Origin of the sequence: Bacillus badius NBRC 15713, from assembly GCF_001591605.1 — a bacterium.
GTDB lineage: Bacteria > Bacillota > Bacilli > Bacillales > Domibacillaceae > Pseudobacillus > Pseudobacillus badius.
The window spans coordinates 1-115343 of record NZ_BCVF01000008.1 but is presented as its reverse complement, the minus strand read 5'-3'; the positions used below and the strand labels follow the sequence as shown (position 1 = coordinate 115343).

Sequence of the window (115343 nt, the reverse complement as noted above, 5' to 3'; positions counted from 1 at the left end):
CGCCGCAAAGGATTGACAAGGGGGAATAAGAGTTTGAATAGGAAGATGATCACTCTCATCCTTTTAGCAGTGACTACGATGCTGCTTGCCGGCTGTACAGAGGTCAATCAAGAGATTACGCCGGAAAGTAAAGGATTTTGGAATGAATTTGTCGTATATCCGCTTTCAGTGGTGATCATGAAGACAGCCGAGGCAGTAGGCAGCTACGGCTGGGCGATTATAATTGTTACTATCATCATTCGGCTGATTATTCTGCCGTTAATGATCAAACAAACGAAAAACACGAAAGCAATGCAGCTTGTACAGCCGGAAATGCAAAAGATTAAGGAAAAGTACAAGTCAAAAGATGCGGTGACGCAGCAAAAAATGCAGCAGGAAACAATGGCGCTTCTTCAAAAGCATGGGGTCAACCCGCTCGCGGGCTGTTTTCCGCTGATTGTGCAAATGCCGATCATTTTTGGGTTTTATCAAGCGATTATGCGAACAGAAGCGATCAAACAAGATACATTCTTATGGTTTGATCTCGGTTCGCCGGACCCGTTTTTCATTCTTCCGCTAGTAGCGGGAGTAACTACTTTCGTACAGCAGAAAATCATGATGGCTGGAGCGATGAGCCAAAACCCGCAAATGGCCATGATGCTTTGGCTCATGCCGATTATGATTATCGTCTTTGCCGTAAACTTGCCGGCTGCTTTATCTTTATATTGGGTAGTAGGGAATGTTTTCATGATTGTGCAAACGTTGATCATTAACCGTCCAGAGACGGGCAAGACCACTTCAGTTAATGACTAGGAGGGGCATGGATGAAAGAGGTTACAGTTGTCGGCCAAACTGTTGAAGAAGCTCTTCAATCCGCTTTAAAGCAGCTTCAGGCAACAGAAGAACAAGTAGAAATTGACATTTTGGATGAAGGAAAAAAAGGAATTCTCGGTCTGTTCGGCCGGCGTCCGGCTTCGCTGAAAGTCCGGATGAAGGCAGATCCGATCAGAGAGGCAAAATCCTATATTTTGTCTATTGCCGCCCATTTAGGTGTACATCCGGATATCCAGGTGAAAAGGCAAGGAAAGAAAGTCTTCTTTTCGCTTTCCGGCGAAAAAATTGCTTTATTAATTGGCAAAAGAGGACAAACATTAAACGCTTTGCAGCAGCTCACCCAGCTTGTCATTAACCGCCATTCAAACGATTTCATTCAGTTTCAACTAGATGCCGGAGATTATCGCAAAAAAAGAGAAGAAACACTGACTGCTTTAGCAAAGCGGATGGCTGAAAAAGTGGAAACAGCAGGAAAAACTATCCGTTTGGAGCCTTTGCCTGCTGCGGAAAGAAAGATCATCCACGCTGCCTTGGCTGGAAATCGCCGCATTGATACATTTTCAGAAGGCACAGAACCGAAACGCTATGTAGTCATCGCCCCTAAAAGCAAATAAAGGCCTTCCCGGAACATTCTTTTCTTTTACTAGAAAAAGAAGAACCGGGAAGCCTTTTTTATTGCCGCGGCTAATGATTAGACTGTGGATAAGTTTTTTGCTTTAGTCAGTCGGACTAAGGATGGGTCTTTTTAGAGGCAAAAAAGCGTGATTTTCTTTTTAATATAACTTTTAAATAAATTAGTTTGTTACTTTATTTCCCAAAAAATGAACAGGTGAAGTTATTGTTATCCACACGTGAATAAGTTAAAATAGATAAGGTTAAAAAGAAGGCTGTGGACAATCCAGCCTTCTTTTTAAATCATCTTGTTTATGTTACCCTAATGGTTTGAGAACGAAGGCGATTCTTTTTTATAGATATCATTTTACAGAGAAGGAAGAGGTGAGAATGATGGACCTCGATACAATTGCAGCGATCTCCACTCCAATGGGGGAAGGGGCCATTGCGATCGTGCGCTTGAGCGGTGAAGAAGCGGTTACGATTGCGGATCGTGTGTTTCAAAGCCCATCGAAAAAGTTATTAATGGAAGCGGCGAGCCATACGATTCATTACGGTCATTTGGTTGATCCTAAAACGGGACAAGTAGTGGAAGAAGTAATGCTTTCACTGATGAAGGGGCCGAAAACCTTTACTCGGGAAGATGTAGTGGAGATTAACTGCCATGGCGGTCTAGTTTCCGTTAATCGTGTATTGCAGCTCGTGCTGAACGAGGGAGCCCGGCTTGCTGAGCCTGGCGAATTTACGAAACGGGCTTTTTTAAACGGGCGAATTGATTTGTCGCAAGCAGAGGCTGTGATGGATTTGATCCGGGCAAAAACAGACAAGGCGATGAATGTCGCGCTCAATCAAATGGAGGGCCGGCTCTCGCGGCTGATCCGCAAGCTGCGCCAGGAGATTCTTGAAACACTTGCCCATATAGAAGTAAATATTGACTATCCTGAATATGACGATGTCGAGGAAATGACCCATCGCGTGCTGTTAGAGAAAGCAGCCGTGGTCCGACAAGAAATTGACAAGCTGCTGCAAACATCCCAGCAGGGCAAAATTTTGCGTGAAGGCTTATCGACAGTAATTATCGGACGCCCGAATGTCGGCAAATCCTCTTTGCTCAATGCCCTTGTACAGGAAAACAAAGCAATCGTCACAGATATTCCAGGCACGACGCGTGATGTCATTGAAGAGTATGTGAACGTGCGGGGCGTGCCGCTCCGTCTTGTTGACACGGCCGGAATCCGCGAAACCGAGGATATTGTTGAACGCATTGGCGTAGAGCGGTCCCGCCAAGTGTTAAAAGAAGCTGATTTGATCTTGCTCGTATTAAATTATTCGGATGAATTAACAAGCGAAGATGAAAAGCTATTCGAAGCAACCGCAGGCATGGATGTGATCGTAATTGTTAATAAAACAGACTTGCCGCCAAAAATTAATATGGAGCGGGTGAAAGAGCTGGCAGAAGGAAAGCAGCTGATAACGACTTCTTTGCTCCAGGAAAAAGGAATTGATGAGCTGGAGGAAGCGATTGCTTCTTTATTTTTCTCAGGGTCGATCGAGGCGGGAGACATGACCTATGTGTCTAATTCACGCCATATTGCTCTGCTGCACCAGGCGCTGACAGCCATTACGGATGCGATTGAAAATACGCAGTCAGGCACGCCGATTGATATCGTTCAAATTGATTTAACAAGGACATGGGAGCTATTGGGCGAGATTATTGGAGAAAGCGTCCATGATAGCTTAATTGATCAGTTATTCTCACAATTTTGTCTTGGAAAATAATCAAATAAGGAGGAGCAAACATGCTACAATATGAAGCTGGCCAATACGATGTAGTCGTTGTAGGTGCCGGACATGCTGGTGTGGAAGCGGGGCTGGCATCTGCCCGGGCAGGTGCAAAAACGCTTATGATTACCATTAATCTTGATATGATCGCTTATATGCCATGCAATCCGTCTATTGGCGGCCCGGCTAAAGGAATTGTTGTCCGGGAAATCGATGCGCTTGGCGGTGAAATCGGCAAGAATATCGATAAAACCCATATTCAAATGCGTATGCTGAATACAGGAAAAGGCCCAGCTGTTCGAGCATTGAGAGCGCAAGCAGATAAAGTGCTCTATCAGCAGGAAATGAAGAAAACGATCGAAAATCAAGAAAACCTCACGCTGATTCAAGGAATGGTTGAAGATTTGATCGTTGAAGACGGTGAATGCCGCGGCGTTGTTACGCAAACAGGAGCGGTATATCGTGCGCAAGCTGTGATTATTACAACAGGAACGTTCTTGCGCGGAGAAATTATTATCGGCGATTTAAAATATTCCAGCGGACCCAATAATCAGCAGCCATCTATCCGCTTATCTGAAAGCCTGGAGAAGCTTGGGTTTGATCTTGTCCGCTTTAAAACAGGGACGCCGCCGCGCGTGAACAGCCGGACGATTGATTACAGCAAAACAGAGATTCAGCCCGGCGACGAAGAGCCGCGCGCTTTCAGTTATGAAACAACAAAGTTTATTACGGATCAGCTTCCTTGCTGGTTAACTTATACGAACGAAGAAACCCACAGCATCATCAATGATAACTTGCACCGCTCTCCGATGTTTTCAGGAGTGATTAAGGGTAAAGGCCCTCGCTATTGTCCGTCTATTGAAGATAAGATCGTCCGCTTTAATGATAAGCCGCGCCATCAAATCTTCTTGGAGCCGGAGGGCCGCAATACCGAAGAAGTATACGTGCAGGGCTTGTCTTCAAGCTTGCCGGAAGACGTTCAGTATCGAATGCTCCGCACGATTCCGGGATTGGAAAAAGCTCAATTAATGCGCGCTGGTTACGCCATTGAATATGATGCCATTGTGCCGACACAGCTCTGGCCGACATTGGAAACGAAAAAAGTGAAAAACTTGTATACAGCGGGCCAAATTAATGGTACATCTGGATATGAGGAAGCTGCTGCCCAGGGAATGATGGCGGGAATTAACGCCGCTTGCCGCGTTCTTGACAAGGATGAAGTGATTTTAAGCCGTTCTGACGCGTATATTGGTGTGCTGATTGACGACCTGGTGACAAAAGGGACGAGCGAGCCATACCGCCTGCTCACTTCACGTGCAGAATACCGCCTGCTTCTGCGTCATGATAATGCGGACCTGCGTTTGACGGAAATCGGTTACCGAATCGGCTTGATTTCAGAAGAACGGTACCAGCGTTTTCTGGAGAAGAAAGCGGCTATTTCCGGGGAAATTGAGCGTTTGCAATCCATTATTATTAAACCAAATGAAGAAACGCAGGCACTCATCCGTGAAGCCGGCGGCAGCGAGTTAAAAGATGGCATTCGAGCAACGGATCTTTTAAGACGCCCGGAAATGAACTACGGACATTTGAAGCAGCTTGTGCCAGCTCCTGAAGCATTGGATGCTGAAGTAGAAGAGCAAGTGGAAATTCAAATTAAATACGAAGGATATATTGAAAAATCTCTTCAACAAGTGGAGAAGCTAAAGAAAATGGAAAATAAAAAGATACCGGAGAACATTGATTACGATGCAATCAATGGCCTTGCAACAGAAGCGCGTCATCATTTGAAAGAAGTAAGGCCGCTTTCTATCGCTCAAGCTTCCCGGATTTCAGGGGTAAACCCGGCCGACATTTCCATTTTGCTTGTTTACATCGAGCAAGGGCGCATTGCCCGTACGGCTAATTGAGTCTAGTTGAAGGGACGGTTGACAAGTGAATAAAGAACAATTTCAGCAGCAGCTGGCAGAAAAGGGGCTGCATCTTTCCCCTGAACAGCTTGAGCAATTTAACCGGTATTACCAATTGCTCGTCGAATGGAATGAAAAAATGAATTTAACAGCGATTACTGATGAAGAGGAAGTGTATTTAAAGCACTTCTACGATTCGCTGTCTGCAGCCTTTTACTTTGATTTTTCCGGCAGCCCGGCCATTTGTGATGTGGGGGCGGGAGCCGGATTTCCAAGCATTCCGCTAAAGATTGCTTTTCCGGACATTCAAGTTACGATCGTGGATTCACTGAACAAACGAATTACCTTTTTAAATCATTTGGCGAATGAGCTGCAATTGAGTAATGTCCATTTCTTCCATGACCGGGCAGAAACCTTTGGGAAATTGCCTGAGCACCGGGAGCAATATGATGTGGTCATGGCGCGTGCCGTTGCCCGCATGTCTGTGTTAAGCGAGCTGTGCCTGCCGCTTGTGAAAGTGGGCGGAGCCTTTTTGGCTATGAAGGCAGCAAGCGCGCAAGATGAATTGCAAAGCAGCCATAAAGCACTCAAGGTACTTGGCGGCCGTTTGCGGGAAGATCATTCGTTTTTGCTTCCAATGGAGGAGAGCGAGCGGACGATTATGGTGATTGATAAGATACAAGCTACACCGAAAAAGTATCCTAGAAAGCCCGGAACGCCGAATAAGTCGCCGATTGAGTAAAGATATCCACATGTGGATATCTTTACTTTTTTAAGATTAAACAAAAAAGCGGCTCCTCGAAGAAGGAACCAGACTGTTAAAGAGAGAATAGGTATTAAAGGGAGTCCGTTAAAGGTGGTGTAGGGATCATGAAGCGTCGTTTCTCTCGTTTTTTTAACATGGGGGAAAAAACAGCAGAAGAACAGCCCAGAGAAATTGCGTTAGTAGAAGAATCAGCAGCGGAGAGAGAGGCAGTTAAACAAATCCCGGTGTCCTTAATTATGCCAAACCGCTTTCAGCCGAGAACCGTTTTTGATGATGCAAAAATAGAAGAATTGGCTAGAACTATTCATATCCACGGCATTATTCAGCCGATCGTTGTCCGGGAAACGGAGGACGGGAAATATGAGCTGATTGCCGGGGAGCGGCGCTGGCGGGCAGTGCAAACATTGAATTGGGAAACTGTCCCGGCGATTATTAATAATTTAAATGATACCGAGACTGCGTCGGTTGCGTTAATAGAAAACCTGCAAAGGGAAGAGCTGTCACCGATTGAAGAAGCGATTGCATATGGCAAGCTGCTTGAGCTGCACGGATTGACCCAGGAAGCGCTGGCTCAGCGTCTCGGAAAGGGCCAGTCGACTGTGGCCAATAAGCTGCGGCTGCTAAAGCTCCCGGCAGAGGTTCAGGAAGCGCTGGCACAAAAGCAGATTACCGAGCGGCATGCACGGGCGCTTATTCCGTTAAAAAATCCGGAAAAGCAAGTGCAGGTGATGAATGAAATTATTGAAAAGCAGTTCAACGTCAAACAAACAGAGGACCGGGTCGTTCAGCTGCTTGATACGCCGCAGCAGAAGCCGAAGTCCCGCCGCAAAGCTTTCAGCAAGGATGTCAGGATAGCTGTGAATACTATTCGTCAATCTCTGTCCATGGTGAGCGACAGCGGAATTGATTTGAAATCGCAGGAAGAAGAGTTTGACGATTTTTACCAGATTACAATTAAAATACCAAAAAAGAAATAAAGTGAGAAACCAGCCGGCGGTTTCTCGCTTTTTTGTTACATATTCGCAGATCTTCTCTATATCAGCACGAAATTTGGAGAAGGATTCTTAAAAAGTATTTTAAGCCGCAGTGATAATTGCGGAGCTATTTTTGTTAAAATAGAAATACAGTAAATTATTAGGATAGAAGAAAGCAGGTGGGCCGGATGGGAAAAGTCATTGCGATAGCTAACCAAAAGGGAGGAGTAGGAAAAACAACTACGTCCGTTAATCTCGGAGCTTGTTTAGCTTCTTTAGATAAAAAAGTATTGTTGATTGACATTGATCCGCAAGGAAATGCAACGAGCGGAACAGGAATTCAAAAAGGCGACGTGGATCAATGCATGTATGATGTGTTAGTGGATGATATTGAGATCACCGATATTATTAAGCCGGCGGCGGTAGACAATTTGTTTGTGGCCCCGGCAACCATTTCTCTCGCAGGCGCGGATATTGAGCTTGTGCCGACTATCTCCAGGGAATTGCGGCTGAAACGGGCGCTGGAAAGAGTGCGCGACGATTTTGATTATATGTTAATCGATTGCCCGCCTTCCCTCGGATTGTTAACGGTCAATGCTCTGACAGCGGCCGATTCTGTGATCATCCCCGTTCAATGCGAGTATTACGCATTGGAAGGACTAAGCCAGCTGCTTAATACCGTTCGCCTTGTTCAAAAGCATTTAAATACGGAGCTGGCGATTGAAGGCGTTTTGCTCACTATGCTCGATGCCCGCACTAATCTGGGCTTGCAAGTGATTGAAGAAGTCAAAAAGTACTTTCAAGATAAGGTCTATCGAACAATCATCCCGAGAAACATCCGCTTGAGTGAAGCACCCAGCCACGGAAAACCAGTGATTTTATATGATCCCCGTTCAAAAGGAGCGGAAATGTATTTGGATTTTGCGAAGGAGGTGGCAGCGAATGGCTAAAGGGTTAGGAAGAGGAATCAATGCCATTTTTAAAGATCTGGAAATAGAAAATGAAGAAACTGTCAGAGAGATCGAGCTGAAGGAGCTGCGGCCCAACCCTTACCAGCCGCGCAAAATTTTCAGCGAGGAAGCGATTGGAGAATTAACAGAGTCTATTAAGGAACATGGAATCCTCCAGCCGATTATTGCCCGCAAAAGCATTAAAGGATACGAGATTGTTGTTGGCGAAAGGCGCTACCGTGCCGCTAAAGCCGCCAAACTCGAAAAGGTTCCTGTCGTTGTCCGCAAACTGTCTGATGAACAAATGATGGAAATGGCGCTGCTGGAAAATCTTCAGCGCGAGGATTTAACGGCTCTGGAGGAAGCAGCAGCCTATCAAACACTGATTGATAAGCTAAATCTTACCCAGGAAGAGCTGGCGGTAAAGATGGGGAAAAGCCGCTCGCATATAGCCAATCATTTACGTTTGCTTTCTTTGCCGAATGAAATTCAGGAAATGATTACCGACGGAAGATTGACAATGGGCCACGGACGGGCGCTTCTCGGCTTAAAGAAAAAAGAAACAATGATCGAAACGGCTGAGAAAACAGTGTCAGAAGGTTTAAACGTCAGACAGCTGGAGAAATGGATTCAGAAGCTGAACGAGAATGTTTCACGTGAAACACCGGCTGCCAAAGAAACAAAGGATGTATTCATTAAAGAGCGGGAGGACGCTCTGAGAGAACAATTTGGAACATCTGTTCACATTAAACAGTCAAAAGACAAGAAAAAGGGAAAAATTGAAATTGAATTTTTATCGGTCGAGGACTTAAACAGAATACTTGATTTATTGAACAAGAATTAATCAGGGAGCTGTCGGTTACCGATAGCTCCCTTTGCTATTCATGGGGAAAGGAAATTGAAAAAATGCAAAGGGGAAAAAGGAAATGGTGCTATACGGCTCAATTATAAACGGCCTGACAATCATCTTTGGAGCGCTTCTCGGCAAGTGGTTAAATAGAATCCCAGAGGGAATAAAAGGAACAGTCATGCAGGCAATCGGGCTGGCGGTTGTGGTGCTTGGGCTGCAAATGGGCTTAAAGAGTGCTGATTTTTTAACAGTAATTATTAGTCTTGTTATTGGAGAGCTGTTAATGTTGGATGAACGGCTAAATCAAGTAGGCTTATGGCTTGAGAGGAAAATTGGCAAAGAAACGGACGAAACGAGCGTTTCACAAGGCTTCGTCACAGCTACCTTAATTTTTGTCATTGGAGCAATGGGCATTATTGGAGCGCTTGACAGCGGCATTCGCGGAAACCATGAAGTCCTTTTGACAAAGGCAATTATTGATGGTGTGACCGCTTTAATTCTAACAACCACCCTAGGGATTGGTGTCATGTTTTCCGCTGTTCCAGTGATTCTGTATGAGGGGATCATTGCTTTATTTGCTACTCAAATCGACCGCTTCGTTCCGAAAGAATGGATGGATGCCTTCATTGTGGAAATGACAGCTGCCGGCGGCATTATGATTTTGGCTATTGGGTTGAACTTACTGGGCTTGACGAAAATACGCGTAGCAAATTTACTGCCAAGCCTTGTATGTGTCGGAGTGATCATTACGATTCAATATCTTTTTTGAATAATTGCTTGGCATACATAGCTGCTTGGTGTTTTAGATCTTGATCGGATTGGGACAGGCTTTGCTGCAAAAGGGCAGAAGCAGAATAGCGAATGGAGGCTTTGGCAATTCCATCGGCTATTACCCGGGCCATGCTCATTACAAGGTGAAGCCGCGTATTTTGCAGTACAAAAAACTCCATAAATCCGCTTACATTTACGATGCCGGTAATGTGTGCCTCACCAACGGCTGGCAGCTGTTTATTCACGCCGGCTCCCGGCTTTACAGGGCCTTTTCCGATTTGAATGTGTCCGACGCTTTTTAATCTTCCGAGACAGGCATCCGCGCCGACAATAAAAGGATGCTCGTGCTCTTTTTCGATCAGCGCCAGCTTTTCCGTTAAATTGACGGCATGAACGGGATTTTCAAGGGTGCCATACATATGAAAAGCAGTTACTTTCTTTTCCTCGAGCAGCGTGCCGACAAGCGGACCAAGAGAGTCTCCTGTAGAGCGGTCTGTGCCGATAAAGGCAAAGACCACCGGACAGCTTCCCGGAGGCGGCAGCAGCGTAAGCAAGTGATCGGCAAATACGGAAGCGGCCTGCTGCTCTTCATAATGAACACTATATGAATCAGGCTTGCGGTCGAACAAATGTTTAAGATTCATAAGTTACCTCCTGCTGGATAATAGTAAAAGTATACGGATTTTCGAGCGATTCTATACATGCTGTCCGGGAAAAAGAAAAACTTTCTCTTTGTGTGTCTAGCTACAAATTCTTTATCATTCTTGCTAAAATGAAAGTTGCCCTTCAAGCAAAGACCAAGGAGGAGGAATTTCATGTCTGCATTTCAGCGTATGCTTGATCAGGTTTGGGATACAGTGTTAGATGAAAAAACATGGATTGCGATCGGGAAAGGGTCATTCAAAATCATCATGACGCTGATTTTGGCGGCTATTCTCGTAAAAGTGGCTAAAGCAGCGATTCGCAACTTTTTCCATTTGCGTTCGAAAGCGCCTTTAAGATATTCAGAGCGGCGGGAGACGACACTATTAAAGCTGTTGGAAAATGTAGTTTCCTATGTTGTCTATTTCGTTGCATTGCTTAATATACTGTCTATTTTAACGTTTAATGTAAAAGGGCTCATTGCTGGAGCCGGAGTGTTGGGGCTTGCCGTTGGTTTTGGCGCCCAGAACCTTGTGCGTGATGTGATCAGCGGCTTTTTCATTATTTTTGAAGATCAATTTTCAGTCGGTGACTTTGTCCGTATTGGCAATTTCGAAGGAACAGTCGAAGAAATCGGCTTAAGAACGACAAAAATTAAACAGTGGACAGGAGAATTGCATATTTTGCCGAATGGTTCCATTAGTGAAGTAACCAACTTCTCTATTCACAACAGCATGGCAGTGGTGGATGTAAGCATTGCTTATGAAGAGAACATTGAAGAGGCAGAAAAAGCAATTGAGGAACTGTTAGCGACACTGCAGGATAAATATGAAGAAATCGTAGCGCCGCCGACCTTGCTCGGTGTGCAAAACTTAGCGGCTTCAGATGTCATTTTAAGGATTGCGGCTGAAACCACACCGATGAACCATTGGTACATCGCGCGGATGATCCGCAAAGAGGTGAAAATGTGCCTCGATGAAAATGGAATTGAAATACCATTCCCGCGCCTCGTCATGTATTCCCGTACAGAACAGGAAGAGGCAGTGGCGCATAAAAAGCATCAGCAAAGCAGGGGGTAAACAATGGAGAAAACTTTTGAATTAAATGATGTCGTTGAAATGAAAAAGCCCCATCCATGCGGCACAAATCGCTGGAAAGTGATCAGGCTGGGCATGGATATTCGCATTAAATGCGAGGGCTGCGGACATAGCGTCATCTTGCCTAGAAGAGAATTTGCCAAAAAAATGAAGAGGGTCATACAGCCAATAGAAAACAGCAGCGAATCCTGACGCTGCTGTTTTCTATTGGCAAGCAGAACCGCGGCTGCCTGTGGCGACAAGTAAACGTTCCTTAAAAGCATTGCAACGTAAAAGCAACCTGGTCAAACTGTTTATTGGCTAATTGTTTCCTTTCCATACAAAAATACAGGATCCCGGAGTCTCCCCACATAACTCCTAAATCTTCTTCATCCGAGTCAATTTGGAGCAGCAGTACAGGTTCACCATCTTTGTCATAGAGATCCTCGAAGACATTGTTTTGGATATTCAAGGGTTCCCCCAGCATGTAATGAGCCGGCTGAATATGTCCTTCTTCATCTTCAGGCTGCATGAGATCCTGCCTGAAGCTCCAAAAGCGTTCCTCCTCTTCCTCTTTCGCGAAAGACAGGTTATCCGGGTGTTCGGAAATAGTCAATAAGCTGTTAAAGGACACTTTGCATGCGTCTAAAGGGAAATAATCTTCAGTGGTTTCAGGGTACGCCCTTCTTTTTAATTGACTGATCTCCCCATCGTAATAGAGAAGCTGAAAGCCTCCTTCTTCTTCTTCAAAGCCCCAAGGCTGTTCATATACATCATAAAACAAATACAAAATCCCATTTTCAGGAAGTAACTGATCCTTGTCATAAGGTTTGGCTTCTTTCAGGTTAAACTGTCCGAGAAACGATAAATGTCCGTTTTCATATCGGGGAAATTCCATGCTATCCGGCATATCCGGCAGGCCGCCGAGCTTGGAAGACCCAATAGGGATGTCTTCTTCGTTCATTTTAACTTTTTCTATCCCGATGGAATGTTTGAGAGCAGATAGGATAGCTGGTTTTTTATGATATAATTCGTGCTTGTGGAGCAAATGATCAAGGATTGTCATCTTGTTCCTCCTTATGATTGGTTGTGAATAGTATAACAAAAAGAAATCGGCCCCAATGAATGAAAATGGGCGGCGGGCAGCAATTGCCTTTTTTCTTGACTAAATTTATAATTGTGGAAGGTTTAGAGCGAAAATAATAGAAGAGCTGATAATAGAGGAGTGACCGAAATGGCTTTAACAGCTGGAATTGTTGGTTTGCCGAATGTAGGGAAATCAACGTTATTTAATGCAATTACAAAAGCAGGCGCGGAGTCTGCCAATTACCCTTTCTGTACCATTGACCCGAATGTCGGCATCGTAGAAGTGCCGGATGCGCGTTTGAATAAATTAACTGAAATGGTAGAGCCGAAGAAAACGGTTCCGACCGCTTTCGAATTTACAGATATCGCAGGCATCGTGAAAGGAGCGAGCAAAGGAGAAGGACTTGGCAATAAGTTCCTTGCTCATATCCGGGAAGTGGACGCTATTTGCCAGGTTGTCCGCTGCTTTGCCGATGACAATATTACACACGTCTCAGGAAAAGTAGATCCGATTGATGATATTGAAGTAATTAACCTGGAGTTAATTCTAGCCGATTTGGAAACAGTAGATAAACGTCTCGTGCGCGTAGCTAAATTAGCAAAGCAAAAAGATAAAGAAGCAGTGATGGAGCACGATGTTTTAGTAAAATTAAAAGAAGCGCTTGAAGCGAACAAGCCGGCTCGCACGGTAGAGCTTTCCGAAGAGCAAGGGCGCATCGCCAAGCAGCTGCACTTGCTGACATCTAAGCCAATGCTCTATGTAGCAAATGTGGGCGAAGAGGACATTGTCGATCCATCCGAAAATGAATATGTGCAAAGAGTCCGTGATTTCGCAGCGCAGGATAATGCAGAAGTAATCGTTGTTTGCGCCAAGATTGAAGAGGAGATTGCCGAGCTTGATGACGAGGAGAAAGCGATGTTCCTGCAGGAGCTTGGCATCGAGGAGTCCGGTTTGGACCAGTTGATCCGGGCGGCTTACTCCTTGCTTGGACTGGCTACTTACTTTACAGCGGGTGTTCAAGAAGTGCGCGCTTGGACTTTCCGTAAAGGCATGAAAGCTCCGCAATGTGCGGGCGTCATCCATTCCGACTTTGAACGGGGGTTTATCCGCGCCGAAACAGTGTCCTATGAAGACCTTGTGGCAGCTGGATCAATGGGTGCTGCCAAAGAGGCCGGCAAAGTCCGCCTTGAAGGCAAAGAGTATATCATGCAAGATGGGGACGTTGTTCACTTTAGATTTAATGTATAATGGATAAGAAAGCAGCCGCTTTTTCTCCGCCCGGAGAAAAGACGGCTGCTTTTTCGATTCCTGGGATGGGCCGTTCTGCTGATTTTATTGCATTAGGAAGAAAATCGTGATATAATTCTATCTTGTGAGTAATGAAACAGTTACTCCTTGCTCTTTTCAAAGAAAAAGAGCCGTATAGACCATGAGGAGGTGAAAGAAAGATGAAAAAGTACGAATTCATGTACATTATCCGCCCAAACGTTGATGAGGATGCGAAAAAAGCGGTTGTTGAGCGCTTTGACGGAATTTTAACTTCTAACGGTGCGGAAATCATCGATTCTAAAGAGTGGGGTAAACGTCGTTTAGCATATGAAATCAACGATTTTCGTGAAGGTTTCTACCAATTAGTACACGCTAACGCCGATGCTGCAGCGGTTCAAGAATTTGACCGTCTAGCAAAAATCAGCGACGACATCATCCGCCACATCGTAGTTCGTGAAGATGATAAATAAATCGTTTAAATAAATAATCTTTCAGAATGCTTTCAATGGAACATTTTGAATGAAAAGGGGGTTGATTCTGATGATGAACCGAGTCGTTTTAGTAGGCCGTTTAACTAAAGATCCGGATCTTCGGTACACGCCGAACGGAGTGGCTGTTTCTACTTTCACTCTTGCTGTGAACCGTACGTTCACAAACCAGCAAGGAGAACGGGAAACGGACTTCATTAATTGCGTAGTTTGGCGCCGGGCAGCAGAAAACGTGGCGAATTTCCTGAAAAAAGGAAGTTTGGCTGGCGTAGATGGCCGTATTCAAACGCGTAATTATGAAGGACAAGATGGAAAGCGTGTATACGTAACCGAGGTCTTAGCTGAAAGCGTACAGTTTTTAGAGCCGCGCAGTGCTTCTGCAGCTGCAGGTGAGCGCAGCCCTGAAAACAATTCGTACGGCGGCGGACAAAGAAACCAAGACTTTCCGTTTGGACAGCAGAATCAACGCAACAATAACAACAATAACCAGTCAGGTTATACAAGAATGGATGAAGACCCATTTGCAAATGACGGTCAGCCGATCGATATTTCAGATGATGACTTGCCATTCTAATCATTAACAGAGGAGGGGAATCGACATGGCAGGACGCAGAGGCGGACGTAAACGCCGGAAAGTATGTTATTTCACAGCTAACGGCATTACGCATATCGACTACAAAGATGTAGAACTTTTGAAAAAGTTTATCTCTGAGCGCGGAAAAATCCTTCCACGCCGCGTAACTGGAACAAGCGCTAAATACCAACGCCGTTTAACTATTGCAATTAAACGTGCGCGTCAAGTAGCTCTTCTTCCATTCGTAGCTGGAGAGTAAGCAAGAAAAACCCGTCTGAATCGACGGGTTTTTTTTATGGAAAAAATTTGTTTGGGGTGATAGATATTTTAAAGAATCATCCGATAAAAGAAGAGAAAGGCTTGAGCTTTACATAGGCATATACATATGCCTTTACTCTTAATTTTATACAGGATGGTGACAACATTGCGATCAATCAAAGCCAAGCTAATGATCCCTCTTGTTGTGCTGCTTGCTTTATCATTTGCCTTCATTATTATTTTCATCGGTTATCAAATCGAAAAGCAGACAGAACAGGAAGTCATTGGGCAGACGAAAGGAATCGTACAGCAAATGAACGATTCCGCTTTCTTATTTTTGGATCAGCACAAGAAAAGCATGGAGCTAACTAGTGAAAACCCGGCTCTTGCGCAATATGCGGCAAAGATTGCGGGCGGCAACAGGGATGAAGCTAGCCAAAAAGCGGTTAAAAGCTTATTCGAGCGCTATTCGCACTCGTATGGGGATGTGCTGAATATTTTCTTCGCTACGCCAAAAGGAACGATGGATATTTATCCTTCTAAATTGCCGGCTGATTATGACCCGCGCAAGAGAGACTGGTTTAAGCTGGCAGTGGAGGCAAACGGAGAGGCTGTCTGGAGTGAGCCATATGTAGATATGGGTACCGGAGAGTATGTAGTAACCGTGTCTAAAGCATTAATGATCAATAATCAGCCCGCCGGTGTCATCGGGGCGGATGTGAGTTTATCAGTTATCACAAACCAAATGAATCATATGCATATCGGCTATGACGGCCAGCCTATGATCATCTCCAAGCAGGGGGTGGGCATTGTGCATCCGACTGGCCAAGGGAAAGACTTGACGAAATATGACTATATTCAATCCGTTTTAGACAGCAGTCAAGAGAATGGCACGGTCAATTATAAGGAAGACCAGAAAGAACGTCTTCTCGTCTATGATACGGTAGAAGCGGTTGACTGGAAGATCGGAGCAGTTTACAATCGCGACTCTCTTTTAGGCTTATCGAAGTCGATTGGCACGTACCTGGCCGTCACCGGAATTGTCTTGCTGCTTGTCATGATCGGAGCAGTGCTTTATATATTGAATCAAGTCATCAAGCCTATTCATGCCTTGGGAGGATCAGCTAAAAAGGTGGCAAAAGGCGATTTAAGCGTACAGGTGCCTGTTACTTCGAAGGATGAAGTTGGTGAGCTGGCGAAAACATTTAATGAGATGGTGGCCAGCATGAGAGAGATTATTTCGGTTGTGAACCACTCGGCTGAGAATGTAACAGAAGCAGCAGAAAATTTAAGTGCGGTTTCCGAGGAGACGAATGCATCAAGCGAGCAGATCGCAGCAGCGATTAGCGAGATTGCTAAAGGAGCATCCAAAGCATCTGAGGAATCCAGTGAAGCAACAGAGCGTTCGCATCATCTTGGCGACCAAATTAATCAAATCGCTGATCAGGCAGAAGCAATGAGAGAAGCAGCCAGCCAGACGGAAACGGTCCAGAAATCGGGGCTGGAACAAGTTCAAATGCTCGGGTCTTCCAACAGCGAAACAAAAGTCTATATCGATCAGATGGAAGAAGTGATCCATGCTTTGGAAACGAAGATTAAGTCCATTGAACTGATCATGCAGACTATTACGGATATTTCCTCCCAGACGAACCTGCTTGCTTTGAATGCTTCTATTGAAGCGGCCCGGGCAGGAGAGCATGGAAAAGGTTTTGCTGTTGTTGCGGAAGAAGTTCGGAAGCTTGCTGAACAGTCTTCACGGGCGACCGATCAAGTAAAAGCAACCATCAGTGATATTCAGCAAGGGTCTGGACAGGCCGTCGAGCAAATGGCGAAAACCCGGACGAACTTTGATCATCAAACAGCAGCAGTAGAAGCAACCGAAACGATCTTTGCCGAGTTGTCTTCGCTTGTAGAGAAGATGGAGTCCTCCGTCGCAGCTATTAATCAAGAAATTATGAAAGCAGCTGGTGAGAAAAATGAAGTGCTGCAAGTCATGGAAGAAATCGCTGCTTCCTCGCAGCAGTCAGCTGCCGCAAGTGAGGAAATCAGCGCTTCAGCTGATGAACAGATGCGAGCCATCCAATCGGTAGCCATCTCATCTGAACGGTTAATGGAATTGAGCATCGAATTGAAAAGTGCAGTGAATCGTTTTAAGCTGCACGGATAAAACCGCCTTTGAACGGAGCCTGTTGATTTCCATTCCAGGCACTTCACTTTCCGCAGGCGTCTTTACGCTTTTCGTTCCAATCAACAGGGGGAGCAAAGTTAGGACAGACGCGCAATCGTTTGAATGAAAATGGATGAACAGCCCCAATGATCAGGCTGCTGAATGAAAAATCAGCAGCCTTTTTTCTTGTTCATGTAACTGGAGCTTGTTGATTTCCATTCCAGGCTGCCTCGTTTTCCGCATCCTAGCTTGTTAACCGCCTTCCTCTCCAAGCAAAATAAAAAAGACGGCGGCTCGACTAAATGTCCATCTGGTGGAAACATCCAGTTTGTTTTAGAAAAAGGATATATATAGGAATTTGTACTTATTGCTTTTAGAAAAGCCAGAAATCATTCGACGGATGTAAGCGGAAAAATCCGAACAGTTGAATGAATGACCAAAGCAGGATAAAATAATAAGGATGTTAATCATTTGCAACGCGGGAAACTGATGTAGTGTCAGGTAATAGATATAATTAATGAGGTGTTTGAGTGGACAATAACAAGCTGATGACTGAAGGAGTAAAAATGGGCGTTCTTTTTGTCGTGCTATTTGCACTGTCGCTGTATATTCCGGCGCTGGGAACAATAGCCAGCCTTTTTTTACTTCTTCCTTTCTTAGTGTACAGTGCTAAGTATTCTGTGCGGGCAGCAACCGGTTTTGCGGCTATCTGTTTATTGGTTTCTTTGCTTCTCGGCGGCGTAACGGCAGTCCCGTTTGCCTTGCTCTTTATCTTGCCGGGAACCGTGATGGGCATGATGGTGCAGAAAAACAGGGACAAATTTTCGATATTTATGGCAGGAAGTTTACTTTTTTTGCTGAATATAGTTGTGTTGTACGCCATGGTCATGGGTATGTCGGGCGATCAGGCAGTGAACATAAGCGAGTCATTCAGACAATCTTATGAGGAGTCTGCCAAGATGATGGAGAGCTTGGGCACCCCTTTGCCGGAGGAAGCGGTTGAGCAGGCGCAGGAAGTGTTTGATTACCTCCTTGCTCTAATGCCAGCTTTGCTTGTGCTTTTTTCTATGGGCTCTATGCTGGTCATGATGGCGATTAGCTTTCCAATTGCCAAGAAATTGGGTGTAGACGTGCCCAAGTTTAAACCGTTCAGGGAATGGCAAGTCCCGAAAAGTATTCTGTGGTACTATATTATTTTGTTGCTGGCCAGCTTGATTGCGCTGCCGGAAAAGGGAACGATGTGGTACTTTTCCTACATAAACATTATGTTCATGCTGCAATTTTGCTTGCTGATCCAAGGATTGTCGTTTCTTTACTTTACAGCTCATTTAAAAAAATGGCCGCAGATCATTCCAATCTTGATAACCGTTTTTTCAATTCTTATCCTCCCTCTCCTTTATATTGTGAGATTATTAGGTATAATTGACTTAGGATTCGACTTGCGGCAACGCCTTCAACGGAAAATATAATTTGTTTAGGCTACTCTTATTTCTAGGAGCTGAAATGATGCTTTCTTACTATAGCAGGCGGAAAATACAATTTCCGTTATACGGATTACTCATAGTTTTTATTGTCGTTTTTGCCGTTCTTGCTGCTTTTAATTGGCCAGTAGCACTCACAGGGTTTCTCGTAAGCGGGGTGTTGTTTTTTCTGCTAATTCGAGCGGAGAACAGCATTCACAGAGAAGTGGAGCGCTATGTGACCACTCTTTCTTACCGGTTAAAGCGCGTAGGAGAAGAGGCGCTTATGGAGATGCCGATTGGAATCCTCCTCTACAATGACGATTACTACATAGAATGGGCGAATACCTTTTTATCTTCTTATTTCAAAGAAGAAATGCTAGTAGGCAAGTCACTGCATGAACTGGCTGATTCCCTTATCACGATTATTAAAAACGAAAAAGGTGATGTCATTGAACTGCATGATCGCAAGTTTGATGTCATTATCAAGCCGGAGGAAAAGCTGCTTTATCTGTTTGATGTAACCGAACAGGAAGAAACAGCAAGAAGGTTTTTAGAGGAACAAACCGTTTTGTCTATCATTTATTTGGACAACTACGACGATTTGACGCAAGGCATGGATGACCAGACGAAAAGCAGCTTAAATAGCATGGTGACATCTATCTTAAATGACTGGGCGTTGGAACACGGCATTTTCTTGAAGAGAATTTCTTCAGAGCGCTTCTTTGCTGTGCTCAATGAAAAGATATTGCGAAAGCTTGAGGAAACCAAGTTTTCAATCCTGGATGAAGTAAGGGAACGCACAGCTAAGCAGGCCGCTTCGCTCACTTTGAGCATCGGGGTCGGGCATGGCGAACTGTCGCTTCCTGAATTGGGCACGCTTGCCCAGTCCAGCTTAGATCTCGCCCTCGGACGAGGCGGAGATCAGGCCGCCTTAAAACAGCTGAACGGAAAAGTAAAGTTTTATGGCGGAAAAACGAACCCGATGGAGAAAAGAACACGTGTCAGAGCCCGGGTGATATCTCATGCTCTTCGTGAGCTTGTGATGGAAAGCGACAAAGTCATCGTCATGGGGCATAAATACCCTGACATGGATGCGCTCGGCGCTTCCATGGGGATTCGCCGCGTAGCGGAAATGAATGACCGGGAAGGCTATATCGTCCTTGATTTTTCAGAGATGGACACGGCTGTTAAACGCCTGATGGCGGAGACCAAAAAGAATCCGGATCTTTATTCGCGGATTATCGCACCGGAGGAAGCAATCGATCTTGCTACGGAAGAGACGCTTCTCGTCGTAGTGGACACGCATAAACCATCCTTGGTCATTGATGAGAGGCTGCTCCACAAGGTGGACAAAGTAGTAGTGATTGACCACCATCGCCGCGGAGAAGAGTTTGTGAAAAATCCGCTGCTCGTTTACATGGAGCCGTATGCTTCTTCTACTGCAGAGCTCATTACGGAACTGCTGGAGTATCAGCCGAAAGTGAGCAAGCTGTCCATGCTGGAAGCCACCGCTCTGCTTGCCGGTATTATCGTTGATACGAAAAGCTTCTCGCTCCGCACCGGATCAAGAACATTTGATGCTGCGTCTTATTTGCGCGCCCGCGGGGCCGATACAGTCCTTGTCCAGAAATTTTTAAAGGAAGACATTGATACGTATATTCAGCGTTCACAGCTGATTCAAACAGTCTATTTCTTTAAAGAAGGGATTGCCATTGCCAAGGGCGACCCGAATGAAGTATATGACTCTGTTTTAATTGCGCAGGCAGCAGATACGCTGCTGGCGATGGACGGCGTCCAGGCTTCATTCGTTATTGCAAAGAGAGAGACGGATACAGTCGGCATCAGTGCCCGTTCACTCGGGGAAGTGAACGTTCAGATCATTATGGAACAACTGCAGGGCGGCGGCCATTTATCAAATGCGGCCACTCAGCTAAAAGATGTCACAGTGACAGAGGCAGAAGTCATGCTTCTGGAAGTGATTAATGAATTATATGAAGGAGGCAGCGAAGAATGAAAGTAATCTTCTTACAGGATGTAAAGGGAAAAGGGAAAAAAGGTGAAGTGAAGAACGTGGCAGATGGATATGCCAATAACTTTTTAATTAAAAACGGCTTAGCTGTAGAAGCAACAGCAGGAAACAAGAAAGCGTTGGACGCTCAAAAGAAAAAAGAAGCGGAGCTGGCACAGCAAGAACTGGAAGAAGCAAAAAAGCTTAAAGAGGTCATGGAAACCTTAACAGTAGAGATCAAAGCAAAATCTGGTGAGGGCGGACGATTATTCGGTTCCGTGACAACAAAGCAAATTGCGGAAGAACTGAAGAAAACACATACGATCAAAATTGATAAGCGCAAAATGGACCTGCCAGACGGCATTCGTGCACTCGGCTACACAAATGTGCCAGTGAAAATTCATAATGAAGTATCTGCCACATTAAAAGTTCATGTTGTAGAAGAAAAATAAGTCGTTTCATGCTAAAATAATAAGGTTGAAAACATGTGATCGGATCTTTCTGGTCACTTTTTTTTGCTAAGCTATGTTCACCCAAGGCTCCTTTCATCCGTTTTGCGGGTTCGATAGAAAAAGTAAGTGAAAGGAGAAGGGGCGCCTGACAAAGCTTTTTGATAAACAGACAGTTAGCGAAGAAAGAAACAACGCTTCCTGCAAGGAGGTTGAGATAATGAGTGATTTGTTGACTGACCGGATCCCGCCGCAGAGCATTGAAGCGGAACAAGCGGTATTGGGCGCTATTTTTCTGGAGCCTGCTGCTTTAACAGTTGCTTCAGAAATTTTAATTCCGGAAGATTACTACCGGACTGCACACCAAAAGATTTACCATACGATGCTGAAGCTGAATGATCAAGGCAAAGCAGTCGACGTCGTGACCGTAACGGAAGAGCTTGCGGCCTCTAAAGATCTGGAGGATGTGGGCGGCGTCATCTATTTAACAGAATTGGCTGAGTCCGTTCCGACAGCAGCCAACATTGAATATTATGCCCGCATTGTTGAGGAAAAGTCGCTTTTGCGCCGGCTGATTCGTACGGCAACAACAATTGCTCAGGAAGGCTACAATCGTGAGGATGAAGTAGACGCTTTATTGAATGAAGCCGAAAAAAGCATCATGGAAGTAGCACAGCGAAAAAACACAAGCGCTTTTCATAATATAAAAGACGTGCTTGTGCGCACATACGACAATATTGAAATGCTCCATAACCGGAAGGGAGATGTCACGGGGATTCCTACCGGGTTTGCAGAGCTCGATCGAATGACGGCCGGTTTCCAGCGCAATGACCTGATTATCGTGGCGGCCCGTCCTTCTGTCGGTAAAACGGCATTTGCCTTGAACATTGCTCAAAACGTGGCTACAAAGACGGATGAGAATGTGGCAATCTTTAGTCTGGAGATGGGAGCAGAGCAGCTGGTTATGCGGATGCTTTGCGCGGAAGGCAACATTAATGCCCAGAACTTGCGGACCGGCTCTCTAACGGACGAAGATTGGCGCAAGCTGACCATGGCAATGGGCAGCTTGTCGAATTCAGGCATTTTCATTGATGACACACCAGGCGTGCGCATTGGGGACATCCGTTCAAAATGCCGCCGCTTAAAGCAGGAGCACGGACTGGGAATGATTTTGATCGATTATTTGCAGCTGATCCAAGGAAGCGGCCGTTCCGGCGAAAACCGCCAACAGGAAGTATCAGAGATTTCCCGTTCCTTGAAAGCTCTTGCCCGTGAACTGGAAGTGCCGGTTATTGCCCTTTCCCAGCTTTCCCGCGGAGTGGAGCAGCGTCAAGATAAGCGGCCGATGATGTCTGATATCCGTGAATCAGGGTCTATCGAGCAGGATGCCGATATCGTTGCTTTCTTATACCGGGATGATTATTATGATAAAGAATCGGAAAACAAAAATATCATTGAAATCATTATAGCGAAGCAGCGGAACGGCCCGGTCGGCACAGTCCAGCTCGCCTTTGTCAAAGAATATAATAAGTTCGTCAACCTTGAGCGCCGATTCGATGAAACGGGCTGAGGAGAAAGAACTGGCAGCTCAGCTGTCAGTTCTTTTTTATTTTTACGAACAAATTCATTTTTCGGACATCAAAATGTTCGTGTTCTGTGATTGACTTCTATCGTTTTAACCTGTTAAAATAAGCAGGTAAAAAATAAACCAATTAATGGACCCTGCGGAGGTGCTTATTATGTCGTCAGTAGTTGTTGTTGGAACACAGTGGGGCGATGAAGGAAAAGGAAAGATCACTGATTTCCTTTCAGAAAATGCAGAGGTAGTAGCCCGCTACCAAGGTGGTAACAATGCGGGACATACAATTAAGTTTAACAACGTAACGTACAAGCTTCATTTAATTCCGTCTGGTATTTTTTATAGCGATAAAATCTGTGTGATCGGCAACGGCATGGTCGTTGATCCGAAGGCGCTGATCCAAGAATTAAAATATTTGCATGAGCATAATGTATCAACAGACAACCTGCGCATCAGCAATCGCGCTCATGTCATTCTTCCGTATCATTTGAAAATTGATGAGGTAGAAGAAGAACGCAAAGGCGCCAATAAGATTGGCACAACGAAGAAAGGGATCGGACCTGCTTACATGGACAAAGCAGCCCGCATCGGTATCCGTATGGCGGATCTTTTGGACCGCAAAGCGTTTGAAGAAAAGCTGACGCGGAATCTGGAAGAGAAAAACCGTCTGCTTGAGCGTTTCTATGAGACAGAAGGCTTTAAAATTGAAGATATTTTAGATGAATATTATGAATACGGACAACAGATCAAGCATTATGTCTGTGATACGTCCGTTGTCTTAAATGATGCTCTTGATGAAGGCCGCCGTGTCTTGTTTGAAGGCGCCCAGGGAGTGATGCTGGATATTGACCAAGGCACATATCCATTTGTTACTTCTTCTAACCCGGTTGCCGGCGGTGTAACGATCGGATCAGGCGTAGGGCCAACAAAGATTAATCATGTGGTCGGTGTCTCCAAAGCGTATACAACGCGTGTGGGTGACGGGCCGTTCCCAACGGAGCTGACGAATGAAATCGGTGACCAAATCCGTGAAGTAGGACGTGAATACGGCACAACAACTGGCCGTCCGCGCCGTGTAGGGTGGTTTGACAGCGTCGTTGTCCGCCATGCCCGCCGCGTAAGTGGATTGACCGACTTGTCACTTAACTCCATTGATGTTTTAACTGGTATTGAAACGTTAAAAATCTGTACAGCTTACCGCTATAAAGGTGAAATTATCGAAGAGTTTCCAGCTAACTTGAATATTTTGGCGGAATGCGAGCCGGTATATGAGGAGCTTCCTGGCTGGACAGAAGACATTACTGGCTGCAAAACATTGAGTGAGCTGCCTGAAAACGCCCGCCATTATTTAGAGCGCGTTTCCCAGCTGACAGGCATTCCATTGTCTATTTTCTCAGTGGGTCCTGACCGCAGCCAAACGAATGTTGTCCGCAGCGTCTGGGCACAAAGATAATCATATAAAAGCTCCCAGCCGGCTTTCTTCGGAGGAAAGACCGGTTGAGACCATCCATCGATAGGGCTGGCCCAAAAGATCATGAAATATGACTTTTGGGCCAGCCTCTTTTTCTTCTGAAAAACAGGCGGATTTCCGTTCCAGTGCACAAGTGCCTCGCAGCTTAGAAGCATTCCTTTTTTCCCACCTGTTTTTATTTTAGAGATGGATGGAGGCGCAAAAAGAGAAGCTGACGCAGGCTGAATGGTTCAGTGAAGCTCCGGTTAACGGCATTTTCCGCTTATTGCAGCTTTTTTCGACAATTTTTTTCAAAAACCTGTTGTCAGCTATTTAACTATGTGATAATATTAACAACGTTGTTAAGAACAAGCATTGTTGCGAGCCATTAGCTCAGTTGGTAGAGCATCTGACTTTTAATCAGAGGGTCGAAGGTTCGAGTCCTTCATGGCTCACCATTTTTACTGATAATGGCCCCTTGGTCAAGCGGTTAAGACACCGCCCTTTCACGGCGGTAACACGGGTTCGAATCCCGTAGGGGTCATTTACGGTCCGGTAGTTCAGTTGGTTAGAATGCCTGCCTGTCACGCAGGAGGTCGCGGGTTCGAGTCCCGTCCGGACCGCCATTTTAATAACCGTTTAATTTAATGAATCCTATTTTCCCAGATGACGGCCATAACTTCCTGAATCTACTTCGATGTTGGCCGCATCATTTTTTATTACAGCTTATTCGACAAAGTTCGAACCAGGCTGTGTAGAATAGGGAAATACGGCTCAGTAGCTCAGTCGGTAGAGCAATGGACTGAAAATCCATGTGTCGGCGGTTCGATTCCGTCCTGAGCCATCAAAGAAGCATTGCGACGATGATAACTCTCGCGGTGCTTTTTTTATTAGCTCTGTGACAAAGTCTGCTTGGTTTTGATAGACCCTGCTGCAGGTGAACGCCTTTCGCAGGAGGCCGCCTTTCAGTTTTTTTGTATCGGCGATGAAGAAATCAATGGGAAATAACAGCAGAGCATTTTATTGGAGGGAAAAGCTTCTAGTTTCCTGAAAATGATGAAAACCAGTGCTTTTCATGATAAAGTTAGTGGGGAGCTATTTTAAATATTGCAGGAAATCGGGTCGTTTGTCTTCGCAACGGCCTGTTTGCAGTAGGAACTGCCATTTTCTGCTTCAAAAGATAGAATGAACAGTTTTCTTACAGAAATATGATAAAATAATAGAATCATCTTTTCTTAAATCGAGTGCTTTTAGACTGAAGAAATGAGGAGAAGAACATGCAAAAGAAAATATTAGTTGTAGATGATGAGAGGCCGATTGCCGATATTCTGCAGTTTAATTTAAAAAAAGAAGGATACGATGTCCACTGTGCCTACGACGGTGATCAAGCGGTGGAAATGGTCGAGGAATTGCAGCCGGATTTAATTCTGCTTGATATTATGCTTCCAGGACGTGACGGCATGGAAGTGTGCCGGGAAGTGAGAAAAAAACACGAAATGCCGATTGTTATGCTGACGGCAAAAGACTCGGAAATTGATAAGGTGCTTGGGCTTGAGCTGGGCGCGGATGATTATGTAACGAAGCCATTCAGCACACGCGAATTAATTGCCCGCGTAAAAGCGAATTTGCGCCGCCATCAGGCTGCTCCTCCGCAATCTGATGAAGAAGAGGAAACAAATGAGATTTCAGTAGGAACATTAACCATCCATCCGGATGCTTACGTTGTCTCTAAACGCGGCGAAACCATTGAGCTGACGCATCGTGAATTTGAGTTGCTCCATTATTTGGCGAAGCATATCGGACAAGTGATGACGCGGGAGCACTTGCTGCAGACAGTTTGGGGCTATGATTATTACGGCGATGTCCGTACAGTCGATGTCACTGTCCGCCGTCTTCGCGAAAAAATCGAAGACAACCCAAGCCACCCTTCATGGATCGTGACGAGACGAGGGGTCGGCTATTACTTGCGCAACCCTGAACAGGAGTAACCTACATGAAAAGAGTGGGCTTTTTTCGATCAATACAACTGAAGTTTGTATTGATTTACGTATTGCTTATTTTATTTGCCATGCAAATTATTGGCGTCTATTTCGTAAGAGAGCTAGAGGAACAGCTCCTGACCAATTTTAAAAATTCCCTGCAAGAACGCGTGAACTTGCTGGAATATAATTTGCGGGAGGAAATGCTGAAAGATCGGACAGAAGAAACACCGACCCTGGAACAGGACATCCGGAGAATACTGGAGGACTTTGCCGGACCGGACGTTGCAGAGGTTCGGGTCATTGACCACCGCAGCCGCATTATTGGCACATCTGACTCGAACAGGCAAGGAATTATCGGACAGAGAATTACTGACATTGGCGTCAAGCGAACGCTGTCTCTCGGTGCCGAAGAAGACAAAATGTATGTAGACCAGCAGTCGAATAAGCGCATTTGGGTCTATACATCACCGATTATTTCCAACCGTGAAGTCATTGGTGCTGTCTATTTAATCGGCAAAGTTGAGACAGTCTTTAACCAAATGGAAGAAATTAATGCCATTCTTTTCTCGGCCACGGCTCTTGCTTTAGGATTAACCGCCATATTAGGGGTTTTGCTGGCACGGACGATTACCCGCCCGATCACTGACATGCGGCGTCAAGCTGTTGCGCTCGGAAAAGGAAACTTCTCCCGCAAAGTAAAAGTGTACGGGCAGGATGAGATCGGCGAGCTGGCCATCACCTTCAATAATCTGACAAAGCGGCTGCAGGAAGCTCAGGCAACCACGGAAGGCGAAAGAAGAAAGCTGTCTTCTGTCCTTTCTTATATGACAGATGGGGTCATTGCCACCGACCGAAAAGGAAGGGTTATTCTGATTAATGAGCCGGCAGCAAAGCTGTTGAGCGTTTCACGTGAAACGGTCATTTCGCAGCCGATCACTCATTTGCTCGGTCTTGAAAAGGACTACACATTTGATGACCTTTTGAATGAACAAGATTCGGTCATTTTAGATTACAGCAACGATGAACAGCCGTATATTTTGCGCGCTAACTTTTCTGTCATTCAAAAGGATACCGGCTTCGTGAACGGCTTAATTACGGTTCTTCACGATATAACGGAGCAGGAAAAAATCGAGATGGATCGCCGTGAGTTCGTTGCCAATGTGTCTCATGAATTAAGAACGCCGTTAACCACGATGCGAAGCTATTTAGAAGCATTAGCTGACGGAGCTTGGCAGGATGCTGACATTGCTCCGCATTTTCTTGACGTAACCCAGACTGAAACAGAACGGATGATTCGGCTCGTTAATGATTTGCTGCAATTGTCCAAATTTGATAGCCGCGACTATCAATTAACGAAAAAAGACGTGGACTTTACGGAATTCTTCAACCGCATCATTGACCGGTTTGAAATGACAAAGTCCCAGGACGTTACCTTTAAGCGCAAGCTGCCTCGCTACCCAATCTATGTAGTCATCGACACGGATAAGCTGACACAGGTGCTGGATAATATCATTTCGAATGCATTGAAATATTCTCCGGAAGGCGGACAGATCACCTTCAGTGTCGAGGAAAAAAGCGATAAAATTGAAGTCAGTGTCCGTGACCAGGGAATGGGGATTCCGCAGAAAAATCTTGAACGGATTTTCGAACGTTTTTACCGCGTAGATCGGGCACGCTCCCGCAAAATGGGCGGCACTGGTCTTGGCTTGGCGATTGCGAAAGAAATCATTACTGCCCATGAAGGCCACATTTGGGCAACGAGTGTTGAAGGCAAGGGAACAACCATTTTCTTTACCCTTCCGTATGAATTGTCTCAAGAGGATGATTGGTCATGAACTATGAAAAAATGAAATCGGTCGGTTTAGCGGTGCTCGTGGCAATTAGCATTATTCTTACCTTAAGCATCTGGAACTACCAGCCAAATTATGAAGCGATCAAAAAGGATAACATTCATGAAGTATCTTCTATTAGTGAGACAAAAGAGGCTTCACACTTGATCAAGCCGTCCAAGGTGCTGTTTCATAAGGAAAATGAGAATTACGGCTCCACGAGAGATTTGGAAACAGATGAAATCATGAAAGAAATACAAACGTGGACATTTACAAATACGGTCAATGTGTCCACCAGGTTCACGACGGCAAAAGGGCTTGATGAACTCCTTCATGGCCACAACCGTTTGGAGCTTGTCTTTCCTGCGTTCGTTCCATTTTATACAATGAACACGATCACAACGTTTGAAGATGATTCTGTGCCGAATGCTGTGTTTGACCGCATGGTGATTACAGATGTAGATACAAAGGAAAAGCGGATGACCGTCTATTTTGTTTCAACGAAAGAGCGGCTCGTCTTTAAAAGTGTGGCTGTCTCTCCAAATCTTTCATCTTTTAAAAAGCAATTCATTAAAGAAGCTGAAAAGTGGGAGCCCTATGCCCTTTATTCTATTGGCCGCAATAAAAAGCTGTTTCTTCCGGAGAAGCAGCCGGTCTTGTCCAGCTACAAATATTTGCCGGACGAAATTGATACTAAAGACTTTAGAGACTTGTTGTTCAGTGATCCGAGTCTCGTCAAAAAAGGCTTAAAAACAAATGGAGAAGAATACACAGACGGCTCCACATTAATGAAGGTAGATTATAAAACAAGAATGATTTCTTATGTGAATCCGGCAAAGGAATCAGAGATTGACAATCCGGGAAGCCTGCACGACTTATTAGATAAAAGCATCAAGTTTATTAATGAGCATAGCGGCTGGACGGATCAATACCGGCTATTTGAGGCAAGTCCGGGATCTTCCAAAGTGAGCTACCGCTTGTTTAAAAATGGCTTGCCGGTGTTTAACGATCAGAGAACGCCGGAAGATCATAGCACAGCCAGCGATTCCAGCATGGCAGAGATTGTTCAAATATGGGGACAGGACAAGGTATATAAATATTCCCGTCCATATTTCACGCTGGATATTTCCTTGCCGTCGGAGGAAGAGGAAGTGACGCTGCCGGACAGCGCGTCTGTATTGAAGCAGGTGAAAAAGCTGGATAACTTTGAGCCCGAGCAGCTGGAGGACATAGTAGTAGGCTATGAGCTGCTTCCGGACCCGCAGTCGTCCAAGGTGCTTGTATTGGAGCCTGCTTGGTTCTATAAGTACGGAGGACGCTGGCAACACCTCTCATTTACTGAGAAGACAGGAGGAAGTGTCCATGGATTGGAGTAAAACGAAGACGATTTTCATTACTGTTTTCCTCATTTTGGACATCTTTCTTCTGGCCGTATTTCTTAACAAGCAAAGCGCCAGTCAGTTTGAGTTTATTAAAGAAGCCTCTATTGAAGATAAATTAAAGTCCTATAATATCGAATACGATAAATTGCCTGAGGACGTAAGCGAAGAAACGATCATTACAGCAAAATCGAAGAAGTTTACGAAAAAAGACATCGGGATGCTGATTAATCAAAATGTGAAGCTGCTGGATGACCAGAAGACCTTAAAAAGCCAGCTGCAAAAGCCGGTAAAGCTTGGGGAAAAGAAGCTGGACGAGCTGAAAGCCTTTGTCCAGGCCAATGTTTTATACGGAGACCAGTATCAGTACTGGGGGCTGAATGAAGCAAAGGATAAGGCTATCTTCTACCAGCATTACGATGATAAAAAACTATTCGAAAACACGAACGGCAAGCTGGAAGTCGAGTTCAACAGCAATGGAGAAATTACGGCCTATAATCAGAAGATGCTTGAAAAACTGGAGGAAAACAGCCAGGAAGAAAGCATTATATCAGCTCATCAAGCCATCCAGACGCTCTATAAAAACGGTTTAATCAAGCCTAACAGCAAAATTTCTGATGTGGAACTTGGCTACTATACGTTTGTGCGCTTGACGGAGCTGCAAGTCTTGTCGCCGACCTGGTACTTCAAAATTAAGCATGGCGACAAAACGGAAAAGATGTATGTAAATGCGTTTGACGGGTCTATTTACAAAAATGAGAAAAACAGCTGATCATAGATGGAGTGAAAAGACATGACTTTGCGTTTTAGTGTTCTGGCAAGCGGCAGTACAGGAAACGCCTTTTACGTGGAAACGCAAGATCAGGCGTTTTTAGTAGATGCCGGGTTAAGCGGCAAGCAAATGGAAGCATTATTTGCACAGATTGACCGTGAGATTAAAAACTTAACAGGCATTCTCGTGACCCATGAACACAGCGATCATATTAAGGGGCTTGGCGTTCTTGCCAGAAAATACAAGCTGCCGATTTATGCGAATGAAAAGACTTGGCAAGCAATGGACAAGCTGACGGGCAACATTGATGTAGAGCAGAAATTTATATTTGATATGGAAACGGTGCAAAGCTTCGGGAACTTGGATATTGAATCATTTGGCGTCTCCCACGATGCGGCCGAGCCGATGTTTTACGTCTTTCATCATGAAGGTAAAAAGCTGGCGTTAATTACGGACACCGGCTACGTCAGCGACCGGATGAAAGGGATAATAAAGGGTGCAGATGCTTACGTGTTTGAAAGCAATCACGACGTGCAAATGCTGCGCGTCGGCCGCTATCCGTGGAACATAAAACGCCGGATCTTAGGCGACTTCGGCCACGTTTCCAATGAAGATGCCGCTCTCGCCATGAGCGACGTGATCGGCGATCGCACAAAGCGCATTTACTTAGCGCATTTAAGCCAGGACAACAACATGAAAGATTTGGCCAAAATGAGCGTAACTCAAACGCTCGAAATGAAGGATATGCCGGTCGGCGAGCAGTTTGAGCTGCTGCATACCGATCCCAAGATGCCGACTATTTTAACGGAGCTGTGATTGTGCCATCCGAACCGCCTGAGGAGTCTCAGGCGGTTTTTTTTGCAACTGAAGACAGGCCCATTGCATTTTTGTTGAATTTTTCGACGGGAGCGTTATAATTTTTGCTACAAGGGGAAAATAATTGAGAGTATGTATTGGAAAGGGTGAGGGTGTTTGGGCTATTATGACGATGACAAAGCTGAAGGCAGAAATCAACGCGGTCCCCGTAAAAGCGGTTACTTCTTGGCCAGTCTGGCAGGATTGGTCATTGGAGCGTTGATTGTCGTATTAGCTTTGCCTAAGCTTGCCGATTATAACTTATTGCCAAACATGCAAGACAATGAAAATGTGCAAATTGAACCAGCTAAGGAACAGAAGAAAGGCCAAAATGTTTCATTGAATGTGACGACGGATGTAACGAAAGCCGTGGACAAGGCGCAGGATGCCGTTGTCGGAATTACTAATATTCAGTCCGGCAACTTCTGGGAAGGAGAGTCCTCCCAGCCGGCTGGCACAGGTTCTGGTGTTATTTATAAAAAAACAGGCGATAAAGCGTATGTGGTGACGAATAACCACGTCGTTGAAGGCGCACAGCAGCTGGAAGTGACGTTGTCAGACGGCACAAAGGTCCCTGCCAAGCTTCGCGGAACAGATATTTGGAGCGACTTAGCCGTCGTTGAAATGGACGGAACAAAGGTGAAAAAAGTAGCCGAATTTGGCGATTCCGATGCTTTGAAAATCGGGGAGCCGGTACTGGCAATCGGAAATCCGCTGGGCTTGGAATTTTCCGGCTCAGTGACCCAAGGAGTGATCTCCGGCCTTGAACGGGCCATACCGGTTGATGTGAATGGCGACAACGTTGTAGATTGGCAGGCGGAAGTTTTGCAGACGGATGCCGCCATTAACCCCGGCAACAGCGGCGGAGCCCTTGTGAACATCGCCGGACAAGTGATCGGCATCAACTCTATGAAGATTGCGGAGCAGTCTGTCGAAGGAATTGGCTTATCCATTCCGATTAATTTTGCCAAGCCGATTATCGACAGCTTAGAAACGAAAGGCAAAATGGTGCGTCCGGCAATGGGTGTCACATTGAGAAACGTGAACGAAATCCCATCCTACCACCAGCAGGAAACGCTGAAGCTTCCGAAAAACATCACGGATGGCGCCATGGTGGAGCAAGTGTATCCAAATACACCGGCTTCAAAAGCAGGATTACAGGAATTTGACGTAATCGTGCAGCTGGATAACCAGAAGGTGCATGATATTTTAGAGCTGCGCAAGTATATGTATACGAAAAAACAAGTCGGCGACCAAATGGAAGTTCATTTTTACCGGAATGGAAAATTGAAAAAAGAAACAATGACGTTGACTTCTGAAGGCACCATGTAAAAAAAGACGCAGAAAAGCTTCCTGCTTTTCTGCGCTTTTTCATGATAAAATGGACAAGCGAAGGAGCGGATAACATGATCTATTGCTGTCAAGAACACACAGAGCTCGCACTCGATGTAATGGTGGATGAATACGAAAAAGCACCGACCATTGAGAAGCTGAAAGGCGAAACACGCCCGTGTGAATATTGTCAAAATGAAGCAGAATATGTAGTGGCAAACTAATATTCTCCCTACAAAATGTGGATAGTTATTGTGAGTATGTGCATAACTTTTCGGAAAAATAGGAAAATAACCTGTGGATAAGTAAAAAAGAGCGACTTATACACAAGTCTGCTCTTTTTTATCGTTATTTTGGACCCAGAGAATTCGATGGATTCTGCTATAAATCGTCAGAGCAGGAAGAAAGGAATAACTGACTGATTTTTCAGACGAAATAAAAAGGAAATATTCACTTTTGTGGATATGTGGATAATTTTGTGGACAACCTGTTTGTAAAGTGAGGAAATGCTGTGAATATTACGATTGTAACGGTTGGAAAGCTAAAGGAGAAGTATTTGAAGCAAGGAATTGCCGAATACGCCAAACGCCTTTCCGCTTATGCCAAAATGGAAATCATTGAAGTTGCCGACGAAAAAGCGCCCGAAGTACTAAGTATAACAGAAATGGAGCAGGTAAAACAAAAAGAAAGTGAGCGCATCCTGGCCAAAATCAGCCCGGACACCCACGTCATTGCCCTGGCCATTGAAGGGAAAATGAAAACATCCGAGGAACTCGCCAAAACCCTCGACCAGCTTGCCACCTACGGCAAAAGCAAAATCGCCTTTATCATCGGCGGCTCCCTCGGCCTCCACAAGGATGTCATGGACCGCGCGAACGACACCCTCTCCTTCTCGAAAATGACCTTCCCGCATCAGCTGATGAGACTCATCCTAGTGGAACAGATCTACCGCAGCTTTCGGATTAACCGGGGGGAACCGTATCATAAGTAAATGAGGTTTTTAGCCAATTGCCTCTCCTTAAGGTTGGGGAGGCTAGAACATAATAATGGTTAAGTACCAAATAAGGTATATACGGAAAATTTTACTTAATTAGTAAATAGCACTGAAAATAGCTTAAAACACGGGGATATTCCGCTTATGTTATCGCTAGTTATTTAATTAGGGGCAGGACCTCTCATTTAAAAGTGTTTAGTTTTATCTTAAAAATTTCTGATAGGGTCAAGTGACTTTAAAAAGGTTCAGCCCATTTATCGAATAAAATATCGACCTAAAAGATTGCCAACTAGATTAATCGGAATCAAGATCAGACTAACTAGGAAACTAGTAAATATCAAAGGCCAGTCCATCTGTCCATATTCAGCTAAAAAATAATATGTAAGGAGGCAGTAAGGGATCAGAAGGAACAGCGACGTTAGGATGCCAGGCGTGTAGCCCCTAAACATGATGGTTTGAACAATATGCATGAATGCCTGCAAAACAAATAAATTAAGAATGGCTGTAAATAGAAGAAAGCTTCCTCCATTAAATGAAAAACGTGCGGTCATCAATGCAATGAATGAGGTAATTAGTAAAATCCATGAAGCCGAAACAGCAAGCTGGGCAGCGGTTGAACCCAGCTTCTCCCTCATTCTTATTGTTAGTTTGACGAAGTTTGTTTTCGGATAATTACCTTTGTGTGCAGTCATCGAAGATTCGATGGTTATGATTTCTTCTAAGTCATGGAAAATAAAAATAATCGGAAGCAACCAAATTAATGTTTTAAGATCTAAAAATTGATGGAGGATTCCTAGCATTTTTTGACTGCCTCCTTTTAGCTCGTTTTCTCGAAGACCTGCCATCTGCTGTAGTTGATCCATTTTATGGGACAGGATATAAAAGTATACCAAAAACCACCAGAAGAGATTTTTGAATAAATAAATTCCTAAGTAACATTCTTTTGTGACCAATCCGTTAGGAGCTGCCCACCAGCTAATTTTTGAAAATGGGCAAGGGAAAGCAATGGAAAAACATATTCATAACAATGATAATTGATATAAAAGGATCCTGCCATTCCTCTGCCTTTTGGGTAGGCCGCTGTCCATTTCTTTTCTTTTTTATCTGTTAAAAAAGCTGCACCATTTTCAATTTCAGGTGTTACGCCAGTTGCGGCTGAGATGAGTGTGTCAAGGGCCCAAGCCGTATGAGTTCGGGTGCTTTCGCCCAATGGCACATAACAATTTTTGATATCACTTTTACAGGATTCTCCCCACCCGCCATCGGGATTTTGAATTTTCCGCAACCAAGCTAGAGCCTTTTGAATAGCTGGATGATTCCTAGAAACCCCAACCGCAATCATTCCCGTTACAGCCGCCCATGTGCCATAAATATACACGCCCCATCGCCCCACCCAGGAACCATCTGCATTTTGATGCCGCAACAGCCAACGAATCCCGCGTTTCACCATGGGATGGTGATCATCCAAATGGGTATAGTTTCCGAAGAACTCTAAAGTCCTTCCCGTTAAATCAACCGTCGACGGATCAATTAATAAATCCTTTCCCCCCTCTAACGGTAACAAGTTCAATACTTTTTTATCTACATTTTTTTCGAATGCCGCCCAACCGCCGTCATTGTTTTGCATGGAAATGAGCCAGTTTACTCCTCGATCCCATGCTTGCCGGCAATCCACTTGTTCTATGGCCAACGAACGTATCGCCCTCAGTGCAGTGGTTGTGTCGTCAATATCTGGGTGAATCGTGTTCATATCTGCAAACCCCCAGCCTCCCGGTAACAGGTTCGGTTCATGAATGACCCAATCTCCGTATTTGAGATGCTGACGGGAGAGGATGTAATGGTTTGCTTTTTGAATCATGTTGGATGAATAGGGAATTCCTGCTTCCTGCAGAGCATAATTGATTAAAGTTGTATTCCAGATTGAGGCAGTCGTGTACTGGCAGTGAAGTTCTCCGTTAATCCGGCAGGTCATCGCTTTTAAACCTTGCACGGCACGAGTAATCACCGGATGTGTATTTGAATACCCTCTGGCCAGTAAGGCATAAATCATGAGAGTAGTTGAACTGAAATAATTAAGAAAGGTGCCGTCCGGTTCAATTCGGTTCAGCATATATTTTTCTGCCCGATATAATGTCAATTCGCGAAGGTTTCCATGATATTTCAGAGCCTTAATCCCCTGTTTAATCAATTTAATTACTGACCTTGCATCTTCTTCTTGCTCCTCAGTAAAAAAATGAACTTTTCTTTTTAAAAATAAATCGGAGAGATCGGGCGATTTGGGCGTTCTCCTACGAAAATTTGTATTGGCGAGAATTAAAAATGGGATAAGGTTGGCTCTTCCATACACGGAGAGGTCAAAAAGATTGATTGGAAAGGAGTCTGGTAAAAGCAGCACTTCTATATTAACAGGGAAGTGTGGCCATGCACATTGTCCTGTTAGGGCCAACAAGATTTTCAAAAACATATGGACCTCCGTAGCCCCGCCGTTCACCATAATAAACCTTCTTGCTGCTTGGATTTCCGGGTCTTTTGGATTTCGATAACCAGAATAAAGAAGAGCATAATACGCTTCCACAGTCGATGTTAGATTCCCTTTATCTTGATCATGGAATAGCTTCCAAGAACCATCTTCCTGCTGTTTTCCGACGATTCGTTCCACCAACTCTTTTATGAGCTCTTCCTCATCATTCATCTCCAATGTCCGTAATAAGATAATCATACTGCAGTCCGATGCAATCCCGGTCTCGAAAGGATAATGCCAGGCACCGTCCTCAGCTTGGTCTTGGACGAATTGATTGGCTATGCTGTTTATTTCCTTATATACCTGATGTTTCATATTACCTATCCTCTCCATAAAATTCCTCATTTTTTAGAATTCATATTCCGTGAGTAGTGTGAATATGCTCCTTTGATGGGGAGGATTGAAACAGTCAAAATGAACTTTGAAAAGGAATGATGCCGTTTTGCTGGACTCTTTATCAGACGTAAAAAAAGAATTGAAAAAAAAGTTGAAAAAAAAGGTGAAAAAGAAATCTGCTTGCCTTCTGCCTTTGTTATCAGAAAATGACAAACAATGTATTCAACTTATAAGAGAACAGACGAGACGACTGAACCAAAACAATGTAACACGGACGCAAGCTTATTTTCAGTTTTACCTGCAGCATCCTGAGATACATTGGGCCCTTCTTGGACATATGGTATCGCGAAACGTCGGTTGGAACATGACAGATTTAAAAGGGGAATTGCTGTCCAAACTTCTACCGGAAAGAGATCAGATCGCTTTTTTTTCCTTTTTGGAACAGGGCAGTTGGTTGATTTTTCAGGATATGTATCCTCAATTTTGGGTTTATGATTTGAGTGTGAGAGGGAACCAAGAAATGTTCCACCTTTTACCCTTCTTTTATACTTCTACCTTTATGGAGACGATGTGGCGTTATTTTTGGCGAAGCGGGGATAGCTATTCATTGGCAATGGCAATGGTGATAAATGAACAAAGCTATTTGGAAAAAAGGTTGATTCAAAATAATTATTTCCAAAAAACTGTAACCGGCACGCTCAGTTTCAAGATGTATGAATTTTTGCAACTAAATAACATTCTTTTTCCCTACTATGAAAGAGGGATAAAGGAGAAAACCTCACTTGTCGGCACCACCTCGCGGCAATTCACTTCGCTCCACGAAAGAATTCAAGTCGGAAAAAATTTGTATTCCTTGCTTTTTCAGCGCGAAGAGGTTCTGGCGGGGGTCTTGAAATGGGCACATGAATGCCCTCACACCGGATCCCGGAAAGATTACTGGCCGGATTTGTTTAATGATGTAAATGAATCTTTTCCTCGCTCCCTTTATAAACCACGGGTCAAGAATTGCATGTTGAGAAAGGGCGCGAGGCGGCTGTACAGTCCGCCTTTAAAATACGCCTGGGCGGATGCCCCCCATGAAGAAACGACGAGCGAAGATTGGTTTGGGGATTTTCATGTTTTGGATTATATTCAGAAAGAAGTCAGTTTCAATGGAGAGATCTTAAACAATTATTGCAAAACCCTTGAAAAAATTGAACTTGCGGTAATGGCGAAGGAAGCCCTTCTGTTACGAGAGGAAGATAATCATTAATGAGATATTCCTAGTATTGTTAAAATGATGGCAGTGCGATGTGGAATCATTCCTATATAAAATGTCTAAAAAAGTGCACCATAAAAATGTAATAATAATGATTTATCCCGTTTTTCGCAGTTGAGGATAATAGGTGGAAACTTGTTATATAGTGCTTTATAGAGATTAAACCTGTTTTGAACCATCCTTTTTCAAAACAGGTTTATTATATTTATATAAATATGAGGATTTGTGAGATATTTTAAATGAAAATAGAATAACTGGAATGAGTTGGCTGAAGATTTACAAAAAGCTCCTAAAATAAGTGATCAAGTTTCTCTGCTATTTTTGCACGGTTATCTGTTGTAATAGCCTGTATCATTTATAGGTCTACCCAGAAAGGACACTAAGCACCCAATCTGATAAATAGACGGAGAAATGCCTCCTATTGACTTGAAAAACGTGAAAATTAGTGATTTTGATTTACATAACCGGTAAACGTCCCCTTATATTCCCCGAAACTGGCTCAGCTTTGCATTTACATGGAAAGTCTCAGCTTATTTTACTTTCACTGGTTATCCAATTAAGAACAAGATAGCTTATTATAGAAGGGAGTGGGTTGTCCCAGAGAACCTCATTTAGATGCGTCAAGGTGAACCATCTCACAAGTAAATGACATTTTTCTAGCATAATAAAAGCAAGTCGATGTTTGATGAAACATCGACTTGCTTTTATTGTGTATGCGTTGAAGTCATTGGTATATCTGATGATTAGGCGCACATAGACGGATTTGGGGTTCATCCATTCATCGTCTGATCCGGCGTTTAGAGACAGTCAAACCCAACGGATTTATTTTCTGAGTGTCATCTTTTCTGTTTCATCATAAAAGGTGCGGCGAGTTATTCGCAGGGGTTTGCTAAACTAAGCGTTTGCCTGCCGCCGAATAATTCAACAGACCTCGGTTATTATAATACTTGATGTGACTGAATAATATTCTTAAGGATAGCGGAGGGAATAAATATGGTAAAAGACTCAAATGCGCACAAAGAAAAAAGAAATGATACCGATAAGCAGCCAAATGAACAAAGAAAAAAGAAAGGGAGATCCAATGCCCGCGGGGGAAGAAATTAATCCATTCTGTTAAAGCTAAGTGCCTATCACCGCTCGTACATTACTTGTCATGAAAACAACTGCCCTTTTGCCAGCTGGAGCGATGGGCAGTTGTTTTCCTGTTTTAAAACTCGCACGACATATATTCAGGTTGGATTGTTTACGTTCCAAGGAAACGGCTGAGGCAGCTGTATTTGGAGGAATTCTAGATAGATGAGATTATTTTATTACAAAAGGTGTTAAAATTTATGCGCGAAAAAACTTTTATAAATTCTTCTTTGGAAAATTTTAAAAAAAGCTTAAGATAAGACGTAGCAAGGTGAACCGCACCCCGAGTAAAAATAGTAAATAAGGATTAATTCACCGGCCAATCTTTACATAGAACATCCTTTTGCATGGGCAAAAGGGTGTTTGTTCATCAGCTTAGTTTTATTTGCGTAACAAGGAGGCAGGGAAATGAAGGAAATCATTCAAAGTAAATTATCAGAAATAGAAGAAACATATGCGGTTAAGATTTTATATGCGGTGGAATCCGGAAGCAGGGCGTGGGGATTTCCTTCGAAGGACAGTGATTTTGATGTCCGGTTTATTTATATTCATCGGCCGGAATGGTATCTGTCTATTGACCCGCAGGGAACGGGGGCCAAGAGAGATGTAATAGAAGAGCCGATTAGTGATTTGTTGGATATCAGCGGTTGGGAAATAACGAAGGCGCTGCGCCTGTTCAGGAAGAGTAATCCGTCTCTTTTGGAATGGCTGAGAAGCGATATTATCTACTGTCAAAAAGGCTCATTGGTTGATCGGATGAGGTCTTTGGAATCGGAGGTTTTTTATCCGCATTCTCTGTTTTACCATTATTTGAATATGGCAAAAACTAATGATCGCGGGTATCTTCAGGGCCCGGAAGTAAGAGTGAAAAAATATTTTTATGTCCTGCGCCCTATACTGGCTTGCAAGTGGATGGAGAACTATCACACAGCACCTCCTATCAGCTTCCATGAGTTAATGGCGGCTATCGTGCCAGAAGGTGAATTAAAAAGCAAGGTTGACTATCTTTTGCATCTCAAGTCGCTGGGTGAGGAGTCGGATAGTCAACCTCGCATTCAAGTAATCAATGATTTTGTCGAAAATGAAATGAAGCACCTTGAAGAATATATAAAAACATTGACTGTGGAAACGAAGGATCCGACGGCCAAATTGAATGATTTGTTTAGAAGCGTTTTAGCGGAAGTTTGGCAATAATACTCCTCATAGCGGAGAATAGAGTGGCTTTGATGCGGTTGAACCCTTTATGACGGCGCATGCCAAGCCTCACTTTAACGACCTGGACGGCAATAGTTTAGAGTTTATTTGCAGGCGGGAAAAGGAGCGGCCCAATATTGATTATTGGGCCGCTCCTTTTTGTTTCAGCTGGGCAAAATGTGCGAATAACTACAGATATATAAGTTTTAAGGTTTATATAAGGTTCCATTTAAAATGGTGTAAGGTTGGCTCTCTATAATGATGTTTGTGGAAACGAAAAATGCGATAAGCAAACATTCAGGCAGCCTGTGGAAGCGGCTGCCGGCAAGGAGAGAGTGAGATGAAAACAATCTTACAAGCGAAGAAGCCGCTTAAAGCTCGTTGTACTCTTTTTTGAATTCTTTTGTGCTCCGGACGGTGTCAATCGGACGGACCAGCTGTTCAATTTGCGCGCGCTTTGGCTCTAAAAATGGCGGGAGCGATAATTTCTCCCCGAGAGTTTCATAAGGCTCGTCGCCCATAAAGCCCGGTCCATCTGTCGCAAACTCAAACAAAATGTGCGGGGCAACCCTCACGTATAAGGAACCAAAAAAGAAGCGGTCAATGAATCCGGATGTCGGCAGGCTAAATCCTTGGATATGCTCATCCCATTTTTCTAGTTCAGCCCGGTCATTCACGCGGAAGGCGGCGTGGTGAACGGTGCCGAAGCCTTGTTGTGCCTGTGGCAGAACCGCATTGTGCTCGACAATCACTTGAGCGCCATTTCCGCCTTCGCCTACCTCGAATAAATGGAAGTCGCCTTCTTGGGCGATTTCTTTAAAGAATAGGACTCTATCTAGCATTTCTTTAAAATAATCATAGTTGGAGATGCGGACAAATACCGGTCCTAAGCCGGTAATGGCATATTCCAAAGGGATCGGCCCTTTTTGCCACGGCACACCGGCGGCGACCCCCTCATCTTTTTCATCAGAAATTAACTGGTAGGCCTGATCATCGAAATCAACAAAGGACAGCGTTTTTTTGCCAAATTGCTCTTGAATGCCTGTATGTTTGACTGCTAGACGGTCAAAGCGTTTGACCCAATACTCTAAAGCTTCGTCGCTTGGCACGCGAAAAGACGTTTTGGAAATCTCATTTGTTCCATGACGCCCTTTTGGAATGCCGGGGAAGTCAAAGAAGGTCATATCTGTTCCTGGATTTCCCTTATCATCGGCGAAGAATAAGTGATAGGTTTGGATATCATCTTGATTGACGGTTTTTTTGACTAGCCGCATGCCTAATGTGTAGGTGAAAAATTCATAATTTTTTTCCGCGCTGCTAGTAATGGCTGTCACATGGTGAACTCCTTTAAATTGCATGGTTGGTTTCCTCCTCTAAGTGTTTTTTTTAAGCAAGCAGCGTCCAATTGACGGCTGCCACGACCAGGCCAAGCACAAGCAAAACGAGCGGCAAGGCCATGTTCTTAACTGGATCCTTCATTTTTAGATGGGTAAAGCCCGCACCTGTCATGGTGGCTGCGATCATTAGGCCGCCTGTTACTGCGAGAGGCGGCAGCCAAATACCGGCTATGAGAACGACAGCAGATAGTATTTCGAACAACCCGGTAAATATCCGGAAACGATCACTGTATCCGAAGTATTCAAATCCTTTCTTCATGGCTTCTGATGTGAATTTTTGATAACCGAACAGAAGAAAGCCTATTCCCAGCACGACTTGCAAAACAATGGATAGAACAGTCATTATGATTGCACTCCTTTATGTTAATGTGATTAATTCGTAATTCTCTAATTTGAGATAAATGACCAAGAAAGGCTGCTCTGCTTGATGAAAGGATGGAACAGCCGCCTCTTTTCAAATTCTCTATCATCAGTTTAATACTCAACTGAATAAAATGCAACCTTTTTATTTCGAATTCGAGATATTTATCAAGGTGAAATTTACGGGACAGAGAGGGTTTTAAGGGCGTCATCTGTCCCGGGAAAGGGTATAATTGATTGGAAGAAGCAGACATTAAGCAAGAAGTGAAAGCAATAGGATGGTTTAATGAAATGGAATAGAAAGGAGAAGCCATGACAAAAGGGAAAGAAACCGGATGGAATTTAGATAACAGCTATGCCCGCCTGCCGAAAGAATTTTTTTCAAAGGTTGAACCGGCTCCTGTTTCCTCACCGGAGCTTGTTATGTTCAATGACCAGCTGGCAGCGGATTTAGGGTTGGAGATACAGGAGCTGCGCAGCAAGGAAGGGGCAGCCGTATTTGCCGGAAACTGCATCCCTGACGGCGCTTCGCCTCTTGCCCAGGCCTATGCTGGGCATCAGTTCGGACATTTTACAATGCTGGGAGACGGCCGGGCTGTACTGTTGGGCGAACAAATCACTCCTGCGGGAAGCCGGATGGATATTCAGCTGAAAGGAGCAGGACGAACGCCTTATTCCCGCGGGGGAGATGGTCGGGCGGCACTTGGGCCGATGCTTCGCGAATACATTATTAGCGAGGCGATGCATGGACTGCGCATTCCTACTACACGCAGCCTGGCGGTAGTAACAACCGGCGAGCCGGTCATTCGCGAAACAGAATTGCCGGGCGCTATTTTAACGCGCGTGGCAGCCAGTCACCTGCGCGTCGGCACTTTTCAATACGCCGCCACCTGGGGCACGGCGGAACATCTGAAACTACTTGCTGATTATGCCCGGAAGCGTCACTTTCCGGACATACAAGCAGATGGAGAGGAGTATTTGGCTCTCCTTCAAGAGGTGATCAAGCGCCAAGCTGCGCTTATTGCCAAATGGCAGCTGGTGGGCTTTATCCATGGGGTGATGAACACCGACAACATGACGATTAGCGGAGAAACGATTGATTACGGCCCTTGTGCTTTTATGGATGCGTATGATCCGGCTACGGTGTTCAGTTCTATCGATGTGCAAGGACGCTATGCTTATGGAAACCAGCCGTATATTGGCGGATGGAATTTAGCGCGGCTTGCTGAGGCGCTATTGCCGCTGCTGCATGAGGAAGAGGAGCAGGCTATTGAACTGGCTCAAAACGAGCTTTCCCGCTTTGCCGAGTTATATCACGCCTGCTGGCTTGCAGGGATGAGAGCAAAATTGGGAATGTTCCATGAAGAATCCGAGGATGAATCCCTTGTGAAGGACTTGCTGGACATGATGCAAGAGCATCAAGCGGATTATACCAATACATTTCGGGCATTAACGCTTGGCACGCTTGACGAGATGGTACTGTTTCAATCCCCAGCGTTTGCTGAATGGCAAAAGCGCTGGCAGGCAAGACGTGATAGACAGCCTGAATCAAAGGCGGATTCGAATGAGCTGATGCGAAACAGCAACCCGGCTATTATTCCGCGGAATCATCAGGTGGAAGCCGCCCTGGCAGCGGCCGAGCAAGGAGATGACAGTGTAATGAAAAAGCTGTTAGAGGCACTTTCGGATCCTTATGCGTATACCTCTATGCAAGGGGCATACGCGGTGCCGCCAGCTCCGTCTGGCCGTCCATACCGGACATTTTGCGGCACCTGATATAGAGGGCTGAGCGCAGCGAGGGAAGCGGCTAAAGCCGTGCCCGCCGGAATGGAAATCAGCTTATTTTTAAGAAAAGAAAATGGCCTGTCCCCAAAAATCATTTTTCATGAACTTTTGGGACAGGCCCTTTCCCGTTTCTTTAAAGGAAAAAGTCGCTAGCGGGAATTTCATCCATATTCTATTCTCTTCAGATCAGCTTTTCCCCTCATTCAATAGAGCCTTTCTATTTTCACAGTTAGCGGCAATTTTCTTGATTCCCTGTATCAAATTTAAGGCAATCTATGTACAATAAGAGATAATACTACTAGAAATCAGGTAAAAATTAACGATTTAGCCTTTGGTTGTGCTAAGAAGTTTATTTTAATTTCTCTATGATTGGAGACCGAGCGAATGGTAAGGGAACAAACAAGATACTCTCGGCTGGCGCAGATTACAGAGATTATCAAAAAGAAATCAGAATTACGTACCATGCTCCAGCATGTCGTACGGGCGATATCAGAGGAGATTGTTCAGTGCAACGCTGTCGGCATCTTCTTGCCTCAAGAAGATGGAACATTCAAGGGCTTTGCCGGGAAACCAGATTTGATTAATGGTGTTTCCATCGACACGCAGGTGATTGATCCAGCAAAAGATTTGCTGGCCAAAGAAGTCATTGAAATGAAACAAACTATTTATATTGCGGACACGTCAAAGGATCACCGGCCGGATCGGCAGCCGGTGGATGCTTTCAAAGTCAGGTCTCTATTAGCTTTGCCGATTTCCTTTGAGGAGGAGCTGTTCGGCCTTGTATTTTTATTCGATTACGACCGGCCGATGAAGCTGAAGGAGTCCGATATTCGACGCGTAGAAGCTTATGTGAATATGGCAGCCATTGCTATTCAGAATGCCAACCATTTATTGCAGAAGGATCATTTAATCGTTGAAAAGCAGCTGCTGCTCGATATTACGAGTGAGCTTTCGAGGTGTTCCTCTGTGCAAGAAAGCCTTGATAAGTGCTTTTTCTATCTAGGGCGAGTGTTGCGAAGCGATAATATAGCTGTTTATCTGCTTGATCCATGCGATAAGCAGAAAATCAGGTCGACGGTACTGAGCAAAGACAGCGACGAGGCTAGAACGGGGTGGGACACTACTCATGAGAAGATTCAAGCAGACCCTCCATATCAAGCAATTATAGAAAAAGTCATTCAAACCAAAACCATTACCTTCATCCCTGATGTTCAAGCAGATCGAGCGATAAGCAACTATGTTGACCATTTTAATATTAAAAATTTGTTAATTATTCCATTTGTATCCATGGGAGAAGTGCTGGGGGTCATTGCAGTGGTGAATGCTAAGAAAAACGAGCTTCATGACTGTACTTCCCAAGTTCAGCTGGCACAATCCATTGTTGACGCTACGGCTCCGGCCTTTTCAAACCTGCAATATACTGATCAGCTTGAAAGCCTTGTGGAAGAGCGCACAAAGGAATTGGCTGCTGTTAATGAAAAAGTCACAAGCATTATTGAAGGCATTAAAGATGGTTTTTTTGCCTTAGACGAAAACTTCGTATTTACTTACGTCAATAAGCATCAATTTTTGCCAAAAAATAAAACCGTAAATGATGTGTTAGGCAAGAGTATCTGGGCTGTATATCCAGAAAGCATTGGCACGGTTATGTACAAAGAACTTCATCGGGTGCTGGAAGAGGGGCTATCGGTGCAGTTTGAAATGCATTCCGTGTACGAAGATCAATGGCATGAGATCGTCGCTTATCCGTGTGACGGCGGTGTTTGCTGCCTATTTAAAAATATAACAGAGAAAAAGAAATACGAGCAGGAAATCAAGCGGCTATCCAGCCTTGATTTAATCGGGCAAATGGCTGCCGGGATCAGCCATGAAATCAGAAATCCAATGACAACGGTGCGCGGATTTTTACAGCTGCTGCAAAAAGAGTCCAGGTTCGAGGACTACCATCATTATTTTAAATTAATGATCGAAGAGCTTGATCGGGCCAATTCCATCATTACAGAATTTCTTTCAATGGGAAATACAAGAACATCTGACTTGGAGCTGCTTGACTTGAACGCCATTATTCATGGCATCACGCCTTTAATCAAAATTGACGCCTTCAGCCAAAATAAAATTGTTGAAGTGGACACGGCAGATATTCCGAAGCTGTTTTTAAACCGCAATGAGATCCGCCAGCTGCTAATCAATTTATACCGAAACGGTTTAGAGGCGATGAATGAGGGACAGGTCCTTACGATTCGAACGTACAAAGAAGGCGATGATTGCGTCGTTATGACTGTCCAGGACGAAGGAACAGGCATTCAGCCAGAAATATTGGAAAAGCTCGGCACCCCATTTTTCACAACGAAAGACAATGGGACCGGTCTGGGATTAGGCGTGTGTTATGCAATTGCTGCCCGCCATCATGCAAAGATTGACATTCAGACAAGCTCAAAAGGCACTACCTTTTTTATTAAATTTCATTTAAAGCCGTAATAAAAGAGATGCATGCAACAGGCATCTCTTTATTTTTGGCTCTTTTATTCTTTGACACAGCTTATTTTTGGGGGATCAGCGGCCGGTTCTGCAAATATAACGGCAGGTCTGGGCTGTTTCCCTGGATAATTTCCTCGGCAATAATTTTCGCCAGTACCTGGCTGTAGACTGTACCGTTGTCGCCAAAAGCAAATAAGAAATAGCAATGAGGGTAATCATCATAAACACCGATAATCGGGAGCCCGTCCACGGTGCCGCCATAAAAGGCGGCTACATAATAATCGGGTTTTGTTTCAATACCAGGAAACATGTTTGTGAATTCCTTAAGGAGCTGGTCCTTTTTATGGATCAGCTTGCTGTCCCTGTCTTCGGGATAAGCTGTGTTTTCATCCAGGCCGCCGACAATGATTCGGCTGTCGGCTGTTGTGCGCATAAACAAATAGGGCCTGGCCGTTTCCCAAATGAGTGTCCGATTATACCACGAGGAAAGGTCCTCTACCGGTTTCGTCGTCACTGTATAAGTACTGACGAAGGAGGCTTTTTTCTCTTTTTTGATCTCCATTCCTTCATAGCCTGCCGCAAAAATAACATGGCGCGCCTGAATGGAATGGCCTGTTTTCGTTGAAATAATGACTTGGTCTCTTTGCTGGTCATAATGATGCCCGTTCATTTCTGTCTTCTCGCAAATACGGACACCCTTCTTAGCGGCGTAATCCAATAAAGCGTGAGTAAATTTAAAAGGATTGAGTTCGCCATCGTTGTAAGAATAGATGGCTGCTTCTCTGCTGAAGGGGTATTTTGATTCTATGTCCTTTTGAGACAAAAAATCCAGATCACAGCCATGCTGCTTCAGAAAATCATATTCTGCTTTTAAAGGGGCAATATCCTCCTGGCAGCTTGCGAAATAAAGAGTATCTCTGCGGCTGAATTCATAATCAATGTCCGTTGCCTGTGCTGCTTTCTCCAGTTCATTGATTGCCTCTTTCAAGAGCATTAAATGTCTTGCGATATATTCCTCGCCAAATGTATGAATCAGGCTCGTAAACATTTTTTCGCCGGAGTACTGAATAAGCGCTGTGTTCGTGCTGGTGCTTCCGCTGCCGATTTGCCCTTTTTCGATCACGGCCACGCTTAAGGAAGCACCGGAAAGGTAATATGCACATTGGGCTGCAGAGCTTCCGCCGCCAATAATTAAGACATCGCAGACTAGATCTTCGGTCAGTGCCGGATAGGACGGAGCGTCGGGAAAGGTTGTCGGCCAGTAATAGGTTCCAGATTGTAGATTCATTTGCTTCCTCCTGATTTTAAAAGGTCATACTATTACTATCTCCAAGCAGCTTTTGCCCATGCAGCCAGTTTGAATAGCCGGCCGGGAAGAAGGGTCAGCACCATACGATGATCTTGTAGGGGGCAGTCTGGGCAGGAATGCTTTTTGTAGCCGGTCCGTAAATCACAATTAAATTCCGGTTGGCGGGGCTTTTGGAAAACGCCTGCCCATTAGTTAAGAGAACCTTGGTGTTGGCAGCCGGATTCAGTTTTAATAAACCGTCGCTGCTCGTTAATTGCTGGTTAAAGTAGTCTACTTTTACATTTCGGTACGGATTGTCTTTGACCACGATGAGGGCCCGGTATTGCGGCGGATAAATAAGCGGGACGGGAGCGTTCTGATCATAGTAGCCTGTGACCTGATCGCCTGGAGAAACCATGTCTTGGTCGACAAAATAAGTAGCAGGCGCTACGACAAAGTGGACGGTTTCCCCGCGCTCATTTTGGACAGAAAGCAGCCGGTAGCAGCCTTCGCTTGCCCCGTTTTGTCCTGTCGCAAAGTCGCTGATCGCGGTGACCGTGCCGTGGAAAGAAGCGAAAACGACCATGTTCAAACCTCCTCTATTTTTTAGCACCCAGTTAAAAGATAGTGTATGCCAGCAGGCTGCTGTTCTCTCTAAGCTCTTGAAATAAAAATCAAAAAAGGGATGCGGAATCAGTCATTCCGCATCCCTTTGCCAGCAAGCTGAGGGCATTTATTTATTTTGTGTAGTTATCGAAATAGCCCTGGATAAAGATGATTGGCGTTCCTTTATCTCCGCTTCCAGAAGTTAAATCAGATAAAGAACCGATAAGATCAGTCAGTCTTCTAGGCGTTGTGCCTTGTGCTTCCATTGATCCAACAAGATCGGCTTCCTTCTTGTCAATGAACGCTGAAATGGCTTGTTTCAGCTCGTCGCCGCTTAAATGGGCAAAGTTATTGTCAGCCAAGTATTTCAGCTTGACTTCATTAGGCGTGCCTTCAAGGCCGGATGTGTAAGCCGGGGATACGACTGGATCTGCAAGCTCCCAAATTTTACCCACTGGATCTTTGAAGGCTCCATCTCCGTAAATCATCACCTCTACGTTTTTGCCTGTTTTTTCTTTCAGCAAGTGCTGGATGCGGTCAACGATCGGCTGGCAATTATGCGGGAAAAGCTTCACGCTGTCTTCGGTTGCTTTATTGGATCCTAATAGACCATAAGCTTCGTTATAACCGCTGCCGTCAATTGATGCCGATAAGATGTTATCCAGGCTGTAGACTTTTTCGGCGCCGTGCGCAGTCAAAATTCTTTTTGTTCTAACTCTCGTATGTATATCGCAAGTTAAAACATTCTTTGTATAGTCTAAAATCGTTTTCGCGTTATTTGAGAAAATGACTTCGCATTCAACGCCGTATTCTTCAATCAACGATTTATAGTAATCGATATAATCAACGCCTGTAAATGTATGCTTGTTGTAGCCAAAATGGTCACGGAATTGCTGTTCTGTCAGCACATCTGTCCAAGGATTGACACCTTTTTCGTCAAGGTGGTCGATATCCACTAAGTGGTTGCCGACCTCATCCGATGGATAGCTTAGCATTAACACGATTTTTTTCGCGCCTTTAGCAATGCCGCGCAGGCAAATAGCGAAGCGGTTTCGGCTGAGGATTGGGAAGATGACACCGATCGTATCCTCTCCGAATTTAGCCTGTACATCTTTTGCGATATGGTCAATTGTCGCATAATTTCCTTGGGCACGAGCTACGATTGACTCTGTAACCGTTACAATATCTTTATCATTAATTGTAAAGCCTTCCACCTCTGCGGCTTTCAGCACGCTGTCTACAACGATTTCTTCAATATTGTCCCCTTGATTAATGATAGGGGCGCGCAGGCCTCTAACAACCGTTCCAACTACTCTTTCCAATATAATCGCTCCTTATGGCTAATGAAGTGAATGTAAACTAGATCTACTTGTACTATACATGGGCTTAATGTTATAAGTAAAGTTAATATGTCTAATAGTCTATATAAGGAGAAATTATATGATTAGCAAGCTGGATTTATATAAGGTGTTTTGCATCGTCGCAGAAAGCGGAAGTTTTTCAAAAGCAGCCAAAGCCCTCTATATGACGCAGCCGGCCGTCAGCCAGGCGATAATGCAATTGGAGCGGGAATTGGATACACGGCTGTTTAACCGGACACCTAAGGGAGTCTCGTTAACGAATGAAGGAAAGCTTTTGTTTGAATATGTCCATTCAGCGATTCATTTAATTGATGTCGGGGAAGAAAAGATCCTGGAATTCAAGAATTTGACGATTGGCGAGCTGAAAATTGGTGTAGGCGATACGATCTCCCGCTATTTCTTGCTTCCGTATTTAGAAGCTTTTCATAACCGGTATCCGAATATTAAATTTAAAATCGTCAATGGCACCACCTCAGAGCTTTGTTCCATTTTAAAATCTGGAGAAGTGGACATCGCGATTTGTAATTTTCCCATTGATGATCCGGCGTTTGAAAAGCTGCCGTGTCTGGATGTTCAGGACATTTTTGTTTGCGGGGAAAAATATAAGCACACCTTGCCGCAGCCATTAGCCTTCCAGCAGTTAGCGAAGCTGCCCTTGATTTTCCTGGAGCCGAGATCCAACTCCAGAAAATATGTAGAGGATTTCATCTTATCCAAGGGCTTGAAAATCTCACCCGAATTTGAATTGGGCTCGCATGATTTATTGCTGGAGTTTGCCAGAATTAATTTAGGAATAGCCTGTGTAACGAAGGAATTTTCGCTTGACTATTTAAATAAAGGAGCTGTGCATGAAATTCAATTATTGGAGGAGATACCGAAGAGAAGCATCGGTATCTGCTTTTTGAAAAGCGTGCCCTTGTCTACTGCTGCGACGAAATTCGTGGAGACGATTCAGCTTCGGGATCAGGGGGCTGGAAGATAGGAACATTCGGCAGGAGGCGTCTGCTTCCTGCCGAATGTGTGATCTGTCGTTTTAGCGGTTGCTTGGGAAATCAAAATTAACTTGATCATGTTGAATGTCGTTTTCCGGCCATCTTTCTGAGATGGTTTTTGATTTCGTAAAGAAGCGGGCAGTATCCGGTCCAAACATATGGCTTTCGCCAAACTTGGAACGCTTCCAGCCGCCGAAGTTATGATAACCCACCGGAATCGGAATCGGCACATTAATGCCGACCATTCCCACTTCAATTTGCTCGGCGAATGTCCGGCCTGCATAGCCATTGTTCGTAAAGATGGTGACGCCATTGCCGTATTCGTGGTTGTTAATCAATTCGATTGCCTCGTCCAGGCTGTTTAGGCGAACGACGATCCGCGCCGGACCAAACACTTCCTCGCGATAAATTTGCATGTCAGGAGTGACATGATCCAGCAGGGTAGCCCCGAGATAGAAGCCTTGGGAATGCGGAGCCTCGGGATGGCGTCCATCTACACATAGCTCGGCGCCTTCTTGCAGGCTTTGCTCAATATACTTGATAACCGTTTCCTTTGATTCCTGTGAAATCAAAGCGCCAAAATCGGCATCCGCATCATTGTAAGCGCCGACCTTCAAGTCTTGGACGCGTCGTTTCAACTTAGCAACGAACGCTTCCGCTGTTTTTTCTCCGACGGGCACTGCTGCGGAAATGGCCATACAGCGCTGGGATGCTGCGCCATAGGCCGCCCCGAGGAAGGAATTCACCGCATGATCTAAATCCGCATCCGGCATGATGATCATATGGTTTTTTCCGCCGCCAAAGGCAGCGACTCTCTTATGGTTGCGGCAGCCTTCCTCATAAATATATTGGGCAATCCGGGTAGAGCCGACAAATGAAACCGCTGGAACATCCGGGTGCTTGAGCAAAGCATCGACGGCTTCTTTGTCACCGTTCACGACGTTCCATACACCGTCCGGCAACCCAGCCTCTTTCCACAGCTTCGAGAAAAACAAAGCGGAGTTCGGCACTTTCTCTGACGGCTTTAAAATAACGGCATTTCCGCAGGCGACCGCCATCGTTGCCATAGCGACAGGAACCATAAACGGAAAGTTGAAAGGGGAAATGGCTGTTACTACACCAAGCGGCTGCTTAATGGAATAAGCATTAATTTCGCCGCCGACATTGACAGAATACTCTCCCTTGAGCAGATGGGGAGCATTTATCGCTAAATCAACGGATTCTAGTCCTCTGCTAATCTCCCCCTTGGCATCCGAAATGGTTTTGCCGCTTTCGAGTCCGATTAACTGGGCAAGCTCCTCCGTTTTCTCGACGAGCAGGCTTCTAAAGCGATGGATGATCTCCACCCGTTGAGCGACAGGCGTTTTCTTCCAGCCGGCAAAAGCATTTTTAGCTATGGCCACGGCTTCATTGACTTCCTCTGCTGAAGCGTATGGGCATAGAACCATGACTTCCCCCGTTGATGGCTTAAATACTTTTCCAAAGCGCCCGCTCGTTCCCTGCTTCATTTCCCCGCCAATAAAATGAGTGATTGTTTGTACGCCAACTAATTTTTCCATCTGTCTATTTCGCCACCTTATATATTATTTTTTGTAAAAAAACGCTCATTCACTAGTCTATACAGCCAGCTGCCGGTAAATGATAAGAATTGCTGATTGCAAGAAAGCTAGTTATAAAGGGTGATAGCTGCCGCTGACCGCATCAACGATCAATTGCTGCTGTCCGTGTGCAGCCCGCCTGTACTGCGCCAGCCAAAACGGCCGGTAAAATAAGGAGCTGTCCGCTAAGTGAAGACGGGGAACCGTAAGGAATTTTGTTTTTTGAGAAAGTGTATGAATGATAAAGTTCTCTGCCAGCCTTTTTGCCTCATCCTTTGCTACGGCAACAGGAAGCATCCCGCCCTCCTTCGCCGGAGAAGGGGAAAATTCAGGCTGAACATCGGCCAATGCGCCCTGTCCGCTCAGCGCATCAATTGTGCACGCCACTTTTCCGTTCAGCTTAAGCAGGCTTTTAGCGCGAAGGGTATATTCGAAAAAGTAGTAGGGGTAAAGAATCATTTGGCTAATTTGCACCTTTGCGCGGCGGTCATATTGCTGCAGCCCCCTAAGTACTTCTTCTTGAGCCAATACAGGTTTTTGAGCCAATATGGACGTCATGAGCAGCTCTCCTTAATAGCTCTCCGCTTCCTTCGCCAGAAACTTAGATATATTTTTGGCTTCCGGCGCTAAATGGCGGGCAATATTTTGGTCAAATTCCTTTGAGAAAAATCGCTTATTTTTCGATTGTTCAAAAATGTCCTGTATCCGCTGGGAAGGCTTGTTCCCAAATTGGCTGCCGATGACCATGCCCAGCAAGGAAACCGTCAGGCCCGCCAAAAAGGGATGGATGGCTGTAGCCGCTTCTAAATTCAGCGAAGTCCAGGCAATGTTTGTGGCAGCGCCGCCGATCATGGCACATAAACAACCGATATAGTTGGCTTTCTTCGAGTAAACAGAAGCCACATAAGGAACAAGGAAGCTGTTGCCGAGTGTGCCGAAAGCAAACACAGCCAATCCAAAGATAGAAGGAGGTTCGTAGATTGCAACGATGATGCCGACAATTCCGCCTCCTAGAATACAAAGTCTGGAGACAAGGATGGTCGTTTGTTGAGTTGCGTTTTGATTGATAAATCGCTGATAGACATCACGGGACAGAATGGTTCCCGCTTGCATCAGCAGTGAATCAGCAGTGGACATCACCGCCGACATGACTGCCGATAAGAGAAGGGCAGCAAATAAACCAGGGAAGAGCGTGTAAGCTAATTGTGTAATCGCCATTTCCGGGTCTTTAATGTCCGGAAGAAGAATGATACTGATCAGTCCGAGAATATACGGAATAAAAATAAAGAACTGGTTCCAGATCGCGCTGATCAGGATAGCTCCCTTAACCGTTTTTGTGCTTTTCATGGACATATGCCGTACCACAACGTGAGGAAGTCCCATGTAGCCGATAGAGAAGATCAGAATGGCGCCTAACACAACACCCCATTGGCCGTAAAAGGCTAAATCTTTCCCCCAGATGCTTAGGTAGGTTGGATCCATTTTTTCAAGAGCGCTATTAAGGCCTGTTAATCCGCCAACATGGAAGTAAGCCAGAAATCCGATTCCCGCCACTCCGAGAACCATAATGACTCCTTGGACAAAAGAGGTGTAGGCAACGGCTAAGTAACCGCCGGCTACTGTGTAGATGATAATGACGCTGATGCCGATAATTAATGACCATTCATATGTAAATCCAGTCAAGGTAGCCATTGCTTTTCCGGCTGCAATAAATTGGGCGCAAACATAGGCGAAGAGGAAGACGATGGAGATCAATGCGCCAATGACGCGAACGCTTGCGCTTTCAAACCGCTTTTCCAGAAATTCAATAGGTGAAAGCGCTCCCAATAATTCGGACATTCGGCGTATCCGCTTTCCTAAAACAGCTAAATTGATAATAGAGCCGCCTGCATCTCCGATTGCATACCAGACAGCATACCAGCCATACTGAAAAGCCAGCGCCGGGGCGCCCATAAACATATAGCCGCTCATAGCGGTCGTTTGCATCGTCATGGCAGTAACCGCCGGACCGAGCGAGCGGCCTCCGAGTAAATACTGCTCTGAGGATTGGGACGACCGGCGGGAGAACCAAAGCCCAATCCCTAACAAGGTGAGTATGTAGACGACGAAAATAATTCCATCCATGCTCAACATGTATCCCTCCTAACTATGATTTTCATTTTCCTCTGCTTCATCTTCCCTTTTCAGCTTAAAGTACAGAATGACTCCTAGACCTAGCCAAATAAAAGGCCAGGGGACAAGCCACCAAAAGGTTTCTGCAGGCAAGTTGAACACGTCATCACCTCCTAACCGACCGCTGACAAATGGTTATGTAGACTATATAACCGATTGTCCAAACGAACAATAGACAAAATGTTATTAAAAATCAGACTATTTCATACAGTTTGTTAGATGGCGCGGAATGGGGTTTAGAATATAGGGAAGAGACTGAAGCGGCGCTTTCCTTCTTACCCGCCTGTTTTAGAAAAAAGAAAGGGACCGGTCCCACCGGTCCTTTGTTCGTTACCATTGCTTCGGCTTGTAATTTAAATCTTTAAAGAGCTGATCACGTTCTTTTGCCGATAAATCCCGCCACTGGCCAAGAGGAAGATTTCCTAAATGGATATTCATAATGCGAATGCGCTGAAGCCTGATGACCTTATATCCGAGGGCTGCACACATGCGCCGGATTTGCCGGTTCAAGCCCTGTTTTAAGATAATATGAAATTCATATTTTGAGGTTTGGATCACTTCGCAAGGAAGTGTTTTTGTTCCCAGGATTTCTACGCCGCTCGCCATTTTTTTCAAGAACTCAGGAGTAATCGGCTTATCGACAGACACGATATACTCTTTTTCGTGATTGTTCTCCGCCCGCAAAATTTCGTTCACAATGTCGCCGTCATTGGTGAGCAGGATCAGCCCGTCTGAGTCTTTATCCAGCCGGCCAATATGAAAAATTCTTAACGGATGGTTCACAAAGTCGACAATGTTGCCTTCGACATGTTTTTCGGTTGTGCTGGTGATGCCGGCTGGTTTGTTTAAGGCGATATAGACGTGATTATTCTCGATATGTACAAGCTCTCCATCCACTCGTACCTGATCTCCCGGTTCTACCTGGCTCCCCATTTCTGCTAATTTGCCGTTAATTGTGACGCGCCCTTCGGCAACTAATTTATCTGCTCCCCTTCTGGATGTTTTGCCCGATTCGCTAATAAATTTATTGATACGCATGTTGATCACAGCCTTAAGTAAGAATTGTATGTCTAAGAATAACTTAATCTTCCGGTTAGTTTCAAGGGCGGCGCTCCTTTTCCTCGAAGCAAATGCCTCTTTTTCCGTTTTTCCGGAATTTTGATTCGTAAGTCTTTCCGGAAAAAAGGAACTTTCCGTTTTTTCGGAAAGGAGAGGCTGGCGGTAAATAAGCATCGGTCAGACAGCAAGCCATTTTTGAAGGTTTGCTGATTGGTATGGTATTTGCATTATCACAAGGAGACGAAGGAGCAGGGGCCCTAGAATAAATGGGAAAAAGACTGGACAATCGTAAAAAAGGGGGCCGGGAAACGCTTGTGCCTATTCTGCTGCTGAGCCAGTAACAGGAGGATAGGAATCATTTCAAAGCGATTGTTTGTAAGCGCTTACTAAAACATCGAATACAGGGGGGATCTAGATGGATTTATTTGTTATTTTATTGTCGCTTGGCCTTCTCATCTTTTTTGCTTATCGCGGGTATTCAGTTATCTTATTGGCGCCAATTTGTGCGCTGCTTGCTGTTTTGCTTGTTGCCCCGCTCCATGTTCTGCCTTTTTTCTCAGGGGTGTTCATGGAAAAAATGGTTGGATTTATTAAATCGTATTTCGCGGTTTTTCTATTGGGAGCGATTTTCGGAAAAGTTGTGGAAATGTCTGGGATCGCCGAGTCTATCGCCAAGACGATCGTCCGCTTGATCGGCGCCAAACGGGCGATGCTGGCCATTGTTTTGCTCGGGGCGATCTTAACGTATAGCGGCGTCAGTTTATTCGTGGCGGTGTTTGCTATTTATCCATTTGCCGCACAAATATTCAGGCAAGCGAACATTCCGAAACGCCTGATTCCGGGTACGATTGCTCTTGGCGCATTTACCTTCACCATGGATGCTCTGCCGGGAACGCCGCAAATTCAAAATGTCATTCCTATTTCCTTTTTTAAAACCGACATTTACGCGGCTCCGGCACTTGGCATAATTGGCGGAGTGCTTGTCCTGGCCACCGGGCTGTTCTATTTAGAGTCAAGAAGAAAGAAAGCCGAAAAAGCCGGTGAAGGCTACTACGGATTTGCCGATGAACATGCGGCTGCAGCAGAAGGCGCGAAAGCTGAAGAGGAGACGGCTTTTCGCCCTGACTTAATGTCACAGCAATCCGTTGCCCGGCAAATCCTGGCCTTTGTTCCGCTGCTGCTTGTCGGTGTAACAAATAAACTGTTCATCACCTATATTCCAAAATGGTATCCGGACGGCTTCGACTTTTCTGCCATCGGCTTGAAGGATTATTCCGTTGATGTAGCAGCCGCTGCTCCGGTCTGGGCGATTATAATGGCTCTGCTTGTGGGTATAGTTACAGCAATCGCCTATGATTGGAAGCGGGTGACACAAGGCTTCAAAGAAGGGGTAAATTCAGCTATTGGCGGGTCCTTGCTGGCAACAATGAACACCGGGGCCGAATACGGATTTGGCGGAATTATTGCCGCTCTTCCGGGATTCGCAACCATCAGCGATGGGATTTCACAAACCTTCACCAACCCGCTCGTGAATGGGGCTGTGACGACAACTACACTGGCCGGGATGACAGGGTCTGCTTCCGGCGGCATGGGGATTGCTTTGGGAGCTATGGCAGATACGTACAATCAAGCGATTGCCGCAGCTAACATTCCGCCGGAAGTGATGCACCGCGTCGTAGCGATGGCCTCTGGCGGCATGGATACGCTTCCTCACAACGGAGCCGTTATCACACTGCTTGCCGTTACCGGACTAACCCATAAGCAGTCATACAAGGATATCTTTGCTGTCACCATTATTAAGACACTGGCGGTTTTCGTCGTCATCGCTCTTTATACATTCTTCGGCATTGTTTAATGAAAGAGTTTGAGTACGCAAGGAGGCAAAAAATCATGAACCAAACATTATCAGGGAAAACAGCCTTTATTACAGGATCAGCCAGCGGGATCGGATTGGAAATTGCCAAGACGTTTGCGCAAGAAGGAGCCAACGTGGTCATTTCCGATTTGAACGCTGAAAAAAGCGGGCAGGCCGCATCAGAATTAAAGGATCAAGGATGGAAAGCAATGGCTGCTCCATGTGATGTGACCGATGAGGAAGCTTACAAGCACAGCCTGCAATCTGCACAGGAGGCATTTGGGCGCGTTGATATTTTAATTAATAATGCGGGTCTTCAGCATGTTGCTCCGATTGAAGACTTTCCGACAGAGACCTTCGAGCGGCTGGTCAAGGTCATGTTAACGGCTCCGTTTATCGGAATCAAGCATGTCTTTCCGCTGATGAAAAAGCAAGGCTTCGGCCGCATTATTAATATGGCTTCGATTAATGGGGTGATCGGCTTTGCCGGCAAAGCAGCTTATAACAGTGCAAAGCATGGGGTGATCGGCTTAACAAAGGTAGCCGCCTTAGAGGGAGCCCAGCATGGCATTACGGTAAATGCTTTATGCCCCGGCTACGTTGATACTCCGCTTGTCAGGGGGCAGCTGGGAGACCTGGCGAAAACCAGAAACGTCAGCCTGGATGAAGCCATTGAAGAGGTCCTCCTGCCGCTTGTTCCGCAAAAACGGCTTTTGACCGTGGGGGAGATTGCCGATTATGCTGTTTTTTTGGCCAGCGATAAAGCAAGGGGAGTGACCGGGCAAGCCGTGATACTGGATGGAGGCTACACCGCCCAATAAAAAACGAAAAAGGATTCCTGCTCGATGGATGAGAGCAGGGATCTTTTTTTCGTTAAGGTCTTTATTGAACAAGGAAATTTATGGGTAAGGATTTGTTATAATAAGCAAATGAATGCAAAAGAGGGGGACGGCAAGATGAAGCGGATATTTGAAAGAATACCGGCAAGCTGGTATGAGCAAATGATCAATCTATTAGCTGAGAGAGTCGTTGTTGTCGACCGCCACGGAGTTATTTTATACATTAATGAACCATATTGTGAGTTTATCGGCACAACGGTGGAGGAAGCAGCGGGCCGCCCGGTGCAGGAGGTTATTGAGAATTCGCGCATGCATATTGTTGCCCAAACGGGAGAAACCGAGCTGGCTGCCCTGCAGTCCATTAACGGCAGCGAGATGATTGCCAATCGGTTTCCGCTATTTGAAGATGGAGAAATTGTCGGGGCCGTCGGCAGCGTGATGTTCCGGAATCCTGAAGAATGGCAGATGTACAAAACGAAAATACAAGGTCTGGTTGAAGAGCTGAGCTATTACCAAGCGAAAGCGCAAAAGGACTTGCAAAGCAAATACAGCTTTAACGATTTAATTGGGGACAGCCCGGCCTTTCTTGCTGCCAAAACGCTTGCTGAAAGAATTTCAGGAAGCAATTCTTCTGTTTTGCTGATAGGCGAGTCCGGCACAGGCAAGGAGTTGTTCGCCCATGCTATCCATCACCGCAGCACGAGAGCATCCAGCCCCTTTGTCGCCATTAATTGCTCCGCGATTCCGGAGCACCTCCTTGAGTCCGAGCTGTTTGGCTACGAGGACGGGGCTTTTACGGGAGCAAAAAAAGGCGGCAAGCGCGGGCAATTTGAGCTGGCTCACAAAGGCACGCTGTTTTTGGACGAAATCGGCGACATGCCGCTTTCGATGCAAAGCAAATTGTTAAGGGTCTTGCAGGAAAAAGAAATTTGCCGGGTAGGCGGCCAAAAGTCGATTCCTATCGATGTGCGGATTGTTGCAGCTACCCACCGGGACATTGAAAAAATGGTGGCAGAGGGACAATTCCGCCAAGACCTGTACTATCGCTTAAATGTGATTAAAATCGACATTCCGCCGTTAAGAGAGCGGAAAAAAGATATCCCAGCGATTGCGCAATATTTGCTGAAACAGCTTGAGCCGAGGTTTTACCGTCATAGTCTGAAATTATCTCCAGAAGTGATGGAACGGCTAGCTGGTCATTCCTGGCCGGGAAATATCCGTGAGCTGGAGAATGTATTAGAGCGCTCCATCAATGTGCTGGATGGCAAGCTCATTCAATTATGCCATCTCCCCTTATATTTGCGCGATCAAGAAGCTGAAGGCAGCGGCGGAGACGAAAGAAAGGGGGATAGCAGCCCCTGCTCTGAGCAGGCGGCTCCCTTGTCCATTCTGCCGCTCAAAGAAGCGATGGCTGCTATGGAGAAACAGGCGATTCAACGGGCCTTAGCCGCCGCGCAGGGCAATAAATTAAAGGCAGCTGAGCTGTTGCAAATCAGTAAAACAAGCCTGTATGATAAATGCAAATTATATGGCCTTCACTCGTAAGCAGCGATTCACAGAGAAGATCAATATTGCTTGGACTGGTCTTTGCCGGGAAAGAAGGCTCGCTCCATTTTCTCAATGGCCGCCAGAAATCTTTTCACAGCATTAAGACTAGGGAGTGTCAGATAAACCATGGATGCTGTAAAAATGCCAATGACTGCTCCGATCAGAACGTCTGCCGGATAGTGCACTCCAACCCAAATGCGCGAAAAGCCGACAAGGAGCGCCAGCAGCATCCATAAAATTCCCCAGCGCTTATGAAACAAGAAAAACGTCATGCAAAAAGAAAAGAACAAAATCGTATGGTCACTTGGAAAGGAATTATCCACTGCATGGTGGATGAGTTTGTTAACATCGGGCAGTTCCGCAAAAGGCTGGTGATTGGAATGGAGCTTGCCGGCTACCTTTCCAATGAATTCTGCCGCTGCAAAAGCCATAAATCCGCAAAGGATCATCATGCGATGGGTGCGGTTCCTGGTGAACCAAAACAAGAGGATGCCAAGAGCAAGCGCGACAACCATATACTCAGCAATAAATGCCATAGCTGGATTAAGCTGTGTAAACTGCTTGCCTAAATCGTTAATTGACCGAAACAGGTTTATATTCATTTCAAATAAATTCATGGAAAGGCTTCTCCTTTTTCCTTAGGCGATCCTGGCATGGCCTGCCAAGATCGCCTGTATTTAAAGAGAAGTATAGGCTATTTAAAAAGAGGAAAAAATTTGATTAGCTTTCATTTCTCTTACATTTTTGTAAGGCTCATCAGCAAATAAAGCTGCCCGAGGAAATTTCCCCGGGCAGCTTTTTCTCTTTGCTATATGCCTCTCCTGTCTAAGCGACGCTATTCCAGTCGGAAATATCATCCTCAAGCGGCAGCTTGTTTGCCCGTGCCTTTTTAGCAGCGTGGAAGAAGAGGGCAAGGAGCAGCACTGTGCCGATCGTGCTGCCAATCCAGGAGGCGGTCATGGACAAGCCGAATCCGATCGGTGCATTCAAGATGTAGGCAAGCACCATGACAAGCATGAAGGTTCCCGGTATGAGCGACACCCAGTAATTTTTGCGGGCAATGTACAAATACATAGCGCCGACAAATAAGGCGATGACCGCTGTTGACTGGTTGGCCCAGCTGAAATATCTCCACAGGATATTAAAATCAATTTGCGTCAGCAAGACAGACAGCACAAACAGCGGCAAAGCAATCCACAAGCGGCTCGAGAATTTCTTTTGAGAAATAGTCAGATACTCAGCAATAATCATGCGGGCGCTTCGGAAAGCGGTGTCTCCGGAAGTGATCGGCAAAACAACGACTCCGAGCACAGCCAGCGTTCCGCCGATCGCGCCCAGCATCGATGCAGATACTTCGCTGACCACCGCTCCCGGCCCGCCTGCCGCAAGCACTTCATTCAATCCGCCATAGCCGTTGAACAAACTCATAGCTGCCGCCGCCCAGATCATAGCGATAATGCCCTCCGCGATCATCATGCCGTAAAAAATCTTCCGGCTTTGCTGTTCATTTTGCGTGGTCCGCGAAATCATCGGTGTTTGCGTAGCATGAAATCCGGAAAGCGCCCCGCAAGTTATGGTAAAAAATAATAAAGGAAATACAGGGGCATGATCCGGATGAAAGTTCCTTAAAGAAAGCTCTGGAATCGGAGCGCCTGTCACGACTAAGCCAATCCCCACTCCGAGTGCGCTGATGATTAACAGAGCGCCGAAATAAGGATACAGCCGGCCGATAATTTTATCCACTGGCAGCAGAGTCGCTAAAATATAATAAGCAAAGATAGCTGCAATGATGAGACTTAACGCGACCTTGCCATTCATTAATGCGTGAAGCAGGCTCGCTGGTGTAGATACAAACACGGTTCCGACTAATAAAAGAAGCAGGATAGCAAAAGCATTGACTACATGCTTCATGACCTTGCCGAGAAATTTGCTTGCCAGTTCAGGCAGATGGGCTCCGCGGTTGCGAATGGAAATCATGCCCGTTAAATAATCATGGACGGCCCCGGCGAAAATACAGCCAACTACAATCCAAATAAATGCTACGGGACCGTAGAGCGCCCCCATAATCGGCCCGAAGATTGGGCCTGTGCCTGCGATATTTAACAGCTGGATCAAGGAATTTTTGGGCGTGCTCATCGGCACATAGTCCACTCCGTCGTTATTTACGTAGGCCGGTGTCGCCCGTTCAGCTTTCACCCCGAAAATAGTTTCGATCAACTTGCCGTATGTGAAGTAACCTAGAATTAAAAGGGCAATTCCTGCTAGAAAGGTATACATGCTTCTCCCCCTTATTCATTAATATGAATGCGCTTACAAATATAATTATAGTAAATATATGGAGAGAAAAGAGGGGGATGAGAGTAAAAATTGTAAAATCCTTCTTTTTAACTAGTGATTCCTATTTTTTCAGAATATGAATCGCCGCTGCCTATGGTTCCTCCTATTTTATGAAAAAATCTAAAGGATGAACCCTTTCTTGTTTTTGTGTATAGTAGACTTAGATTCATTCGTAACAGAAATACCCATATACTTCTAAAAAATAGCAAAAGAGGTTACTGGAATGACGACTATTTTTACACGCAACAATGTGACAGTGACAGGCAGTGGAGAAAAGACCATTCTATTCGCCCATGGATTCGGGTGTGATCAAAATATGTGGCGGTTTGTCGCTCCCCAGTTTGAAAAGGACTATAAAGTGGTGTTATTTGACTATGTTGGTTCGGGCAACTCAGATAGGACAGCTTACAATGAGGAGAGATATGGAACGATCCAAGGATATGTGGAAGATTTGCTCGAAGTTTTGGACGCACTGCAAATAAAGCAGGCCATATTCGTTGGCCACTCTGTCAGTGCCATGATTGGCATGCTCGCATCTATCCAAAGACCTGATTGCTTTGAATGCTTAATCATGGTTGGGCCATCCCCGCGCTATTTAAATGATGGGCCGGAATATTTTGGCGGGTTTGAACGGGAGGATGTCGAGGAATTGCTCGGTATGATGGAAATGAACTTTGTTGGATGGGCCAGCTATCTAGCCCCTCTGGCCATGAATAATGCGGACCGTCCTGCATTGACGGAAGAATTGAAGACGAGTTTTTGTTCAGCGGACCCGGCCGTGGCCCGAAAGTTTGCAGAAGTGACCTTTTTTTCTGATCATCGCGAAGATTTGCCTAAGGCACAAACTCCTTCACTGATTTTGCAATGTTCAGAAGACAGCATCGTTCCTCTAGAAGTCGGCCAGTATTTGCATCGCCACCTTAAAAACAGCACATTTCATTTAATGGAAGCAAAAGGGCATTATCCGCATTTGAGCCATCCGCAGGAGACTACAAATTTGATTAAAGACTTTCTTTCACAGCTTCAAGGGAAGTCGGTTCAGTGAAGGGAGGCCTGCCAATGGATGAGCGGCTGAATCATGCCCCATGCGGCTATGTCTCCATTACGAACCGCGGCATCATTATGGCTGTCAACGAAACATTTCTAAACATGTTTGGCTATGACCGCAAAGATGTACTGGATCATCATATTGAATCAATGATGTCTATGGCAAACAAGTTTCTTTTTCACACCTACTTTTATCCATTTATTCAGTTATACGGCTATGTGAATGAAATGTATTTAACATTAAAGTCCAAGCAAGGCGACAGCATCCCTGTTCTTGTAAATGGCCGGAGCCGCAGAGGTGATGAAGAGGAAATCATAGATTGTGTATTCATCCAGATGAGCAAAAGAATTGATTACGAAAAAGAGATTCGCAACGCCAAAACAAAAATCGAAGAAGCTTACCGGCTGAAGGATGAGGCGCTTGGCAGGCTGGAAGTATTGCATCGTGATATTGAATTGAAACAAGCGGAACTGATCAGATTAAATGCTGAGTTAGAAACGTTAGCAGTAACAGACGCACTAACCGGATTGAAAAACCGGCGCTACTTTATTGAGAAGCTTGATGCCTACATGGAGCGTTTCGCCGCTTCTCATATGCTTTTTTCTGTTTTAATCCTTGATGTCGATCACTTTAAAAAAATAAATGACACCCAGGGTCATCTTGTTGGAGACCAGGTTTTGCGGAAGCTTGCGCAAATAATGGAAGCGAACCTGGAGGAGCCTGCCCTTGCCGCCCGCTACGGCGGGGAGGAATTTATTGTTCTTTTGCCGGGGATGGATGCCCGCCAATCGAAGCAGGCTGCGGAAGACTTGCGGACGGCGATCGAACAGGACTCATGGGAGGAGTGTGCGGTTACAGTAAGCATTGGGGCAGCGACTGTTACTTCCGAGGATACAAATATTTCAATTTTGGCAAGAGCGGACCAAGCCTTGTATCAATCTAAGAACAACGGCCGAAATTGTGTGACGCATGCAGCGGACGGGCTGCATCATAAGTGAAGGAATAAAGCTGCTGTGCTGTTTGCAAAGCAGCTTTATTTTTCATAACCAATGCGCTGGCATTTCATCTTTAGATGCACGATCAATCAGCGCTTGGACATTTTTTATTCGCGCTGCGGCAAGCAGATTGAAAAAACAGGGACGCAATAAGCTGAAAATTAAAGTAAATAGGATAAAAGAAAGGTTGCAAAGAGCGGTTCGAAAAGTCTAACATTTTAAGTAACAAGGCCAATGATCAGTGGAGAAACATCTAGTTGATCCATTGAAGGATAGGGCATTTAAAAATAGGAAAAAAGAGGAGAAGATCTTTACTTGGGATATTATGATGAATTTTTCAGCAAGCTTAGACGTATGGGACTATATTAGTCTGTAATTGCCATTTTATTCGATCACTAAGCCAAGCAATGGGGGACACTAAATGACGAAAGAGCAAACAAGATATTCTCGACTTGCCAATATTACAAAGCTAATAAACTCAAAGTTAGATTTAAGGGAGGTGTTAGATCAAGTAACGATCGCCATTTCCGAAGAAATTGTCCAGTGTGACTCCGTCGGAATCTATTTGCCGCAAAAAGATGGAACGTTTAGAGGCTATGTGGGGGAAGCCGGATTTTATTAACGGCATGACCCTTGATATGCATGTGGTTGATACTGAAATAGATTTGTTGGCCAAAGAAGTTATCGAAACACGAAAGACAATTTATATACCAGATACATCACAAGACGGCCGTCCGGACGCGAGAGCGGTCAACGGATTTAAAATACAATCATTGCTTGCTCTTCCGATCTCCTATGAAGATGAGTTGTTCGGGCTTGTCTTTTTGTTCGATTACGGCACCCCAATGAATTTAACCGAAACAGAGATTCAAACCGTTGAAGCTTATGTTAATATGGCTGCTGTTGCGATCCGCAATACAGTTAATTTGACCCGCAAAGAAAATCTCATCGCTGAAAAACAACTGCTGTTGGATGTGACACGCGAACTGTCAATGTGCTCCACCATGCAGGAGGGAATAGATAAATGTTTGTTTTACGTCGGCAAGGTATTGGATAATTATAACGTCGGCGTCCATTTGCTTGATCCGTTAGCTGGAAGAAACATCAGGCCGACACGGCTGAGCAAGGACAGCGACTGGACGGAAGAAGACTGGATGCAGACTCATAGCCGAATGACGATTGATGAGACGAACGACGTATTAATTCGGGAGGTGATAGCAACCAAAAAAGCGCTGCTTATTCCTAACGTATTTGCTGATGACAGGCCGAATCATGCCGTTTGCCGGAACTTTGGCATCAATGGGCTTTTCATTCTGCCATTGATCTCCATGGGAAAAGTATTAGGCGTAATAGCTGTTGCCAACTTTGAGGAGAAGGATATGATTTACTCCGAAGCGGACAGACAGCTGGCTCAATCGGTGGTAGATGCCACCGCCTCGACACTGGCTAATTTGTTGTATATGGAAAAACAAGAGGTTATCATCGAAGAACGAACGTCGGAAATCAGAATCAAAAATAAAGAGCTTGAAAGAGTCATCACAGAATTGCGGCAGCTGAGCCGCGAGAAGGAACTGATTTTGAATTCAGCCGGTGAGGGCATCTTCGGTTTGGATCTTGAGGGCAAGGTGACCTTTTGCAATCCGGCTGCCGAGTCGATGCTCGGCTATGAGAAGGGTGAGCTGATCGGAAAGCCTGAAGAGGTTATTTTCAGCAGGGACGAGCCGGAAAAGGCGGAAACAGATAGCACGCTGCACTATTCTGAAGCAGATCAAAAGTTTGTTCGCAAAGACGGCTCCGGTTTTCCCGTTGAATATGTCATTTCTGCTATGTCAGAAGGGAAGGAAGTCATCGGGGAGGTCGTGACATTTAAAGATATTACCCAGAGAAAGCAAATGGAACAGGAAATTGAGTACCTGGCTTTTTTTGACAATGTCACAAACCTGCCTAACCGTGTCCTGTTGAATAACCGGTTAAATTACGAATTATCTTATGCGCAAGTAAATAATGAGCGGCTCGCTGTCTTATATTTGGATTTAGACCGTTTTAAGATGATTAATGACAGTCTTGGGCATAGCTATGGCGATTTATTGCTTCGGGATGTGGCCAAGCGGCTGAGCGACAGCATTCCAAAGAAGGCAGTCGTATCGCGGCAGGGCGGCGATGAATTTACCATTATTTTGCCGGGCATTCAAAGCAATCAGGATGTGCTCAAGGTGGTAGAGCAGGTCATTTCCTTTTTCGACAAACCTTTTTATTTAAAAGGGAATGAAGTCTATATTAAGACAAGCATCGGCATCAGCCTGTTTCCTGAGCATGGCGATACAGCGGAAATGTTAATTAAAAATGCAGACGCCGCGATGTATAAATCGAAAGAAATATCAGGGAATAGCTTTCACTTTTTCCGGAGCGGAATGGACAACCGAACGCTGGAAAGCATTAAGTTTGAAAATGCGCTATATAAGGCTTTAGACCGCGACGAGCTAATTATCTACTATCAGCCTCAAATAAACAGCAGAACGGGCGATATAATCGGGGTGGAGGCACTGCTGAGATGGAATCATCCGACAGAAGGCTTCATCTCGCCGGCTGACTTCATACCGATTGCGGAAGAAACCGGCTTGATTGTGCCGATCGGGGAATGGGTTTTGAGAAATGCCTGCAAACAAGTAAAAGCCTGGCATGATCGCGGTTACCCGCTCATCAGCGTATCAGTTAATCTATCGGTCCGGCAGTTTGAAGAGAATAATTTATTCCAAGTGATCAGAAACATTTTAGAAGAAACGGGGCTTGAGCCTCAGTTTTTACACCTGGAACTGACAGAAAACCAAATTATTAAAAATACAGAGGCTACCTTAAAAACAATGGAGCTGCTAAAGAAATTAGGAATCAATATCGCCATTGATGATTTTGGGACAGGCTACTCCTCTTTAGGCTACTTAAAGGATCTGCCGATTAGCACTTTAAAGATTGATAAATCATTTGTCGAAGATGTGATGACCGATAAAGATAACGCGGCCATTACCAATACGATTATTGCTTTGGCACAGAATTTACATTTGAATGTGATCGCGGAGGGCGTGGAAACAAAAGAGCAGGCTGATTTTCTATCTTCGCGAAATTGCTACTTGATGCAAGGGTACTTTTTCAGCCGTCCATTGAAGGCTGAAGATGTCGTCCGACAGTATTTTTATTCGGAGAACTAATTCTAAACGAATGGGGGAAGATGTGATGAAAGCTGTTCACACAGTATTGCAGTATCTAAGAGGTATTGGAATTAAGCATGTATTTGGTATTCCGGCGGGCTCGGTTAATGCATTTTTTGATGAGCTTTATGATATGCCTGATATTACCCCGGTCATTGCTAAACATGAAGGGGCGGCAGCTTATATGGCAGCTTCTTACGCTAAGTATTCCAAACAGCTGAGCGTATGCATCGGCTGCAGCGGACCGGGGGCCACGAATCTTGTTACCGGTGCCGCTAATGCTATGCGTGAGCATTTGCCGGTGCTTTTCTTAACTGGTGCTGTTCCTGTAAATACAGTTGGCCTCAATGCTTCCCAAGAATTAAATGCAGAGCCGATTTTCCGGCCGGTTACTAAGTACAGCATCACCGTAACCGATGCTAAGGACTTGCTGGCTGAAGTCGTAAAAGCGACAGAGATTGCTGTATCAGGGGTTCCGGGACCTGTTCATATTGCGATGCCAATTGATGTGCAGCAGGGGATGGCAGAGAATGCAGACATTCCTTCCCTGCCTGCAAGAACACCCATGATCCCTGATAGTCAGTTAATCAAAACCACAGCAAAAGAAATCGCGGCAAGAGAAAGCGGCTATATCTTTGCCGGACAAGGGGCGAGAGATTCTATCGAGTTAGTTACTGAACTGGCAGAGCTATTGGATTGGCCAATTGTTGTGACACCTCAAGCGAAAGGGCTGATCCCAGATAATCATCCTTTGCTTGCCGGCGTATTCGGGTTTGCAGGCCATGAGTCAGCCTCCGCTTTAATGAATGACGGTGAAGGAGAAACCTTGTTGATTGTCGGCTCAAGCCTGGGGGAGACCGCTACCAATAATTATAACGAAAACCTGACGAAGAATCGTTTTACCGTGCAAATGGACTTTGATAAGTCAGTGTTCCACCGGAAATATCCTATCGATCTTCCTGTGTTGGGCGATATTCACGTAAGTTTATCCGCCTTAATACAAGAATTGAAAGAGCTCGGCCTGTCCAAAAAGGAAAATCGCCCAATTGAAAAAAGCAGCGAGTTGCCAAACATAGAAGAGTATAATACAAAAAATGTGCTCTCGATGCTGCAGCATTATTTGCCGTTGACAACGAGGTACACGGTGGATATTGGTGAATTTATGTCTTATGTGATTCATCACATGAATGTGTTCGACTCTCATACTTATGACATCAATGTTCACTTTGGGGCAATGGGCAGCGGCATTGGATCAGCTATCGGTTCGAAGCTGGCAGAGCCGGAACGCCCGGTCGTATGCATTACTGGCGATGGCTGCTTTTTCATGCACGGGATGGAAATTTTAACAGCCAAAGAGCACCGTCTGCCTATTCTATTTGTTGTAATGAATAATGCGCGCCTAGGAATGGTTTACCATGGCCATACATTGCAGTATCACCGTTCCCATTCAGCGTTTGAGCAGCAGCCGGTCAATATTGCGGCTCTGGCGGAAGCTATGAATATCCCAAGCTTCCGAATTGAGAGCATGGAAGATGTAAATCAAGAGGCGATCGAGCGCTTAACTGACCTGGATGGTCCCGCTCTTTTAGAAGTTTCTTTAGTTGATAATAATATTCCGCCAATGGGAGATCGAGTGAAATTTCTCTCATCTTTTTCAAAATAAGTTCGTTTAAGCTGTTTGCGGCCCAATTAAAAAAGGTTTCCTTTGTTCCCATGCAGGGAGCGGACAAAGGAAACCTTCTTAAATGAGGCGGCTTTCACAAGTGGGACAGCTGCTGTTGAATCACTTCACCAATGGCTCTCATTGTTTGTCCCTTAAAACTGTCAGAAACCGCTTGGCCATCTGGATTGGAGAAATAATAGCTTCCTGTTTGTTCATCGCAGCAGAACCCGAGGCGCGATAACGAACGCTGTAATTCAACCGGCAGTGCATGAAGGCCGGTTTGTTTGATAAAGTATTCGGTCGGAGAAACTCTCACATCCGCATCCTTGTTTGCTGTATCGACAACAAATAAATCTGTATCGTGCTGAATGATCCACTGTCCTTTGGAATACAAAGAGATTCTTGCTTTTTCTAAGGCTGAAATAGCGGTTAGGTTCACGCCAAACAAGTGGTTAATCATCGTGCGTGCATCATCGCCTGTTAGCACAGGTCCGCAGTCAGCAAGGTATGAATGGATGGCTGTTCTAGACGGAGACATAGCAGAGCTTACGGTAGTTTGCAGGTGTTTTTGTGCTTGCGGCAAGACAGGCGCAGCCTCCAAGTCGATGCCGAAGCTTTTTTCGACTGCTTGGCAAATCTCCGCGGCGCCTGGCGGTGAACGAAATGAGCAAAGATAACTGTCCATCATCTCAGCTTTTGTCATCGTATTGAGTTGGCTATCTAGATCCATATCAGCAACAGATCCTTTCAGCTTTTTTCGTAATGCTTCTTTCATTTTTCCCTTTATTTCGGATGAAAGATCAACCGAATGGACTCCTGGCATAGAAAACTCCTATTAAAAATCAACAATTAATTACAATTATATCACAACTATTCGAAAAAATGGTAAATAATAATCACAACGAACGACCTGATTCGGCAAAATGTCTTAAATCTGTGAAAAAACAGACGTTCGTAGGGTTTTGCTTTGTCATTCCTTTGCATACATGGTAAGATTCCTTAACGATAGAAAGGGCAAAGTTCCAGCGGCAAAGGAGTCTATGACTAATAAATACAGACCATATTGTGCTAAATTAGAATACATAATAACCGATGAGAACAAATAGGCTTTGTTAAGCGGCGTTCCAGAGTTTATTCGCTCCGGTGCCGTTAAAAGAGCAGTTTTTAAATTAATCTATTATTTATCATCATAAGGAGGGAGAGCACATTCATTATGAAATCTATTACGGTTGAAGATATTGTTCGCAGGTTCTCATTAGAAGTACTGGCGGGAGAGGATCAATTGCAGCAGAGGATTGAGAAATCACAGACGCAGCGTCCAGGCTTAGAGTTCATCGATTATTTCGATTTTTTCCCAAGCGGACATGTTCAAGTGCTCGGCAACAATGAAATTAATTACTTACATAGATTAAGCGATAGTGAAAGCAAGCTGCGAATCGGTAATATCGTGAAATATCATCCGCCGTGTATTATTGTTACAGCCCATGAAGAAGAACTGATGTACTTGCCCCAATACTGCACAGAGGAAAAGATCCCTTTGCTTCGCACCCATGAGTCGACTTATGAGTTCGTCGGCAAGCTTGACGCCTATTTAACAAAAACGCTGGCACAGGAAATTGCAGTGCATGGTGTGTGCGTGAACGTCTCGGGGATTGGCATTTTGCTGCGCGGAAAATCGGGCGTAGGAAAAAGCGAGACAGCACACACACTCATTGGCCGGGGACATCGTCTCGTCGCTGATGATATCATCGTGCTTAAAAAGCTGAGTCCGCAGACCTTGCTTGGCACGCATAATGAAAAAAACAAAGAATTTCTTGCTTTGCGCAGCGTGGGGCTGCTGAATGTTGTGCGGCTATATGGAAGAAAAGCGTTTCAAGAGGAAACGCGAATTGCGCTCGATATTGAGCTCACGAAGTGGCAAAACAACTCATTGAATAATGAGCTGGAGGTTGAGACCAAGTTTACAGACTACATGGGTGTTCGCGTGCCCCATATTCAAATTCAGCTCCAGCCGGGCCGTGACGTAGCAGGCTTAATCGAAGCGGCAGCCAACAACTGGTATCTTCAGCAGCAAGGCTACAGCGCGGCTGAAGAGTTTATGAAACGGATTGAATCGGAATTTGCTGATTCCGGCCAAAAGCAATAAAAGCTGAATGTTTCCAAGGTCCAATCAAAGACAGATGCGTCCTTTCGCGGGTACGTCCTGTCTTTTTTCTTCACTAAGCCGCTTTCTGCAGGCTTCATCTAAATATGTTGCTGATGGGGGACGAGAAAATGGGACGAAAAACAAGCTTTTTTACGGGGTTTCCAGGGTTTATTGCTTCAAAAATAATTGAAAGGCTGATGATTGAGGAGCCGGGGATGCAATTTATCCTCCTTGTTCAGGCCAGCCAGTTAGAGAAGGCCGAACATCAAATCCAAACCCTCTGCCAAAAACTCTTTCAGCCGCCGGACCGCTTCACGCTGATTGCCGGAGACATTACTATGCCGAATTTAGGGATGGAGGAAGGCCTTCTTTCCACATTAAGAACGGACATTACCCATGTGTTTCATCTTGCTGCGATTTACGATTTAGCGGTTCCGCGGGAGGCGGCTTATCGTGTCAACGTAGAGGGAACAAGAAATGTGAATGACTGGTGCTTGCAATTAGAGCACATTGAAAGGTATATATACTTTAGCACGGCCTATGTATCTGGCAAAAGAACGGGAAGAATATTCGAAAGTGAACTGTCATGCGGACAGGCTTTTAAAAACTTTTATGAATCGACGAAGTACGAGGCAGAAGCACTTGTTCAAGCGGTTCGCAGCCGGCTGCCGGTCACGATTATCCGGCCGGCCATCGTGATGGGCGATTCAAAGACAGGAGAGACAGACAAGTTTGACGGTCCGTATTTCATTATGAGATTTCTTGATAAGTTTGCCCGGCTGCCTATTCCTTACTTGGGTAAAGGAGAGGGTCCTTTTAATTTAGTTCCGGTCGACTATATCGTCGAGGCTGCTTGTTTCTTGGCGATGGACCCAATCGGAGAAAACAAAGTGTATCATTTAACGGACCCTGAGCCTTATCAAGCAAAGGAAGTCTACCGGCTGATTTGTGAGGCATTGACCGGCAAAGCGCCCCGGTATACGGTTTCGCCGTCTGCAGTTGCTTCTTTGCTTGCTGTTCCTGCTTTTCGCCGCTGGGTGATGGTAGAGAAAGAAACGATCAATTATTTTTTATTGGAGACGGAATATGACTGTTCCCAAGCCTTAAAGGATTTGCAGGGAACAGGGATCACTTGTCCTGATTTCGCTGATTATATTTCCATTGCTGTCCGGTTTTACAAAGAGCATCGGCAAGATCATAATAGAACGATACAGATCCACTGAGGAGGAAAAGAGATGACATGGACAGTCAGAAGTCCGGCAACGAAAGAGGTTATCGGAACCCTGGAAGAAACCAATGGGGAACGAATCAATGAGATGTATGCAAGCGCTGCCCAAGCATTTTCAACCTGGTCGGGGCTGCCGATTTCCGAAAGAATTCGGTTTCTAAGAAAGGTAAGGCTTCAGATTATTGAGGAACTCGATCAAATTGTGAAGGTCATCAGTGATTCAACTGGAAAAGTATCAGTTGAGGCTTTGACAACAGAGGTTATGACAGTGGTTGATTCCATTTCCCACATTGAAAAAAGAGCGGCTGCCGCCCTGAAAACAAAAAGAGTGAAAACGCCGCTCACGTTCATTGGCAAGCGTTCTTATATCGAATATAAGCCAAGGGGGACGGTGCTCGTTATTTCCCCATGGAATTTTCCGTTTCAGCTTTCCATGATTCCGATCGTGGAGGCGCTGGCCGCTGGAAATGCCGTGATTTTAAAGCCGTCAGAAGTGACGCCGCTGGTCGGGCGGCTGATTGAAAAGCTGTTCACACAAGCGGGCTTGCCTGATGGCCTTTTGCAAGTCGCCCATGGCGGCAAGGAATTAGGCGCCGCCTTGGTGAAGGGAAAGCCGGATTTTATTCACTTTACCGGTTCCGTGCGGACTGGGAAAATCATTCAAACAGAGGCGGCTAAACAACTGATCCCGACACTTCTGGAACTGGGCGGCAAGGACCCGATGATTGTTTGCGCGGACGCCAACCTGGAACGGGCCGTTCAAGGGGCCTTATGGGGCGGATTTACGAATAGCGGCCAAGTATGCATGTCGGTTGAACGGGTGTACGTGGATAAGTCGGTTTATCAGGAGTTTGTTGATCGCTTGGTGGAAGCGGCGCAGCATTTAAGGCAGGGAACAGCTGCCGATAGTGATATCGGCTCGATGACCTTTCCGCAGCAAACAGCCATTATTAAAGAACACGTCACAGAGGCGCTCGACAAAGGGGCAACATTGCTTGCCGGCGATCACCCCGACAAGTGGGAAGAGGGTCAGATGTTTATCAAGCCGATGATCTTGACAAATGTGAATCACGGCATGGCGGTTATGCAGGAGGAAACGTTTGGCCCGGTTTTGCCGATTATGGCTTTTGAGACGGAGGAGGAAGCAGTCGCTTTAGCGAATGATACCCGCTTTGGCTTAAATGCCAGCGTTTGGACGGCGGATCTTGAACGCGGCAAGCAAATAGTCTCCCGGCTCATATCAGGCAACGCCGTCATTAATGACGTGATCATTACGGTAGCTAACCCCTATCTTCCATATGGAGGAGCCAAGGAGGGCGGAATCGGCGCTTATCATGGAGACGTCGGCATGCAGGGCTTTTGTGTCCAAACAGCCGTGATGGTTGACAAGGGACGCAGAAAGAAAGAAGTGAACTGGTTTCCCTATGAAGGAAAATATGAGTTGTTTGTACGCTTAATCCGCAGTTTTTGGGGGGAAAACAGAAACTGGCGCGGATTTCTGGCGGCATACCGGCAACTGTTGAAGAAGGAATCGAGAAAATAGCGCACTGTGGATATAATAAGGTGCAAATGAATGGAAAGGAGTATGGATAGGTATGACTGAACAGTGGAAGCTGGCAACTTTTGCAGGAGGCTGTTTTTGGTGCATGGTAGCTCCGTTTGATGAACAGCCGGGAATTAAAGAGGTGGTCTCCGGATATACCGGCGGCCATACGGAAAATCCGACATATGAAGAGGTCTGCTCAGATCAGACCGGACATTATGAAGCGGTACAAATTACTTTCGATCCGGCGGTTTTTCCTTATGAAAAATTGCTGCAGCTCTTCTGGCAGCAAATCGATCCCACAGATGCCGGCGGGCAGTTTAATGACCGGGGGCTGTCTTACAGAACGGCGGTTTTTTACCATGATGAAGAGCAAAAAGCTATGGCGGAAGCCTCAAAAGCGAAATTAGCGGCAAGCGGGCGCTTTTCCAAGCCGATCGTTACAGAAATCCTTCCTGCCGGCCCGTTTTACAGGGCGGAGGAGCGGCACCAGCATTACTATAAAAAGAACTCTTTCCACTATAATCTTTACAAAGAAGGATCGGGACGGGCTACATTTATTCGCGATCATTGGCAGAACCAGAAAACCGATGAGCAGCTGCGAAAGGAATTAACGCCTCTTCAATATGAAGTGACAAGAAACAATGCGACAGAGCCGCCTTTTCAAAATGAATACTGGAACCATACAGATGAGGGGATTTACGTTGATATTATTTCAGGAGAGCCGCTGTTCAGCTCGACGGATAAATATGATGCCGGCTGTGGCTGGCCAAGCTTTACAAAGCCGCTTCGCCGCATGGAATTATCGGAAAAGCTTGATACCTCGCACGGCATGCGCCGAATAGAAGTGCGAGCCAAAACCTCCGACTCTCATTTAGGGCATGTATTTGATGACGGTCCCGGCCCCGACCATGCCCGGTATTGCATCAATTCGGCCGCTCTCCGCTTCGTGCCCAAAAGCAAGCTGGAAGAGGAAGGATACGGGGAATTTAAACGCTTGTTTGAATAAGGGGAATAGCAATGAATGAAAAAGAATACGACCGTCTGCTTAAGATTGAAACAGGCGGCACGTGGGAATGGCTGTATCAGTCGCTTCATTATAACCGCTATGAAGCGACTCCTTACGACGCGATCGACCATTTATTTGAGGAGTACGAGCTGAAAAGAACCGATGGAGTAGTTGATTTCGGCTGTGGAAAAGGGCGGCTCGTATTTTATATCCATCATCGTTTTCACGCGCGTGCAACAGGTATCGAAATTAATGGACAGCTGTATCAGGAGGCGCTTGAAAACCAAGCCCGCTATTTGAAAAAGAAAAAGCGGGCGGACAACGCCGTCCGTTTTGAATGCTGTCCGGCAGAAGAATATGACATCGAAAAAGAAGAGAACAAATTTTACTTTTTTAATCCTTTTTCGGTGCAGATTTTCATGAGAGTCGTGCATCATATTTTGCGCTCGGTGGAAGAGCATCAGCGCCCGGTTGATCTTATTTTGTACTATCCAACCGCTGAGTATATTCAGTTTCTGGATATGTACACTTCTTTTCAGCTGTTAAAGGAAGTGAAAATCCCGGAATTGTACGAGAAAAATGAAAATGAACGCTTCCTGGTTTTCCGTTACGAAGGATAGCCGCTTCTTCAGCATCCAGAATAGAAAGAGATTGACAAGAGATAATATTTAAATTATTCTGAATGATATAGCGGATGACGATTGTGGGAGAGTGCGCACCGTGCGCCACCGAAGGAGCAAGTTCCAAAAAACACCCTTGGAATTAATCTCTCAGGTAGAAGAACCACAATGGGACGCAACTCTGGAGAGCGCGTGTTAGTACGCCACCAAAGGGGAAGGCTCTATCGGGGGATGGGGTTAAACTCTCAGGTAAAAGGACAGAGAAGGGATGATACCCTTTTCTGTCCTTTTTTGCGTGCAGAAAAGGGATGGAGGGGAGGCTGCCGGAGAGAAGATGGCACCAAAGGAGCAGCATGCAACGATTAAGCTGGCGGAACCGGCTAGGAACGAACTAAACATCCGACTGCGGGCAGAACAGCATTTTCCTAGAATTGACGCGGAGCTTACAGGAGGATGCGGACTGTCTGTAAAGTTTGTGCTGGCATTTGATGAACCGCGCCGGAATGACAAGGTGCTGGATTGCGGAGGAATTCCCATTCGCATCGACCGTTTTACGGCACGTTATTTAAAGGAAGAAGTACAGGTCAATTATACGGCGGAAAGCGGGTTTTATGTGGCAGAGCGCTTTACTTCAAGCGGGTGTGCCGCAGAGTAAACGCCTAACGCCCAGGGATGGAGGAAGAACGGTGCATAAAAAGGGGAATATCAACTATTTTAAATTGTTAGTAACTTGTCCGGAAAAGCCAGGCATTATTTCAGCAGTATCCAATGTGCTGCTGGAGCATCAGGCTAATATTGTTCAATTTGATCAGCATACGACGAATCCGAAAGACGGCCTTTTTTTCATGAGAATTGAATTTGACATGGAAGAGGGCGATGCGGCGCTTGAGCAGCTGGAACAAGGGCTGCAGCAATTAGCGCAAACTTATCCGATGGAATGGCAGCTGAAAAATAAAGCGAAAGCGAAGCGGATGGCGATTTTTGTCTCTAAAGCAGATCATTGTTTAATGGAGCTGATTTGGCGCTGGAAGTCAAAGGAGCTTCCAGTAGAAATTCCAATGGTGATCAGCAACCACCCGGACTTGAAGGACATCGTGGAAAGCTACGGCATTCCTTACTGCCATATCCCTTTGTCCCATGAAACGAAAGAGGAAGCTGAACATAAAGCGATGGAGCTGCTGGAAGGAAAAGTGGACTTTATCGTTCTTGCGCGATATATGCAAATCCTGTCTCCCGGTTTTATCGCCAAATATCCGAATCAAATTATTAACATTCATCACTCTTTCCTGCCGGCATTCGTAGGGGCCAATCCGTATGTCCGGGCGTTTAACCGCGGGGTCAAGCTGATCGGGGCAACCGCTCATTATGTAACAAATGAGCTGGATGAAGGCCCGATTATTGAACAGGATATTTTGCGGGTCAATCACCGCTATACCGCGGAAGATTTAAAAATCGCCGGCCGCCACGTGGAAAGAAGCGTGCTTGCCGAAGCGGTCTCCTGGCATGTAGAGGATAAAATCATTGTACACGGCAATAAAACGATTGTATTTACTTGAGCCTGATGGTAGGAAATCAACTCTTACTCGATGGCACGTGCATGTTATTGGCCGCCTTGTGTATCGGACTTTTTCTATGGAATAAACAGCAAGAGAAGCCTGGGTTTTTGCAGGTTGCTTTGCTTCTTTATGCGTTGGCTGTCTTAGTTGCTTCGCTGTTCAATCAATGGCAGCCGGAAACCATTTTTCGCTGAAAAGGAGCTGGTCCAAAGGGTCATGAAAATGACCTTTTGCCCAAGCTCCTTTTTCTGGTGCGCTGATTACCGGCTTTTCTGCCGCAAATATCGTTTGTCGTGCATAAACAAACTCCAAAAATAAATGAACCCGGGGAAGAGAATGGCGAAGCCGACAATATAAGTAGCGAATACTGCCATGAAGGAGTTAGGATCTGTAAAGCCGGACTGGATCGTTATGTTAGGATACACGATATACGGCAAATGTGCTTTTCCGTATACATAGCTGGCAATGAAATATTGAACCGTGACGGCTATCACCGCAATTCTTGGCATGCCTTGTATGTTTTTATCGGCATATGAAGGAAGAAACAAGGCGAGCCCGCCGATTAAGAAAAAGCCGAGGGAAGTGAGCAGAAGCGGGAGCTCCTCCATCATTCGCGTATATAGCCAAGGCGTCTCCGTTTTTAACGTGAGCATAATCACAAAGGCCATTAGTACGGAAAGGGGCCCTAAGATTTTTCCATCCCGCAAATAAACTTTATAGGCGTCCATTTCGCGGGAGGTTTTCGAATAATCGGCTAACAGCAAGGAAGACAAAAACAAGGTGCTGCTAATGGCAAAGCCGATAAAGGCGTATTCGCTTGGGCTGGTAAATAGCTTCTGCAGGCTGAGAACGGGATGTCCGCCTCTGTAGTCGATAAATGCTCCATGAGAAATGGGCAGAACGCTGATTAACAGGCCGGGTATTAAGATGCCGGTAATGCCTGAAACGTAGGTGAGCGGTTTTTTATATTCCGTCGCAATGTTCGAGAAAACTAAAAAGGCACTTCTAATAGCCAGCAGCAGCAATATAAGGCTTCCAGGGATGAGCAAAATGGTACCGAGCGTGTACGCTGCTTTCGGAAATAAACTATACACCGCAACCACTAAGGCGACAATGAACGTATTGGTCACCTCCCATGTAGGAGACAAATACCGGTTGGCAATATTGGTTGCTTTCGTTTTTTCCCTGTTCAGATAAATCATCGACCAGAAGCCTGCGCCGAAATCCATCGTCGCCATGATTGAGTAAATAAATACGAACCCCCATAATATCGTAATGGCGATTAATTCATTGGCCATCTGCCTCGCCTCCTATCGAGTTAAGTAAAATTATTAAGCTCTGCTTTCAGCTTTTTGAAGGTCATCCAGCTCTGTATGCTTTCGGAAGAAATACCGCAGCACAACCACTACCGTGATGCTCAAAAGAACATAGACACTAAAGAACGCGAGAAAGAGGACGCCGAGGTTCGTCGCGGATGTGACAGAATCAGCGGTGGCCAGCACGCGGTAAATCACCCATGGCTGCCTTCCCGAGCAGGCGAATATCCAGCCGCATTCAATCGCAATAACAGCGAGTGGCCCGGATAAGACGAGTACCCATAAAAACCAGCGGGGAAATCGGTCCTTTTTCAAGAGTTTTTTCCAAACGATGCCGAGCAGAGCAATGAGGATGAGCAGCGAACCGATCCCGACCATCGCGTTAAAGAGGGTATGAATAAATAAGGGCGGCCACAGTTCTTCCGGAAAGTCATTTAACCCGACAACGACTGTATCGAAGCTGTTGCCTGCCAAAAAGCTTAGGACCCAGGGAATTTCAATTGCGCCTTTAACAGACTGTGTTTCCCGGTCCGTGATGCCTCCGATGGCCAAGGGAGCATGCGACTGCGTTTCAAACAATCCTTCAGCCGCAGCCAGTTTTTCCGGCTGGTATTCATGCAAATATTGAGCGGATTCATGCCCATTAACAGCTGTTAATAACGAGAAAATTCCTCCTAATACGAGACTCACCACTAAGGCCTTTTGATGAAAAAGATAGACTCTGGAACCATGCTTGTTTTTCATCATTTTAAAGGCCGCTACGGAAGCAACGACGAAAGCGCCGACCACATAGGCCGACAAGGCGACATGTCCGGCCGTCACAAAAAAGCTTGGATTGAAAAAAGCCTCCCATGGATTAATGTCGAAGAATTTTCCGTTTTCATATCGGAATCCTGCCGGCGTTCCTTGAAAAGCGTGCACATTTGTAATTAAGACAGCAGAGGCTAAGGCCCCTAAGGCTACTAGCGTTAAACTGATAATCCGCATCCACGGAGCGATCCTTTCAGCTGCGTAGACATAGATCGACATAAACAGCGCTTCAATAAAGAAAGCGTAAATTTCAATTTGAAACGGCAGCGGCATGACCCGGCCAATGGTCTCCATGAACCCTGGCCAGAGCAATGATAGCTGGACCCCGGCAATCGTGCCGGATGGAATGCCGACTCCCAGCAGAACAGCAAATGTTTTGGTCCAGCGCTTCGCCATGACTACATAATCTGTATCTTTTGTTTTTTGATAGAGCAACTCCGCTGTCAAAATCATTAAAGGCAGCCCCACGCCAATCGTCGCAAAAATAATATGAAAAGCCATCGTCATCCCGAACAAGGAGCGTGCAATCAATAAATTATCCATCATTTCTTCCGTCCTTTCTGTCTGTCTCCTATCATTTCCAACAAAAAGCAAGAATATGTAAGAGAGTTCATCTCCTTGTCTGGAAATGCTAAAGAAGCCTAGCCGTTCTGCCAGCTTTCTGTTTGCTAAAGCAAAAACATTTTAATTATAAATAGTTAAATGTTAAAATAATTAAGATGGGAGAAATGAACGATATAAAGCAGCCTCAGCAGCAGGCATATCATAAAGGAGTGACAGGGATGAAACGGGTAGAAGGAAAAGTGGCTCTTGTAACAGGAGGAGCTTCAGGTATTGGATTATCAGCAGCTACATTAATGGCTAAAGAAGGAGCCAAGGTGGTCATCGCTGACTTTAATGTGGAAGGAGCTAAAGAAGCAGCAGAGAACATCAAGAAACAAGGCGGAGAAGCCACTGCTGTGTTTCTTGATGCAGGAAAAGAAGATTCCATTAAAGCAGCGGTTGATTTTACAGTTGAGAACTATGGAACGATTACCGTTCTCTTTAACAATGTAGGTTCAACCAATCTGCAAAAAGATTTGGATGTCGTCAATATCGATCTGGAGGAATGGGATCGCTTGATGAATATCAACACAAAAAGCGTTCTGTTGGGCAGCAGATTTGCCATCCCTCATATGATCAAAGCGGGGGGAGGGTCCATTATTAATACAGCCTCAATGGCCGCCTTTGCCGGTGATTCGCTTCGTTCGGCTTATGGCGCGTCCAAGGCGGCGGTAGTGAACCTCACAAGGTATATTGCTGCTCAGTACGGAAAAGAAAACATTCGCTGCAACGCCGTGGCGCCGGGATTGATTTTAACCCCTGCAGCGAAGCAAAGCATGCCGGAAGCCGTACTCGATATCTTTTCTAAATTTAATGCGCTGCCTTATCACGGCGAGGCGGATGATATCGGATACACGGTGTTGTTCCTTGCTTCAGATGAGTCCAAGTTCATTACCGGACAAACGATCCAGGTAGAAGGCGGACATTATATGGGTAACCCGAGCATCGCTGATTTCAATGAGTTTATGGAGCAATCCCGCTCGAAATGATCAGCTGCTAATCTGAAAAACAAAAGGGGTTTGGAATGAAAATCAGCTGTTCCAGCCAAGCGTCTGAAAAGCCCATCGCCTGTGCGATGGGCTTTTCACTATTTCTTCAATAGCAAATATATAAAATAGGGAGCGCCGATTAAGGCGACGATAATGCCGGCTGGAATACCATCCGGATCAGCCAGATTGCGTCCGGTCGTGTCGGCAAGCAGCAGCAGCCAGCCGCCGGTAAGAACAGCCACAGGAATCAACAGCTGGTGTCTGGGACCGACCAAGGCTTTGGCAATATGGGGGGCCATTAACCCGATAAAGGAAACTCCGCCCGTGACTGAAACCGCTGAAGCGGCTAAGGCAACCGCTGTTAAAAGCAGCGTCAAGCGCTCTTTTTCGATCGCTACGCCTACGCCGATGGCTGCCGGTTCATTTAAGCCAAGAAGATTTAACCGATTCGCTTTATACAAGGAGAAAGGAATCAGCAGGGCCAGCCACGGAAGGAGCGCCCAAACAAAAGGCCAGTCCGTTCCCCAAATATTCCCGGCCAGCCATTTGGCGATAAAGTCCACCTTGGAACGCTCAGCAGATGAGATCAAGATCACCATCAGGCCGGAGAGTGCCATCGAAAAGCCGACTCCGACAAGCACCATCCTGACCGGCTGCAGGCCGGTCGTTTTGTTATAGGCACAAGCGTATAGGAGACTGGCTGTCAATAAAGCGCCGGCAAAAGCCATAACTGGCAGCGCGTAAACAAATGAATCCGCTTTGACCGGAAAGAACAAGAAGAAAAGCGCAATGGCGACACCGGCGCCAGAGTTAATCCCAATAACCCCGGGATCAGCTAAATCATTGCGTGTGATTCCTTGCAAAATAACCCCGGACAATGCCAGCGCCATACCGGCCAGCAAGGTAAGGACCATTCGCGGCAAGCGAATGGAAAATAAAATAAATTCTTCTTTAAATGTCCCCTGTCCAAGAAGGGTGGGGACAATCCTGTCATATGGCAGCGGCACATATCCCATTCTTATGCCGATGATGGCTGTAGCGAGAATCAGCGCACACAGCATACATAAAATGATTCGCTGTTTTTTGATCACTGCAGGTTGAATCATGAGAACATGCGGCCTCCTTTTCGGACAATGAACAGAAAGAAGGGCAGCCCCATTATCGATACAATAGCCGCCACTGGTGTTTCATAGGGAGCGCTGATCGTCCGTCCAAGTGTATCAGCAACGAGCATCAGCGAAGCGCCGGCGACAATGGACATCGGAATGATGAAGCGGTAATCTGTTCCGACAACCGCTCTTACCATATGAGGCACCATTAACCCGATAAAGGCCATATTTCCGACAAGAGCCACAGCTGCGCCGGCCAGCAGAACGATGACTGAGAAGAGAATCATTTTTATAAGGTTGGTTTTTTGGCCTAGTCCGGTGGCTACTTCCTCGCTTAAGCTTAAAATGGTCAGCTGTCTGGCCAGCAGAAGAGACATGAAAAGACCGATTAAAATGAACGGTATAATAATTTCTAGCTGTTTCCAGGATGTCCCGATCAAGCCTCCCGATGTCCACATCGATACGTCTTTTGAAATTTTGAAATAAAGGCCGATGCCTTCAGCTACAGCGTATAAAAAGGCTGAGACAGCTGCGCCTGCCAGTACAATTCGAAGGGGAGAGAATCCTCCTTTTTTCAGCATCCCAATGCCAAATACCATGCCGGCCGCGGCCGCAGCCCCGATCAAGCAAGCCACCATGAGATAGAAATAATTGGCTGAAGGGAAAAAAGCAATGGTGACAGCAAGAGCGGCATTTGCCCCGGCAGTCAGCCCGAACAGTCCGGGATCGGCCAGCGGATTTCTTGTCATGCCTTGCATGATAGCGCCTGAAACAGCTAAGGCAGCTCCAACGAATACCGCAGCCACTTCGCGTGGCAGCCGGATTTCGCGGATAAGAGATATATTTTTGCCATTGGCATCAGAAGCGATCGCCAGCCATACATCTTTGATTGTTGTATCTGCCGCTCCAAGCACGAGAGCAGCAACAAACGACAGGACGAACACAAAAATACCGGCTGTCAATGGATAGATAAATAAAGTAAAGCGTTGATTTTCTTTTTTCATTCATCTCTCATCTTTTCTTTTATGAAATAGGGTCGATTTTTTGCTTGCCGCAGCCAGGAATAAAGAGGAGACGTTCCCTTTCTCCTTATTGCTTGCCAAGAAAGTGTTGAACAAAGTAGTCGAGCTGAAATTCTAACGTAATAGGGTCATTGAAATAGAATTCTTTAGCGTTCACTTCAAATAAACGGTTGTTTTTAACAGCCGGTATGTTTTTATATGTGTCTGTTTCTTGGAAGGAATGATCAGTATCCGAATTTTTGCTGAGAACTACATAATCTCCGGAAAATTCAGGAAGAACCTCTAAAGACAAAGCATAATATCCATCCTTCAAGGCCATTTTCTTCACTTTTTCCGGCATTTTCAGCTTCATTTCCTGATAAAGAATTTCCGTTCCTCGCCCCCAGTTATCGCCAAATACATAGAGCTGCTTGTCAAAGTTTTCAATAACGGAAATGGTTGTATCCTCGCCGATTTTGGCTTTAATGTCTTTTCCGGCCGAATGGGCGCGTTTTTTAAAGTCATCCACCCAGGCTTGCGCTTCCTTTTCTTTGTTAAGAAGCTTGCCAATTTCAATATGCTGCGTTAAGTAATCTGCTTTTCCGTATGTGTATGTAACAGTAGGAGCGATTTCTTTTAACTTATCAATATTTTTGGTCGTCGATAGGCCAATAATTAAATCGGGATTAAGCTCGATAATTTTTTCCAGATTTTCGTCTGACACTTCTTTTGCATTTTTTAGTTGCTTCGCGAAACGCGGGTTCATTTTAGACCATGAATCTACTCCAACGAGATTTACATCCAAAGCCATTACGTTTCCTGCAAATGATTGAAGAACAACCACGCGTTTCGGATCGGCAGGTACTTTGACCGGTCCCGTTTCAGCTTCATAAGTGATCATTTTCGGTTTGCTTTCTTTGGAGGCTGTTTCCTTTTTATCGGATTCTCCGCCGCTGCATGCACTCAGAACGAGCACGATCAGCAGCAAGCATGAAACAATTATTTTTTTCATTCTTTCTGTTCTCCTTTGATTAAGTGATAAGTTAGGCACATGGGTTTGTTTGTTCGGGGGTCCCGCCCGATCTCGGCGTCAATATGAAATACCTGCTTCAGCACCTCATGTTTCATGACTTCCTCACAGTTTCCGGATGTAACGATTTTCCCGTCCTTTAGGGCAACAATGTAATCAGCAAACCGGGCCGCCTGATTTAAATCATGAAGCACCATTACAATCGTGCGTGCCTGTTCACGATTCAGTTTTTGCAAAAGCTCCAGCACCTCCAGCTGATGGGCCATGTCTAAATAGGTTGTCGGCTCATCCAGAAAAATAATGTCTGTCTCCTGGGCAAGAGCCATGGCAATCCAGACGCGCTGGCGCTGCCCCCCGGACAGCGCATCTACGGGAAGAAATTTAAAGTCCTGCGTGCCAGTCGCGGCAAGCGCCCAGTCAATGACTTGATCATCTTTTTCTGTTAAGCGTCCAAAGCCTTTTTGATAAGGAAAGCGCCCGTAAGACACCAATTCGCCGACGGTAAGGCCGCTTGCACTTTCTGGTGTTTGAGGGAGAATCGCCATTTTTCTGGCAAGAGCTTTTGTATTTTCTTTTGCAATATTTTCTCCATCCAAAAGGACTGTCCCGGATTGATGGGGGATAAGGCGGGTAATGGCCTTTAGCAAAGTAGACTTTCCGCAGCCATTTGAACCGATAATGGCCGTGATTTTTTTGTCAGGGATTTCCATGCTCAACTCTTTAACAATTAACCGCTCGCTATAGCCCACATTTAAGCCATCTGTGCAGAGACGAATCATAGCCTCACTTCCTCCGTAATAAATGATAATGATTATCAGTTTCATTCATCTACATACTATAATTCGCTTATATCCTGTTGTCAATGGGTATTTTTTATTGCCTGGGCAATGGAAAAAGAGTATATTAATTGATAATGATAATCAATTACATTTGATGATTGAGGAGGCGAGTGAATATGGAACAACCAGAATTGTTTGATGTCACCATTATAGGAGGAGGGCCAGCGGGTCTTTATTCAGCGTTTTACAGCGGATTGAGGGAAATGAAAACAAAGCTGATCGAATACCAGCCGCGATTAGGAGGAAAGCTGCATGTGTATCCGGAAAAAATGATTTGGGATGTTGGGGGCCAGCCGCCGATTCCGGGAGCTCAATTAATCGAGCAGCTGGTGGCACAGGGGCTGACGTTTCACCCTGAAGTGGTGCTAAATGAGAAAGTAGAGTTTATTACCAAGAATGAGGAGGGCATGTTTATCCTGCATGCGGCTTCGGGACGGAAACACTTTTCTAAAACCGTTATTGCTGCCGTTGGAGGCGGAATTTTAAAGCCGCAAAAGCTGGAAATTGAGGGAGCAGAGAAGTTTGAAGTGTCGAATTTGCATTATACCGTTAAATCTTTAAAGCGTTTCAAGGATAAAACAGTTGTTATTTCGGGCGGCGGAAACTCGGCGATAGATTGGGCTAACGAGTTAGAGCCCATTGCCAAAACCGTTTATTTAACTTATAGAAAAGGAGAATTAAACGGCCATGAAGCACAAGTTACGCAATTGATGAACAGCTCAGCCATCTGTTTGTTCCATACGTCTATTACGCGGCTTATCGCCTGCAAAAACCATGAAGCGATCGAACGGGTGGAGCTGACCAATCATCAGACAGGTGAGACTACATACCTGCCAATCGATGAGGTAATCGTTAATCATGGCTATGAACGGGATAAACAATTATTTGAGAATAGTGACTTGGACATTGAAAGAGTAGATGAATATTTCATTGCCGGAAATGCCTCCAGCGAATCATCGGTAGAGGGCTTTTACGCCGCCGGAGATATTCTCAAGCACGACGGCAAGCTGCATTTGATCGCAGGCGCTTTTCAAGACGCAGCCAATGCGGTCAATCAAGCCAAGCAATTGATTCAGCCCGGGGCATCTAAAACCGGCATGGTCTCGTCCCATAATGAGATCTTTAAGACGCGCAACAGAGAACTAGTGAAACAGATGATGAAATAGAAGAGGAACGCTCTTCTCTAAGAAGGTCCCTCTTTACAAAAGGATCGGCAAGACAGACAAAATCCAAGGGACCGTAAAAAGGGTGATCAGGGCGGCCAAGATCATCGATAAGCTGGAAATGGTCCCTGTTATGGAGCTGAACTCAAACGCCTTTGATGTGCCGGCCCCGTGTGCGCCCGTGCCAAGCAGCACTCCCCGGGCAATGTCATTGTCGATCCGCAGCAGATGAATGATTATCGGGCCGATAATAGATCCGAGCAGCCCGGTCATAATGACAAATACAGCTGTAATGGCGGGAATGCCGCCAATGGTCTCAGATACGCCCATAGCGATCGGCGTAGTGACAGAGCGCGGGATGAGGCTTTCCACAATTTGTGGATTTAAGTGCAGCATTTTAGCAATCGCCATCGATGATAGAATGGCGGCAATAGAGCCGGAGAATACGCTGATAAAAATTTCAGCTGCATGTTTTTTTAATATATTGAAATACTTATAAAGAGGAACAGCAAAAGCGATAGTCGCCGGTTCAAGCATCCGGCTGAGCCATTGTGCGCCTGCATCGTACGATTCATAAGAAATGCCGGTCAATAGCAAGCAGCCGCCAACTAGCACAGGAACCGTAAGCAGGGGAGACAAATAGACTTTCGGCTTGTGCTTGTAACACCATTTGGCTCCCCAATATAAACTTATAGTGAAAACAAGACTAAAGAGAGCGGTCATGATGATTGTCTTTGCCCCTTTCTTTCGGCGATTTTTTTGGCCGTCATCCCCGTGCAGGCCATAACTACGGCTGTGCTGAGAATAATGACTACTGTGATATAGATCCCGTCATCTATGAGCATTTCTTTATATTTTATAATTCCTACAGCGGATGGAATAAAAAATAATAATAATTCCGCCAGCAGCCAGTTGGCCCCCAGCTCAATCCACTCAAGCCGGATCACCCTCGTTTGCAATAGGATAAAAAGAATAAACATCCCTAAGATGCTTCCCGGAACTTTTAAATGAAGGACGTTAACTAGCTGTTTCATGCTGAGAGAAAAGGCGCATAAGAGCATGACTTGCACGGTGCTTCCAAGGAAAATCCTCATGTCATTTCCTCCTTTCAAAGAAAAGTGTACTTCATCTTCTTCTATAGGTAAAATGCATATATAGAATAAACAGTATTCCTTTTATCTATCATTAAAAAGGAGAATGAGCATGGATATCCGGCATTTACACTATTTTTTGCAGGTGGCTCACCATAAAAGCTTTACGAAAGCAGCCCAGTCTTTGTACATTACACAGCCGACCATCAGCAAAATGATTAAGAGCATTGAAGAGGAATTGGGAGTGGTGCTGTTTAACCGCTCAGGCAAGCAAGTGGAATTAACCGATGCCGGGCAGGTGATCTTTGCCCAGGCACAGGATATTGTTCACTCTTTTCAGCATTTGTCGGTAGAGCTGGATGATTTAATTCATTTGAAAAAAGGCCGTATTACCATTGGATTGCCGCCAATGATCGGATCAAGCTTTTTTCCGAGAGTGTTAGGGAAATTTCGTGAACAATATCCGGACATCGTTATTCAGCTTGTAGAAGACGGAGCGAAGAAAGTAGAAGAGCATGTGGAGAAAGGCCTGCTTGATATTGGAGTCGTTCTGTCACCTGCCAATGAAGCGCTGTTTCATTCGTTTTCACTTGTTGAGGAAAAACTCATGCTGCTCGTCCATCCTTCTCACCGGCTGGCAGAACAAGAAAAAGTGAAGTTATCCGAGCTGCATCAGGAGTTTTTCGTGTTTTTCCGCAAAGACTTTGCGCTTCATGATCGGGTGATTGCTGAGTGTGTAAGGGCGGGATTTCAGCCGCAGGTAGTCTATGAAAGTTCGCAATGGGACTTTATTAGTGAAATGGTAGCGGCTAATCTCGGAATTGCGCTTCTTCCGGAGCCGATTTGCCGGGAGCTTGATAGAAACCGCATCCGAGTGCTGCCGCTTGTTGATCCTGTGATTCCCTGGCACTTAGTGATGATTTGGCGGAAAGATCGTTATCTCTCGTTTGCCGCGCGCGAATGGCTGCGGTTTACCCAGGATTTGTTTGGATAAGAAAGGTTTTTAGATAACGCGCCTTCATTCTCTGCAGAGGGAAGGCGCGTCAGGCAGCAAATGGATTTAATGCTCTTCCAGGTTATTTAAGGAAACCGTCTGCTCGTGTTCCGGTTCGTCTAAACGATAGATTCTGGCGGTTTCATTTTCTTCATCCACATGCTGGATATAAATCGGCATTCCCTGATACGTCACATGCTTCATCATCGGTGAATCAGCAATTTCTTTAGCGCGTTGTTTGTTCATGTATAAGCCTCCTTATCCATTGATTTCCCTTCTAATATGGGCATTGAACGGCTCATCTATTCTCTGTTTCAATCAGCTGCATGGTAAAATAAACGGGTGGCAAAACGGAAAATGGCCTGGTGACAGACAAGATAAATGTTTACATAGCAGGGGCGTTCCTATTGAGGGCCGATCCTTGCAAGAATTAAATAGAAGAAGGAGTTCACATGAGAGAATTTATTGTCATAGGTGCAGGAATTTTAGGAGCATCCGCTGCTTATCATTTAGCGAAAGCGGGAGCGGAAGTGACGGTGATTGATCGAGAGGATAAAGGGCAAGCAACAGATGCGGCGGCAGGCATTATTTGTCCGTGGCTGTCCCAGCGGCGGAACAAGGCTTGGTATGCCCTTGTCAAAGGAGGAGCCGCCTATTATCCATCATTGATCAGGCAGTTGGAGGAAGAGGGAGAAACGGAAACCGGCTATGAGCGAGTAGGCGCGGTCAGCCTGCATACGGATGCCGGCAAGCTGGAGAAAATGAAAGAACGGGCATTGGAGAGGAGGGAGCATGCGCCCGAAATAGGCGACATTCGCCTTTTGGCTTCTTCGGAAACATCTGAGCAGTTTCCGCCTCTATCGGAAGAATTCGCTGCTGTTCATGTCAGCGGAGCAGCAAGGGTTAATGGCCGGGAGTTAAGAAATGCGCTTCTTCAGGCCGCCAAAAAGCATGGCGCTGTTCATCTGCGCGGTTCTGCCGAGCTAGAACATGCTGGGCGAAAAGTGACTGGCGCACGCGTGAACGGCCAGAGCTATGCAGCCAATCGCGTGATAGTGGCCGCAGGAGCTTGGGCAGATGAACTGCTGGCACCGCTTGGGCTGAATTTTCAGCTTACCTCGCAAAAGGCCCAAATCGTTCATCTGCAGCTTGAAGACACGGACACTGCCGGCTGGCCGGTCGTGATGCCGCCTAACGATCAATACATTTTGGCGTTTGATCATGGCCGTATTGTGATTGGCGCGACCCATGAGGAGCATGAAGGATTTGACCGGCGTGTGACGGCTGGCGGCTTGCACGAAGTTTTTGATAAAGCGCTGGCTGTCGCTCCTGGCTTGGCAGATGGCACATTTGTGGAGGCGCGTGTTGGATTTCGGCCGTTTACGCCGGGGTTTTTGCCCGTTATCGGAGAGGTGCCGGGAGTGGAAAACCTTCTGCTTGCCAATGGTCTTGGCGCTTCCGGTTTAACAGCTGGTCCTTTCCTCGGAGCCCAGCTTGCTAAGCTGGCACTCGGTGAAACGGTTGACATTGATCTTCAGCTATACGATGTAGCGGGCGCCATCGACGCTTAAAATCTTCTTTTTTTAACTTCGCTTATCCTGGGTATAACATCAATAACCAAGCAGCCAGGGGAGGAAGCGCGATGAAATGGAGAGGAAGAAGAGAAAGTGCCAATGTCGAGGATCGCAGAGGGAGAGGAGGAGGAACGCTGATCGGGGGAGGCATCGGCGGCCTGATTCTGATCCTCGTTTTCGCTTTTCTCGGCGGTGATCCGGCCGATTTGATGAACGGTCTGCAAACAACGGATGATGCCAATACCGGCACATATGAAGAAACCGAGAAGGAGAAAGAACTTTCGCGGTTCGTATCCGTTGTGCTTGCGGATACAGAGGATGTATGGTCAGAGATTTTCAGGCAGCAGGGCTTAGTTTATAAAGAGCCGACACTTGTGCTTTATACGAATAGCGTGCAGTCGGCTTGCGGTACATCAAGTGCGTCAGTGGGGCCGTTTTATTGTCCAGGTGACCAGAAGCTGTATATTGATTTAAGCTTTTATGATGAGCTGCAGCAAAGGTTTCATGCACCCGGCGACTTTGCTATGGCCTATGTGATTGCCCATGAAGTGGGACATCATGTCCAAACCCTTTTAGGAACGAGCGACAAAATTATGCCTCTGCGCCAGCAGCTTAGCGAGGAGGAGTTTAACAAATATCTTGTGCGCTTTGAACTGCAGGCGGATTACTTGGCCGGCGTGTGGGCCCGCCACGCTGAAGGGAAGGGGGTCTTAGAGGAAGGGGACTTGGACGAAGCGTTAAATGCAGCCAGCGCGGTTGGTGACGACACGCTTCAAAAGCAGGCGAGAGGCTATGTTGTGCCTGAAAGCTTTACGCACGGAACATCTGAACAAAGAAAGCGCTGGTTTAATAAAGGCTTTCAATCCGGCAGCTTAACGGGCGGGGATACCTTTAATGCCCGTGATTTATAAAAAATTTCTTGACGAGCGGCCGCCGACGATTTCCGCAGGATCTGTCAGAGAGCTATCTTGAAAAAAATGGAGAAAGACCCCGCTCTTCTTTGTTTCAAAGAGGCTTTAATTGATGTATAATATAATCTGCAAATGATTCAGCAACGTACAAGATTCGTTATATAAAAGCATCAGCAGTTCCTTACAGTCAGTTTGAAAAAGTGTTGAAAAGCCAGTCTGTTTTGCATTCATCATTTGATTCAGATTCAAAGTGGAAAGAGAGTGTTTACGATGGGACGTAAATGGAACAATATTAAAGAGAAAAAAGCGGCAAAAGATGCCAACACAAGCCGCATATATGCGAAATTCGGACGCGAAATCTATGTGGCGGCGAGACAGGGAGAACCGGATCCGGAATCCAATCAAGCGTTAAAATTCGTGCTTGAGCGCGCTAAGACCTACAATGTGCCGAAGCATATTATCGATCGTGCGATTGAAAAAGCAAAAGGCGGATCAGATGAAACGTATGATGAGCTTCGTTATGAAGGGTTTGGCCCGAACGGCTCGATGGTGATCGTCGATGCCTTGACGAATAACGTCAACCGCACAGCATCAGAAGTGCGGGCTGCTTTCGGCAAGAACGGCGGCAACATGGGAGTGAGCGGGTCAGTGGCTTATATGTTCGATGCTACTGCCGTCATTGGAATCGAAGGCAAAACAGCTGATGAAGTGCTGGAAATTTTGATGGAAGCGGACGTTGATGCAAGAGATATCATCGAAGAAGACGAAGCCGTTATTGTTTATGCCGAACCGGACCAATTCCATTTGGTGCAGGAAGCATTAAAAGGCGCCGGCATTACGGAATTTACCGTCGCTGAACTGACCATGCTTGCGCAAAATGAAGTGACCCTTCCGGAAGAGGCGCAGGCTCAGTTTGAAAAGATGATTGATGCACTCGAAGATCTGGAAGACGTGCAGCAAGTATACCATAACGTAGATTTAGGTGAATAAGAAAACAGGCCTTCGCCCGAAGCGAAGGCCTGTTTTTTTAATGATTTGTAAGGAGTGTTTAAAAAATTGTAAAGAGTCTCCGATTTATCTGTATTGAATTTTAAAAATAGTTAGAATATCATATATACTTATTATCATTTTCACCAAGCCGCTCGTCCCGCTCTTTTACGTGAGCGATACAGACACCAATAGAAGATCATTAGGGACGTTGTTATTTCAAAATAATTTATTAGGAGGTTTTGCATGACAAAGACGAAAAAGGATTTTATAGGATTTGTGAAGGTTATTCCGAAGGTTCTGCAAACGGTGTTAAATATTTCTCTTGTTTTTCTGGCTATTATCTTAGTTTTTTTGCTGATTAAGGAATTAGTTGTATTCAGCCAAATTTTAATTGAAAGAGGCACAAATGATTACAAGCTGTTCCTGGCTAATATTCTCATCTTTTTCCTCTATTTCGAGTTTATTACGATGATCGTCAAATATTTTAAAGAGGACTATCATTTCCCGCTGAGATACTTCCTTTATATCGGCATTACGGCGATGATTCGGCTGATTATTGTTGACCATGACCACCCTATTAATACACTCATCTACTCTCTCGTTGTGTTAATTTTAATTATCGGTTATTTCATTATGAATTTAACTCCGCATGACAGGCCAGAGGTTAAGTGGTTTTTCCAAAAGAACCATTCAGATAAGGATTGATTTGGACGGTGTGCACGCACCGTCCTATTTACTTATCTTTGAAACATAAAAAATGACCTGGAAATTGGTATGTTATAATAAGCCCTTACTATATTTAACTTTGTAATTGGCAGGGATATGTATGTTTTCACAGTCGTTTTTACAATTAAATACGATTTTTATTAGTATCTTGATTGAAGCGGTTCCGTTCGTGCTCATTGGGGTTTTCATTGCGGGCTTTATCCAGATGTTTATTACCGAGGAAATGCTGGCGAAGGTGATACCGAAAAACCGATGTTTAGCTGTTTTGTCAGCTGCGTTCATTGGCGCTTTGTTTCCGGCCTGCGAATGCGGCATCGTGCCGATCGTCCGCAGACTGATTCTTAAGGGAGTTCCTTTACACGCCGGGATAGCATTTATGCTAACGGGACCCGTGATTAATCCGGTTGTTTTGTTCTCAACCTATCTTGCATTTGGCAGCCAATGGGACATGCCTTTCTACCGCGGCGGCTTATCATTCATTGTGGCGGTTCTTGTAGGCCTGATTATTTCAAGGCAATTTAAGGGAAATCAGCTGATCGCTAAAGGAGCGGTACGTAATCATTGCGATGCTTCCGGAAAGCAGACGTTTATGAAGAAGTTCGCGGGAATGCTGCGCCATGCGGCAGATGAATTCTTCTCGGTTGGCAAGTATCTAATTATCGGGGCCTTTGTTGCCGCCGCTATGCAAACGTATGTAAAAACGTCCACGCTGCTGGAAATTGGGCAAACAGAAGCGGCTTCTCATCTTGTCATGATGGGCTTAGCCTTTGTTTTGTCTCTTTGTTCAGAGGCGGATGCCTTTATCGCTTCCTCCTTCAGAAGTACGTTCTCTACAGGCTCCTTAGTCGCTTTTCTCGTTTTCGGCCCGATGGTTGATATTAAAAATGTGTTGATGATGCTTGATGCGTTTAAAAAACGTTTTATTTTGTATTTAGTCGCCTATATTGCAATTTTTGTATTTATCGGTTCATTGTTGATTTAAAGGGGGAGACAGAATGTTTCGCATCTATATTTTGCTGCTGTTTACTTATTTCTTTTTCCACCTTCATGCTTCCGGCAACATTGCTAAATATATCAATATGAAGTATGCCTATTTGTCTTACAGTGCTATTTTTATTTTTGCGCTTTTGACGATTGTTCAAGTATATGACTACTTCAAAGGGGGCGGGGAAGCGGCCGGCGAGCCGTGCTGCGATCACGATCACAGTGACGAAAAGGACAAGCCTTTTTATCAGCGGTGGTTCTTTTACGGCGTCTTTGCTTTTCCCCTAGCCGCCGGCTTATTTTTTCCGATTGCTACGCTCGATTCCACTATCGTCAAATCAAAAGGATTTTCATTTAAGCCGATTGAGCAGATTGAAGCGGCTGATCATTATGCCCAAACTCAATATTTAAAGCCCGATACAAGTGTGTATTATGGCAAAGAAGGCTATGATGAGTTGATGGAAAAAGAGCTGTCGAAGTATATTTCTAAAGAGCATATTGCGTTACGTGACGATCAGTTTTTAAAGGGAATGGAAACAATTTATCACTTTCCGGGAGATTTTCTCGGAAAGGTGATTGAGTTTGACGGTTTTGCCTTCCGCGGGGAAAGCCCTGATCAGCGTCAGCTGTTTGTGCTCCGGTTTGGTGTGATCCATTGTGTGGCGGATTCAGGGGCTTTCGGGATGCTGGCTGAATTTCCGGAAGAAACAAAGCTGCAGGATGATGACTGGATTCATGTGAAGGGCACATTGTCATCGATGTATTACCAGCCATTCAAAGCGACGATTCCTGTGCTGCGCGTGAAAGAATGGCATGCGATTGACAAGCCGAAGGAGCCTTACGTTTATAGAGGATATTAAAATGCTGAAGGGTGTCTGCTTTTATGTTAGATTAGAAGCATGACACGCGGAAAGGGTGATTGGCATGGGACAGTGTAACATTGATCATTCGCAGGAAGAGGTCATTCAAAAGCTGGAAAGCCAAAGAGAGTTTCTCCCGCCTTCTTTATATGAAGACCTTCATGTATTTTTGCAAAGCCGGCACGCACAGCACACGTTAAATGAACTGTTTCATTTATTTAAAAAATACGATCTTGCTTCCCGGGAGGAGCAGGAAGACCGGAATGAAAAGCTGGGACGGTTTGTCCGTTGATGGGAAAATACATAGCAGCCTGAAGCATTGCCGCTTCAGGCTGTTTTTTTATTCCATCAGGCCGGCGACGATTTCATAAGAGCGCAGCCGGTCTTCATGGCAGAAAATCTGTGAATTCACAATGATTTCATTTGCTTTGGTCTCGGCCAAGAAGCGTTCCAGCTTTTGTTTCACCGTATCGGGGGTGCCGATAATGGTAGCCCGGGAATCGAGTGTTTGTTCAATCGCAGCCTGCTCAAAGGGGCTCCATACTTGATCAATGTCATCGATCGGCGGCTTCAGCTGTGTCGGTTCTCCTCTTCTTAAGCTTAAAAATTGCTGCTGTTGAGAGGTAGCAAGCCAGCGGGCTCTTTCTTCTGTATCAGCGGCGATAATATTGACACCAACCATGGCATATGGTTCTTCCAGCACATTGGAAGGTGTAAAGTGACCGCGGTAAATGTTTAACGCAGGCAGTGTGTAGTCTGCTGCAAAATGGCTGGCAAAAGCGAACGGCAAGCCTTTCTCAGCAGCAAGGCGGGCACTGAAATCACTAGAGCCGAGAAGCCAGATCGGAATGTTTAAACCCTCGCCGGGAAAAGCACGCACGCGAGCGGATGGATTAGTATCAAAATAAGCTTGAAGCTCATCCAGCTGCAGGGGGAAATCTTCAACGCGGCTGTGAAGGGTGCGGCGCAGAGCAAAGGCTGTAGCCTGGTCACTTCCGGGCGCCCGTCCAATGCCGAGATCAATCCGTCCGGGATATAACGATTCAAGTGTTCCAAATTGCTCGGCAATGACAAGTGCTGCATGATTAGGCAGCATAATGCCTCCGGAACCTACACGAATATGCTCGGTTGCTCCAGCGATGTGGCCAATCATAACGGGTGTTGCTGAACTGGCAATGCCCGGCATATTGTGGTGTTCCGCCAGCCAATAGCGTGAGAAGCCCCACTTTTCTGCATGCTGAGCGAGATCGGTGCTATGTTTAAACGACTGGGCTGCAGTGCTTCCCTCTAAAATGGGGGCCAGATCGAGAACGGATAAAGGAATGCCTTGGAAATGCTTCAGTTGTGGTGCAGTCATGTTTTCTCCTCCTTACAAGCTCTGTGCAATAAGCAATGATACAGCGTTTGCGGCTGATCTTCCAATGAATTGCCTGCAAGGTATCACAAAAAAACTGATTGAACGCCTTGTTAAGCAGGCGCTAAATCAGTTTTGAAGCGGGCGCTAGGAGCCGGTTAATCCCTGACCATTTTCAGCTTGTCAATTTGCGCTAAATTAGCAATGCCGCACAGGGAAAGAGAAATTTCTATTTCGCGGGCAAAATTCTCAATGACTTGTTCGACGCCTTGCTGACCGTGGGAAGCTAGCCCATAGAGGAAGGGGCGGCCGATTAACACGGCATCTGCGCCCAAGGCCAGCGCCTTCACAGCGTCAATGCCGCGCCGGATGCCGCTGTCGAATAAAACGGGCACCTTCTTTTGAACAGCTTCAGAAACGGCAGGAAGCGCATCAATCGCAGCGATGACTCCGTCAAGCTGCCGGCCGCCATGGTTAGAAACGATTAAGCCGTCGACACCATGCTCTACTGCCAGACGCGCATCTTCGGGATGCAAGATTCCTTTTAATAAAATTGGCAGGCGAGTTCTTTCTTTCAGCTTAGCAATGTGCTTCCAATGAAGAGATAAAGTTTGCATGTTTTCAAGAATAGCGGCAACAACGGATGTCTCATCATGCCTATCCAAGGCTTTCATGAACGCCGGATCACTTTCATAATTGGCCTTTCCAAAGCCTTGTGACAGCGGGGAAAATTGGCTGCGGATATCCGTTTCCCGAAAGCCGGTTCTTACGGTATCCACGGTAAGGACGATCGCTTCATAGCCCGCTTTTTCCGCTCGTTCGGCCATACTGCAGGAAACTTCTTCGTTATTGGACCAGTAAAGCTGGAACCATTTAGAGCCAGATGGAGCGGCAGCTGCTACTTCTTCGATGGAATGGCTGGCCACTGTGCTTAATACGAAAGGAACGTGACAAGCAGCCGCTGCTTTAGCAGAGGCCAGCTCTCCTTCAGGATGGGCAAGGATCTGCATGCCAATAGGGGCCAGCAAAAAAGGCCGTTTGTATGTATGGCCAAATAGAGTGACACTTAAATCAGCATGAGACACATCGCTCAGCATCCTTGGGACGATGGCCCATTTCCCAAATGCTTCTTCGTTTCTTCTGGCTGTTTCCTCCCGGCCCGCACCTGAGCTTGCATAACCATAGCCTCCTGCCTGCATAAGGCTGGCCGCTTTTTTCTCCCATTCCTCAAAAGAAAGCGGAAAATCTGTTTCCTTGCTGTTTGTTTCAGCTGCTGCCAGCTGCTCTTGTCTGCTCATCTTCTATAACCCTCTTTCTCTACAATTTTGAATTTTCTATCTTTTTATTGTAAAGTTTCTTTTTTTACTTGTATATAGCTTTTGCTGTAAATGAAAAAGCCGGCAGCCGCCGGCCTTCAGTTATTTAATTTCTCGCGTTCCTCTGGTGTGAATACGCGTGACCGCGTTAAGAAGCGTTTGCCTTCGGGACCTTCGAGAGAAAACATCCCGCCGCGCCCATTAACAACGTCAATAATCAGCTGTGTATGCTTCCAATATTTGTATTGCGCTTCACTGATATAAAAAGGGGCATCGCCGATTTTGCCAAGCAGCACATCGCTGTCACCCGTTAAGAACTCGCCTTGCGGATAGCACATAGGGGAACTTCCATCGCAACAGCCGCCTGATTGATGAAACATAAGAGAGCCGTGTTTTTCTTTTAGCTGGTTTATTAAAGCAAGAGCAGCTGGAGTTGCTGTTACGCGCTCGACCATTCCAATGCGCTCCTTTCTCATTAGCGTAAGCCTTATTGCTGGTAGTGAGACAGCATCATCAAGTGATTTTCACGCCCAATGCCGGCTTATAGCCGCCGAAAGCGGCATGGGCTAGGTAGTGATGATAACAGTTTGTCCATACGCGCCGCTGTCTGCTCAGCCGGCCTCAGCCCGGCAGAGGAAGGACTGTCCGTTCATTGTTTCTTAAAAGTTACGTTCGACCCTTCCAGACCGGAATTCGCATAAATTCTTGTGACTCTTCTTTTTAGAAGGGTAGAAATCAGAATTTTTTGAAATATAATTCGCAACTTTATCATCTCTATTTACTAGTTGAAAGTCAAATCATATCCTTATAGGGTCTTCGGTTGCTGCTGATTAAGTTATTTATCATAGAGATTATTTAAAAGTAATTTCTTTTTTAAAATAATTATAATTTAGTATTGATTTTTCATTGATAGATGTTATCATTAAGTTACCAACTAAAACAAGACGAGGTGACGTTTATATGAATAATCGATTAACAACAAGCTGGGGAGCCCCCGTAGGCGATAATCAAAATTCACAAACAGCTGGACAGCGCGGCCCTACATTAATTCAAGATGTTCACTTGCTGGAGAAGCTGGCGCATTTTAACAGGGAGCGGGTGCCAGAGCGGGTTGTTCATGCGAAAGGAGCAGGCGCCCACGGTTATTTTGAAGTCACAAACAGCGAGATCGCTAAGTATACGAAAGCAAGCTTTTTATCTGAAGCCGGGAAGCGCACACCCTTATTCGTTCGATTCTCAACTGTAGCGGGTGAATTGGGTTCTGCCGATACGGTTCGTGATCCGCGCGGATTTGCGGTGAAGTTTTATACAGATGAGGGCAACTATGATTTGGTCGGAAATAATACACCTGTTTTTTTCATTCGCGATGCGATTAAATTTCCAGATTTTATCCATACGCAAAAACGTGATCCGCAAACACATTTGAAAAATCCGACAGCTGTGTGGGATTTCTGGTCTTTATCCCCGGAATCGCTCCATCAAGTGACCATTCTGATGTCTGACCGCGGCATTCCGGCAACCTTCCGCCATATGCACGGATTCGGAAGCCATACGTTTAAGTGGGTGAATGATCAAGGAGAAGCGGTTTGGGTCAAATATCACTTTAAAACAGACCAAGGCATTAAGAATCTTGATGTGGAACTGGCTGCCAAACTAGCAGGAGAAAATCCTGATTATCATACGGAAGATTTATTTCATGCGATTGAAGCAGGGGACTATCCTGCCTGGACACTTTATGTGCAAATCATGCCAGCTGCAGACGCGGACACATATAAATGGGATCCGTTTGATGTAACAAAGGTGTGGTCACAAAAAGATTATCCGCTTATAGAGGTTGGAAAAATGGTGCTGAACCGCAATCCGGAAAATTATTTCGCGGAAGTTGAGCAGGCAACCTTTTCTCCGGGCACATTCGTCCCTGGAATTGAGGCCTCACCTGATAAGATGCTTCAGGGCCGTTTATTTGCCTACGCGGATGCCCACCGTTATCGTGTAGGCGTCAATCATAACGCTCTGCCGATTAATGCGCCGAAATGTCCTGTTCACAATTATCAGCGTGACGGCCAAATGCGGTTTGACGGCAACGGCGGCAAGTCGGTCTATTATGAGCCAAACAGCTTTGGCGGTCCGAAAGAGGTGCCGGAAGCCAATGTGACTCCATTGGCGATAACAGGGCAGGCAGGCACCCACAATTACAGCCAGGACGATCATTATACACAGGCGGGCGATTTGTACCGTTTAATGAGTGAAGAAGAAAGAACCCGTCTCGTAGCAAATATTGTCGGTGCAATGAAGCCGGTGCAAAGTGAAGAGATTAAGCTTCGCCAAATCAGCCATTTTTACAAAGCCGATCCGGAATACGGCACGCGTGTAGCAAAAGGGCTTGGTCTTGCCGTACCCCAGGAAGCATAAAAAAGAGAGGTGAACGAGATGAAGAAGCAGCTGAATCCCAATGTCGCTATTGAAAAGGTGAATGATCATTTTTGCGTGATTAGAGAAGACAAAGCCAGCCAAAAAAATGTTGAATTATGTTTTTATTCTTTAGTGGATGCATTGTCATACGCGTCTGAGCGCAACTACGGTTAAAAGGAATGTCTGCTTTAAAGCCTGCGGAGAGACTTAATCTCTTCGCAGGCTTTTTTATATGAAACTGCATCCGTTGCTTTCATTTGTGAAAGAAGATGTTTCATAAATGAAAGGTTTTAGCCGGCGATTTGGTTCTAATAAAGAAAAATAGCTCGAAATAGAATGTAATAGTTGAAAAATTCTTTATATTGAAAAGTTGGTATGAAAGTTGCATTTATTCATGTGCATGAAAGAGCAAAGAATTCAGTGAGTGAGGTGAAGGGGATGACCCGTTATGAATATGGCGGCGATGAGTTTATTTTTGTTGAATTATCTGAATCTATGAGTCTGGAAGTTAACTTTCAGGCTATGGCCATTACAAAGCAGCTTAGAGAAGAAAGGCTGCCTGGAATATTGGATATTTGTCCTTCAAATGCTTCCTATATGGTCCGCTTTCAACCGGAAGAAATCCATCCTGACAAGTTAATTTCAAAATTGAAAGAATTGGAGCAATCTGTGTCTGTTGATGATTTTGATATTTCTTCAAGAATTGTCGATGTGCCGATTTTATTCGATGATCCATGGACAAATGAAGCATTGATGCGCTTTAGAGACCGGCATCAGGACCCGTCTTCTACTGATTTAGAATATGCTGCCCGGGTGAATGGCTTTGATTCAAAAGAAGAATTGATTCAAGCGATCACAGATTATCCATATCTCGTATCGATGATTGGGTTTGTTCCGGGGCTGCCTTGGTGTTACCAGATGGTGCCGCGCGAGCAGCAGATTGAGGTGCCGAAATATGTCCGTCCGCGTACGTATACGCCTGAAAGAGCATTCGGATTTGGCGGGGCCTTTGCGGTGATTTATCCGGTGCAGGGGGCGGGGGGATATCAGTTATTTGGTGTGGCAGCCGCTCCAATTTACCAAAAGGAGCAGCGCTTATATGACTTTAAAGATTCTATGACTTTCCCAAGGCAAGGCGATATTTTCAGATACCGCAGCATTACGATGGAGGAATTCCAAGCGATTGAAAAGCAAGTAGAAGATGGAACCTTTCGCTATTTAACAAGGGAAATCACATTTAAGCCTCGGCAAGTGCTGGAAAACCCGAAAGCATTTTCAGATGAGGTTCTGGGGGGATTGTACGCATGATTAAAGTGATTCAGCCCGGTTTGCAAACAACTGTACAAGATTATGGAAGAATCGGTTATTACGAGGTTGGCATGCCGCCATCCGGCGCCATGGATAAATATTCATTTACCGCGGCCAATGTACTCGTAGGCAACGAGGAAAATGCCGCAGCACTCGAAATTACTTATATGGGTCCTGTGCTGGAGTTTCAGCAGGATGCCGTGATTGCATTGACGGGCGGCGAGATACCGCCGAAAGTCAATGGAGAGCTTGTGCCTATGTGGGAAACGCTGGCTGTCAAGGCTGGCGACCAGCTGTCTTTTGATTTTGTCAAGCAAGGGGCCCGCGTGTATTTGGCGGTAGCAGGCGGGATTGATGTTCCGCTGATCATGGGCTCCCGCTCCACGTATACGCTATGCGGCATTGGCGGTTTGGAAGGACGTCCGCTTCAAGCCGGCGATGAATTAAAAATCGGATCAGCTGCCAAGCAGCGGGTAAAAATCGGCACGCGGATCCAGGAAGACCTGATTCCGGTTTTTTCGAAAACGAATGAAATCCGGGTAGTCGTCGGCTTATGCAGCTACCGGCTGACTGAGGAAAGCAAGGAGCGGTTTTTTTCGCTTGATTGGACAGTGACCGCAGAAGCAAACCGTGTGGGCTATCGTTTTAAAGGCGAACGCTTAAGTTTTGTAGAACGCGAGCAGCCGTTTGGAGCGGGGAGCAACCCTTCCAATGTGGTGGACCTCGGTTATCCGATCGGCTCGATCCAGGTGCCTGACGGCGTGGAGCCAATTGCTTTGCTGAATGATGCTGTAACCGGCGGCGGCTATGCAACAATCTGCACCATTATCAGTGCCGATTTGAATAAAATGGCTCAAGTAAAAACAAATGAGAAAGTCCGCTTCGTTGCTGTCGATATTGAAACCGCTTTACAAGCCCGAAAAGAATATGCATATAAATTAGCGCAAATCAAACAGCAATTACAGCTGCTATAGGAGGAATTATCATGTCAGATCAGAAAAATAAAGTGCTTTCGCCAATTCCCGGAGTCTTCTACCGCAAACCGGCTCCTGATAAGGAAGTGTTCATTCACGAAGGAGCTGCCGTCAAGGCCGGTGATGTCATTGGTCTGGTAGAGGTGATGAAAAACTTTTATGAGATTAAAGCAGAAAGCGACGGGGTGCTTGAAAGCTTTCTCGTGAACGAAGAAGATATTTTAGATGCGGGGCAAGAGATTGCTGTTATTTCAGCACGATAAAGAAGCCGAATTTTTTAGTGGAGGAAAACTATGTCATATTTCAATAAAGTATTAATTGCCAATAGAGGCGAAATTGCCAGAAGAATTATTCGGACATGCCGACGGCTCGGCATTGAAACAGTTGCCGTATACTCTGAAGCTGATGCCCAGGCGCCATTCGTCAGCGAAGCTTCAGAAGCAGTTTGTGTTGGTCCGGCCCAAGCGAAAAAGAGCTATCTGGATATTGAGAAGGTGATCCAGGCTGCCAAGCAAACGAAGGCCGATGCGATTCATCCAGGCTATGGCTTCCTATCGGAAAATCCGCAGTTTGCCGAGCGCTGCGAGGCGGAAAACATCGTATTTATTGGTCCTTCAGCGGATGTAATGAAGATCATGGGATCAAAGCTTGAAGCGAGAGATCATATGCAGAGAGCGGGTGTGCCGGTTGTCCCTGGTTCAGATGGACAAATTCACTCGGTGGAGGAGGCCGCAGCCATTGCCAATCAATTAGGCTATCCGCTGATGCTGAAGGCGAGCGCAGGCGGAGGCGGCATCGGCATGCAGCTTGTGCAGAACCAGGAAGAACTTGAGAAAGCCTTCCACTCGACCATACAAAAAGCCGAATCATTTTTCAACGATGGGGCTGTTTTTCTGGAAAAGTGGATTTCTGATCCGCGGCATATTGAGGTGCAAGTAGCGGCGGATGATTTCGGGAACGTTGTTCATTTATATGAGAGGGAATGCTCTGTGCAACGGCGAAACCAAAAGGTAGTTGAAGAAAGCCCTTCTCCGTTTCTGGATGAATCACTTAGGGAGCAGCTGCTGGAAACGGCCATCCAAGGTGCAAAAGAGATTGGCTATACAAATGTTGGAACAATGGAATTTATTTTTGATAACAATAAAAATTTCTATTTCTTGGAAATGAATACACGACTGCAGGTAGAGCATCCGGTCACAGAAGAAATCACGGGAATTGATTTAGTAGAGTGGCAGCTTAGAATAGCCGCCGGACAGCAGCTTCCTCTTGGGCAGGAGCAAATCAGCCGGACGGGTCACGCCATTGAATGCCGGCTTTATGCGGAGGATCCGAAGACTTTCTTTCCGTCACCAGGCACCATTGAACAGCTGAAGTTGCCTGAAGAAGGGGTACGCTTGGATTTTAGTGTGACAGAGGGCAGTGTAGTTTCCCCTTTTTATGACCCAATGATCGGCAAAGTAATCGTTCACGGAGCGAGCCGAGCTCAAGCGATTGAAAAGATGAAGCAAGCGCTGGCTGGAATGGAAGTCCATGGCTTACAAACAAACCTGGCCCTTCTTGCTTCTATTATGGAAAATAGACAATTTGAAGAGGGAGATTATACAACGCAATTTTTGGAGAAAGCAAAGATTCTGTCTTAGGGGGTGAAGCGAATGTATAAAGTAGATTTGAACTGCGACATGGGGGAAAGCTTTGGGCTTTACGAACTGGGAAATGATGAAGACATGATGCAATATATTACTTCAGCCAACATTGCCTGCGGTTTTCACGGCGGTGATCCTCATGTGATGCGAAGGACAATAGAACTTGCCAAAAATTACAACGTCGGCATTGGCGCCCACCCCGCTTTCCCAGATCTGCTGGGATTTGGCCGCCGGTACATGACTTGTACGCCAGCTGAGGTGAAAGATTATGTGACATACCAACTGGGGGCTTTGCGGGAATTTTGCCGGGCGGCTGATGTGAAGATTCAGCACTGCAAGCCTCATGGCGCCCTCTTTATGAAAGCAATGGAGGACAAACAGCTTGCCCGCTCCATTCTTGAAGCAGTGTATGAAGCAGACAGGGACATGATTATTTTTGCTCTTAATCAGTCAGAGGTTTATGAAGAGGCGGTCAAAATGGGAGTTCCGGTTGCCAAAGAAGCTTATTCGGATCGTGAGCATACGGAAAGCGGCTCGATTGTCCTTACTAGAAGGGGTTCGGAAATTGCCGATTATGAGGCCATGGCCAATCGTGTAGTCCGCATGGTAAAAGAAGGCCGGGTGGTTACACACGACGGCAAAGATGTGTCCATTCAAGCCGAAACGATCTGCATCCATGGAGATACACCGGGGGCGCCGCAGCTGGCCAAAGCGATTGTTGCTGCTTTAAAAGCCGGCGGCGTTGAAATTGTCCCAGTTAAAAATATCATTTCCTAAAACTGAAAATTCAAAAAAAGGGGGACGCGCTGTTGAATATTGAATACTCTTATTCTTTTAAAGGTGTTTCAAGGGAACTGCTTTGGAAAACGCTTCAGAATAAGGAGGTGCTGCAGCGGGCGCTGCCAGGGTGTCAATCATTTGAAGAGGCAGGGGAGAATGTATTTAATGCTGAGCTGGGTCTGAATATCGGTCCGATTAAAGGAAGGTTTACAGGTGTTGTCCGCCAAGTGGATATGCAGGAGCCAGAGGCTTATCGCCTGCTTCTTGAAGGCAAGGGCAAGCCAGGTGAAATTGATGCTGATGCGAAAATGAGCTTGGAGGAGTCAGACGAGGGAACACTGCTCACTTGCTGCGCAGAGGTAAAGGTAACGGGTATTCTTGCTTCCATGGGACAGCGCGTGATGGGCGGAGTGGCGAAAGTAATATTGGGACAGTTTTTTAAAGATATCCAAAAGGAGACGAAGGAAATAGCCAAGCTTTAAACTTGAAATGATTCAGGGGGTGCGCAAATGGCAATTGAGAATCGGAAAGTAACGGTAACTGTTAACGGGCAGGAACGAAGCGCGGAGGTAGAGCCGCGCAAGTTGCTTGTTCATTATCTTCGTGATGATCTAGGCCTGACGGGAACTCATATCGGTTGTGATACGAGCCAGTGCGGGGCTTGTACGATTATGGTTAATGGCGCTGCGGTGAAATCGTGTACCATGCTCGCTGTACAAGCTGATAAATCAGAGCTAACAACAGTGGAAGGGCTGGGAACGATTGATCACCTGCATCCGATGCAGCAAAGCTTTTGGGAAGAACATGGACTGCAGTGCGGTTATTGCACACCTGGTGTCATGATGGCCATGATCGGACTTCTCCAAGAAAATCCAAATCCGAGTGAGGAAGAAATCCGTGAAGGAATGGAAGGCGTTATTTGCCGGTGCACCGGCTATCAGTTTATTGTAAGTGCCGTTCAAAAAGCAGCGAAGATCATGGCAGAAGCAGCAGCTAAGGACGGGGAAGCAGTGGCTGCCAGTCAATTAGTAGGGGAGGGGACTCATCGTGGCTAATGTTGTTGGCACTCCTTTAAAGCGAAAAGAAGATCCGCGTTTGTTAACAGGAAATGGCCGCTTTTCCGATGATATTCAATTGCCGGGCATGCTGCATGCCGCTATTTTGCGAAGTCCGCACGCCCACGCCCACATTAAAAAAATAAATGCAGAGGCGGCACTGAAATTGCCGCAGGTAGTCGCCGTGTATACCGGAAAAGATCTTGAAGGAAAAATAGGTCCGATCCCTTCTTCCTGGCTTGTGCCTGATTGTAATTTAAAAGAAGCCCCGCAGTATCCGCTCGCAATTGACCGTGTGCGCTACGTTGGAGATGGAGTGGCGCTAGTCATTGCCGAAGACCGGTATGCTGTTCGCGATGCGCTGGATCTCATTGATGTTGAATATGAAGCGCTGCCGGCTGCGGTCCGCCAGAAAGAAGCGATGCAAGAAGGAGCGCCGCTCGTCCACGATGATATTGAACACAATATCGCACTCCACTGGAAAGCCGGAGAAATAGCAGACGAAGTGCTTGAAAGCGCGGAAGTAGTTGTGCGGGAAAGCTTTTACGTCCAGCGCGTATTCCCGAGTCCGATCGAGACGCGTGCAGCAATAGGGGAATATAATCCGGGGAGCGGTGAATTAACTTTATGGTGCACCTCCCAAAACCCTCACATTCATCGAATGGTTTTATCAGGGGTGCTTGGAATATCTGAGGCCAAGCTTCGCGTCATCGCACCGGATATGGGAGGCGGATTCGGCGGGAAAATCGGCGTTTACCCGGATGAAGCATTGATTGGCTATGCTGCCCGCGATTTAGGAAGGCCGGTGAAATGGATTGAGCAGCGCAGTGAACATTTTACTGCTTCCAACGCAGGGCGGGATGAAGTAATTGATGTGGAGCTGTATGGACAGCGTGACGGCGCATTGACAGCTATCCGCGTGAAGAATACAGCAAACCTGGGCGCTTATTTGTCAACGATGGGCCCTGGAGTAGCAACCATTGACTTCGGCCTCATGATTACAGGAGCCTATGACATTCCCCATGCTTCCTGTGAAACGTTCGGTGTGTATACAAATACCACCCCGACAGATGCCTACCGGGGAGCGGGAAAGCCGGAAGCGACGTATCAAATTGAGCGGATCATTGATTTATATGCCCGAGAAATCGGCATGGACCCGGTGGAGCTGCGCAGGAAAAACTTTGCCCCTAAAGAAGCGTTTCCTTATACGAATGCTCAAGGGCTCATTTACGATAGCGGCGACTATGAAAAGCCCCTCCAAAAAGCGCTTGAAATTGTGAATTACGAGCAGCTGCGCCAGGAACAGGAGGAAATGCGCAAGCAAGGAAAGCTGATCGGTGTTGGTATTTCCACATATGTGGAGCTATGCGGATTCGGCCCTTCTAAAGTGGCGGGAGCTATCGGGTTCCAAGGCGGTGTCTGGGAAAATTCGACGGTGCGCGTCCATCCGTCAGGGAAAGTAACGGTGTATTCGGGAACCTCCCCGCATGGTCAAGGACATGCGACGACATTTGGCCAAATTGTGGCGGACAAGCTGGGAATACCAATGGACGATATTGAATTAGTGTTTAGTGACACAAGAGCGATTTCCATGAGCTGGGGCACGTACGGTTCCCGTTCAACGCCTGTCGGCGGCGCAGCAGTAGCGATTGCGGCTGATCGCGTGGTGGAAAAAGCTAAGAAAATTGCGGCTCACGAATTAGAAGCGGCAGCAGACGACATTATTTTTGAAAGCGGTATCTTTCAGGTGAAAGGGGTGCCGGGACAGCAGCGCACATTCCAAGAGATTGCGAAAGCAGCTAACATGGCTTGGAACTTGCCGGAAGGAATGGAGCCCTCTCTCGAAGCCCAATCGTTCTTCGATCCGGAAAACTTTGTGTATCCGTTTGGCACCCATATTGTGGTTGTAGAGGTGGATAAGGAGACCGGTGAAATTCAAATGAAGCGTTATGTTTGCGTGGATGATGTCGGACGCGTGATCAATCCGCTGACGGCAGAAGGGCAAGTTCATGGCGGCATTGCCCAAGGAGTGGGCCAGGCTCTTTGGGAGGGAGCGGTTTACAGCAGCGAAGGACAACTCTTATCCGGTACACTGATGGACTATACCTTGCCTAAAGCTCGCTTTTTCCCGCCTATTGAATCGTCATTTACAGAAACGCCGTCCCCAGTGAATCCTCTTGGTGCCAAGGGAGTAGGGGAAACCGGAACAACCGCTTCTATTCCGGCTGTCATGAATGCAGTCATGGATGCCCTGAAGCCGTATGGAGTGAAAGACATTGATATGCCGCTGACTCCTGAAAAAGTATGGCGGGTCATTCAAGAAGGGGAGGGGAATTGATTGATACCTGTTAAATTTGATTATGTTCATGCTGCAACAGTCGACCAGGCTATTAAGCTGATGCAAGACAGCGACGGAACGGGCAAGGTAATTGCCGGCGGGCATAGCCTGCTGCCGCTTATGAAATTCAGACTAACGGAGCCGGATGTTTTAATTGATATTAGCCGGATCGATCAATTGAAGGAAGTAAAAGTAGAAGGAGAGCGGCTTATTGTAGGGGCTTTAGTAACCCACCATGACGCCTCCAAGCATCCGCTTATTCAAGCACACGTTCCGCTTCTTGCTGATACAGCCAGTCAGATTGGCGATTTGCAAATCCGTAACCGCGGAACCATTGGCGGTAATCTCGCTCATGCTGATCCGGCTGCTGACTTGCCAGCTGCTGCTTTCGCGCTCGATGCCGAAATCATAATTCAGGGGGAAGACGGCGAAGAAAGAATGAGCGTGGACAGCTTTATTATCGGGCCGTTAATTACTATGCTTCCTGAAAATAGTCTTGTGACGGGCGTTTCATTCTCTATTCCTCCATCCCATGCAAAATCTGTTTATCTGAAATATTTCCACCCGGCCTCCGGCTATCCGGTAGTAGGAGTAGCGGCGATGGCCGGAACAGATAAGGCAGGAGCGATTGATTATATTAAAGTAGCTCTTACCGGTGTTGGAGATGTAGCTTTTCGAGCGGAGTCTGTTGAACAGACCTTATTGGGGCAAAAGCCATCAGAAAAGATGATCCGGGAGGCAGCCAGGCTTGCTGCTGAAGAAGGTGAAATGGGCAGTGACTTATTTGCTTCCGCAGAGTATCGGGAAAACTTGTGCAAGGTATATACGGAGCGGGCGCTGCGCTCCATCCTTTTATAATTAAGAACGATAAAAAAAGAGGGGACCGGTTCTTCCATGGACAGGCCCCTGTATTTTCTTTTTTCTGATGAACAGGAGGGATTCGCATCAGTACTAGCAGGCAATCGATAGAAGAGATTTTTCTTCAAAACGGCTATGTGACTGACCAGCCGGCAGCTGCGGCCTTGCATTTGGTTCAGGCATTGCGAAAGCCTTTGCTGATCGAAGGGCCGGCGGGAGTCGGGAAAACGGAAATGGCCAAGGTACTGGCTCAATCCTTGAATACCCGGCTGATCCGTCTGCAATGTTATGAAGGCTTGGATGTTGCCAGCGCCCTATATGAATGGAATTATGCAAAGCAAATGCTCCACATTCGCCTGATGGAGAAGGAAGGAGCCGCACTTGCTGAAAAGGAAGCGGCCATTTTCAGTGATTCCTTCTTGTTGTCCCGTCCCTTGCTCCAGGCGCTGACAGAAGAAAGGCAGCCGCCGGTTTTATTGATAGATGAAGTGGACCGGGCGGATGAGGAATTTGAAGCTTTTCTCTTAGAGATGCTGGCGGAATTTCAAATGACGATTCCAGAGCTAGGCACTATCCGGGCTAAGCATCGCCCGTATGTTATCTTAACGTCTAACCGCACACGGGAGCTGAGTGACGCCTTAAGAAGAAGGTGCTTATATCAATGGATTGACTATCCGGATTTTCAAAAAGAGGCGGCTATTCTTCAAGCCAGGCTGCCGTCCATTAACGAACGGCTTGCTGCTCAAATAGCCGGTATGATGGAGGAACTCAGGCGCATGCCTTTGCACAAAGCGCCGGGAGTAGCTGAAAGTATTGATTGGGCGGAAGCACTCCTGCTGCTTCATTACAATGAATTAAGCAAAGAAGCGGTTCAAGAGACGCTAGGCTGTTTCATTAAGGACCGGGAAGACTGGGAAGCTGTCAAGGAGGCGATAGAAAGCGGCATTCTTATACAATTGTAGCCTGAAAGCTGTTCAACGAAGAGGCAGGTGTTTGAAATGGATCATATTTCTAGACGCGTATCCGCTTTTTGCCGTTACTTGCGGTCACAAGGCTTTGTCATCGGATTAAAAGAAATAGAGGACAGTCTGCGGGCATTAAGTTTCGTTGATATAAGCAAGCGTGAGCAATTTCAACTGGCGTTGAAGATTGTTCTTTGTTCGAGCAAGGAAGAACAGGGTTTGTTTGATGAAGCGTTTCAATTGTTTTTTGTGACAACAGACAAAAGCCAAGCCTCTGTTCCTTGGCTAGCTTCAGAAAATCCGGAAGGTGATGGAGCAAGAGGAACGGCAACAGAAACAAGTGCGGAAGGAGCTGCCCAAACAGGCTGCGGGAACGAAGGGATGAACGGATCTGCAGAGGCCGACTCTGTAAGCAAACTGGGAGAGGCAGAACAGAAGGCAGCGGATGGAGAGAAGGAGACGGCATTTAATTGGTTCGCTTCAAGAACAGCCAGCCAACGTCCCAAGAAGCGGCACATATATATTTCATCAAGCCAGCTTTCGAAGATGAAAAAGGCGGCGAGAAAGCTCGTGAGGCAGGTGCAGTTAAAGCAGGCACGGCGCTTGGCAGCCAGGAAAAAAGGCCGGCAGCTGGACGGCAGGCGAACATGGCGGAATAGCTTGCAAACAGGCGGTTTTCCCATCAAGCCTGTCTGGAAAGGAAGAGACAAAACAAATGCCCGATTTGTTTTGTTGTGTGATGGCAGCCGCTCTATGTCACCCTATGCTGATCAATTTTTGCCGTTTGCTTATGCGCTGACCGCATGTACCCGTCATGTGGAAGTTTTTCTTTTTGCAACAAAGCTGAAGAGAGTCACCTCGCAACTGAAAAACGGCAAACGCGGACAACTGCCAGTGCTGACCGTATTTGAAAATGAGTGGGGCGGGGGAACGCGCATTGGCGAATCGCTATTTTCGTTTATTCAGCAATATGGCGCTCGCATGCTGCGGAAAGAAACCGTCGTTGTCATTGTAAGCGATGGACTGGATACAGGGGATATGGCCTATTTGCCGCGGGCGATGAAAGAGATCAAGCAAAGAGCTTCAGCTGTGGTCTGGCTGAATCCGCTGCTGAAGATCAACGGATATCAACCTGAAGCAAGGGGAATGAAAGCTGCGCTTCCGTATATTGATATATTTTCAGAAGCTCAAAGTCCCGAAGAGTTTGAGAGGTTAGCTAGAACGATGACGATCCGGAGGTGAAAGCAATGTCAGAAAATCTTTTAGTAATAGAAGCCATTCAAGAAGCCCGGGAAGCTGGACGAAAATCGGCGCTTGCTACCGTTGTCCGTGTGTATGGATCTGCCTATCGGCGGGAAGGAGCAAAGATGCTTGTAGATGAACATGAAAACATTACGGGAATGATTTCAGGAGGCTGCTTAGAAGCAGATGTTGCCGAAGCGGCCAAGCAAGTCATCGAGTCTGGTGTTCCGGCATTAAAAACATATGCCATGGATGAAGACGTTGTTTGGGGGCTGGGGCTCGGCTGTCCGGGCACAGTAGAAATTTACATTGAGCCGGTTCCGGATCATCAGCCGGCAAACAAGAAAGCGGGGAATGAAGATGCCTCAGCAACTTGCTTTTGATGCTTGGCTTGATTGTATTGAGGAAAAGCGGGAAGGCGTATTGGCGACAGTTTTGCAAACGAGAGAAGCCGGGCCGCCGGGCCGCTTATTTATCCCCAAAGATGGGCAGGCTATAGGAACACTTGGTGATTCGGCATTGGACGCTCAAGCTCTTCTTGTGGCCGCAAAGAAGTTAAATGAATCAAATCCCAAGCCTCAGACGAAGGGGCTGCACAATGCCGAGAAAAAGGAGGTATCCGTATTTATGGATGTGTATATTCCGCCGCTGAAATTGATGATTTTCGGTGCCGGACATGATGCTATTCCTGTTGCTAAGTACGGAGCTTCATTGGGCTTTCACACAGTTGTTGTGGATCAGCGCCCGTTTTATAATAGTGAAGAGCGGTTCCCTGGTGCGACAAGGATCATTGCTGAAACGGCAAAGTTTGCTGAACGGCTTTTCATTGACAGCCGAACGTATATCATCGTTATGAACCATCACCTCGAGAAAGATCAGGAAACGCTCAAATTCGTCCTGCCTTCCAAAGCCCCGTACATAGGCGTACTTGGCCCGCGTTCCCGCCGCATTCGAATGCTGGAAGCGATTGAAAAGGAAGGGGTTCGATTTGAGAATAGCCAGCTTGAACGGATGTACAGCCCTGTTGGCCTTGATATTGGCGCCAGTGGAGCCGAAGAAATTGCCATTAGTGTTTTAGGAGAAATTATTGCTGTGAAAAATGGACATACAGGCGGATTTTTGCACAATTCCATGCACATCCACCAGCTGGCCCAATCATAATTTATTTTTTTGGAAGAGGCGGAGAGCTATGACTGAAAATGTGTGCGCAATCATTCTGGCTGCCGGGCTGTCATCAAGAATGGGCCAAATAAAGCAGCTTTTGCCGATAGGGGAACATTGCATGCTGGCACATGTTATTGATCGGGTGCTGGAAGAGAGGTTTACTAAAGTGATCGCTGTGATTGGACACGAGGCAGCTGCTATCCAAGAGCAGATCCATGTGGTAGACAGCCGGTTTCAATGGGTGATTAATCAAGACTACCGCCTGGGCCAGAGCTCGTCGCTGACAGTCGGAATTCAGCAGCTTACACCTGCAGATTCCAATGTAATGATCTTTCTAGGAGATCTTCCGTTTATCTCAAAACAAACCATTCAGGCCATTTATGAAAGCGGCACCAGAATGGTTCATGAACAGCTTGAGCCTTTTATGATTCGGCCGTTATACAAGGAGATTCCCGGACATCCGGTATTTTTGGGAAGAATAGAGGAGAGTCTGTTTGCCGGCATGTATGGCGATCAAGGAGCCCGTTCTATTTTTAAGCGCCTGGCCGTTAAAAAGTGTTTGGCTGTGAAAGATGAGGGGACGGCAATCGATATTGATACTCCTCAAGATTATAAAGAAGCAAAAAAACAAGCGATTAAACTGAATATTTTAAATAAATAATATATTATAATGGGTGAAACAGTGCTTTTTGTAGGAACAGGAGGGGTACCTTGATTATTTGGAAAGATATTCTCAAACCGATTGATGTAATGGTCGACACGGAAAGCACATTAGAAGCTGTTATTCAGCTGCTTACAGCAAGAAAAGCAGACGCTGCTTTCGTAGAGCGGGAGGGGACCATTATCGGTTACTGTACGGTGCAGCATATAATGGAACAGCTTGCGCAATCAGAAGGGCTGCACGAACCAATTTCCTACAAGGATGATATTTTGCGGGTGCCCCAGCTTTCCGCTGTTGAATTCTCCCACAATATTTCCATGATTATAGGCGAAAATTTAGATAGAGAAGTGATGGGCTACATTACTGTCAAGGAAGCCAAAAGTAAAATCAATGAACTCAAACTGACGCATTTGAACCAGCTGCTTCATGGCTCCGGAGTGGGTATCGTTCGAACCAATATCCATTACGAAATCGAGTTTATCAATGAAACCGCGGAAAACATCTTAGGTATACCCAGCTCCTTTTTGCTTTTCCGCAATTACAAAGCGCTATTAACGGTTGATAAAGATCTTGAACGGGTGATGAAGGGAGAAACGCTGGTCAGCTTGAACAGCTCCATTAATTTTAAGCAAATGAGCGGAAACTTCTACCCGCTGCGAATCAACGGAAAAATCACTGGCCTTGTACACATGTTTTTTTTACGCGAAGTGTTTGAAGAGGCTGTCCAAGAACTTGATTTTGTCCGCAATTTATACTCCGATCTTCAGGCGGTTTACGCCTCTTCACAAGAGCAAATCCTCGTTATTGATGAAAATGGAAAAATCATTCGGGTGGCTGGCCTCTTTTTGAGCAATTTTTGGAAAGTGGATAAGCCAGAAAAAATTATCGGTAAATATATCAGTGAATTTACGGAAAAGAACAGGTTTCAGCCAGATGTATTTAACCTCTGCATCCAGCAAAAGAAAAAGGTAACAGCGCTTCAGGAGGCAAGCGGCGGCAGACGAGTATGGTCTGTAGCTACCCCTGTTTATCATGAGGGAAAGCTTGAAAAAGTGGTTATTTTATCAAGAGATATTTCACATAACCGCGAGGAGCGTTCTTCTTCCAAGAGCGCTGAAGCGGCCGATATAACGGATAAGCTTGCCTCCATTCATATTAGAGGGAAGAAGCTCGTATACCGGTCGCAAAAAATAGAAAATTTGCGGGCTGAATTGCAGCGGGTGGCGCAGTTAAACTCTACCGTTTTGCTTGAAGGTGAATCGGGAGTGGGCAAGGAAATATTCGCCCATAAGATCCATTCCGAGAGCGCTCGAAAGGAACAAGCGTTTATCCGGGTAAACTGCGGAGCGATCCCGGAACAATTAATTGAAAGCGAGTTGTTTGGATACGAAAAGGGAGCGTTCACCGGGGCTGACAGAAATGGAAAAGCAGGTCTGTTTGAAATTGCCCACAACGGAACGATCTTTCTCGATGAAATTGGTGAGCTTCCTCTCACCATGCAGGTAAAGCTGCTGCGGGTGCTGCAGGAAAGAGAGATCACCAGAGTGGGCGGTACCCGTACGATAGCCGTGGACGTCAGGGTGATTACAGCGACCAACAAGAATTTGCAGCAAATGGTTGAGGAAGGTGTTTTTAGAGAGGATCTGTATTACCGGTTAAATGTCATTCCTTTTGAAATTCCCCCGCTCAGGGAAAGGAAAGAAGATATTTTTCCGTTGGCCATCTTCTTTCTAGAGCAGTTTAAGCAAATGTATGAAATCAAGAAAAGCTTTACTCCTGAAGCGATTGAAGTGTTGGAAACATATGATTGGCCGGGGAATGTGCGGGAACTCCAAAATATCATTGAAAGATTAATCGTCTTGAGTAAAGATGAATGGATTCATCGGGAAAATGTTATTACATCCCTTTATGGAGACAGGCAGAAAAGAGAAAAGCCGCCATTTGTGTTTGAAATTATGCCGCTGAAAGAAGCGGTAGAGCAGCTGGAAAATCAATTGATTATTCGCGGCATGCAGAAGTATGGAACCGCTGCTAAATTGTCAGAAGTGCTGGGAGTCAGCCCGGCAACGATAAGCAGGCGGATGAAAAAGCTGAAAGAATAAAGAGGTGGAGCCGATTGTTTAACCTGCCTGAAACGAATTTTCATTTTTGTGGCGATGAATATATTTATGCAGAAATTTCCCGGGACATGAGAGCGGAAAGCAACTTTAAAGCCTTGGCTGTGACAGAAGAATTAAGGAGAAGAAATATCCCTGGGATTATTGATATTGTTTCCTCGAATGCTTCCTATTTAGTCCGTTACAATCCGGACGTTATCTCCGCCAGAGATCTCGTTGATTATCTAAAAGAAATTGATTTTACGAAAAGTGATCCGGCAGCACTTGGCTTATCGGTACGAATGGTGGAAATTCCGATTTGGTATGATGACCCGATTACTAGAGAATATTCCCGGCGTTTCAGCAGCCGCCATCAGGAACCGAAGCTTTCTAATTTTGATTATGTGATGAAGTTAAACGGCTTTACTGATAAAGAAGCTTTCATTGACAGGCACTCAAGCGCTCCTTACTTAATTACGATGGTCGGCTTTTTACCGGGGACTGCCTGGCACTTTCCATTAGGAGTCAAGCCTGATGAAATCATCCAGGCTCCTAAATATAAGAGTCCACGGACGGATACGCCGGAAAGAAGCGTAGCGATCGGCGGGGCTTTTAACGTTATTTATCCTGTAAAGGGAACCGGCAGTTATCAGTTAATCGGTATGTCTGCTGTGCCGGTCGTTGATTTGTCAAACCAGCTTATTGATCTGAAGGATACTTCTTTCCTGGCACGCCCGGGAGACATCTGGAAATACAGACCGGTCAATGAATCGGAATATACTTCCATTGAAGAAGAAGTGCAAAGTGGCCGGTACCGGTACAAAATGAAAGAAATTGATCTTTCTCCAATGGAGTATATGGCAAAGGGAAAAGAGTATATGTATGAATTAATGGGGGATTTTTAAATGATTAAAATAAAAAGCCCGGGTTTATGGACAACCGTACAAGATATGGGGCGTGTAGGGAAGTATCATCTCGGTGTTCCCCCTTCAGGAGCGGCTGATAAATATTCATTTATCATTGGAAATCTTCTTGTCGGCAATCCGGCTGAATTTGCAGCCTTGGAAATGACATTGGTCGGCGGGGAGATGGAATTTGGGAAAAATACAATTATTGCGTTAACAGGCGCTCCGATGAAAGCCTATTTAAATCATCAGCTCATTCCCTTTTGGGAGGCCATTCAAGTGAAGGAGGGGGATATTCTTACGGTTAAAGAATGCCTGAAAGGAGTAAAAGGCTATCTCTGTGTGTCAGGAGGGATTCAAGTAGACGAAGTGTTTGGCAGCAAGTCTACCTATGAAACGAGCAAGATTGGCGGGTTTCAAGGGAGAAAGCTGGCAGCCGGTGATGAATTGGCAATCAATGAACCGTTGCCGGGAGCGCTCAAGCAGGTGGGGAAATCTGTCCCTCTCGAATTCACCCCATCATTTGATTCTTTCCAAGAGCTGAGAATGACGCTCGGACTATCCGGTTATTTGCTAAGTGACCAAGGGTTAAAGGACTTTTTAAACTCTGAATGGAAAATGTCTCCTGAATCGAACAGGGTCGCGTACCGTTATACCGGGGCGAAAGTGTCCTTAACCCAGCAAAGCCCTCCATTTGGCGCCGGCCACAGCTTTTCCAATGTTGTGGATTTTGCCTATCCAATCGGCTCTATCATGTTCCCGAACGAAGAAGAGCTGATCGTGCTGCATAACGACACGGCAACTGGCGGGGGATTTGTCACTGTTGGCACCGTAATCAGCCAGGATTTGGATCTCATCGCTCAATCCAGGCCGCATTCACACTGCCGCTTTATCGCCGTCACTATTGACCAGGCTGTAGAAGCGCGCAGGGAACGCCGGGAAAAAATTAGTAAAATCGAAGCGATGATAAAAAGGTAGTGACCTGTCTTTAAAAGAGCGAATGGGAAAGAAGCAAATACGCCGCTCTTTATTAAATAAAACAAAACGCCTGTCTCCAACTGGAGGCAGGTCAGTATGTCGA

The 115343-nt window shown here is 45.8% G+C and carries 105 protein-coding genes, 4 tRNA genes, 1 pseudogene and 2 riboswitches; of the genes and pseudogenes, 81 read left to right on the top strand and 29 right to left on the bottom strand.

Going from position 1 to position 115343, the window contains the following annotated elements:
- The first annotated feature begins 45 nt into the window (after positions 1-45).
- The 9 genes from spoIIIJ (at position 46) to BBA02S_RS06415 (ending at position 9423) form a co-directional block, all read left to right on the top strand.
- Positions 46-792, top strand: a complete 747-nt coding sequence (gene spoIIIJ / locus BBA02S_RS06455; protein ID WP_087903761.1) for a YidC family membrane integrase SpoIIIJ — start codon at positions 46-48, stop codon at positions 790-792.
- Between the two features lie 11 nt (positions 793-803).
- Complete coding sequence (gene jag / locus BBA02S_RS06450) at positions 804-1427, top strand: RNA-binding cell elongation regulator Jag/EloR (protein ID WP_041095679.1); 624 nt, start codon at positions 804-806, stop codon at positions 1425-1427.
- A gap of 391 nt (positions 1428-1818) precedes the next feature.
- A complete protein-coding gene (mnmE, locus tag BBA02S_RS06445) occupies positions 1819-3204 on the top strand; it encodes a tRNA uridine-5-carboxymethylaminomethyl(34) synthesis GTPase MnmE (RefSeq protein ID WP_041113840.1) in 1386 nt (461 codons plus the stop codon).
- A gap of 20 nt (positions 3205-3224) precedes the next feature.
- Positions 3225-5114, top strand: a complete 1890-nt coding sequence (gene mnmG, locus BBA02S_RS06440; RefSeq protein ID WP_041095676.1) for a tRNA uridine-5-carboxymethylaminomethyl(34) synthesis enzyme MnmG — start codon at positions 3225-3227, stop codon at positions 5112-5114.
- Between the two features lie 25 nt (positions 5115-5139).
- The gene (rsmG, locus tag BBA02S_RS06435; protein ID WP_041095674.1) at positions 5140-5856 is read left to right on the top strand and encodes a 16S rRNA (guanine(527)-N(7))-methyltransferase RsmG; all 717 of its coding nucleotides are present in this window, start codon (positions 5140-5142) and stop codon (positions 5854-5856) included.
- A 128-nt stretch (positions 5857-5984) separates the two neighbouring features.
- A complete protein-coding gene (gene noc, locus BBA02S_RS06430) occupies positions 5985-6857 on the top strand; it encodes a nucleoid occlusion protein (RefSeq protein ID WP_041095672.1) in 873 nt (290 codons plus the stop codon).
- A 185-nt stretch (positions 6858-7042) separates the two neighbouring features.
- The gene (locus BBA02S_RS06425; protein ID WP_041095670.1) at positions 7043-7804 is read left to right on the top strand and encodes a ParA family protein; all 762 of its coding nucleotides are present in this window, start codon (positions 7043-7045) and stop codon (positions 7802-7804) included.
- Complete coding sequence (locus BBA02S_RS06420; RefSeq protein WP_041095668.1) at positions 7797-8648, top strand: ParB/RepB/Spo0J family partition protein; 852 nt, start codon at positions 7797-7799, stop codon at positions 8646-8648. Before BBA02S_RS06425 ends, BBA02S_RS06420 begins: the two co-directional genes overlap by 8 nt.
- Positions 8649-8730: 82 nt before the next feature.
- The gene (locus BBA02S_RS06415) at positions 8731-9423 is read left to right on the top strand and encodes a DUF554 domain-containing protein (protein WP_041113679.1); all 693 of its coding nucleotides are present in this window, start codon (positions 8731-8733) and stop codon (positions 9421-9423) included.
- Here the strand turns inward: BBA02S_RS06415 and yyaC are convergent.
- Complete coding sequence (yyaC, locus tag BBA02S_RS06410; RefSeq protein ID WP_052475017.1) at positions 9401-10069, bottom strand: spore protease YyaC; 669 nt, start codon at positions 10067-10069, stop codon at positions 9401-9403. The two genes, BBA02S_RS06415 and yyaC, sit on opposite strands and share 23 nt — an antisense overlap.
- A 171-nt stretch (positions 10070-10240) precedes the next feature.
- Here yyaC and BBA02S_RS06405 point away from each other — a divergent pair, with 171 nt between their 5' ends.
- Both BBA02S_RS06405 and BBA02S_RS06400 read left to right on the top strand, forming a co-directional pair.
- Positions 10241-11146, top strand: a complete 906-nt coding sequence (locus BBA02S_RS06405; RefSeq protein ID WP_041095664.1) for a mechanosensitive ion channel family protein — start codon at positions 10241-10243, stop codon at positions 11144-11146.
- A 3-nt stretch (positions 11147-11149) separates the two neighbouring features.
- Positions 11150-11356: a DUF951 domain-containing protein gene (locus BBA02S_RS06400; RefSeq protein WP_041095662.1), complete on the top strand. Its 207-nt coding sequence runs from the start codon at positions 11150-11152 to the stop codon at positions 11354-11356.
- 61 nt (positions 11357-11417) lie between these two features.
- Here the strand turns inward: BBA02S_RS06400 and BBA02S_RS06395 are convergent, their stop codons facing one another.
- Positions 11418-12209 (bottom strand): YwqG family protein, encoded by a 792-nt coding sequence (locus BBA02S_RS06395; RefSeq protein WP_041113680.1) that lies wholly within the window; start codon positions 12207-12209, stop codon positions 11418-11420.
- Positions 12210-12377: 168 nt separating this feature from the next.
- Between BBA02S_RS06395 and ychF the strand changes: the two genes are divergently transcribed.
- The 22 genes from ychF to rlmH all read left to right on the top strand — a co-directional run bounded on the left by ychF (position 12378) and on the right by rlmH (position 33075).
- Positions 12378-13478, top strand: a complete 1101-nt coding sequence (gene ychF, locus BBA02S_RS06390) for a redox-regulated ATPase YchF (protein ID WP_041095658.1) — start codon at positions 12378-12380, stop codon at positions 13476-13478.
- 200 nt (positions 13479-13678) lie between these two features.
- On the top strand, positions 13679-13969 hold the full coding sequence (rpsF, locus tag BBA02S_RS06385) for a 30S ribosomal protein S6 (RefSeq protein WP_041095657.1): 291 nt from the start codon (positions 13679-13681) through the stop codon (positions 13967-13969).
- A 70-nt stretch (positions 13970-14039) separates the two neighbouring features.
- Positions 14040-14561, top strand: a complete 522-nt coding sequence (gene ssb, locus BBA02S_RS06380) for a single-stranded DNA-binding protein (protein WP_041095656.1) — start codon at positions 14040-14042, stop codon at positions 14559-14561.
- A 25-nt stretch (positions 14562-14586) separates the two neighbouring features.
- Positions 14587-14820, top strand: coding sequence for a 30S ribosomal protein S18 (rpsR, locus tag BBA02S_RS06375; RefSeq protein WP_041095655.1), 234 nt, complete (start codon positions 14587-14589; stop codon positions 14818-14820).
- A gap of 165 nt (positions 14821-14985) precedes the next feature.
- On the top strand, positions 14986-16986 hold the full coding sequence (locus BBA02S_RS21735; RefSeq protein WP_052477298.1) for a methyl-accepting chemotaxis protein: 2001 nt from the start codon (positions 14986-14988) through the stop codon (positions 16984-16986).
- Between the two features lie 530 nt (positions 16987-17516).
- Positions 17517-18455 carry a YybS family protein gene (locus tag BBA02S_RS06365; RefSeq protein ID WP_041095654.1) on the top strand — a complete coding sequence of 313 codons (939 nt, stop codon included), beginning with the start codon at positions 17517-17519 and terminating at the stop codon, positions 18453-18455.
- A gap of 37 nt (positions 18456-18492) precedes the next feature.
- Positions 18493-20463, top strand: a complete 1971-nt coding sequence (locus tag BBA02S_RS06360) for a DHH family phosphoesterase (protein WP_041095653.1) — start codon at positions 18493-18495, stop codon at positions 20461-20463.
- Positions 20460-20909, top strand: a complete 450-nt coding sequence (gene rplI / locus BBA02S_RS06355; RefSeq protein ID WP_041095652.1) for a 50S ribosomal protein L9 — start codon at positions 20460-20462, stop codon at positions 20907-20909. Before BBA02S_RS06360 ends, rplI begins: the two co-directional genes overlap by 4 nt.
- A 217-nt stretch (positions 20910-21126) precedes the next feature.
- Positions 21127-22476 (top strand): replicative DNA helicase, encoded by a 1350-nt coding sequence (gene dnaB, locus BBA02S_RS06350; RefSeq protein ID WP_041095651.1) that lies wholly within the window; start codon positions 21127-21129, stop codon positions 22474-22476.
- A gap of 169 nt (positions 22477-22645) precedes the next feature.
- On the top strand, positions 22646-23938 hold the full coding sequence (locus BBA02S_RS06345; protein WP_041095649.1) for an adenylosuccinate synthase: 1293 nt from the start codon (positions 22646-22648) through the stop codon (positions 23936-23938).
- Positions 23939-24317: 379 nt separating this feature from the next.
- A tRNA-Lys gene (locus tag BBA02S_RS06340) sits at positions 24318-24393 on the top strand.
- Between the two features lie 14 nt (positions 24394-24407).
- Positions 24408-24479, top strand: a tRNA-Glu gene (locus BBA02S_RS06335).
- Positions 24480-24484: 5 nt separating this feature from the next.
- Positions 24485-24561: transfer RNA gene (locus BBA02S_RS06330), tRNA-Asp, on the top strand.
- A gap of 145 nt (positions 24562-24706) precedes the next feature.
- Positions 24707-24779: transfer RNA gene (locus tag BBA02S_RS06325), tRNA-Phe, on the top strand.
- A gap of 433 nt (positions 24780-25212) precedes the next feature.
- Entirely contained in the window at positions 25213-25923 is a 711-nt protein-coding gene (gene yycF, locus BBA02S_RS06320; protein ID WP_041095648.1) for a response regulator YycF, read from the top strand.
- Between the two features lie 5 nt (positions 25924-25928).
- Positions 25929-27752: a cell wall metabolism sensor histidine kinase WalK gene (gene walK, locus BBA02S_RS06315; protein ID WP_041095647.1), complete on the top strand. Its 1824-nt coding sequence runs from the start codon at positions 25929-25931 to the stop codon at positions 27750-27752.
- A complete protein-coding gene (locus BBA02S_RS06310) occupies positions 27749-29122 on the top strand; it encodes a YycH family regulatory protein (RefSeq protein ID WP_041095646.1) in 1374 nt (457 codons plus the stop codon). The genes walK and BBA02S_RS06310 overlap by 4 nt, the downstream gene beginning before the upstream one ends.
- On the top strand, positions 29109-29897 hold the full coding sequence (locus tag BBA02S_RS06305; RefSeq protein WP_041095644.1) for a two-component system regulatory protein YycI: 789 nt from the start codon (positions 29109-29111) through the stop codon (positions 29895-29897). Before BBA02S_RS06310 ends, BBA02S_RS06305 begins: the two co-directional genes overlap by 14 nt.
- A gap of 21 nt (positions 29898-29918) precedes the next feature.
- Positions 29919-30713: an MBL fold metallo-hydrolase gene (locus BBA02S_RS06300; RefSeq protein ID WP_041113681.1), complete on the top strand. Its 795-nt coding sequence runs from the start codon at positions 29919-29921 to the stop codon at positions 30711-30713.
- A gap of 156 nt (positions 30714-30869) precedes the next feature.
- Positions 30870-32084, top strand: a complete 1215-nt coding sequence (locus tag BBA02S_RS06295) for a S1C family serine protease (protein WP_041095640.1) — start codon at positions 30870-30872, stop codon at positions 32082-32084.
- Positions 32085-32158: 74 nt separating this feature from the next.
- Positions 32159-32308, top strand: coding sequence for a CxxH/CxxC protein (locus tag BBA02S_RS20205; protein WP_065849528.1), 150 nt, complete (start codon positions 32159-32161; stop codon positions 32306-32308).
- 287 nt (positions 32309-32595) lie between these two features.
- Positions 32596-33075, top strand: a complete 480-nt coding sequence (gene rlmH / locus BBA02S_RS06290; RefSeq protein ID WP_041095638.1) for a 23S rRNA (pseudouridine(1915)-N(3))-methyltransferase RlmH — start codon at positions 32596-32598, stop codon at positions 33073-33075.
- Positions 33076-33332: 257 nt separating this feature from the next.
- Here rlmH and BBA02S_RS06285 read toward each other — a convergent pair whose 3' ends face one another.
- Both BBA02S_RS06285 and shc read right to left on the bottom strand, forming a co-directional pair.
- On the bottom strand, positions 33333-33878 hold the full coding sequence (locus BBA02S_RS06285) for an HXXEE domain-containing protein (protein WP_041095636.1): 546 nt from the start codon (positions 33876-33878) through the stop codon (positions 33333-33335).
- Between the two features lie 128 nt (positions 33879-34006).
- Positions 34007-35932, bottom strand: a complete 1926-nt coding sequence (gene shc, locus BBA02S_RS06280) for a squalene--hopene cyclase (protein ID WP_370670941.1) — start codon at positions 35930-35932, stop codon at positions 34007-34009.
- Between the two features lie 109 nt (positions 35933-36041).
- On the opposite strand from shc, the gene BBA02S_RS06275 reads away from it, so the two are divergent.
- Both BBA02S_RS06275 and BBA02S_RS06270 read left to right on the top strand, forming a co-directional pair.
- Complete coding sequence (locus BBA02S_RS06275; RefSeq protein WP_231557176.1) at positions 36042-37187, top strand: DUF2515 family protein; 1146 nt, start codon at positions 36042-36044, stop codon at positions 37185-37187.
- Between the two features lie 1545 nt (positions 37188-38732).
- Positions 38733-39518 (top strand): nucleotidyltransferase domain-containing protein, encoded by a 786-nt coding sequence (locus tag BBA02S_RS06270; RefSeq protein WP_041095632.1) that lies wholly within the window; start codon positions 38733-38735, stop codon positions 39516-39518.
- A gap of 371 nt (positions 39519-39889) precedes the next feature.
- Here the strand turns inward: BBA02S_RS06270 and BBA02S_RS06265 are convergent, their stop codons facing one another.
- Together BBA02S_RS06265 and BBA02S_RS06260 are read right to left on the bottom strand one after the other, a co-directional pair.
- The gene (locus BBA02S_RS06265) at positions 39890-40876 is read right to left on the bottom strand and encodes a ring-cleaving dioxygenase (RefSeq protein WP_041095630.1); all 987 of its coding nucleotides are present in this window, start codon (positions 40874-40876) and stop codon (positions 39890-39892) included.
- A 28-nt stretch (positions 40877-40904) separates the two neighbouring features.
- Positions 40905-41258, bottom strand: coding sequence for a DoxX family protein (locus BBA02S_RS06260; RefSeq protein WP_041095628.1), 354 nt, complete (start codon positions 41256-41258; stop codon positions 40905-40907).
- A gap of 329 nt (positions 41259-41587) precedes the next feature.
- Here BBA02S_RS06260 and BBA02S_RS06255 point away from each other — a divergent pair, with 329 nt between their 5' ends.
- The gene (locus tag BBA02S_RS06255; protein WP_041113684.1) at positions 41588-43051 is read left to right on the top strand and encodes a protein adenylyltransferase SelO; all 1464 of its coding nucleotides are present in this window, start codon (positions 41588-41590) and stop codon (positions 43049-43051) included.
- A 393-nt stretch (positions 43052-43444) separates the two neighbouring features.
- Positions 43445-45538, top strand: a complete 2094-nt coding sequence (locus BBA02S_RS06250) for a GAF domain-containing sensor histidine kinase (protein ID WP_041113685.1) — start codon at positions 43445-43447, stop codon at positions 45536-45538.
- A 61-nt stretch (positions 45539-45599) separates the two neighbouring features.
- Here BBA02S_RS06250 and BBA02S_RS06245 read toward each other — a convergent pair whose 3' ends face one another.
- From BBA02S_RS06245 to BBA02S_RS06235, 3 genes are all read right to left on the bottom strand, one after another.
- Positions 45600-46826: an NAD(P)/FAD-dependent oxidoreductase gene (locus BBA02S_RS06245; RefSeq protein WP_041113686.1), complete on the bottom strand. Its 1227-nt coding sequence runs from the start codon at positions 46824-46826 to the stop codon at positions 45600-45602.
- A 94-nt stretch (positions 46827-46920) separates the two neighbouring features.
- Complete coding sequence (locus BBA02S_RS06240) at positions 46921-47412, bottom strand: hypothetical protein (RefSeq protein WP_041095620.1); 492 nt, start codon at positions 47410-47412, stop codon at positions 46921-46923.
- A 151-nt stretch (positions 47413-47563) separates the two neighbouring features.
- Positions 47564-48754, bottom strand: a complete 1191-nt coding sequence (locus BBA02S_RS06235) for a coenzyme F420-0:L-glutamate ligase (RefSeq protein WP_041095618.1) — start codon at positions 48752-48754, stop codon at positions 47564-47566.
- A 118-nt stretch (positions 48755-48872) separates the two neighbouring features.
- On the opposite strand from BBA02S_RS06235, the gene BBA02S_RS06230 reads away from it, so the two are divergent.
- A complete protein-coding gene (locus tag BBA02S_RS06230; RefSeq protein WP_041113687.1) occupies positions 48873-49775 on the top strand; it encodes a LysR family transcriptional regulator in 903 nt (300 codons plus the stop codon).
- Positions 49776-49826: 51 nt separating this feature from the next.
- Here BBA02S_RS06230 and BBA02S_RS06225 read toward each other — a convergent pair whose 3' ends face one another.
- From BBA02S_RS06225 to rluF, 5 genes are all read right to left on the bottom strand, one after another.
- Positions 49827-51344 (bottom strand): CoA-acylating methylmalonate-semialdehyde dehydrogenase, encoded by a 1518-nt coding sequence (locus BBA02S_RS06225; protein WP_041095615.1) that lies wholly within the window; start codon positions 51342-51344, stop codon positions 49827-49829.
- A 111-nt stretch (positions 51345-51455) separates the two neighbouring features.
- Complete coding sequence (locus tag BBA02S_RS06220; RefSeq protein WP_041095613.1) at positions 51456-51941, bottom strand: hypothetical protein; 486 nt, start codon at positions 51939-51941, stop codon at positions 51456-51458.
- Between the two features lie 12 nt (positions 51942-51953).
- Positions 51954-53516, bottom strand: coding sequence for a sodium/proline symporter (locus BBA02S_RS06215; protein WP_052477299.1), 1563 nt, complete (start codon positions 53514-53516; stop codon positions 51954-51956).
- Positions 53517-53525: 9 nt separating this feature from the next.
- Entirely contained in the window at positions 53526-53657 is a 132-nt protein-coding gene (locus tag BBA02S_RS21260) for a hypothetical protein (RefSeq protein ID WP_255211745.1), read from the bottom strand.
- A gap of 228 nt (positions 53658-53885) precedes the next feature.
- Complete coding sequence (gene rluF / locus BBA02S_RS06210; RefSeq protein ID WP_174521400.1) at positions 53886-54602, bottom strand: 23S rRNA pseudouridine(2604) synthase RluF; 717 nt, start codon at positions 54600-54602, stop codon at positions 53886-53888.
- Positions 54603-55029: 427 nt separating this feature from the next.
- Between rluF and BBA02S_RS06205 the strand changes: the two genes are divergently transcribed.
- From BBA02S_RS06205 to BBA02S_RS06195, 3 genes are all read left to right on the top strand, one after another.
- The gene (locus BBA02S_RS06205; protein WP_041113688.1) at positions 55030-56469 is read left to right on the top strand and encodes a GntP family permease; all 1440 of its coding nucleotides are present in this window, start codon (positions 55030-55032) and stop codon (positions 56467-56469) included.
- 35 nt (positions 56470-56504) lie between these two features.
- Positions 56505-57290: a 3-hydroxybutyrate dehydrogenase gene (locus BBA02S_RS06200; RefSeq protein WP_041095609.1), complete on the top strand. Its 786-nt coding sequence runs from the start codon at positions 56505-56507 to the stop codon at positions 57288-57290.
- A gap of 135 nt (positions 57291-57425) precedes the next feature.
- On the top strand, positions 57426-58853 hold the full coding sequence (locus BBA02S_RS06195; protein WP_041095813.1) for a sigma-54 interaction domain-containing protein: 1428 nt from the start codon (positions 57426-57428) through the stop codon (positions 58851-58853).
- 20 nt (positions 58854-58873) lie between these two features.
- On the opposite strand, the gene BBA02S_RS06190 is transcribed toward BBA02S_RS06195, so the two are convergent.
- On the bottom strand, positions 58874-59473 hold the full coding sequence (locus BBA02S_RS06190; RefSeq protein ID WP_041095607.1) for an undecaprenyl-diphosphatase: 600 nt from the start codon (positions 59471-59473) through the stop codon (positions 58874-58876).
- A gap of 208 nt (positions 59474-59681) precedes the next feature.
- Entirely contained in the window at positions 59682-61133 is a 1452-nt protein-coding gene (locus tag BBA02S_RS06185; protein ID WP_041095606.1) for a carbon starvation CstA family protein, read from the bottom strand.
- Positions 61134-61416: 283 nt separating this feature from the next.
- Between BBA02S_RS06185 and BBA02S_RS06180 the strand changes: the two genes are divergently transcribed.
- The 4 genes and pseudogenes from BBA02S_RS06180 (at position 61417) to BBA02S_RS06165 (ending at position 68102) form a co-directional block, all read left to right on the top strand.
- On the top strand, positions 61417-62238 hold the full coding sequence (locus tag BBA02S_RS06180; RefSeq protein WP_041095605.1) for an alpha/beta fold hydrolase: 822 nt from the start codon (positions 61417-61419) through the stop codon (positions 62236-62238).
- Between the two features lie 14 nt (positions 62239-62252).
- On the top strand, positions 62253-63239 hold the full coding sequence (locus BBA02S_RS06175; protein WP_041095604.1) for a sensor domain-containing diguanylate cyclase: 987 nt from the start codon (positions 62253-62255) through the stop codon (positions 63237-63239).
- Between the two features lie 418 nt (positions 63240-63657).
- Positions 63658-66439, top strand: a pseudogene (locus BBA02S_RS06170) (sensor domain-containing phosphodiesterase).
- Positions 66440-66464: 25 nt separating this feature from the next.
- Positions 66465-68102, top strand: a complete 1638-nt coding sequence (locus BBA02S_RS06165) for a thiamine pyrophosphate-binding protein (RefSeq protein ID WP_041113689.1) — start codon at positions 66465-66467, stop codon at positions 68100-68102.
- 94 nt (positions 68103-68196) lie between these two features.
- Here BBA02S_RS06165 and BBA02S_RS06160 read toward each other — a convergent pair whose 3' ends face one another.
- Positions 68197-68925 carry a hypothetical protein gene (locus BBA02S_RS06160; protein WP_052477300.1) on the bottom strand — a complete coding sequence of 243 codons (729 nt, stop codon included), beginning with the start codon at positions 68923-68925 and terminating at the stop codon, positions 68197-68199.
- A 390-nt stretch (positions 68926-69315) separates the two neighbouring features.
- Here BBA02S_RS06160 and hprK point away from each other — a divergent pair, with 390 nt between their 5' ends.
- The 7 genes from hprK (at position 69316) to purU (ending at position 76204) form a co-directional block, all read left to right on the top strand.
- Positions 69316-70248 carry an HPr(Ser) kinase/phosphatase gene (gene hprK, locus BBA02S_RS06155; protein WP_041095601.1) on the top strand — a complete coding sequence of 311 codons (933 nt, stop codon included), beginning with the start codon at positions 69316-69318 and terminating at the stop codon, positions 70246-70248.
- Positions 70249-70376: 128 nt separating this feature from the next.
- Complete coding sequence (locus BBA02S_RS06150) at positions 70377-71471, top strand: SDR family oxidoreductase (protein WP_041095600.1); 1095 nt, start codon at positions 70377-70379, stop codon at positions 71469-71471.
- Between the two features lie 12 nt (positions 71472-71483).
- Positions 71484-73019, top strand: a complete 1536-nt coding sequence (locus tag BBA02S_RS06145; RefSeq protein ID WP_041113690.1) for an aldehyde dehydrogenase family protein — start codon at positions 71484-71486, stop codon at positions 73017-73019.
- Positions 73020-73071: 52 nt separating this feature from the next.
- On the top strand, positions 73072-74028 hold the full coding sequence (gene msrA / locus BBA02S_RS21730; protein ID WP_041113691.1) for a peptide-methionine (S)-S-oxide reductase MsrA: 957 nt from the start codon (positions 73072-73074) through the stop codon (positions 74026-74028).
- 11 nt (positions 74029-74039) lie between these two features.
- On the top strand, positions 74040-74648 hold the full coding sequence (locus BBA02S_RS06135) for a class I SAM-dependent methyltransferase (RefSeq protein WP_041113692.1): 609 nt from the start codon (positions 74040-74042) through the stop codon (positions 74646-74648).
- Positions 74649-74722: 74 nt separating this feature from the next.
- Positions 74723-74824: riboswitch (glycine riboswitch) on the top strand.
- A riboswitch (glycine riboswitch) is annotated at positions 74825-74919 on the top strand. It abuts the riboswitch before it with no gap.
- Between the two features lie 63 nt (positions 74920-74982).
- A complete protein-coding gene (locus tag BBA02S_RS06130) occupies positions 74983-75303 on the top strand; it encodes an iron-sulfur cluster biosynthesis family protein (RefSeq protein WP_052475033.1) in 321 nt (106 codons plus the stop codon).
- Between the two features lie 31 nt (positions 75304-75334).
- A complete protein-coding gene (purU, locus tag BBA02S_RS06125; RefSeq protein WP_041095596.1) occupies positions 75335-76204 on the top strand; it encodes a formyltetrahydrofolate deformylase in 870 nt (289 codons plus the stop codon).
- A 260-nt stretch (positions 76205-76464) separates the two neighbouring features.
- Here the strand turns inward: purU and BBA02S_RS06120 are convergent, their stop codons facing one another.
- Together BBA02S_RS06120 and BBA02S_RS06115 are read right to left on the bottom strand one after the other, a co-directional pair.
- A complete protein-coding gene (locus tag BBA02S_RS06120; RefSeq protein ID WP_041095595.1) occupies positions 76465-77502 on the bottom strand; it encodes a cytochrome d ubiquinol oxidase subunit II in 1038 nt (345 codons plus the stop codon).
- Between the two features lie 33 nt (positions 77503-77535).
- On the bottom strand, positions 77536-78873 hold the full coding sequence (locus BBA02S_RS06115; protein ID WP_041113844.1) for a cytochrome ubiquinol oxidase subunit I: 1338 nt from the start codon (positions 78871-78873) through the stop codon (positions 77536-77538).
- A 239-nt stretch (positions 78874-79112) separates the two neighbouring features.
- On the opposite strand from BBA02S_RS06115, the gene BBA02S_RS06110 reads away from it, so the two are divergent.
- Positions 79113-79922, top strand: coding sequence for an SDR family NAD(P)-dependent oxidoreductase (locus BBA02S_RS06110; RefSeq protein ID WP_041095809.1), 810 nt, complete (start codon positions 79113-79115; stop codon positions 79920-79922).
- A 98-nt stretch (positions 79923-80020) separates the two neighbouring features.
- On the opposite strand, the gene BBA02S_RS06105 is transcribed toward BBA02S_RS06110, so the two are convergent.
- The 4 genes from BBA02S_RS06105 to BBA02S_RS06090 form a co-directional block, all read right to left on the bottom strand.
- Positions 80021-81028, bottom strand: a complete 1008-nt coding sequence (locus BBA02S_RS06105) for a FecCD family ABC transporter permease (RefSeq protein WP_041113693.1) — start codon at positions 81026-81028, stop codon at positions 80021-80023.
- On the bottom strand, positions 81025-82035 hold the full coding sequence (locus BBA02S_RS06100; protein WP_041095593.1) for a FecCD family ABC transporter permease: 1011 nt from the start codon (positions 82033-82035) through the stop codon (positions 81025-81027). Before BBA02S_RS06100 ends, BBA02S_RS06105 begins: the two co-directional genes overlap by 4 nt.
- 85 nt (positions 82036-82120) lie before the next feature.
- Entirely contained in the window at positions 82121-83044 is a 924-nt protein-coding gene (locus BBA02S_RS06095; RefSeq protein WP_041095591.1) for an iron-hydroxamate ABC transporter substrate-binding protein, read from the bottom strand.
- Positions 83041-83841, bottom strand: a complete 801-nt coding sequence (locus tag BBA02S_RS06090) for an ABC transporter ATP-binding protein (protein ID WP_041113694.1) — start codon at positions 83839-83841, stop codon at positions 83041-83043. The genes BBA02S_RS06095 and BBA02S_RS06090 overlap by 4 nt, the downstream gene beginning before the upstream one ends.
- A 176-nt stretch (positions 83842-84017) precedes the next feature.
- Between BBA02S_RS06090 and BBA02S_RS06085 the strand changes: the two genes are divergently transcribed.
- Positions 84018-85067, top strand: coding sequence for an NAD(P)/FAD-dependent oxidoreductase (locus tag BBA02S_RS06085; protein WP_041113695.1), 1050 nt, complete (start codon positions 84018-84020; stop codon positions 85065-85067).
- A 33-nt stretch (positions 85068-85100) separates the two neighbouring features.
- Here BBA02S_RS06085 and BBA02S_RS06080 read toward each other — a convergent pair whose 3' ends face one another.
- Together BBA02S_RS06080 and BBA02S_RS06075 are read right to left on the bottom strand one after the other, a co-directional pair.
- Positions 85101-85787, bottom strand: a complete 687-nt coding sequence (locus tag BBA02S_RS06080) for a CidB/LrgB family autolysis modulator (protein WP_041095587.1) — start codon at positions 85785-85787, stop codon at positions 85101-85103.
- Entirely contained in the window at positions 85784-86158 is a 375-nt protein-coding gene (locus BBA02S_RS06075; RefSeq protein ID WP_041113696.1) for a CidA/LrgA family protein, read from the bottom strand. Before BBA02S_RS06075 ends, BBA02S_RS06080 begins: the two co-directional genes overlap by 4 nt.
- A gap of 109 nt (positions 86159-86267) precedes the next feature.
- Between BBA02S_RS06075 and cidR the strand changes: the two genes are divergently transcribed.
- Positions 86268-87149 (top strand): cidABC operon transcriptional activator CidR, encoded by an 882-nt coding sequence (cidR, locus tag BBA02S_RS06070; protein ID WP_041095585.1) that lies wholly within the window; start codon positions 86268-86270, stop codon positions 87147-87149.
- Between the two features lie 66 nt (positions 87150-87215).
- Here the strand turns inward: cidR and BBA02S_RS06065 are convergent, their stop codons facing one another.
- Entirely contained in the window at positions 87216-87395 is a 180-nt protein-coding gene (locus BBA02S_RS06065; RefSeq protein ID WP_041095584.1) for a small acid-soluble spore protein H, read from the bottom strand.
- A gap of 206 nt (positions 87396-87601) precedes the next feature.
- On the opposite strand from BBA02S_RS06065, the gene BBA02S_RS06060 reads away from it, so the two are divergent.
- The 7 genes from BBA02S_RS06060 to BBA02S_RS06030 all read left to right on the top strand — a co-directional run bounded on the left by BBA02S_RS06060 (position 87602) and on the right by BBA02S_RS06030 (position 93486).
- Positions 87602-88720, top strand: a complete 1119-nt coding sequence (locus BBA02S_RS06060; RefSeq protein ID WP_041095583.1) for an NAD(P)/FAD-dependent oxidoreductase — start codon at positions 87602-87604, stop codon at positions 88718-88720.
- A 71-nt stretch (positions 88721-88791) separates the two neighbouring features.
- The gene (gene ypfJ / locus BBA02S_RS06055) at positions 88792-89634 is read left to right on the top strand and encodes a KPN_02809 family neutral zinc metallopeptidase (protein ID WP_041113697.1); all 843 of its coding nucleotides are present in this window, start codon (positions 88792-88794) and stop codon (positions 89632-89634) included.
- A 270-nt stretch (positions 89635-89904) separates the two neighbouring features.
- Positions 89905-90624, top strand: a complete 720-nt coding sequence (locus tag BBA02S_RS06050; protein WP_041113698.1) for a YebC/PmpR family DNA-binding transcriptional regulator — start codon at positions 89905-89907, stop codon at positions 90622-90624.
- Between the two features lie 243 nt (positions 90625-90867).
- A complete protein-coding gene (psiE, locus tag BBA02S_RS06045; RefSeq protein WP_041113699.1) occupies positions 90868-91329 on the top strand; it encodes a phosphate-starvation-inducible protein PsiE in 462 nt (153 codons plus the stop codon).
- 121 nt (positions 91330-91450) lie between these two features.
- Positions 91451-92332 (top strand): permease, encoded by an 882-nt coding sequence (locus BBA02S_RS06040; protein ID WP_041113700.1) that lies wholly within the window; start codon positions 91451-91453, stop codon positions 92330-92332.
- A 13-nt stretch (positions 92333-92345) separates the two neighbouring features.
- A complete protein-coding gene (locus tag BBA02S_RS06035) occupies positions 92346-93194 on the top strand; it encodes a TIGR03943 family putative permease subunit (protein ID WP_041095578.1) in 849 nt (282 codons plus the stop codon).
- Between the two features lie 64 nt (positions 93195-93258).
- Positions 93259-93486, top strand: coding sequence for a hypothetical protein (locus BBA02S_RS06030; RefSeq protein WP_041095577.1), 228 nt, complete (start codon positions 93259-93261; stop codon positions 93484-93486).
- A gap of 48 nt (positions 93487-93534) precedes the next feature.
- Here BBA02S_RS06030 and BBA02S_RS06025 read toward each other — a convergent pair whose 3' ends face one another.
- The 3 genes from BBA02S_RS06025 to BBA02S_RS06015 form a co-directional block, all read right to left on the bottom strand.
- A complete protein-coding gene (locus BBA02S_RS06025) occupies positions 93535-94551 on the bottom strand; it encodes an LLM class flavin-dependent oxidoreductase (RefSeq protein ID WP_041095576.1) in 1017 nt (338 codons plus the stop codon).
- 155 nt (positions 94552-94706) lie between these two features.
- Complete coding sequence (locus BBA02S_RS06020; RefSeq protein ID WP_052477301.1) at positions 94707-95846, bottom strand: alpha-hydroxy-acid oxidizing protein; 1140 nt, start codon at positions 95844-95846, stop codon at positions 94707-94709.
- 116 nt (positions 95847-95962) lie between these two features.
- Positions 95963-96319 carry a DUF779 domain-containing protein gene (locus BBA02S_RS06015; RefSeq protein ID WP_041095575.1) on the bottom strand — a complete coding sequence of 119 codons (357 nt, stop codon included), beginning with the start codon at positions 96317-96319 and terminating at the stop codon, positions 95963-95965.
- A gap of 505 nt (positions 96320-96824) precedes the next feature.
- On the opposite strand from BBA02S_RS06015, the gene katA reads away from it, so the two are divergent.
- From katA to BBA02S_RS05930, 19 genes are all read left to right on the top strand, one after another.
- Positions 96825-98276 carry a catalase KatA gene (gene katA, locus BBA02S_RS06010; RefSeq protein ID WP_041113701.1) on the top strand — a complete coding sequence of 484 codons (1452 nt, stop codon included), beginning with the start codon at positions 96825-96827 and terminating at the stop codon, positions 98274-98276.
- Between the two features lie 18 nt (positions 98277-98294).
- On the top strand, positions 98295-98450 hold the full coding sequence (locus BBA02S_RS20570; RefSeq protein ID WP_156136548.1) for a hypothetical protein: 156 nt from the start codon (positions 98295-98297) through the stop codon (positions 98448-98450).
- Between the two features lie 264 nt (positions 98451-98714).
- A complete protein-coding gene (locus tag BBA02S_RS06005) occupies positions 98715-99584 on the top strand; it encodes a 5-oxoprolinase subunit B family protein (protein ID WP_041113702.1) in 870 nt (289 codons plus the stop codon).
- A complete protein-coding gene (locus BBA02S_RS06000; RefSeq protein ID WP_041113703.1) occupies positions 99581-100558 on the top strand; it encodes a 5-oxoprolinase subunit C family protein in 978 nt (325 codons plus the stop codon). The genes BBA02S_RS06005 and BBA02S_RS06000 overlap by 4 nt, the downstream gene beginning before the upstream one ends.
- Positions 100559-100569: 11 nt before the next feature.
- On the top strand, positions 100570-100821 hold the full coding sequence (locus tag BBA02S_RS05995; protein WP_041113704.1) for an acetyl-CoA carboxylase: 252 nt from the start codon (positions 100570-100572) through the stop codon (positions 100819-100821).
- 30 nt (positions 100822-100851) lie between these two features.
- Entirely contained in the window at positions 100852-102198 is a 1347-nt protein-coding gene (locus tag BBA02S_RS05990) for an acetyl-CoA carboxylase biotin carboxylase subunit (RefSeq protein ID WP_041095571.1), read from the top strand.
- 12 nt (positions 102199-102210) lie between these two features.
- Positions 102211-102978: a LamB/YcsF family protein gene (locus BBA02S_RS05985; protein ID WP_041113705.1), complete on the top strand. Its 768-nt coding sequence runs from the start codon at positions 102211-102213 to the stop codon at positions 102976-102978.
- Positions 102979-103010: 32 nt separating this feature from the next.
- The gene (locus BBA02S_RS05980) at positions 103011-103463 is read left to right on the top strand and encodes an SRPBCC family protein (protein ID WP_041095569.1); all 453 of its coding nucleotides are present in this window, start codon (positions 103011-103013) and stop codon (positions 103461-103463) included.
- Positions 103464-103490: 27 nt separating this feature from the next.
- Complete coding sequence (locus BBA02S_RS05975; RefSeq protein ID WP_041095568.1) at positions 103491-104036, top strand: (2Fe-2S)-binding protein; 546 nt, start codon at positions 103491-103493, stop codon at positions 104034-104036.
- A complete protein-coding gene (locus BBA02S_RS05970; protein ID WP_041113706.1) occupies positions 104029-106374 on the top strand; it encodes a xanthine dehydrogenase family protein molybdopterin-binding subunit in 2346 nt (781 codons plus the stop codon). The genes BBA02S_RS05975 and BBA02S_RS05970 overlap by 8 nt, the downstream gene beginning before the upstream one ends.
- Complete coding sequence (locus tag BBA02S_RS05965) at positions 106375-107232, top strand: FAD binding domain-containing protein (RefSeq protein ID WP_041095566.1); 858 nt, start codon at positions 106375-106377, stop codon at positions 107230-107232.
- A gap of 137 nt (positions 107233-107369) precedes the next feature.
- On the top strand, positions 107370-108194 hold the full coding sequence (locus BBA02S_RS05960) for an AAA family ATPase (protein ID WP_231557177.1): 825 nt from the start codon (positions 107370-107372) through the stop codon (positions 108192-108194).
- Positions 108195-108230: 36 nt separating this feature from the next.
- Positions 108231-109436, top strand: a complete 1206-nt coding sequence (locus tag BBA02S_RS05955; protein ID WP_041095564.1) for a vWA domain-containing protein — start codon at positions 108231-108233, stop codon at positions 109434-109436.
- Positions 109437-109441: 5 nt separating this feature from the next.
- Entirely contained in the window at positions 109442-109819 is a 378-nt protein-coding gene (locus tag BBA02S_RS21255) for an XdhC family protein (protein WP_231557178.1), read from the top strand.
- The gene (locus BBA02S_RS05950) at positions 109797-110597 is read left to right on the top strand and encodes an XdhC family protein (protein WP_231557179.1); all 801 of its coding nucleotides are present in this window, start codon (positions 109797-109799) and stop codon (positions 110595-110597) included. The genes BBA02S_RS21255 and BBA02S_RS05950 overlap by 23 nt, the downstream gene beginning before the upstream one ends.
- 28 nt (positions 110598-110625) lie before the next feature.
- Complete coding sequence (locus BBA02S_RS05945) at positions 110626-111261, top strand: nucleotidyltransferase family protein (protein ID WP_041095563.1); 636 nt, start codon at positions 110626-110628, stop codon at positions 111259-111261.
- A 50-nt stretch (positions 111262-111311) separates the two neighbouring features.
- Complete coding sequence (locus tag BBA02S_RS05940) at positions 111312-113363, top strand: sigma 54-interacting transcriptional regulator (RefSeq protein WP_041113708.1); 2052 nt, start codon at positions 111312-111314, stop codon at positions 113361-113363.
- A 14-nt stretch (positions 113364-113377) separates the two neighbouring features.
- On the top strand, positions 113378-114262 hold the full coding sequence (locus tag BBA02S_RS05935) for a 5-oxoprolinase subunit B family protein (RefSeq protein WP_041095561.1): 885 nt from the start codon (positions 113378-113380) through the stop codon (positions 114260-114262).
- Positions 114263-115240 (top strand): 5-oxoprolinase subunit C family protein, encoded by a 978-nt coding sequence (locus tag BBA02S_RS05930; RefSeq protein ID WP_041113709.1) that lies wholly within the window; start codon positions 114263-114265, stop codon positions 115238-115240.
- Positions 115241-115343 lie beyond the last annotated feature (103 nt).

What these genes read in the sequence shown, in the direction of transcription:
- BBA02S_RS06015 (WP_041095575.1), bottom strand. Translation starts at nt 96,319, where the DNA reads ATGGTCGAGCGCGTAACAGCAACTCCAGCTGCTCTTGCTTTAATAAAC.
- BBA02S_RS06285 (WP_041095636.1), bottom strand. Translation starts at nt 33,878, where the DNA reads ATGCTAGGAATCCTCCATCAATTTTTAGATCTTAAAACATTAATTTGG.
- BBA02S_RS06110 (WP_041095809.1), top strand. Translation starts at nt 79,113, where the DNA reads ATGAAACGGGTAGAAGGAAAAGTGGCTCTTGTAACAGGAGGAGCTTCA.
- yyaC (WP_052475017.1), bottom strand. Translation starts at nt 10,069, where the DNA reads ATGAATCTTAAACATTTGTTCGACCGCAAGCCTGATTCATATAGTGTT.
- BBA02S_RS06240 (WP_041095620.1), bottom strand. Translation starts at nt 47,412, where the DNA reads ATGGTCGTTTTCGCTTCTTTCCACGGCACGGTCACCGCGATCAGCGAC.
- BBA02S_RS06245 (WP_041113686.1), bottom strand. Translation starts at nt 46,826, where the DNA reads ATGAATCTACAATCTGGAACCTATTACTGGCCGACAACCTTTCCCGAC.
- psiE (WP_041113699.1), top strand. Translation starts at nt 90,868, where the DNA reads ATGACAAAGACGAAAAAGGATTTTATAGGATTTGTGAAGGTTATTCCG.
- BBA02S_RS06300 (WP_041113681.1), top strand. Translation starts at nt 29,919, where the DNA reads ATGACTTTGCGTTTTAGTGTTCTGGCAAGCGGCAGTACAGGAAACGCC.
- spoIIIJ (WP_087903761.1), top strand. Translation starts at nt 46, where the DNA reads ATGATCACTCTCATCCTTTTAGCAGTGACTACGATGCTGCTTGCCGGC.
- BBA02S_RS06415 (WP_041113679.1), top strand. Translation starts at nt 8,731, where the DNA reads ATGGTGCTATACGGCTCAATTATAAACGGCCTGACAATCATCTTTGGA.
- BBA02S_RS06185 (WP_041095606.1), bottom strand. Translation starts at nt 61,133, where the DNA reads ATGTATACCTTTCTAGCAGGAATTGCCCTTTTAATTCTAGGTTACTTC.
- BBA02S_RS06100 (WP_041095593.1), bottom strand. Translation starts at nt 82,035, where the DNA reads ATGAAAAAAGAAAATCAACGCTTTACTTTATTTATCTATCCATTGACA.
- BBA02S_RS06040 (WP_041113700.1), top strand. Translation starts at nt 91,451, where the DNA reads ATGTTTTCACAGTCGTTTTTACAATTAAATACGATTTTTATTAGTATC.
- BBA02S_RS06090 (WP_041113694.1), bottom strand. Translation starts at nt 83,841, where the DNA reads ATGATTCGTCTCTGCACAGATGGCTTAAATGTGGGCTATAGCGAGCGG.
- BBA02S_RS21255 (WP_231557178.1), top strand. Translation starts at nt 109,442, where the DNA reads ATGTCAGAAAATCTTTTAGTAATAGAAGCCATTCAAGAAGCCCGGGAA.
- shc (WP_370670941.1), bottom strand. Translation starts at nt 35,932, where the DNA reads ATGGAGAGGATAGGTAATATGAAACATCAGGTATATAAGGAAATAAAC.
- mnmE (WP_041113840.1), top strand. Translation starts at nt 1,819, where the DNA reads ATGGACCTCGATACAATTGCAGCGATCTCCACTCCAATGGGGGAAGGG.
- BBA02S_RS06065 (WP_041095584.1), bottom strand. Translation starts at nt 87,395, where the DNA reads ATGAACAAACAACGCGCTAAAGAAATTGCTGATTCACCGATGATGAAG.
- BBA02S_RS05995 (WP_041113704.1), top strand. Translation starts at nt 100,570, where the DNA reads ATGTCAGATCAGAAAAATAAAGTGCTTTCGCCAATTCCCGGAGTCTTC.
- BBA02S_RS06025 (WP_041095576.1), bottom strand. Translation starts at nt 94,551, where the DNA reads ATGACTGCACCACAACTGAAGCATTTCCAAGGCATTCCTTTATCCGTT.
- jag (WP_041095679.1), top strand. Translation starts at nt 804, where the DNA reads ATGAAAGAGGTTACAGTTGTCGGCCAAACTGTTGAAGAAGCTCTTCAA.
- msrA (WP_041113691.1), top strand. Translation starts at nt 73,072, where the DNA reads ATGACTGAACAGTGGAAGCTGGCAACTTTTGCAGGAGGCTGTTTTTGG.
- BBA02S_RS05945 (WP_041095563.1), top strand. Translation starts at nt 110,626, where the DNA reads ATGACTGAAAATGTGTGCGCAATCATTCTGGCTGCCGGGCTGTCATCA.
- hprK (WP_041095601.1), top strand. Translation starts at nt 69,316, where the DNA reads ATGAAATCTATTACGGTTGAAGATATTGTTCGCAGGTTCTCATTAGAA.
- BBA02S_RS06215 (WP_052477299.1), bottom strand. Translation starts at nt 53,516, where the DNA reads ATGTTGAGCATGGATGGAATTATTTTCGTCGTCTACATACTCACCTTG.
- BBA02S_RS06345 (WP_041095649.1), top strand. Translation starts at nt 22,646, where the DNA reads ATGTCGTCAGTAGTTGTTGTTGGAACACAGTGGGGCGATGAAGGAAAA.
- BBA02S_RS05955 (WP_041095564.1), top strand. Translation starts at nt 108,231, where the DNA reads ATGGATCATATTTCTAGACGCGTATCCGCTTTTTGCCGTTACTTGCGG.
- cidR (WP_041095585.1), top strand. Translation starts at nt 86,268, where the DNA reads ATGGATATCCGGCATTTACACTATTTTTTGCAGGTGGCTCACCATAAA.
- BBA02S_RS05950 (WP_231557179.1), top strand. Translation starts at nt 109,797, where the DNA reads ATGCCTCAGCAACTTGCTTTTGATGCTTGGCTTGATTGTATTGAGGAA.
- dnaB (WP_041095651.1), top strand. Translation starts at nt 21,127, where the DNA reads ATGAGTGATTTGTTGACTGACCGGATCCCGCCGCAGAGCATTGAAGCG.
- BBA02S_RS20205 (WP_065849528.1), top strand. Translation starts at nt 32,159, where the DNA reads ATGATCTATTGCTGTCAAGAACACACAGAGCTCGCACTCGATGTAATG.
- BBA02S_RS06000 (WP_041113703.1), top strand. Translation starts at nt 99,581, where the DNA reads ATGATTAAAGTGATTCAGCCCGGTTTGCAAACAACTGTACAAGATTAT.
- BBA02S_RS06190 (WP_041095607.1), bottom strand. Translation starts at nt 59,473, where the DNA reads ATGAATTTATTTGAAATGAATATAAACCTGTTTCGGTCAATTAACGAT.
- BBA02S_RS06425 (WP_041095670.1), top strand. Translation starts at nt 7,043, where the DNA reads ATGGGAAAAGTCATTGCGATAGCTAACCAAAAGGGAGGAGTAGGAAAA.
- BBA02S_RS05975 (WP_041095568.1), top strand. Translation starts at nt 103,491, where the DNA reads ATGGCAATTGAGAATCGGAAAGTAACGGTAACTGTTAACGGGCAGGAA.
- BBA02S_RS06075 (WP_041113696.1), bottom strand. Translation starts at nt 86,158, where the DNA reads ATGAGGATTTTCCTTGGAAGCACCGTGCAAGTCATGCTCTTATGCGCC.
- BBA02S_RS06230 (WP_041113687.1), top strand. Translation starts at nt 48,873, where the DNA reads ATGATTAGCAAGCTGGATTTATATAAGGTGTTTTGCATCGTCGCAGAA.
- ypfJ (WP_041113697.1), top strand. Translation starts at nt 88,792, where the DNA reads ATGAAATGGAGAGGAAGAAGAGAAAGTGCCAATGTCGAGGATCGCAGA.
- BBA02S_RS06005 (WP_041113702.1), top strand. Translation starts at nt 98,715, where the DNA reads ATGACCCGTTATGAATATGGCGGCGATGAGTTTATTTTTGTTGAATTA.
- BBA02S_RS06220 (WP_041095613.1), bottom strand. Translation starts at nt 51,941, where the DNA reads ATGACGTCCATATTGGCTCAAAAACCTGTATTGGCTCAAGAAGAAGTA.
- noc (WP_041095672.1), top strand. Translation starts at nt 5,985, where the DNA reads ATGAAGCGTCGTTTCTCTCGTTTTTTTAACATGGGGGAAAAAACAGCA.
- yycF (WP_041095648.1), top strand. Translation starts at nt 25,213, where the DNA reads ATGCAAAAGAAAATATTAGTTGTAGATGATGAGAGGCCGATTGCCGAT.
- BBA02S_RS06095 (WP_041095591.1), bottom strand. Translation starts at nt 83,044, where the DNA reads ATGAAAAAAATAATTGTTTCATGCTTGCTGCTGATCGTGCTCGTTCTG.
- BBA02S_RS06150 (WP_041095600.1), top strand. Translation starts at nt 70,377, where the DNA reads ATGGGACGAAAAACAAGCTTTTTTACGGGGTTTCCAGGGTTTATTGCT.
- BBA02S_RS06175 (WP_041095604.1), top strand. Translation starts at nt 62,253, where the DNA reads ATGGATGAGCGGCTGAATCATGCCCCATGCGGCTATGTCTCCATTACG.
- BBA02S_RS06305 (WP_041095644.1), top strand. Translation starts at nt 29,109, where the DNA reads ATGGATTGGAGTAAAACGAAGACGATTTTCATTACTGTTTTCCTCATT.
- BBA02S_RS06225 (WP_041095615.1), bottom strand. Translation starts at nt 51,344, where the DNA reads ATGGAAAAATTAGTTGGCGTACAAACAATCACTCATTTTATTGGCGGG.
- BBA02S_RS05985 (WP_041113705.1), top strand. Translation starts at nt 102,211, where the DNA reads ATGTATAAAGTAGATTTGAACTGCGACATGGGGGAAAGCTTTGGGCTT.
- BBA02S_RS06265 (WP_041095630.1), bottom strand. Translation starts at nt 40,876, where the DNA reads ATGCAATTTAAAGGAGTTCACCATGTGACAGCCATTACTAGCAGCGCG.
- rpsR (WP_041095655.1), top strand. Translation starts at nt 14,587, where the DNA reads ATGGCAGGACGCAGAGGCGGACGTAAACGCCGGAAAGTATGTTATTTC.
- BBA02S_RS06420 (WP_041095668.1), top strand. Translation starts at nt 7,797, where the DNA reads ATGGCTAAAGGGTTAGGAAGAGGAATCAATGCCATTTTTAAAGATCTG.
- BBA02S_RS06195 (WP_041095813.1), top strand. Translation starts at nt 57,426, where the DNA reads ATGAAGCGGATATTTGAAAGAATACCGGCAAGCTGGTATGAGCAAATG.
- BBA02S_RS06260 (WP_041095628.1), bottom strand. Translation starts at nt 41,258, where the DNA reads ATGACTGTTCTATCCATTGTTTTGCAAGTCGTGCTGGGAATAGGCTTT.
- BBA02S_RS06135 (WP_041113692.1), top strand. Translation starts at nt 74,040, where the DNA reads ATGAATGAAAAAGAATACGACCGTCTGCTTAAGATTGAAACAGGCGGC.
- BBA02S_RS06270 (WP_041095632.1), top strand. Translation starts at nt 38,733, where the DNA reads ATGAAGGAAATCATTCAAAGTAAATTATCAGAAATAGAAGAAACATAT.
- BBA02S_RS06400 (WP_041095662.1), top strand. Translation starts at nt 11,150, where the DNA reads ATGGAGAAAACTTTTGAATTAAATGATGTCGTTGAAATGAAAAAGCCC.
- BBA02S_RS06050 (WP_041113698.1), top strand. Translation starts at nt 89,905, where the DNA reads ATGGGACGTAAATGGAACAATATTAAAGAGAAAAAAGCGGCAAAAGAT.
- BBA02S_RS05930 (WP_041113709.1), top strand. Translation starts at nt 114,263, where the DNA reads ATGATTAAAATAAAAAGCCCGGGTTTATGGACAACCGTACAAGATATG.
- BBA02S_RS06120 (WP_041095595.1), bottom strand. Translation starts at nt 77,502, where the DNA reads ATGGCCAATGAATTAATCGCCATTACGATATTATGGGGGTTCGTATTT.
- BBA02S_RS06115 (WP_041113844.1), bottom strand. Translation starts at nt 78,873, where the DNA reads ATGGATAATTTATTGATTGCACGCTCCTTGTTCGGGATGACGATGGCT.
- BBA02S_RS06205 (WP_041113688.1), top strand. Translation starts at nt 55,030, where the DNA reads ATGGATTTATTTGTTATTTTATTGTCGCTTGGCCTTCTCATCTTTTTT.
- ssb (WP_041095656.1), top strand. Translation starts at nt 14,040, where the DNA reads ATGATGAACCGAGTCGTTTTAGTAGGCCGTTTAACTAAAGATCCGGAT.
- BBA02S_RS06165 (WP_041113689.1), top strand. Translation starts at nt 66,465, where the DNA reads ATGAAAGCTGTTCACACAGTATTGCAGTATCTAAGAGGTATTGGAATT.
- BBA02S_RS06250 (WP_041113685.1), top strand. Translation starts at nt 43,445, where the DNA reads ATGGTAAGGGAACAAACAAGATACTCTCGGCTGGCGCAGATTACAGAG.
- mnmG (WP_041095676.1), top strand. Translation starts at nt 3,225, where the DNA reads ATGCTACAATATGAAGCTGGCCAATACGATGTAGTCGTTGTAGGTGCC.
- walK (WP_041095647.1), top strand. Translation starts at nt 25,929, where the DNA reads ATGAAAAGAGTGGGCTTTTTTCGATCAATACAACTGAAGTTTGTATTG.
- BBA02S_RS20570 (WP_156136548.1), top strand. Translation starts at nt 98,295, where the DNA reads ATGAAGAAGCAGCTGAATCCCAATGTCGCTATTGAAAAGGTGAATGAT.
- BBA02S_RS06405 (WP_041095664.1), top strand. Translation starts at nt 10,241, where the DNA reads ATGTCTGCATTTCAGCGTATGCTTGATCAGGTTTGGGATACAGTGTTA.
- BBA02S_RS06310 (WP_041095646.1), top strand. Translation starts at nt 27,749, where the DNA reads ATGAACTATGAAAAAATGAAATCGGTCGGTTTAGCGGTGCTCGTGGCA.
- BBA02S_RS06020 (WP_052477301.1), bottom strand. Translation starts at nt 95,846, where the DNA reads ATGAGCAGACAAGAGCAGCTGGCAGCAGCTGAAACAAACAGCAAGGAA.
- BBA02S_RS06160 (WP_052477300.1), bottom strand. Translation starts at nt 68,925, where the DNA reads ATGCCAGGAGTCCATTCGGTTGATCTTTCATCCGAAATAAAGGGAAAA.
- BBA02S_RS06360 (WP_041095653.1), top strand. Translation starts at nt 18,493, where the DNA reads ATGCTTTCTTACTATAGCAGGCGGAAAATACAATTTCCGTTATACGGA.
- BBA02S_RS06035 (WP_041095578.1), top strand. Translation starts at nt 92,346, where the DNA reads ATGTTTCGCATCTATATTTTGCTGCTGTTTACTTATTTCTTTTTCCAC.
- BBA02S_RS06030 (WP_041095577.1), top strand. Translation starts at nt 93,259, where the DNA reads ATGGGACAGTGTAACATTGATCATTCGCAGGAAGAGGTCATTCAAAAG.
- BBA02S_RS06080 (WP_041095587.1), bottom strand. Translation starts at nt 85,787, where the DNA reads ATGACCGCTCTCTTTAGTCTTGTTTTCACTATAAGTTTATATTGGGGA.
- BBA02S_RS06105 (WP_041113693.1), bottom strand. Translation starts at nt 81,028, where the DNA reads ATGATTCAACCTGCAGTGATCAAAAAACAGCGAATCATTTTATGTATG.
- BBA02S_RS06180 (WP_041095605.1), top strand. Translation starts at nt 61,417, where the DNA reads ATGACGACTATTTTTACACGCAACAATGTGACAGTGACAGGCAGTGGA.
- BBA02S_RS06085 (WP_041113695.1), top strand. Translation starts at nt 84,018, where the DNA reads ATGGAACAACCAGAATTGTTTGATGTCACCATTATAGGAGGAGGGCCA.
- rplI (WP_041095652.1), top strand. Translation starts at nt 20,460, where the DNA reads ATGAAAGTAATCTTCTTACAGGATGTAAAGGGAAAAGGGAAAAAAGGT.
- katA (WP_041113701.1), top strand. Translation starts at nt 96,825, where the DNA reads ATGAATAATCGATTAACAACAAGCTGGGGAGCCCCCGTAGGCGATAAT.
- BBA02S_RS06395 (WP_041113680.1), bottom strand. Translation starts at nt 12,209, where the DNA reads ATGACAATCCTTGATCATTTGCTCCACAAGCACGAATTATATCATAAA.
- BBA02S_RS06255 (WP_041113684.1), top strand. Translation starts at nt 41,588, where the DNA reads ATGACAAAAGGGAAAGAAACCGGATGGAATTTAGATAACAGCTATGCC.
- ychF (WP_041095658.1), top strand. Translation starts at nt 12,378, where the DNA reads ATGGCTTTAACAGCTGGAATTGTTGGTTTGCCGAATGTAGGGAAATCA.
- BBA02S_RS06145 (WP_041113690.1), top strand. Translation starts at nt 71,484, where the DNA reads ATGACATGGACAGTCAGAAGTCCGGCAACGAAAGAGGTTATCGGAACC.
- BBA02S_RS05990 (WP_041095571.1), top strand. Translation starts at nt 100,852, where the DNA reads ATGTCATATTTCAATAAAGTATTAATTGCCAATAGAGGCGAAATTGCC.
- BBA02S_RS06200 (WP_041095609.1), top strand. Translation starts at nt 56,505, where the DNA reads ATGAACCAAACATTATCAGGGAAAACAGCCTTTATTACAGGATCAGCC.
- BBA02S_RS06130 (WP_052475033.1), top strand. Translation starts at nt 74,983, where the DNA reads ATGGCACCAAAGGAGCAGCATGCAACGATTAAGCTGGCGGAACCGGCT.
- BBA02S_RS06060 (WP_041095583.1), top strand. Translation starts at nt 87,602, where the DNA reads ATGAGAGAATTTATTGTCATAGGTGCAGGAATTTTAGGAGCATCCGCT.
- rpsF (WP_041095657.1), top strand. Translation starts at nt 13,679, where the DNA reads ATGAAAAAGTACGAATTCATGTACATTATCCGCCCAAACGTTGATGAG.